Origin of the sequence: Shinella sp. HY16, from assembly GCF_028534175.1 — a bacterium.
GTDB lineage: Bacteria > Pseudomonadota > Alphaproteobacteria > Rhizobiales > Rhizobiaceae > Shinella.
Genome location: NZ_JAHYXL010000001.1, coordinates 388,907 through 490,000, shown reverse-complemented (window position 1 = coordinate 490,000; position 101,094 = coordinate 388,907). Strand labels below are relative to the sequence as shown.

Sequence of the window (101,094 nt, the reverse complement as noted above, 5' to 3'; positions counted from 1 at the left end):
GGGTCGTTCGCAGACGCAAAAAAGGGCGGCGTCCGCGAACGCCGCCCTTTCCGGTCTGTTTCGTCCTCACGCCCGTCGGAACAGGCCCGCGATCAGCGAAAGAACCAGAAGGGCCAGGAAGACGAAGAACAGGATCTGCGCGATGCCGGCCGATGCGCCGGCAATGCCGCCGAAACCGAGCAGGCCGGCAACAAGGGCGATCACGAGAAAGACCACAGCATAATAGAGCATTTTCGAACTCCTTCTTTGTATCGATGGAGAAACGAGGGGCGCGATAAAAAGTTCCCCGAACCGTCATCGAACAAAGGATTTCAGGGCGAGCCCTGTCGCCAAAAACAATGCCGCCGCAGCCTTTCGGCTGCGGCGGCATGAGCGGTGACCGATGCGGTCGGCGTCCGTTCTAGTGACGGCGCGTCCAGTCGTCGATCTGCCGCTCGGCCTCCTCCTTGGCGAGGCCGTAACGCTGCTGGATCTTGCCTGAAAGCTCGACGCGGCGCCCCTTGATGACATCGAGGTCGTCATCGGTGAGCTTGCCCCACTGAGCCTGGGCCTTGCCCTTGTACTCGTTCCACTTGCCTTCGATGATATCCCAGTTCATGTCGCTGTCCTTTCTGTTCGATTGAACGCATGGCGTTGACCAAGAGGAAACCGGCAAGTGCCGGAAAGGTTCCTCACCCTATCAATGCATCCGCGCCGCCGCGTGGACCGGATGAGCGTTGTCGGCGACGATCATGTCCCCTGCCGGCGGACTGGTCGGCCGGACATGCACCTCAAGACCGTTCTGGCGGCTGACGCGCCAGGTAATCTCGATATTTTCCTCGACCCAGGCCGGGTCGACGACCGCGCAGCGGCCATGCACGAGACGCTTGCCCGCCCCTGCCCCGCCAAGAGCGGCCGGCAGGGCGCCGACGCAGTCTTCCATCGTCTCGAACGCCACCTGGGGCGCTTGCAGTTCTTCGCAGGTGAGGCCGCCATGGCTGCAGCCGACCAGAAGCATGATTGCGGCTATGTGTTCCATTTCTTTCTCCATCACCCGTCGGGTCACCACCCATCGGTTGGCATTGGAAACGGAACGGAGCCTAGAAAGTTCCGGCGAGAGCCGATGACGGTGTTGTCACATTTTCGGGAACAAAATTCGCTACGGCCCGTTTTCGGCCCATCGCTCGAACGCGAACCGGACGTGAAAGGAAGCACCGATGCTCAGCACCATTCTCCTTGTCATTCTCATCCTGCTTCTGATCGGCGCCCTGCCGAACTGGGGATACAGCCGAAGCTGGGGCTATGGTCCCTCCGGCGGCCTCGGGCTGATCGTGCTCATCCTTCTCATCCTCGTCCTCATGGGACGTATCTGATCCCCCCACCCAAGCCAGGAGCCGGAACCATGAAGAACACCATCATCGCGCTTGCCCTCGTCGCCTCCACGGTGACGCTCACCGCCTGTACCCAGACCGAACGCGGCACCGCGATCGGCGCGGGCACAGGCGCCATCATCGGCGGTGTCGTGACGGGACGCGCCGGCGGCGCGCTTGCAGGAGCCGCCATCGGCGGTGCGGCGGGCTATCTCATCGCTCGCTCCGATCGCAGTGGCTACTGCATCTACCGCGACCGGTACGGCCGCCGGTACGAAGCGCGCTGCCGCTGAGGCGATCGAAGATCAACAAACGGAAAACGGGCCCTCGGGCCCGTTTCTTGATGTCTGGAACTGGACGGAAGAATGTTTTCAGGAACCGCTCTTGGCACGAAGCTCGGCCTCGTCGAGCTTTTCCAGAAGATCGAGAAGACGATCGGGCACGGGTTCCGTCTCGATGACGTCGTAAAACGACTTAAGCTTGCGGCCGATCGGGCCGTTGGGGTCGAAAGCGGCCTTGACGGGGACATCCCGCCCGGCACGCTTCTTGTCTTTACTGGGCTCGATCATGGTCTTGTTTCCATCCGATGCCACCCGCTATCTTCCTTTTGCCCCAGATTCCCAATAGCAAGTCAGACTTAGAATGCTACCAATAGGTTTCCGCATGGTGAACTCTAGCGGAAACGGTTCCGATGCGGAACATATTCAGGGAGAACTAAATGTCACTTTCCACCCGTATCGCACCGCATCTCGCCTATCTGAGGCGGTTTTCCCGTGCAGTGACGGGCTCCCAGACCTCGGGCGACGCCTATGTCGCAGCCATGCTTGAGGCGCTCGTCGCCGATATCACACTCTACCCCGAGGGGAGAAGCGACCGGATTGCACTCTACCGGCTCTATTGCACGCTGTTCGACAATCTCGACGTGACGCTGCCGGAAAATACGTCCCCCTTCGGCTGGGAGCGCCAGGCGGCCGCCAACCTTGCCAACCTGCCGCCGGCGGAGCGCAAGGCTTTCCTGCTGGTCGCCGTCGAGGGCTTCGACCTTGCCGAGGGCGCCGACATTCTCGATATGCCGGAAGAGCGCTTCGCCGCCCTGCTCGACGAAGCCTCGCGCGACATCTCGCGGCAGGTGGCGACCGATATCATGATCATCGAGGACGAGCCGCTGATCGCCATGGACATCGAGGACATGGTGAAGGGCCTCGGCCACAATGTGACGGGTATTGCGCGCACCCATTCGGAGGCCGTCGAGCTCTACCACCGCACCTCGCCGCGCATGGTGCTGGCCGATATCCAGCTGGCCGACGGCAGCTCGGGCATCGACGCCGTCAACGATATCCTGAAGAACAGCACGATCCCGGTCATCTTCATCACGGCCTTCCCGGAGCGGCTCTTGACCGGTGAAAAGCCGGAACCGGCCTTCCTGGTCACCAAGCCGTTCAATCCGGATATGGTGAAGGCCCTGATCAGCCAGGCGCTGTTCTTCGACGAGCAGGCACGGCTGGCCAAATCGGCCTGAGCGCCGGAGCAGACAGGGCGACGGCGTGAACGAAACAGCGCCGTTGCCTCCTTGCCATATCAGAAAGTCGGCGGGGTGCAGGCACTGATGACCTCGCACGGCACCGGGCCGACGCAGCGGAAACGGTGCGGGCGGCGGCTTTCGAAATAATAGGCATCGCCCGGACCGAGAATGCGCCGCTCGTCGTCCACCGTCACCTCCAGCCGGCCGGAGAGCACGATGCCGCCCTCCTCGCCATCATGCACCAGCAGCACCTTGCCGGTGTCGGCGCCGGGCTGGTAGCACTCCTTCAGGATCTGCAGGCTGCGGCCAAAGGTGTTTTCGCCGATCTGGCGGAAGGAAATCGGTCCCTTGCCGATCTCGATCAGCTCGTCCGACCGGTAGAAGGCCTTCTTGGGGCGCTCCGGCTCGAAGGCGAAGAACTCCGCAAGACCGATCGGGATGCCGTCGAGGATGCGCTTCAGCGCACCGACCGACGGGTTGGAGGCGTTGGATTCGATCAGCGAAATGGTCGAATTGGTAACGCCCGCGCGCTTGGCGAGCTCGCGCTGGGAGAGATTGTGGGCCATGCGCAGATGGCGCAGCCTGCCCCCGATATCGACCGACATGGCCACTTCCTGTTCTAGATGTTCGAAATATCGAAAACTGATCGACCCATATCCTTAATTTTCAATCAGTTGGCGTCAAGAAGAAAAGGACTTGTTCGGCATCGCAAATCATGGCGTCAATCCCGCCAGCCAGAGGAGATCTCCCATGAACGTTCACAACAAGCCCAATGCACCGGTGCTCGACAGCTACTGGATGCCCTTTACCGCCAATCGCCAGTTCAAGGCCGCGCCGCGCCTGCTCGCTGCCGCCGAAGGCATGTACTACACCAGCGCCGACGGCCGCCAGGTGCTCGACGGCACCGCAGGCTTGTGGTGCGTCAATGCCGGCCATGGCCGCCGGCAGATCGCCGCCGCGGTCGAGCGCCAGCTCACCGAGATGGATTTCGCGCCCTCCTTCCAGATGGGCCATTCGGTCGCCTTCGATTTCGCCGAGCGGCTGGCCGAGATCGCCCCCGGCCCTGACGGCGCCAAGCTCGACCGCGTCTTCTACACCGGCTCCGGCTCGGAATCGGTCGATACCGCATTGAAGATCGCCATTGCCTACCAGCGCGCCATCGGCCAGGGCACGCGCACGCGCCTCATCGGCCGCGAGCGCGGCTATCACGGCGTCGGCTTCGGCGGTATTTCGGTCGGCGGCATTCTCAACAACCGCCGCGTCTTCCCGCAGCTCCCCGGCTCCGACCACCTGCGCCATACCCACGACCTTGCGAAGAACGCCTATGTGAAGGGCCAGCCGGAGCATGGCGCCGAGCTTGCCGACGACCTGGAGCGGCTGGTCGCGCTGCACGGCGCGGAAACCATCGCCGCCTGCATCGTCGAGCCGGTCGCCGGCTCCACCGGTGTGCTGATCCCGCCGAAGGGCTATCTCGAAAAGCTGCGCGCGACCTGCGACAAGCACGGCATCCTCCTGATCTTCGACGAAGTCATCACCGGCTTCGGACGCCTTGGCGCGGCCTTCGCCACCGATTATTTCGGCGTGACGCCGGATCTCGTGACAACCGCCAAGGGCCTGACCAACGGCGCCATCCCGATGGGCGCAGTCTTCGCCAGCAGAAAGGTGCACGATGCGCTGATGCATGGGCCGGAAAACGCCATCGAGCTCTTCCACGGCTACACCTATTCCGGCCATCCAGTGGCCTGCGCCGCCGGCATCGCGACGCTCGACATCTACCGCGACGAGGGTCTCTTCACCCGCGGCGCCGAATTGCAGGACGACTGGCATGCGGCGATGCATTCGCTGAAGGGCCTGCCGCACATCATCGACATCCGCACGATCGGCCTCATCGCCGGCATCGAGCTTGCCTCGCGCGACGGCGCACCGGGGGCGCGGGCCTATGACGTCTTCGTCGATTGCTTCGAGAAGGGCCTCCTGATCCGCGTCACCGGCGACATCATCGCCTTCTCGCCGCCGCTGATCGCCGAGAAGAAGCATTTCGAGGACATCGTCTCGATCCTCGGCGACGCCCTGAAGCGCGCTGCCTGAATTCGGCCCTGCCGGAAACGGCTTGGCACTGCACATCACGGAAAACGCTGTTATATCTGGGCCCGTATCCATACGGGCCCAGTTTCATGTCAGCATCCGCCAAGATCGAACCGAAACTCATCTTCCGCCTCCAGTTCGAGCCGGAAGGGCGCATCGGGCGCGGCAAGATCCAGCTGCTCGCGCATATCCGGGAAACCGGCTCGATCTCCGCCGGCGGGCGGGCGATGGACATGTCCTATCGCCGGGCCTGGTTGCTGGTCGATGAGATGAACCGGCTGTTCCGTACGCCGGTGGTGGAATCGCAGCGCGGCGGCAAGCAGGGCGGCGGCGCTGTCGTGACGCCCTTCGGCGAGGCGCTGATCGCCCATTACCACGCCATGGAAGCGAAGGCGCGTGCGGCGCTGGCCGAGGATATCGGCTGGATCGTCGATAACCTTGCCGACTGAAACCTATTCCAGCGCCACCGTCTTGATGACGGCATGCACCGAAAGGCCCGATGCAAGACCGAGGCGCTCGACGGAAAGCGCAGTGATGCGGGCGCGGACGACATCGCCGCCGCAGGCTATGCGCAGGCTCGCCATGCCCTCGCCGTCCGGTTCGATCGCCTCGACGACGCCTTCCAGAATATTGAGCGCACTGAGGCCTTCCGGGCGCACCGTCGCGATCATGACGTCGCGCGCGGGAATGCGCAGCCGCACCGTTTCGCCCGGCGAGACCGCGGCGCCCGGCACGAGGATCGTCGCACCGCCCTCAAGGCGGATGGTGGCGAGGCCATGCGCGACATCACGCGCCTCGACGCGGCCGGCAAGAACGCTGCCGGCTTCCCGGCGTTCGGCGGCGGAGGTGAGCCGCGGGCCGCTCAACACGTCCGACGCCGCCCCGATCGCCTGGATGCGCCCATCCGCCATCAGCACGACCCGGTCGGCAAGGCGCGCGACCTCGGCCACCGAATGGCTGACATAGACGATGGGAATGCCGACCTCGTCGCGCAGGCGCTCCAGATAAGGCAGAATTTCCGCCTTGCGCTCCTCGTCGAGCGCGGCGAGCGGCTCGTCCATCAAGAGCAGGCGGGGCGAGGCCAGCAGTGCACGACCGATGGCGACACGCTGCTTCTCACCGCCGGACAGGTTTGCCGGCTGGCGGTCGAGCAGGCCGGCGATGCCGAGCAGGTCGACAACACGGTCCGGGTTTTCCGTGCGCACGCCCTTCGGCGAGAACCAGCGGCCATAATTGAGGTTCTGCCGCACGGTGAGGTGCGGGAAGAGACGGGCTTCCTGGAAGACATAGCCGAAGCGCCGTCTGTGGGCCGGCACGAAGATACGGCGGGCGGTATCGACCAGAACCTCGTCGCCGAGCAGGACGCGGCCTTCTGCCGGTTGCGTAAGGCCGGCGATGATGCGGACCAGCGAGGTTTTTCCCGAGCCGGACCGGCCGAACAACGCGGTCGCGCCGCCATCGGCGGCAAAGGCGGCATCCAGCGAAAAATCGCCGAGCCGGTGGCGGGCTTCGACGACGAGGCTCATTCGAGGTGCACCTTGCGACCGAGGCGCTGGGCGAGCACCTCGGAGGCGATGAGCGCGGCCATGGAAATGGCGATGGCGACGAGGGTGAGGCGCATCGCGCCGGCATCGCCGCCGGGCACCTGGGTGAAGGTGTAGATCGCGGCCGACAGCGTCTGCGTCTCACCGGGAATGTTGGAGACGAAGGTGATGGTGGCGCCGAACTCGCCCATCGCCTTGGCGAAGGCGAGGATCATGCCGGCCAGCACGCCGGGCAGGATGAGCGGCAGGGTAACCGTGAGGAAAACCCAGAGGGGACTTGCGCCGAGCGTGCCTGCCGCCTCCTCCAGCTTGCGGTCGACGGCCTCGATGGAGAGGCGGATCGAACGCACCATCAGCGGAAAGCCCATGACGCCGCAGGCAAGCGCCGCGCCGGTCCAGCGGAAGGAGAGAACGATGCCGAACCATTCGTCCAGCACGGAGCCGATGGGACCGCGGCGGCCGAACAGGACGAGCAGCAGGAAACCGGTGACGACGGGCGGCAGGATCAGCGGCAGGTGCACGAGGCCGTTCAGCAGCGACTTGCCCCAGAAGCGGCCGCGGGCCAGCGCCAAGGCGGCGAGGATGCCGAGCGGCAAACTGACGAGGACGGCAACCGCCGAGACCCGAAGGCTGAGCCGGATCGCCGTCCATTCCTCGTCGCTCAAGGTAAGCCAGTCCACGCATACTCCTTTGATTGGCGAACAGCCCGCAGGTGCCGCCTGGATTTGGGCTGAAACCCCTCATCCGCCTGCGGCACCTTCTTCCCGCAAGCGGAGCTATGGGGGTGCCCCGCCATTTTCTCGCGCCCTTGCCGCAAACGCCTTCTCCCCGCTTGCAGGGAGAAGGTCGCGGTAGCGGGATGAGGGGCAGCAACCGCACCGGCACGTGGATCCGTTGCGGTCTAGCACCCAAAGCTATCGCGAGGCTCGTCTTACTTCAGGATCGTAAAACCCTGCTCGGTGAAGAAGGGCGCGGCCTTGTCCGACTTCAGGAAATCGAGATAGGCGGCGGCAGCGGCGCTCTTGGATTCCGTCAGGATGGCGACCGGGTAGATGATCGGCGGGTGACTGTCTTCCGGGAAGGTCCCGACGACGGCAACGCCCGGATCGGCTGCGGCATCCGTCTGATAGACGATACCGTAGGGCGCCTCGCCGCGCGAGACGAGGGCAAGCGCCGCACGCACGCTTTCGGCGCCGGCGACCTTGCCTTCGACCGACGACCAGACGCCGAGCTTTTCGAGCGCCGCCTTGCCGTATTTGCCGGCCGGCACGCTGTCGACCGCACCCATGGCGAGCTTGCCGTCACCGACGAGGCCGGCAAGGTCGAAGCCCTCCTTGATCTCGACGGTCGAGGCCTTGTCCTTCGGCGCGACCAGCACGATACGGTTGCCGAGGAGGTTCGCGCGGGTGTCGTCCTTGATCAGCTTCTTCTCGGCGACGTAGTCCATCCAGGCAAGATCAGCGGAGATGAAGAGATCGGCGGGCGCCGCCGCCTCGATCTGCTTGGCGAGCGCCGAGCTTGCGGCATAGGAGACCGTCGTCTCGTTGCCGGTTTCCTTCGACCAGGCGGCATTCGCCGCATCCAGCGCGTTCTTCAGGCTTGCGGCGGCAAAGACGGTGACCTTTTCGGCGGCCGCAGCCGGCAGGGCGAGCGGCAGCGACGCGAAGGCGGCGACGACGAGTTTCAGAAGCAGACGACGGTTCATTCCTGTTCTCCCTTTTTCTGCCTGACGGCAGCGTGATATCTCCCTGAATATATCGGCACTTGCGGCTTTGCCAGCGCTATATTTTCAAAAATATACGGAAACAGACGATGGCCATTCGCTTGGAATGGCGAGGGCAGCCGTACCTGGACGAACGCGCCCCCGGAACAACCGGCATTGAGCACGGACGATGTGGAAAAGGCGGCTCCCCTGCGCTTACGAACGCGTGGAACCCGCCGTATGCTGGCCTGCAATGCCGGGGATGGGGATCCTAGAACAGTGCGTCGTCGAACAGATCTTCGTCGCTTTGCGCAGCCGCAGGCGCTGCCGCCGCGTCCAGGGTGGTGCCGAAGACGCGGGCATGCACCTCGCGTTCGGAGACCATGGTATAGGTGCGCGCGATCCGGCTGCCGAGATCAGCCATCGCCTGCTCGAGGCCCGCCGTATCCGGCAGGCTGTGGCCAATGAGCTCGCCCGCACGGGCGGAACAATCGGCCAGCACGTCGCCGAGCTCGGCCTTGAAATCGAGGTCGGCGACCGTTCGGCCCGCCTTGGCGGAAACGTCGGCGCCACAGGCGCGCAAAGCCGTCATGTCCTCCTCCATGCGGTCGCCCGCCCGGCGGATATGCTCCAGCGCCTCGTCCAGATGCGCATCGAGCGAGCCGCCGGCGGCGGTGCCCGCCTCGCGCAGCTTGCCGGCATCCCCTTCGAGCGACTGCAGGGCGACAAGAATGCGCTCCGCCGTCTCGTCGAGCTGGCTGGAAAACAGGCGCAGTTCGGCCGTCACCACATTGATTGCCCGCCCCTCCTCGCCGAGTTTGCCGCAGCGCAGGTTGGTGTTAAGGGCCATGTAGTGGATGTCGGTGCGCACGAGCTGGATCGTCTTCACACCCTTCAGGAGGCCCTGCACGGTCTCGACCGTGCTCGCGCCGAGCACATTGGCCTTGTCGGCCGCCTGCTCGATGTCGCGCACGACGGCACGGGCGGCTGCGATGTCGGCCTCCAGGATGCGCATGGCGCGGTCGGCGGAGCGGCCGTCGGCAGCGTCCATGTCGCCATAGAGCGCCATCAGGCCGTCGATGTCGGCGCCGAAGCTGCGGATCGTCCCGACCACGGTCTTGCAGTCGCGCGCAAAGTCGCCGGCGATCTCGACAAGCTGGTCGTGCACGAGGTGGCGGATCAGCGCCGTCAGGCGGCCGGCGGCCTCCGCGTCGAGCGTTCCAGCCGCAAGATACTCATCCAGGAAGGTGAAGGCGGATTGGCAATGTTCGATGCGCTGACGCGTGATGTCGCCGATCTGCATGGCCGACAGCGTGGTGGCAACCTTGCCCTGTACGCCGCGCGCCGCCGCACCCACTCTGGCAGCAAGCTGCGATAGGTGGCGGCGCTGTGCCGTCAGGTCCGCAGCATTGCGCGAGAGATTGCCGGCAATGTCAGGCACGGAGCGGCGGAAGCGCTCCAACGCATCCCCGCCCCCGGCCGAGGCGGTCTCGATGACGGCGCCAAGCGTGCCGATCTTGGCACCAAGCGCATTGACCTCACTGGAGCCGAACTGGATGCGCTCGAGAATTTCTTCCGCAAAGCCCGCGAAATCCGGGATGGCTGCGCCGGTGATCTTCGCTGTCGTCGCGAAGGTGCGAAGGTAGCGTAACGTTTCCTGCATGTCGGCGATGTGGGTGCCGAGGGATTTCTCCGTGACGGCGACATTGGCGAGGCGCTGCTGGCGTTGCTCCTCGATGCCGGGCAGCGCGGTCAGCTGATCGACGGTGGCGATGAGCCGGCCGATCGTCGCCTCCGCAGCCTCGTCGCCGAGCGAACCGGACAGGTTCTCCAGCGAGGCGACAAGCCGGTTGAGCACGTCCAGTACCGAGAGCAGCACGACGCCGCCGTCGAGGAACCGCTGCTCGATGCGGGAACGGGCCCCTTCAAGGCGAGAGACAAGCTCTCCCTCCGCCGTCTGCCGCTCCACGCGCACTGCGTTCGCTATTCCTGACACGCCATACCCCATCTGCAAGAACCCGTGAGCGAACCCTAGGACCAACAATGTAACGCGCAGTAAATTCGCTTTTCCTCATGCAATGGAATCCCGTGCCGGCGGGGTCATTTCCAAGCCACCACCCGTGGATGCAGGCATCCCTAGAATTAGGGATTTATAAATAATATAAAGAATGTCTAATATTAATAATTTTATATTTATTTCAAATACTTATGCTAAATTCCTGCCGTAAGGGGAGGTGGTGTATAAGGGACACTCAAACGACCGATGGATGAAATTAGCAACCGCGCTTTACCGTTCATTAAGCGTGACTTGGGATTCTGGGGCGGGAAATACTATCTCTCGAAACTGATATCGAGGCCTCCATGTCATCAACCCTGCCCGGTGATGCGTCGTTAACCTTACCCACGACACTCACCATCAAGACTATAACGTCCGTTCAAGAGTTGATCTCGGATTTCCTGAACAATAATCCCGCCGCAATACTGGATATCGATGAGGCGGCGCAGGTCGACCTCAGCTTTGTTCAGCTTGTCACGGCGGCCCGCAAACAGGCCGAGGCCAAGGCGGGGCGCGTTCTACTTGCCCGGCCCGCCTCCGGTGACCTTTACGACGTGCTGAAACGTGGCGGCTTTCTCGACGAAATGACATCCGAGGCCGCGCATTTCTGGCTGCACCAGGAGAAGAATTGATGACCGCGAAGATCTTGACCGTTGACGATTCCGCCAGCATCCGGCTGACGACGCGCGTCACCCTCAGCAATGCCGGCTATGCCGTGACCGAGGCGGTCGACGGCCTCGACGGCCTCAACAAGCTGAAGGGCGGCGAGTACGATCTCGTCGTCACCGACCTCAACATGCCGAACATGGACGGCCTGACGATGATCCGCGAGCTGCGCAAGCTGCCCGCGCATACGGGCGTGCCGGTCATCTTCCTCACCACCGAATCCGACGGCGAGATCAAGGCGCAGGCGAAAGCCGCCGGCGCCACTGGCTGGCTGACCAAGCCGTTCGATCCCGAAAGCCTCGTCAAGATCGCCAAGAAGGTCCTCGGAAGATGACGAACCCGGACCCGATCTCAGTCTTCCGGACAGAAGCGGCCGAACTGCTGGAACAGATCGAGTCCGGCCTCCTCGACCTTACCCGCAGCCTCGACGACCGCGACCAGATCGATGCGGTCTTCCGGGGCCTCCACACGTTGAAGGGCTCGGGCGCGATGTTCGGCTTCGACGCGCTCGCCGCCTTCACCCACCATTGCGAGACCGCCTTCGACCGCGTGCGCAAGGGCGACGTGCCGGCCACGCACGAGCTGGTCTCGGCGGTTCTCTCCGCGCAGGACCATATGCGCGCGCTCCTGGAAACGCCGAACGGCGACCATGACGCGATGAGCGCCGCGCTGCTCGACAACCTGCACCGTGCCGTCAACGGCGCGGGCTCCCCTGCTCCCGTCACCGCCGCCGTTGCCGCCGCCCCTGTTGCGGAAGAGGCCGGCCTGCGCGAATGGCGCATCCGTTTCAGCCTGCCGGTCAACGCCATGGCGAACGGCACCAATCCGCTCGGCCTGCTCGACGAAATGCGTGACCTCGGCGAATGCCGGATCATCGCCGACACGTCCAAGGTGCCGGAGCTCTCCGCGCTGGAGCCGCGCGATATCCATGTAAGCTGGGACGTGACGCTGAAGACCGAGCGGCCGCGTGCCGATATCGAGGATGTCTTCATCTTCGTCATGGACGACATGGAGCTTGAGATCACCGAGATCGCCGTCGAACGGCCCATCGCGGTGGCGAAATCCTTGGACGTGCCGATCGCCAAGGCTGTCGTCGTTACCGAGAGGGAAGCGCCGGCGGTGCAGGCGGCCAACGATTCCAAGCAGGCGAAATCCGCCGAAAACGTGCGCGTGCCGGCCGAGCGGCTGGACGAGATGATGGACCGGGTCGGCGAGCTGGTCATCGCCCAGTCGCGCCTCACCCAGCTTGCGGGCGCGGCAGCCGATCTCGGCCTGCGCTCGGTTTCCGAGGAAATCGAACGCCTCTCCGGCGAGCTGCGCGACACGATGATGGTGCTGCGCATGATGCCGGTCGCGAGCCTCTTCAGCCGCTTCCGCCGCCTCGTGCACGATCTGTCGCGCGAGACCGGCAAGGAAATCGAGCTGATCACCGAGGGCGAGAGCACGGAAGTCGACAAGACGGTTATCGACCGGCTTGCCGATCCGCTGGTGCATCTCGTGCGCAACTCCATCGACCATGGCCTCGAAAAGCCGGAGGAGCGCATCGCCGCCGGCAAGGAGGCGAAGGGCCGGGTCATTCTTTCGGCGCACCAGACGGGCGGCGAGGTCATCATCACCATCAAGGATGACGGCCGCGGCATCAACCGTGAGCGGGTGCGCGCCAAGGCGGAATCGTCGGGCATCATCCAGCCGGGCGCGACGCTGACCGACCAGGACCTCCTCCAACTGATCTTCCAGCCCGGTTTCTCGACCGCCCAGGCGGTGACGAACCTTTCCGGCCGCGGCGTCGGCATGGATGTGGTGAAGAAGACGGTCGAGGCGCTGCGCGGCACGATCGACATCACCAGCAAGCCGGGCGAAGGCTCGGAAGTGTCGCTGCGCATCCCGCTGACGCTCGCCATCATCGAGGGCCTGCTCGTTCGGGTCGGCCAGGGCTGCTACGTCATTCCGCTCTCGGCGGTCGAGGAGTGCCTGGAACTCTCGCTGGAGGACGATCTGCGCTCGCGCGGGCGCAGCTTCATCTCGCTGCGCGACAGCCTGGTGCCCTTCCTGCGCCTGCGGGAACTCTTCCGAACCGGCACCCAGCCGGATCAACACCAGAAGGTCGTCGTCATCTCGACCGGCTCGGAGCGCGTCGGCCTCGTCGTCGACCAGATCATCGGCGACCACCAGACAGTCATCAAATCCATGTCCAAGCTGCACCATGACGTCGATACCTTCTCCGGCGCGACCATCCTCGGCGATGGCAGCGTCGCGCTGATCCTCGACGTCACGCATCTCGTCGCGGCCGGACAGCAGCAGGAGGCGCAAATGCGCGTGGCAGGATGAGCGAAGCGGCACGAAAACTCGACTACGACGCGATCTGGGGCGCGGAAGAGGACCTCTCCGTCCTCACCTTCAACCTCAACGGCGAGACCTTCGCCATCGAGGCGATCGTCGTGCAGGAAATCCTCGATCTCCTGCCCGAAACCCACGTGCCCGGCAGCAAGCCCTTCGTTTCCAGCGTCATCAATTTCCGCGGCAAGGTGATCCCGCTTGCCGATATCCGCCTTGCCTTCGGGATGGACGCGACGGAAACCACCATCGACAGCCGCATCGTCGTCATCGAGCTCGATCTCGACGACGAGGCGACGCTGATCGGCATCCGCACCGACAAGGTCAACGAAGTCACGACCCTGCCGAAAGTCGCCAGCGAGCCGCCGCCGAGCGTCGGCATGCGCTGGCGGGCGGACTACATCAACTGCCTCGTCAAGCGAGGTGGCGAATTCATCATCGTCCCGAACCTTCACGCGATCTTTTCCTCCCAGAAAGACCGCCCGGCACCTCCGCCGAACTAGGACATCAGGAGACATCCATGCGTTTTACAATCAAGCTCAAATTATTCCTGACCTTTGCGTTCATGCTGGCCGTCCTCATCGGCACGGCGGCCTATGGCATCCTGAGCCTCGGCGGCCTCAACACGACGCTGGGCGACGTACTGAACGGCCCCGCCGAGCGCCTGAAACTCGCCCAGACACTGAACAACCTGCAACTCCAGCAGATCCGCCAGCAGAAGAACATGCTGTCCTCGGCCAACCCCACCGAAACCAACCGCTACATCGCGCTCAGCGACGAAGCCCGCAAGGAATTCGACACGACCTTCCAGGAAGTTCTGAGCAAGGCGACGGAACAGGGCAAGGTTCTCTGGAACAAGCTCGACGGTTTCACCAAGGACTTCCGCCGCGATGACGACCGCATCCGTGCGCTGGCGCTTGCCGGCGATACCGCGGGTGCCACCCGTGTTTCGACGACCGACGCCCGCGCCGCCACCAACGAGATCGACCAGCTGCTCGGCGAAGTCGTCAAGCTCGAGGCCGGCCGCCTGAACGAGGCGCAAGCGGCCGCTGACGCCCAGTATCAGAGCACCCGCACGATCATGGTGGCGGTTGCGGCCATTGCGCTTCTCGTAGCGACCGGCGCTGCCCTGTGGATCGTCGTATCGATCAACCGCGGCATTTCCCGCGCCGTCGGCGTGGTGCAGAACGTGGCGGACGGCGACCTCACCCGGTTTGCCGAGATTTCTTCCAAGGACGAGATCGGCGACCTGCTCGGCCACGTCAACACGATGATCGAGCGCCTGCGCGGCGTCGTCGCCGATGCCCTTTCGGCATCCGACAACGTCTCCTCCGGCAGCCAGGAACTGTCGGCCAGCTCCGAGACCCTTTCCCAGGGCGCCACGGAACAGGCATCCTCCGCCGAAGAGGCCTCCGCCTCGATGGAAGAGATGGCCTCCAATATCAAGCAGAACGCCGACAACGCCGCCCAGACCGAAAAGATCGCCCGCCAGTCCTCTCGTGACGCGGAAGCATCCGGCCAGGCCGTCGGCCGCGCCGTCAGCGCCATGCGCACCATCGCGGAAAAGATCTCCATCGTGCAGGAAATCGCTCGCCAGACCGACCTTCTCGCCCTCAACGCCGCCGTCGAGGCGGCCCGTGCCGGCGAACACGGCAAGGGCTTTGCCGTCGTCGCCTCGGAAGTGCGCAAGCTCGCCGAGCGCAGCCAGGCAGCCGCCGCCGAAATCAGCGCGCTTTCCGGCGAAACGGTCTCCGTTGCGACGGAAGCCGGCGAGATGCTGAACCGGCTGGTGCCGGATATCCGCAAGACTGCGGAGCTGGTCTCGGAAATCTCCGCCGCCTGCCGCGAGCAGGACATCGGCGCCTCGCAGATCAACGAGGCGATCCAGCAGCTTGACAAGGTCACCCAGCAAAATGCCGGCGCCTCGGAAGAGATGTCGGCGACGTCGGAAGAGCTGGCCGCCCAGGCGGAAGAACTTCAGGCCTCGATCGCCTTCTTCCGGGTTGAAAACTCGGCCCGCAAGGAGCCGAACCACGCCGAAAAGCTGCGGGTGACCGCAGCGAAAATGGCTGCCCCCGTCATCGCCAAGCGTCCGGCCGCTTCCCCGGCCCACCGCCCGGCATCGACGGCCGGCAAGGCAGCCCGCAACGCCAACGGCTTTGCCCTCGACATGTCGATGGGTGGCCCCGACGCCGACGACGCGGATTTCCGCGAAAGCGCCTGATCGGACAAAAATCGCGGCGCATCCGGCAACGGATGCGCCGCACTGTCGACCCGGCGTGTGTAGGCGCCGGTGGAAGGGCCAAGAACGGCCCGCGGAAGGGTGAGTGTATCGGTCTTCTCGCATAACGGGTCCCGGCCTCCGGGTACCCTGCCCAAGAACGGCATCTGCGACCAAAGGAGCCCCTACGAGATGCGCTTTACCATCAAACTCAAACTGGCCGTTGCCTTCGGCGCCATCATCCTGATGATGGCTGGCACCTCCATCTATGCCATCCTGAGCCTTGCTTCGCTCAATCAAGCGATTTCCGACATGCTCGCCGGTCCTTCCGCGCGCCTCGAGGCAGCGCAGAACCTTGCGAACTACCAGCTTCGTCTGGCGCGCGCGCAGATGAACCTTGCCCTTTCCACCAACTCCAGCGAAGCCGCCACGCATCTCGAATCCGGCGATCGCAACCGGCAGATGTTCGAGGAAACCCTTGCCAATCTGATCAGCCTTTCGACCGACCCGGTCGCCGTCCAGCAGTGGCAAGATGTCGCCGAGAAAGAAAAGCAGCTCGTCCGCATTGATGACAAGATCCGCTCCTTCGTCGCCGCCGGCAATTCGACGGAGGCGGTCCGTATCGTCTCCACGGAAAGCCGCAGCCTGATGGACGAGATCGAAAAGACGATCAACGTCCGCATCGAAAGCAACAAGGGGCTGATGACGAAGGCGGACGAGGATACCGACAACCTCTACGCAACGACACGTAACCTCATCCTCGTCATTGCCGGCATCGCCCTGGTGCTCGCCGTCGGCGCGGCCGTCTGGCTCGCACTCGGCATCAACAGCGGCCTCAAGAAGATCAAGTCCGTCGCCGAGGCCGTCGCCATCGGTGACCTCGACCAGAATGTCGAGATCAAGACGAACGACGAGATCAAGGACCTTGTCGATACGATCAATGTCATGACCGGCAACCTGCGCAACACGGCGACCATCGCCGACCAGATCGCCAATGGCGACCTGACCGTGACGCCGAAGCCGCTGTCCGACAAGGACACGCTCGGCCTGTCGCTGGAAAGCATGGTGGAGCGCCTGCGCGGCGTCGTCGGCGATGCGCTTTCCGCCGCCAACAACGTCTCCTCCGGCAGCCAGGAGCTTTCGGCAAGCTCGGAACAGCTCTCCCAGGGCGCGACGGAACAGGCATCCTCCGCCGAAGAGGCTTCCGCCTCGATGGAGGAGATGGCGTCCAACATCAAGCAGAACGCCGACAACGCCGCCCAGACCGAAAAAATCGCCCGCCAGTCCGCCAAGGATGCCGAGGCATCGGGCGAAGCCGTCGGCCGCGCCGTCGGCGCCATGCGCACCATCGCGGAAAAGATCTCCATCGTGCAGGAAATCGCCCGCCAGACCGACCTTCTCGCCCTCAACGCCGCCGTCGAGGCGGCCCGTGCCGGCGAACACGGCAAGGGCTTTGCCGTCGTCGCCTCGGAAGTGCGCAAGCTCGCCGAGCGCAGCCAGGCAGCCGCTGCCGAAATCAGCACGCTGTCCGGCCAGACGGTTTCCGTCGCCACCGAAGCCGGCGAGATGCTGAACCGGCTGGTGCCGGATATCCGCAAGACTGCGGAGCTGGTCTCGGAAATCTCCGCCGCCTGCCGCGAGCAGGACATCGGCGCCTCACAGATCAACGAGGCGATCCAGCAGCTCGACAAGGTGACCCAGCAGAATGCCGGCGCCTCGGAAGAAATGTCCGGCACCTCGGAAGAACTGGCCGCCCAGGCCGAGGAGCTGCAGACCTCCATCGCCTTCTTCCGCGTCGATCGCGCCTCCGGCGCCCCGCTCGCCCAGCAGCGCCGCCCGGCGCCGGTCGCATCGCGTCCGGTCGCCAAGGCGCCCGCTGCGCCGCTTCGCAAGTCCGACAACAGCGTCAACGGCCAGCAGGCCCGCGCCCGCGGCTTTGCCCTCGACATGTCGATGGGCGGCCCGGATGCCGACGACGCAGACTTCAGGGAAAGCGCTTGATCATGGCCGGCACATCCTCCGAATCCCAATTCGTCACCTTCAGTCTCGACAGCGAGGTCTTTGCGGTGCCCGTCTCGGTCGTCCGGGAAATCCTCGACCACGAGGATGCCTTCAAGATCCCGCACGGGCCGGAATACCTGCTTGGGCTCCGGGACGTGCGGGGCCAGGGTGTGCCGGTCATCGACCTGCGTCTTCGTCTCGGCATGACGAAGACCGAGAAGACCCCGCATACGCGGGCCCTGGTGCTCGACGTACCGATCGGTGAGAAGATCCTCACCCTCGGCCTCGTCGCCGACCGGGTCTTCGAGGTCATCCCCTTCCGCACCGACGAGATCGAGGGCGCGCCCGACATCGGCGTGCGCTGGCCGTCCGACTACATTGCCGGCGTCGTGCGCCGCAACGGCGGTTTCGTCGTCATCGTCGATCTCGCGCGCCTGTTCTCCGGCGCCGAGATGGCGATGATGGGTTCGGCGGGTCGCCTCGCCGCAACGGCATAGTTTCGGGAGCATGGGTGTGGGAGCAGCATTGCGGGCGCAAGGAGCGGAGGACGGGCTAAGCAACCGGAACTTCGAAGCCCTGTCGCGCTATATCTACGACTACAGCGGCATCAAGATGCCGATCACGAAGCTGACGATGCTGGAGGGCCGGCTGCGCCGGCGCCTTCGGGCAACCGGCATTGCCAGCTTCAACGACTATTGCGACTATCTCTTCAAGCACGGCGGCATCGAGAAGGAAGCGATCTTCCTCATCGACGCCGTGACCACCAACAAGACCGACTTCTTCCGCGAGCCGAAGCATTTCGAGTACATGGCCGCGACCGGCCTGCCGGAAATGGTGGCGGCCGGCCACAAGCGGCTGCGGCTGTGGAGCGCCGCCTGCTCCATCGGTGCCGAGCCCTATACGATGGCGATGGTGATGCAGGATTTCGTCGATGCGTCGTCCGGCCTCGATTATCGCATTCTTGCCACCGACCTCTCGACCGAAGTGCTTGCCGCAGCCCGGCGCGGCGTCTATCCGCGCGACATGATCCAGCCCGTGCCGGCCGAGATGCAGCGCCGCTACGTCATGGTCTCGCGCCATGCCGGGCGCGGCGAGGTGCGAATCCATCCGCGCCTGCGCTCGACGATCGGCTTTGCCCGCATGAACCTCATGGACAGCGTCTACAAGGTGGGCGACCCCATGCACATGATCTTCTGCCGCAACGTATTGATCTATTTCGACAAGCCGACACAGGCCAAGGTGCTGTCGCGGCTCTGCGACTGCCTGGTGCCCGGCGGTTTCCTCTATGTGGGCCATTCCGAAACGGTCACCGGCATCTCCCTGCCGGTGCGCCAGGTCGCCAACACGGTTTTCAAGAAGATCTGATGGTCCTTCCCGGCAAAAAGATCCGCGTTCTCATCATCGACGACTCGGCGAGCGTGCGCCAGGCGCTGACCCACGTGCTGGAGCAGGATCCGGAGATCGAGGTGATGGGCGCGGCCTCCGATCCCTTCATGGCGGCCAAGAAGATCCAGGAAGAGGTGCCCGACGTCATCACGCTCGACGTGGAAATGCCGCGCATGGACGGTATCACCTTCCTGCGCAAACTGATGTCGCAGCGGCCGATCCCCGTCGTCATGTGCTCCTCGCTCACCGAGGAGGGCTCGGAGACGCTGATGCAGGCGCTGGAAGCCGGCGCTGTCGACATCATCCTGAAGCCGAAGATCGGTGCGGCCGACCATCTCGCCGAGTCCGGCACGCGCATCCGCGAGGCCGTCAAGGGCGCGGCCGTCGCCCGCCTTGGCCAGAGCCGGCGTTCGGCCGCCGCCAGCGGGCCGACCGCAAAGCTCACGGCCGATGCCGTGCTGCCCCCGCCCTCCGGCCGCGCCATGGCCAAGACGACCGAAATGGTCGCCTGCGTCGGCGCCTCGACCGGCGGCACGGAGGCGCTGCGGGTTCTGCTGGAACAGTTGCCGGCCAACTCCCCCGGCATCGTCATCGTGCAGCACATGCCGGAAAAGTTCACCGCCGCCTTCGCCAAGCGCCTCAACAGCCTGTGCGAAGTGGAGGTCAAGGAAGCGGTCCATGGCGACCCCGTGCTGCGCGGCCATGTGCTGATCGCCCCCGGTGATCGCCATATGATGCTGGAGCGGCAGGGTGCGCGCTACCATGTCGCCGTGCGCGAAGGCCCCCTCGTCTCGCGCCACCGGCCGTCCGTCGACGTGCTGTTCCGCTCCGCCGCCCGTTCGGCCGGAGCGAATGCCATGGGCGTCATCCTGACGGGCATGGGCGACGACGGCGCACGCGGCATGAACGAGATGCACCAGGCCGGCGCCTATACGGTCGCGCAGGACGAAGCGAGCTCTATCGTCTTCGGCATGCCAAAGGAGGCGATCGCCCATGGCGGCGTCGACAGGATCCTGCCGCTGGATCAGATCGCCCGCGAAATCCTCGCCGCCGACCGGCGGAGATAGCCTGTTCCAGCGGCTTGCACGATGGTTTTGCGCCCGGCAAAGCAGGCGCCTTCATCGGGCATTAACCACAATAACCGAGGATGGCGAAGCACCATGCGAGGTGCTTTGAGAGCGATGACCGGCTCGACAACCGTTCCAGGGAGCCCCATGCCCGTCATCACCTTCGCCAACACCAAAGGCGGCGCCGGCAAGACCACCGCCGTGCTGCTGCTAGCGACCGAGCTTGCCCACCTCGGCTTTCGCGTCTCGGTGCTTGACGCCGATCCGCAGCACTGGATCACCCGCTGGCACGAAAACTCCCAAGGTCTGCTCGGCAATCGCCTCGCGGTGGTGCCCTATGTGACGATGGGTACGATCGACCGGCAGCTGGCCGAAGAGAAGGCACGCGCCGATTTCGTCTTGATCGACCTGCCGGGATCGCGCAGTTCGCTCCTCGCCAAGGCAGTGGGCTATTCCGACTACGTGCTGATCCCCGTGCAGGGCTCCGCCATGGACGCGCAGGGCGGCGCCAATGTCATCGAGCTCCTGCAATATCTGGAAGACAAGGCCGATATCCATATCCGCCATTCCGTCGTGCTCACCCGCGTCAATTCCATGGTGACGACGCGCGCGATGCATGCGGTCAAGGACCTGCTCGCGGCTCGCCGGGTTCACCTTCTGCAGACACCGATCATCGAACGTTCGGCCTTCCGCGACATCTTCGGTTGCGGCGGCACGCTCTATACGATGGACGCCCGGCACGTCAGCAATCTCGACAAGGCGCAGGAGAATGCAAGGGCGCTGGCGCTGGAAGTGCTGCAGCAGATCCCTGCTGCGCTGCGGCCGACCGCGGCGGAGAGGCTGCGAAGCGTCGCCTGAGGCGCCCGCTTTCATTGCAGAGGCCGCGGAAACCGCGGCCTCTTTTCGTTTCAGCCGAGGCCTGGCTCAGAGCGCGGCGACGACGATGACTTCGACGAGGTAGTCCGGCGTTGCGAGCTTGGATTCGCCGGTGGCGCGGGCCGGGGTGTGGCCCTGCGGTGCCCAGACATCCCAGACGGCGTTCATCTTGGAGAAATCGGCCATGTCGGCGAGCCAGATCTGGGCGGAAAGGATGCGGGTCTTGTCGGTGCCGGCAAGCGCCAGCAGGCGGTCGACTTCGGCCAGCGCCTGCTTCGTCTGCTCGGTGACGTCCGAGCCCGCCTCACCGACCTGGCCGGCCAGATAGACGGTCCCGTTGTGCACGACGGCCTGGCTCATGCGCGGGCCGGTTTCAAAGCGTTTGATGTCCATGTCTCGTTCCTGTCAGGGCTTGAAAATCTTCGCGGGAGGCCGCGGCCACGCAACGGCCGGCGGTGGGCCGTCTATACGAGGCCCGGCGCACGGACGCCAGTGGCCCGGCGGGAAATTCGCGTGCACCGTGGGGTCAGCCGACAGCTTTCAATCCGTCGAGCGCCCTGGCAACGATCGTCTCGACGGCGGCGTCGATGCCGACAGTCACGACGCCAGCCTCACCGGACGGATCCTCCAGCGTGGCAAGCTGGCTGTCGAGCAGGCTTGCAGGCATGAAATGGCCGTGCCGCGCAGCCATGCGGGCCGTGAGCAGATCGCGGCTGCCCTTGAGGAAGACGAAAGTCAGCGATCCACGGGCCGACTGGCGCAGACGGTCGCGATAGATCTTTTTCAGGGCCGAGCAGGAAACGACAACGCTCTTTCCCGCGTCGAGGCTGCCGGCGAGCGCCTGGCCGATCGTATCGAGCCAGGGCCAGCGGTCCTCGTCCGTCAGCGGAACGCCGCGGGACATCTTCTCGACATTGCCGGCGGGGTGCAGGCTGTCGCCTTCGATGAAAGCGGTGCCGAGGGCGGCGGCCAGACCATCGGCGACCGAGGTCTTGCCGGAACCGGAAACGCCCATGACGACGATCGCGCGGGTCGCCGTCATGGGCTGTTCGTCCTCACGCCACGCGCTTGCGGCGTTCGACGCGGGCGCGGATGGCGTCCACGTCGACGCGGGGCGTCGCGGCGAAAAGGGTCTTTGTGTAGTTGTGCTGCGGGTTTTCGAACACCTGATCACGGCTGCCGTATTCCACGGCTTCACCGAAGTACATCACCATCACGTCGTCGGCGATGTGGCGCACCACCGAAAGGTCATGGCTGATGAAGACATAGGTGAGCTTGAACTCGTCCTGCAGGTCAGCGAGCAGGTTGAGCACCTGGGCCTGAACCGAAAGATCGAGCGCCGAGACCGGCTCGTCGAGCACGAGCAGGCGCGGATTGAGCATCAGCGCGCGGGCGATCGCCACGCGCTGGCGCTGGCCGCCGGAGAACATGTGCGGGTAGCGCCCGTAATGCTTCTCCTCAAGGCCGACCTTCTTCAGCATGGCCATGGCGCGGTCACGCCGCTCGCCCGCAGGCACCTTGGTGTTGATGACCAGCGGCTCCGTGAGGATGTCGCCGATCTTCTTGCGCGGGTTGAGCGAGCCATAGGGGTTCTGGAAGACGATCTGCACCTTGCTGCGCATTTCCGCGGTCAGCGGCTCATGCGCGATGTCGACCTTGCGGCCATCGATCAGCATATCGCCCTCGGTGATCGGATCGATCATCGTGACCATGCGGGCAAGGGTGGACTTGCCGCAACCGCTTTCGCCAACGATGGCAAGCGTCTTGCCCTGCTCGACCTTGAAGCTCACGCCCTTGACGGCATGGACGGTCTTGGCGGGTTTGAACAGGCTTCCAGGGATATGGTAGTCGCGTTTCAGGTTCTTTGCTTCAAGAACAGGGGTCATCGGACTGCTCCTGCAAAAATCTCGGCGTCGGTCAGCTTTTCCGTGATCGTCGGCAGGCGCTCGCCGGTGGCATTTTCCGGCAGGGCCGAAAGCAGCGCCTTGGTGTAGACGCTCTTCGGGGCCGAGAAGAGCGACAACACGTCGGCCTCCTCGATCTGGCGGCCCTTGTACTGCACGATGACGCGGTCGGCGGTTTCGGCGACGACGCCCATGTCATGGGTGATGATGATGAGGCCCATGCCGTGTTCGGCCTGCAGCTTCATCAGGAGGTCGAGGATCTGCTTCTGGATCGTCACGTCGAGCGCAGTGGTCGGCTCGTCGGCGATCAGCAGCTTCGGATTGCAGGCGAGCGCGGTCGCGATCATCACACGCTGGCACTGGCCGCCCGACATCTGGTGCGGATAGTGGCCAAGGCGTTCTTCCGGGTTCGGAATACCGACGGACTGGAAGAGTTCGATCGCCCGGTCGCGGCGCGCCTTGCGGGAGAGATCCGTGTGGATGCGCAGCACTTCCTCGATCTGGTAGCCGACCGTGAAGCACGGATTGAGGCTGGCGATCGGCTCCTGGAAGATCATGGCAATATCCTTGCCGATGATCTTGCGCCGGTCGCTGTCGGACATGGCCTGCATGTCGCGGCCGTTGAAGGTGAGTACGTCGGCGGTCACCTTCGCCGTCCACGGGAGAAGCCCCATGGCGGCGAGCATGGAGACCGACTTGCCCGAGCCGGATTCGCCGACGATGGCGAGCACTTCGCCCTCGTCGACCTTGAGCGAAACGCCGTCCACGGCGCGGAAGGGACCGGAAGCCGTCTGGAATTCGACGGTGAGGTTTTTGACTTCGAGAAGCGACATCACGACCTCTTCAGCTTGGGATCGAGGGCGTCGCGCAGGCCGTCACCCATGAGGTTGATGGCCAGCACGGTGATGAGGATGGCAAGGCCGGGGAAGGTGACGACCCACCAGGCGCGCTGGATGAATTCGCGCGCTTCGGCGAGCATCGTGCCCCATTCCGGCGTCGGCGGCTGCGCGCCCATGCCGAGGAAGCCGAGCGCCGCCGCGTCGAGGATCGCCGCCGAGAAGGCGAGCGTCGCCTGGACGATGAGTGGAGCGAGGCAATTCGGCAGGATGGTGAGGAACATCAGGCGCAGCGTGCCGGCGCCCGCGACCTTCGAGCCGACGACATAGTCCTTCGACTTCTCGGTCATCACGGCCGCGCGCGTCAGGCGCACGAAGTGCGGCTGGTTGACGAGCGAGATGGCGATCATGGCGTTCAAGAGGCCCGGCCCCAGAACCGCCACCAGCACGAGGGCAAGCAGCAGCGAGGGGAACGCCAGGATGATGTCCATGATGCGCATGATGAACGTATCGACCTTGCCGCGGAAATAGCCGGCGATAAGACCGATCAGCACACCCGAGACCACCGAAAGCGTCACGACGACGAGACCGATGAAGAGCGAGAAGCGCGCGCCGTAGATGAGGCGCGAGAGAATGTCGCGGCCGACGGCGTCGGTGCCGAGAATATGCCCCCACATGCCGCCGTCCTGGAAGACCGGCGGCAGCAGGAGAAGTTCGCGGTTCTGGCTGCTCGGGCTGTGCGGTGCGACGAAGGGTGCGAAGACAGCGACGAACAGGATGACCAGGAAGAACGCGAGGCCGATGACGGCGCCCTTGTTGCGCGAGAAATAGAACCAGAATTCGGAAAGACCCGAGGGCGGCGTGCCACCCGTCTTGGTGTCGGCCGTGTTTTGAACCGTGCTCATGGATCGCCTCCTAGTGCCGGATACGCGGGTTGACCCAGCCGTAAAGCAGGTCGACCACGAGGTTGACGATCATGATGACGGCAGCGATCAGCATCAAGCCACCCTGCACCACGGCATAGTCGCGCTTGAAGACACTGTCGACCATCCACTTGCCGATGCCCGGCCAGGAGAAGATCGTCTCGGTAAGGATGGCGCCCGCGAGCAGCACGCCGACCTGAAGGCCGATCGTGGTGATGACGGGGATCATCGCGTTGCGCAGCGCATGCACGCCGATGACCCGGAACGGCGGCAGGCCCTTGGCGCGGGCGGTGCGGACATAGTCCTCGCCGAGCACTTCGAGCATGGCCGAACGGGTCTGGCGGGCGATGACGGCGAGCGGGATCGTCGCAAGGACGACCGTCGGCAGGATCAGGTAGGTCAGCGCCGATTTGAACGCCCCCGCCTGCCCGGAGATCAGGCTGTCGATCAGCATGAAACCGGTGACCTGCGGGAAGAAGTACATCAGCGAGATGCGCCCCGAGACCGGTGTCCAGCCGAGATAACCGGAGAAGAAGATGATGAGCAGCAGGCCCCACCAGAAGATCGGCATCGAATAGCCGACGAGGGCAACGCCCATGATCGACTGGTCGAGCCAGGTCCCGCGTTTCACCGCGGCGAAGACGCCGGCGGGAATGCCGAGCACGACGGCGACGATGATGGCGCAGAGCGAAAGCTCCAGCGTTGCCGGGAAGAGCAGCATGAAGTCATCGAGCACCGGCCGCTTGGTCACGATGGACGAGCCGAAGTCGCCCGTGAGCAGGCCGGCGAGATAGTCGAAATACTGGATGTACATCGGTCGGTCGAGGCCAAGCTGGTGCATGAGCTCGGCGTGTCGTTCCGGAGACATGACGCGCTCACCCGACATCAGCATGACCGGATCGCCCGGAAGAAGTCGAATGAAGGAGAACGCGATGAGCGATACCCCGAGGAACGTGGGTATCAGGACGGCGAGCCGTCCGAAGATAAAACGAAACATGGGAGCCAATCCCTTCATTTTTGTGAAAAACCGGCGGCCCGAATGTCTTCGAGCCGCCGGCCAATGCACGCTCTTTGCGGCGTGCGCTTTCTCGTAGCCGATATTACTCGGCGATGTCCACGCCTTCGAAGACGAAGTCGCCAAGCGGGGACTGGACGAAGCCCGAGACCTTCTTGCTCATCGGAACGACGGCGAGCGAGTGGTCGAGCGTGTTCCAGGGCGCTTCGCGCTTGAAGATGACCTGGGCCTCTTCATAGAGCTTGGTGCGCTCTGCAACGTCGGCGGTTTCCTTCGCCTTCGTCATCAGGTCGTCGAACTCCTTGTTGCACCACTGCGCACGGTTGTTGCCGCCGACGGCGTCGCAACCGAGCAGGGTGTCAAGGAAGTTGTCCGGGTCGCCGTTGTCGCCCGTCCAGCCGAGGATGGCCGCGCCGTCGCGGTCCTTGGCAGACGAGAGCTTCAGATACTCGGCCCATTCGTAGGAGACGATCTCGACTTCGACGCCGATCTTGGCAAGGTCAGCCTGCATCAGTTCTGCTGCGCGGCGGGCGTTCAGCATGTACGGACGCGCGACGGGCATCGCCCAGATCTTCATCTTGAGGCCGGCAGCGCCAGCGTCTTCAAGCATCTTCTTGGCCGCTTCCGGATCGAACTTGTCGTCGACGACGGCGTCGTTGTACGACCACATGGTCGGCGGGATCGGGTTCTTTGCAACCGTTGCCGCGCCCTGGAAGACCGCGTCGACGATGGCCTGGCGGTTGATCGCCATGTTGAGGGCCTTGCGGACCTCGACCTTGTCGAAGGGCGGAACCAGCGTGTTGTAGGCGAGGTATGCGACGTTGAGGCCAGCCTGCTCGGAGATGTGCAGGTTCGGGTCGGCCTTCAGCTCGGCGACGTCAGCGGCGTTCGGATAGGACATCAGGTGGCATTCGCCAGCCTTCAGCTTCTGCGCGCGAACGGCAGCGTCCGTGGTGATTGCGAAGACGAGATCGTCGATCTTCTGCTTGCCGCCCCAGTAGTCCGGGTTGGCCTTGTAGCGGATCGCGGCATCCGGCTGGTAGGCAACGAAGGTGAACGGGCCGGTGCCGAGCGGCTGCTGGTTCATCAGCTCCATCTTGCCGTCAGCCTGTAGCTTGTCGGCATATTCCTTGGAGACGATCGAGATGAAGGGCATGCCGAGGTTGGCGAGCAGCGGTGCTTCCGGGCGCTTCAGCGTGATCTTGACCGTCAGGTCGTCGACCTTCTCGATCTTGTCGAGCACATCGGGCAGACCCATGCCGGAGAAGTATTCCCAGGACGCGCCCGGCACGTACTTGTTCCAGGCATTGTCTTCCTTGTACTGACGCTCGAAGGAGAAGATCACGTCGTCTGCGTTCAGCTCACGCGACGGGGTGAAATACTCAGTCGTCTGGAACTTCACGCCCTTGCGGAGCTTGAAGGTATATTCCTTGCCATCGGCGGAAATTTCCCAGCTCTCGGCCAGCGCAGGCTCCAGTTCCGTCGTGCCGCGCTTGAATTCCACCAGCCGGTTGTAGACCGTGTGCGCTGCTGCGTCGAAGGTCTGACCGCCGGTATAGAGGCCGGGATCGAAGCCTTCCGGCGACGCTTCCGAGCAGTAGACGAAGGTCTTCGACCAAGCGGCCGTACCCATCAACGAGGCAAGCGCCGTCGCTGCGAGGAGAGTAGTCAGCTTTTTCATAGTGAGCTTCCCAGGTTTGCTTTTTTGTTCTCTTGTGCAGGCTCGGGTACACTTCCGGCCCCGACCTTGCCGGGGATGGAACGACATTTGCCGCAGGATTGCAATAAGTCCGCGAACAAATTTGTCCAACCGGAAAAAACCGCGGAAGATTATTCTCCACAGCATTAGAAACGGCTTCAAAAGCAACGCGAATCACCCACCCCCTGCCTTGTCAATCCCGACCTGAATGGATAGCGGCGACGCCGGCGTCGTGCCATAACGGGACATCGAGGCAAGAGGGACTGTCCTTCGCTGTTTCACCCTGTGGCGGCGGGGCGAGACGACAAGAGCGAAGGGCAGTCCTTCTTTCGTTTCTTCCTTTGTTTTCAGCACCTTGTTCGAACGGCCACAAAAAAGTGGACCGCCATCACGAAATTGTCCGGCAAAACCCTTTGCCGCCAAAGATTGTGGCGCTAGATTTGACGCGTGGAATCCCTGGGGATAGAGACCACGTGCCCGTCTTGAACAAACACTACCGGCGCTATGATTTCGAAAGCGATCTTGAGAAGGCTCTCAATCGCGTCGATTTCTTTCGCATTTTCCATACCTTGGCGCTGCGCTACGGTTTCGAGCATTTCGGCATCCTGCAGCTGGCCAACGAACACGAGACGAGCCACCTTGCGGGCCGCCTCGTGCTGCACGACCTGCCAGCCGGCCTTGCCGAGGCCTATGACAAGCGTCATCGCCTGAACGATTCCGCCATCTTCAAAAGCTTCTACAAATCGACCATCCCGACCGTGTGGCTGAGCGATGACCCGGTGGAGAACGGCGCGGTCGGCAGCGGCGACTTCCTCGAGCAGATCGGCTTCGACATGGCGCTTGCCATTCCGGTCCACTCCATCGGGGGCATACGGTATGTGGTGCTCTTCCTGGGCGACGGCGAGGATATCGGCCGCAGCGCCCACTACGAGATCTGCTACGAGGCGAACTGCGCCTTCGACTACTTCTACCGCAAGGTCCTCGCCAACAAGGCAGGCATGGGTCTGACGCCGCGCGAGACGGAAATCCTGCGCTGGATCTCCTACGGCAAGACGGCAAGCGAGATCGCCCTCATCGTCTCGGTTTCCGAGCACACGGTGAACTCGCACACGGCTACGATCCTGAAGAAACTCGACGTGGTGAACCGTACGCAGATGGTGGCAAAGGCAATCCGCGAGCAAATCATCCAATAATGCCGCAAATCAGGTCCGCGGCGTTACCGATAGCAGAGTTAGGGACTTGTTAATGCGTGCCGCGTGGATGAGAGTAGCCGCGGCTTCCGGCCAACCATTCGATGCAATCAGGTTCACCCACCACTATGACCGCAACCGTGCATATCCTGCTTGTCGATGACGACCCTGCGGAAAACGTCATCCTCAGCGCGCTGATGCGCAAGGTGACAAGCTATGCGATCACCCTTCATTATGTAGAGACGGTGGAAGCGGCGCTGGATTTCATCCGTGCTGACAGGGTGCGGCTCGACATGATCCTGATGGACAACCGGCTCCAGCCGCAGGCGGATTTTCGCGAGACCGTGCCGGAACTCCGGCGCAACGGCTACATCGGCCCGGTCGGCGTCATTTCCTCCTCGATAAGCGATGCCTATTTCCAGAAGATCGACGATTACGGCGTCGACTTCCGCATCGACAAGGCCGAGCTCGACCCGACAGCCGTCGAGTTCATCCTCAGGGAATATGTCAGGCAGGACACAAGCGCCGGAGAGTAACCTCCGGCGTCTGGTGCACTTTCAGAAATTTGTGAAATGGATATGCCACCAGCGCGATACCAAGCTGGAGGCGCCGGGCATTGCACCCGGTGAAAAAAACGGAAAGGCCCTGCCTCAAGCCTCAGGCGGCGGGCTGCCGCACGGCCGCATTTTCCAGGCCAAGCAGCATGCCGATCTGCGGGCGGGCCTTGACCAGATCGTCGATCGTATATTGCTGCAGCACTTCGAAGAAGGCGTTGAGCGCCTTGCGCAGCGCCGAATTGAGGCCACAGCTATCGACCAGCGGGCATTCGATCTCCCCCGCCTCGAAACATTCGGCCATGGCGAAGGAATCCTCCGTCACCCGCACGACGTCGAACAGCGTGATCTCCGCCGCCGGCTTCGGCAGACGTACGCCGCCGTTGCGGCCGCGCACGGTCTCGATGATGCCGGCCCGCGTCAGCGGCTGGAGGATCTTGAACAGGAACAGCTCGGATACGCCATAGGCCCTGGCGATTTCCGGAACGCGGCTGAGTTTGTCACCATTCGCCGCGCAGTACATCAACATGCGCACCGCATAGTTGGTTTGTTTCGTCAGACGCATCGGGAACTCCGAATCCGGTTTTCTAGTCCGCACACATATAGGACACTTCGCTATTTAGAACAATTCCAAAAAGCGGAAAATCACATTCATGTTATGGCGGGGATCGCACGGTTGACTGCGAGGGGCAAGCCGTTAAACACGACTTTAGCAGTTAAGAATAAATGCACCAGGAGGACCCGATGCAACTGCTTAAGACGTCTCTCACCGCCCTTGCCCTCTCGACCGCCGGTCTGGCCCTTGCCACACCGGCCTTTGCAGATGGTGAAGTCAACATCTACTCCTACCGTCAGCCGGATCTGATCAAGCCGCTGCTCGACGAATTCACCAAGGAAACCGGCATCACCACCAACGTGCTCTTCCTCGACAAGGGCCTGGTGGAGCGCATCCAGGCGGAAGGCGCGAACTCGCCGGCCGACGTCATCCTGACGGTCGACATCGCGCGCCTGACGGAAGCCAAGGAAGGCGGCGTCACGCAGCCGGTCCAGAACGACGTTATCAACAAGGACATCCCGGCGCAGTACCGCGATCCGGATGGCGACTGGTTTGGCCTGACCACGCGTTCGCGCGTCGTCTACGCGTCCAAGGATCGCGTCGCGCAGAACGAGATCACCTACGAGGAGCTTGCCGACCCGAAGTGGAAGGGCAAGATCTGCACCCGTGACGGCCAGCACTCCTACAATATCGGCCTGATCGCCTCGATGATCGCCCATCACGGCGAAGCCGAAGCCGAGAAGTGGCTGACCGGCCTGAAGAACAACCTCGCCCGCAAGCCCGACGGCGGCGACCGCGACCAGGCCAAGGCGATCCTCGCCGGCGAATGCGACCTCGCACTCGGCAACTCCTACTATGTCGGTCTGATGATGACCAACGAGAAGGAGCCGGAGCAGAAGGATTGGGCGGCAGCCATCAAGGTGCTGTTCCCGAACACCGCCGACCGCGGCAGCCACGTCAACGTCTCCGGCATGGCGCTCGCCAAGAACGCTCCGAACAAGGACAATGCGCTGAAGCTGATGGAATTCCTGTCGGCCGGCACCGCGCAGAAGATCTATGCCGAGCAGGTCTACGAATACCCGGTCCTGCCGGGTGCCGAGCCGTCCGAGGTCGTCAAGTCCTTCGGCACGCTGAAGCCGGATGCCCTGCCGCTCGTCGACATCGCGGCGAACCGCAAGAAGGCATCCGAGCTGGTGGACAAGGTCGGCTACAACGACGGCCCGTCGCAGTAACAGGAATGCCTCCCAAGGCCAAACCAGGAAACGGCGGCTCTCGGGCCGCCGTTTTCGTTCATTGCAGGTCCGGATCCGACTGGCCGGAGATGATCCGGCTGTAGTCGATGATGTCCTTCTTGCGCTGCGGCGTGCCCGGATGGGTGGAGAGGATGGTGGTATCCCCCTTGTCGCCGAGTTTTTCCTCCAGGAGACCGAAGAAGCGGGCGATCGCGGTGGGGTCGTAGCCGGCCTTTGCCATCAGCTCGACCGAGCGCCGGTCGGCTTCGGCCTCCGCACCGCGCGAATAGGAGAGCGCGAGGAGGCCGCCACCTTGCACCAGCACGTCCTCGACCGCCGAGCCGACGTCGCCGGCAATCAGCATGATGAGGCCGGTCATGCCGGCGGCGCGATAGAACTGGCGCAGGCTGTGCTCCAGCTCGACATGGCCGATCTCGTGCGCGAGCACACCGACGATCATCTCCGTATCGCCACCTGCCAGTTCGACGAGCTGGTCGGTGAGGACGAGCGTGCCGTCCGGCAGCGCGAAGGCGTTCGGTCCGATCAGGCCGCCATCACGGAAATTGAGGGTATAGGCCCCTGCCCCGCGCGGCGACTGGGCAGCGATGCGGGCAAAGCCGTCGGCGATCTCCTTGCGGCGGCCGTCCGGCAGCTTCGTCGGCGAGAAGGTCGTCTGGTCGAGCGCTTCGAGCGTGCCCTGCGCCATCAACTGCGGCACGATCGGCGGCGTGGTGAGGATGGCGACCTCGACGAGCGCCGGCACGCCCCAGCGATAGACCACGCCACCCAGCACGAAGGCGGCGAGCATGATGACGATCAGGCGGAGCCGGAACTGCTCCAGCCAGTGCACGAGGCCGGCGCCCCCCTTGCCGCGCGCGGCAAGATAGCGGTCGATGCCGTCATTGTCCCAGGTCTCGAAGACCGAGCCGTCCGGAAAGGTCACCCGGCGCGGGATGGCCCCGACGCGGCCGGAAATCTCGACCCAGGAGAGGCCCGCGCCGGCAAGCGGCTTCTCGCCGCCGACCGGCACCGCCGTGATTTCCCCGGCCCGCTCGACGAGGCGGGCCTCGACCGAGCGGCTGGAGCCGGCGGGATGCCAATCCCCGCCGGCGATGGTGGCATTGTCAGAAGCCAAAGTCGAAACCTTCAAAGTCCATGAACTCCGAGCCGACGGCCGAGCCCTGCGCCTCGATGCGGCTGAACAGTTCGCCGACATCCCCCGTGAAATGGATGCCGGTGTGCTCCCAAGTATAACGCGCCATGCGCACCGCCGCCCAGGGCCGCATCAGGCCGAGGGTCAGCAGCGTGACGATAACGTTGGAAATGGCGATCCAGGTGTAGCGGGTGCGCGAGACGTCGCTCAGCATGCGGTGCTGGCCGTCGAAGGTGGTCGCCGACCAGGCGATGTTGCGCACGCCCGCGCGATAGAAGAGGCCTGCAATGCCGAAGGTCGCGAAGAGCACGATGTAGCCGATGACCGCGCTGATGACGAGCGGGATCTGCTGTTCCGGCGTCAGAGCGCCGGGCGTCTCGATCATCGGCAGGATCAGCGAGAGATTCATGAAGACGATGAGCGCGATGATGCCGAGGCCGACCAGCGCGATGAGGAACGACAGGAGCCAGGACTTATAGAGCGGGCCGAGCTGCGGGTCGGTATCGAAGGCCTTGCCGCCGTAGCGCAGGTTCGTGCCGACATAGCGCGAGACCCAGCGGCTGGCGAGCGGCGTGAGGATACCGATGGTGATGACGGCGAGCAGGCTGCCGAGAATGAAGGCCTTGAACGCACCGCCCGCACCGCCGACGAAATCGAAGCGAACATTGCGGTAGCTCGTGACACGTGCGCTGAAGCGCAGGCCCTTGGCGACAAGCCAGGGCAACGCGATCAGAACGACGAGCGTCGGCAGCAGGACGAGAATCGGCACCAGCGTCGCAATCACGTTGAGCGCGATAAAGGCACCGAGAACGATGAGGCGGCCGATGAGGATCTGCAGACCCTTCGCATGGTATTCAAAGGACCGGCCAAGCAGCACGGTATTGCCGTAGAAATAACGATTGCGCCGGACCTTGGCCCAGGCAGAATAGATGCCAAGCGTGATGATCGTCAGCAGCACATTGACGATCCAGATGCCAAAATATTCCGACGCCTTGCCGGTAAACGTGATGCGGTGAAAACCGCCCGCCTGTCCCGCGGGCGCAGCAGATGCTGCGAATGACATATCGTTTGCCCCTTCCGAATGCATAGACACGAGGGCTTAACGGGCCGGGATCGATGGCTATTCTTCGCAGGGCACAAAAAACTCGCAATGCAAAAAGGGCCCCCTTGCGGGAGCCCTTTCAATCCTTCCGGCGGGACGGATCACTTCATCGTCGGCATGACGAATTCGGCGCCGTCCTTGATGCCCGACGGCCAGCGGCTGGTGATCGTCTTGGTACGGGTCCAGAACTTGATCGAGTCCGTGCCGTGCTGGTTGAGATCGCCGAAGGACGAGGACTTCCAGCCGCCGAAGGAATGGTAGGCAAGCGGTACCGGGATCGGAACGTTGACGCCGACCATGCCGATGTTGATGCGGCTGGCGAAGTCGCGGGCCGCGTCGCCGTCACGGGTGTAGATTGCGACGCCGTTGCCGTATTCGTGCTTCATCGGCAGGTCGAGGGCTTCCTCGTAGTTCTTGGCGCGAACGACGGACAGGACCGGGCCGAAGATTTCGGTCTTGTAGATTTCCATGTCCGGCGTGACGTTGTCGAACAGGCAGCCGCCGACGAAATAGCCGTCTTCATAGCCCTGAAGCTTGAAGCCGCGGCCGTCGACGACGAGGTTGGCGCCTTCTTCCACGCCCTTGTCGATGAGGCTCAGGATGCGGGCCTGGGCTTCCTTCGTCACGACCGGGCCCATGTCGGCCTTGTCGTCGGTATACGGGCCGATGCGCAGGCTCTCGATCATCGGCGTCAGCTTTTCGATCAGCCGGTTGGCGGTTTCCTCGCCGACCGGGACTGCAACCGAGATCGCCATGCAGCGTTCGCCGGCCGAGCCGTAGCCGGCGCCCATCAGCGCGTTTGCGGCCTGGTCAAGGTCGGCATCGGGCATGATGATCATGTGGTTCTTCGCGCCGCCGAAGCACTGGGCGCGCTTGCCGTTGGCGGCAGCCGTGCCGTAGACGTAACGGGCGATCGGCGTGGAGCCGACGAAGGAGACGGCGGCAATATCCGGATGCGCCAGGATGCCGTCGACCGCACCCTTGTCGCCGTTGACGACGTTGAGGATACCGGCGGGAAGGCCAGCTTCGATCATCAGTTCGGCAAGGCGGATCGGCAGCGACGGATCGCGCTCGGAGGGCTTCAGGATGAAGGCGTTGCCGCAGGCGATAGCCGGGGCGAACATCCACATCGGGATCATGCCCGGGAAGTTGAACGGCGTGATGCCGGCACCGATGCCGACCGGCTGGCGGATCGAATACATGTCGATGTTCGGGCCGGCGCCTTCGGTGAATTCGCTCTTGGAGAGGTGCGGAATGCCGATGACGAATTCGCAGACTTCCAGGCCGCGGATGACGTCACCCTTCGAATCCTCAACGGTCTTGCCGTGCTCGCGGGAGATCAGAACGGCAAGCTCGTCCATGTTCTGGTTCAGAAGCTCGACGAACTTCATGAAGACGCGGGCGCGGCGCTGCGGGTTGGTGGCGGCCCACTTCGGCTGCGCGGAAAGCGCGCTGTCGATCGCGGCCTGCAGGTCGGCGTCGTTGGCAAGTGCCACCGTCGCCTGGACTTCGCCCGTCGCCGGGTTGAAGACGTTCGCGGTGCGGCCGCTGGTGCCGACGACCTTCTTGCCGTGGATGAAATGGCCGATCTCGTACATGGGGAGCTCCTCCGTTGGTATGAAGAGATCATCGCACTTCAATTTGCACAACTCAATCACCTTGGATAAGGAACCGTTGTGCAAAAATTAAAGTCGGAGGCAGAAATGAACTGGGATGACGCCCGCATGTTCCTGGCGGTGGCCCGTACCGGGCAGCTGCTTGCCGCTTCCCGCCGCCTCGGCGTCAACCACGCCACGCTCAGCCGCCGCGTCAGCGCGCTGGAGGAAGCGCTGAAGACGCGGCTCCTCATCCGCCGCACCAATGGCTGCGATCTCACCGCCGAAGGCGACGCCTTCTTTCGCGCGGCCGAGCGGATGGAGACGGAGATGCTCGCGGTGCAGGCGAGCATCGGCCGTATCGATACGGCCGTCGCCGGCACGGTGCGCGTCGGGGCGCCGGATGGTTTTGGCGTCTCCTTCCTCGCGCCGCGCCTCGGGCGGCTGACGGCGCGGCACCCGGAACTGAAGATCCAGCTCGTGCCGGTGCCGCGCTCCTTCTCGCTCTCCCAGCGCGAGGCCGACATCGCCATCACGCTGGAACGGCCGGAACAGGGACGCCTCGTCTCCTCCAAGCTGACGGACTATACGCTCGGCCTCTATGCCTCGCGCGCCTATCTCGCGGAAAACGGCACGCCGGAGGGCGTCGAGGACCTCAAAGCCCACCGGCGTGTCGGTTATGTGGAGGACCTGATCTTCACCGCCTCGCTCAATTTCACCGGCGAGATCATGCGCAGCTGGGATGCCGGCTTCGAGATTTCCAGCGCGACCGGCCAGACGGAGGCGGTGCGTTCCGGCGCCGGCATCGGCATCCTGCACGACTATATCGCCCGGCAGTATGACGAGCTCGTCCGCCTCCTGCCCGGCACCGCCATCCGCCGCGCCTACTGGACAACCTGGCACGAAAGTGCGCGGGACCTGACGCGCGTGCGCACCGTCGCCGAATTCGTGCAGGAACTCGTGCAGCAGGAGCACCACATCTTCTTGTAGGCGTCAGTCGCCCGCGGTCAGTGCGGCGGTTTCGGGCATCGGCACCAGTGCACTTTTCGCCCGGGCCGTCTGCGCGTCTTCCAGCGTTTCCACCGGCTTTTCAGAGACGGCAACCTTCACCTTCTCCTGGCCGGCCTCGCCCGGGAGCGGCACACGCACGGCATTGCGGATGACGGCCGGCTCTTCGGCCCGCTTCTCCTCCACGAGCCGGCGTTTCGGCGTGCGGCGCGGCACCACGCCGTCGTCGACAACCGCCATAGGCTCGGCGCGCACCGCGACGGGCTGGCTGCGCAGGACGCCGCTGCCGCCGGCATAGCGCAGCATGTCGAAGGTCTGGTCCGTCACGGGCTTCAGCCGCATTCCCGCCATCAACGCGGCGATGCGCTCTTCCGGCATGGAGGGATGGCAGAAGCGCAGGCGTACCTGCGCGGAATAATTGCCGTCTCCGAGACGGCCCATCGCCGTTTCGCTGAGCGGCGCCGTCCGTTTGGCGAACTGCCAGGCGTAGAGGCAGCTGCCGGAGGCGCCCAGCGGACCCGTCGCATAACCATAGATGCCGTGCGTGTTCTGGCCGGCGGCGGCGTTGATCCTCATCGCGACATCAGGCAGGGCCTGCCGCATCTCGGCGAGGATCGCCCGTCGCGTCGGGGCGCGCAGGAAGGGGACACCCTCGGAGGGCGTGCCGACCCGCACCGTCAACACGTTCTCGCCGGCAGAAGCCGTCGCGTTGGAATAGACGATCGCCTGCTCGAAGAAATCGCCGCGTACCGTCTGGCGCACACTTTCGATACGTCCGGAGATCGACGGGAGGTAGGCAGCGGCGAATTCCGGCGAGACCTCCGTCGAGATCGGCGGCGCGTCCGGACGGATGGATCCGGTTTCGAGGAAGGGGTCGTGCACGGCGGTGCAGCCCGTGGCGAGGAGCGGAAGTGCAGCGAGAAACAGCCAGCGCATGAAGAACCTATCGGATGGGAGCCGTGGAGACGGCAAGGCCGCGAGCGGCCGCCGGGTCATAAAGATGCATGTTGAGCCGCGCGAAGACCGCCTGCGCCTGGCCGCGATTGCCGAGATGGTAGTAGGCCCAGCCACGCAGCTGGCTGAGATCCGCCGGTTCGGCGACGAGGCTGGCCCGAGCGTTCAACGCATCGAGCACACGCTGGTACTGCTTGTGGTCGAAGGCCGAGCGGGCGCGCTGCCAGTAGATTTCCGCCCGGACCTCGCGGTCCCGCTTTTCCGCCAGCGGATAAAGGCCGACCATCGCCTCGGCATCGTCGGTCAGCCGGCCGCGCAACAGGGTCAGCACCGCGCCATAGGCGGCGTCCGCCTGGGTGCGGCTGTTGCCGAGCGCCGCCTCAAAGGCGTTGCGGGCCTCCGCGAGCCGGTTCAGCTCGAGATGGCACCAGCCCTTGATCAGCATGGCATCGGCAGAGATCGCGCCGCGCGCCTCCAGCGCGGAAATCTCCTTGATGCAGGCGCTGAAGCGCTTCGCCTTGAATTGCGCGAGATAGCCGGTGCCGCCGCCAGTCGCGACAGGCATCTCGACGGCGACGCTGCGCCGGCCCTTCGGCGGTGTCGCGACCTTTATCTCGGCCCAGATTTCCGGGTAGACCTCGCGATATTCCGCCTCCAGCGCCGCATAGTCCTTCTTTGCAGCCAGACGCAGCAGGCTGAGGGCAAGGCCCTTGACGCGCACCGGCGCGCTTTCCCAGTCGAGTGACTTTTCAAACCAGGCCTTCGATGCCTCGTACTGCCGGGAATTATAGGCATACCAGGCGAGGATTTCCGCATGGTCGGCATTCGACGTCGCGAGGATGGCGTTGCTGTAGGCGGTGACCGTCTTCACGTCCGCATCCGGCTGGTCGGGCTTGGAAAAGCGCAGCGACAGCGCATTCATCAGGAATTCGGGATCGGCGGAGAGGTCGTCGACATATTCTTCCGCGACGGCATAGGCCGCGTCCTGCTTGTTCTGCGCGGCAAGCGAGAGGTAGAGGCCCTTGGCGTTCTCCACGTCGCGACGCTTGGCGAGCGCCGCCTTGAACCAGCGTTCGGCATTTTCAGCCGACTTGAGTTTCAGGTCGTACCAGCCGAGCAACGAGAGGTCTTCGAGACGCTCGCCCTTTTCCGCCACCGCACGCAGCCGGCCGACCTCGCCTTCGGCAATCGGCGTCTGGCGCTTTTCATCCGCGTTGAAGTCCGCGACGTCCTTGCGGGTGAGGTCGAGTTCCAACGGCTGCAAGCCGGCCTGCAGCAGCGGCGAGGTCGCCAGCACGTTCATCGCCTTACGCACGTCCTCAGCCGGGAAATCCCGCGTCGATTTTTGGAGGGTGGTGAGGATCTGCTGATCCGGCAGACGCCTATCGCCCTCCCGGAAGAGCAGGCCACGATAGGCACCCGCCAGCGCATCCTTGGCGCCGGTCTGCGCATAGGCGTCGAGCAGCATCCAGACGAGATCGACTTCCGTCTCGCCTGCGGGGTCGATGGCCTTGCCAGCCTCGATGACGCCCATCCAGTCCTTGCGGGCGGTCGCAGCCATCATCTCGACGCGCTGCTTGCGGCGGGCAAGTTTTCCGGAAAAATCCGCACTCGGCGCCCATTGCGGGTTTTCCGAACGGCGGCGGCCGATTTCGGCCTCGATGCCGTTAAAATCGTTCTTGTCGTAGAGCGTCCAGAGAGCGCTTTCATCGACCTGCCGCGCGGCGGGCGAATAGACGTCGGCAGGCACGACGAAATCCGGATATTTCAGCCGCAACCGGTTCGTTTCGGCCTCCAGCCGGTCCTGCTGCTTCTGCTCGGCATAATAATAGAGCGCGGCCAGCTCGACCTCGCCGGGGCCGGCCTTTGCATCGGCCGCCAGCGCCATCGATGACAGGGCCGGGGTGCCAAGCAGCAGGGTCGCAAGGAAAAGCGTTCTCATCGGTCGGACCTCACGCCCTTTTTCGGCACCGTCAGGCCGAGCCAGGCGGCGAAGGCACCGAGGCAGGCAAGCACGAGCAGCACATAGATCTGGAAATTGTCGGAGAACCACGCCGCCGCGACCCGGCGCAGGTTGCCGGGGCTGCGGTCCGACAGGTCGGCGATGTAACGATCCGCGGCCGGCAGGCTGACGAGCGAAAGGCTCGCCGTCTCGATCGCCGCGGTACCACCCTGAAGATCGCGCCAGACGGCGGGCTCGACGAGCCGGTTGACGCCCGCCTCCACATCCCGTGGCGCATCGGCCTTGATGACGGTCCAGGTGGCCAGCCCATCGGGCGAGCGCATCTGGGAAAGCGTCACCAGAGAGCCCTCGCCGTGGGGTGCAAGCCGCGCCTCGTCCTCGCCTTCGTAGTTCAGCCAGCGGCCGAAACTGTTCGTCGCGGCGGCAAGCCAGAGCTGCGCCCGGGCGCCGAAGGAAAGCTCATCCTCCCCCGCCGCCGTGGAATCGTGGAAGGCCTGCAGGAGATCGGCGGTCTCGCTACCCATCGCAGCGCCGCCGGATACCGAGGCGGTGACGACCGCGTCGGGTTTCAGGAGATCGGCGACCGACGCGCTGATATCGTCCGCAGTCGGGAAGGCCGCTTTGTCCGCCGGCCCGAGTTCGGCGAAATCGTTCTGCGAGGAGACGACCAGCGCATCCCGTCCGGAACCCTCGGCGGGCGTACCGATAGCGATCCGTGCGTTGAGCGGCGCGCGGGCGGAAAGGGCAAGCCGCGCGAGCATGGTCAACCCGGCGCCGACCGACTGGTGATCCGCCCGGTCGACGACGAGATCGAAGGGCTTGCCGCCGCCATAGGGATAGGCCTTGCCGGCAAGCGCCGCGAGATCAGGAAGCCGGCCGACCCGGGCAAGCGCGGGGACCTCGATGGCCGTCGTATCGAGCAGGATGAAGCGCGGCTTGCCGTCGTCACGCTCTTCCGGTCGGCAGGCAGTATCCGCCGCGGTCGGCAATTCGGCCAGCAGCTCTACGCGGTTGACGCCCGGGCGGAAGGCACGCAGCGGCAGTTCGATGCGCTTGCCGTCGAACTGCTCGCCTTCGCGGTTGCGGAAGGGATAGCTCTTCACGACCTTGTCGTTGACGCGCACGAGGAGCTGGGCGGTCTGTTCGAGGCCCGGCGAGGTGGCGGCGGAAAGGCGCAGATCGAGCGTCGCATATTCCGCCGGATAGAAGTCTGCCGGCATCTCCACGGCGAAATCGGTGCGCGAGAGGCGGCCGGAGAAGACGCGGGTCTCGTAGCCCGCCTCCCGGAGCGTGCGGCGCTCGCCGGCATCGACCGAAAGCAGGCCCCGGCCCTTCTCGAAGATGCCGGACTTCAGTCCGTCTGCCATCGGTCCCTTCACGGCGGCAAGCACCGCTGCATTGACATCGCCGAGATTGGCCGCACGCAACACGACCGCCGCACGCCCGGACGTGGCGCCGGCCTGTACGGACAGCCCGCGCGGGGCAGCAGAAAGGCCGAGCCCGGCAAGCACTGTGCCGCCGCTGCGGTCCATCGCCATGACGAGGTCGATGCCGGGACCCGTGCCCGGCTTGTCCGCGATCGCTACGGTGATGTCGTCGCGATTCAGGAAGAGCACGAGGGCCTGCAGCACCGGCGCAACCTCGTTCAGCGCCTCGGCACCGGACGCGCCGGGAAGGACGACGCGGATTTCCGTGCGCTGCGCCGAATTGCGGCGAACGGCGAGCAGGCTGTCGAAATCGGTGAAGGGTGCGGCAACGCCGGTGGCAAAGCCGCTCAGCGCCGGATCGAGCTTCGTCCAGAGCTCGTAGGTCGCATCGAGCGAGCAATCCACGCGGTGATGCTGGCGCGCGCGGACCTGCACGACATTACGGCCGGCCCGGAGGTATTCCGGAGCGACGGCGATCCTTTGCGTCAGTGTGCCGTTCGGCGCGGCAATAGCGAAATTGCCGACATCCCGGCCGTTCACCTCGACATCCACCTTCGCCGTATCGGGAAGCACCGAGACGGCGTTGATATAGGCAAGGTTCAAGGCACCGCCGGCGGAAACCTGGGGGCCATCCAGCTGGAAGGTAAAGGTCGCGACATCGTCCTCGCCGGCGAGCGTGAAGGCGCCGGCCGACTGTTCGAAGGGCACGAGCGTGATGGCCGCGGCGTTCTCCGCCGTTCTGGCCTTCTCGACATTGACCGGCCCGGACAGCAGACCACCGGCAAGCGCCGTTCCCTCGAGGAGCGGCTTGACCGCATCGGCGACCAGGCCCTCTGCCCGACCGGAGGCGGCCGAGGCGACGAGAAAAGCAAGGCCGAGTGTAGCAAGGAGAGATGTCTTAGCCATAGGCCTGGGTTCCTGTGAGGACCGGCGGCAGATCGGCTGCACGGCCTGGGATCTTGGCATTGTTTTCCTTCACGACGATGGGAGCATCGGCGAAGGACTGGACGGCGCTTTCACGGATGAGGCCGGCGGAGTATCGCAAGGCCCGCAGCGTCTCGCGGATGCTCCAGAGAGCGAAACGCGAGGTGCCCCAGAAGAAGCTGCGGCGCACCTGGCGACGGGCGATACGCTCCTGCAGTACCGCCTGGTCGGAATACATCAGCTCGGCGATCGCCAGGAAGGTTTCCGGCGTGCGCTCCTTGTAGGCGAAGCCATGCACCGCGCCCTCGCCGGCTTCGCGGCTGGAACGGCAGACAACGTCGAAGGTGATGACCTGGCCGGCGCGGCGAAGCTCGATCGTCGCCTCAAGCGGGTTCTCGAGATCGATCTCCGGCGCCTTCTCGACGAATTCCACCGAGACGCCGCCAAAGGAAGCATCTTGGATGATGACATTGGAGAGCTTGCCACCGGCCTTCATCAAGGCGTGGCGCTTGACCGGCAGGCGCTGGTTGCGGCGCAGTTCGCGGCGTTCGGCGACAGCGCCGAGGGCAGCGCCGGCAAGGCCGAGATTGATGAGGTTCCAGCCCGCCACGATCATCAGCAGTTCGGTCGCGACCGGTTCCGTCAGGAAGCGGTAGCCGGAATAGAGCGCGGCCGCGAGAAGCAGGAAGAAGATGATGAAATAGGGTCGTGCCAGCGGCGAGAGCATGCTGCGGTCGAGCGTCTGGCCCTTGGCCGTCACATTGAAGGTGGGCTTGCGCGGGTTGCGGATCACGCTGACGATCGAGCCGAAGAGCAGCACCGACTGGACGTATTCGTAGAGTTCGGAGACCCAGGGCCAGCGCACGCGGCCGTAGAGGTAGCTCTGCATGGCAAAGGAGCCGATGAGATAGGTCACCGCATAGGAGGCGAATTCCAGGATATTGGCCTGGTAGATCTCCAGCGAGAAGAAGATGTAGAGCAGCGGCGAGAAGACGAAGGCAAGCCGCGAAAGCGGGAACAGCCAGAAGAGATTGATGCCGGCATAGCAGATGCGCTGGGCGAGCGTCAGCCCCTTGGCGAGGAACGGCCGGTTGAGGATGAGGATCTGCAGCATGCCCTGGCACCAGCGGGCGCGCTGGCCGATGAAGGACACGAAGGTTTCCGGCTGGAGGCCGGCGATCAGCGGCTTGTCGACATAGAGGCTGTGCCAGCCCTTGGAATGCAGCGCCAGCGCCGTTTCGCAATCCTCGGTGATCGACTGGCCGGAAAAGCCGTTCGCCGCGACGAGCGCCGCGCGGCGCAGCACCGCCGCCGAGCCGCAGAAGAACGAGGCGTTCCACTTGTCGAGCCCGCGCTGCAGGATTGAATAGAACATCTCGTTTTCCGAGGGCATGCGCGCGAAGGTCTGGAGGTTCTTTTCCAGCGGATCGGGATTGAGGAAATAGTGCGGCGTCTGGACGAGGAAGAGCTTCTTGTCCTTGCGGAAATAGCCGACCGTCTCGCGCAGGAACTCGCGCACCGGGGCATGGTCGGCGTCGAAGACGACGACCAGTTCGCCGTTCGACACCTTCAGGCCCTCGTTGAGATTGCCGGCCTTGGCATGGTCGTTCTGCTTGCGGGCATGATAGTGCACGCCGAGCGAGGCGCAGAGCGCCTTCAGCTGCTCGTGCCGGCGGATCGCCGCAATCGAGATGCGCGGATCCTTGTGGTTGCGCTTGGCCTCCGTGCCGCCGTCATCGAGCAGATAGACGTTCAGCTTGTCCTTCGGATAGCGCAGCGACTTTGCTGCCGCGAGCGTGCCGGCGAGCAGTTCCGGCTCCTCGTTGTAGGACGGGATGAAGACGTCGACAGTCGGCAGGCTCGCCGCATCGCCCTCCTCCGGGCTTTCGCGCTTCACCGGATCGGCCAGCATGAAGAAGCTGATCGCCAGCATGGCGAGGCAGTACATTTCCGCCAGATAGAGGACCAGGCCGGGAATGAAATTCAGCGGCTCGTAGATGCTCGGCAGCGTCTCGGTGGTGCGCCAGAACGCGTAGCGCATGGCAAGGATGCCGGCAAAGATGAAGGTGACGAGCCGGAAGGTGGCGCTCTTCGGGCGGGTCATCGCCAGAAACATCACGCCGAGCACAGCAAAACTCAAGATAAGCTGTGCCTGAAGGCTGATCGGCAGCCAGAGAAGGAACAGCCCGAACATGCCGGCGGGAATCGCCAGCCATTTGACGCACGTCATGTGCATTTGAAGAACCCCATTTGCATCGCGGCAGCGCGTCATGCGGACCGGTTCCGAACAGGAACGGGAGGACATTAGGGATCTATTGGTCAATGGATTCCTAATGGAGTGCCAAAACGGGAATGGCGCCAAAAGCGTGGTAAAGGAAGGGTTTACGCAGCGTCAGGGGTGGGCGGAAACAGGAGATTGCGGTCGTCCGGGCAGGCCAGGATTTGGCGGACGAAGAGCAGTGCCGACGGGAAGCCCGGCAACAGCTCCGAGCAGGCAGTCCCAACCATGGGCGCGTTCGGCGTGATCGACCCAGAAATCGAAAACCACCGGCAGCCGCTCCCGCGGCGTTGGGAGAAAGGGGAGGAACGACGGCGCCATGGTGCCGAAGCCGACTGCTTCGAATGAAGGGAGGGATATTCCTCTCTCCCGATAAGTCCTATCGAAAACAACTTATCAGGAGAGAGGAATGGTACGGTTGAGTGGGGTCGAACCACCGACCTCAGGTGCCACAACACTACGCTCTGAGCGAAGAGGACTTTTCGCCACCCTCCAACCAATCGCAAGGCCCCGGACTGCAGCTGATATCTATGTGTTTTCTGCTATTATCGACATAGCAGTCCATTTACCAAATTTTCCCCAGCAACCTTTCGCGCGTGCTCAAACTCGGTATAGGTGCGGTATAAACTAGTGGAGCTGCCGCATGACCACCATACGAGCCATCTTGGACGACGAGCACATTAGAGCGGCAGCGCAGCGTGCTGCTGACCCGACGCCCAACAAGGCCCTCGTCACCTACGCTGATGATCGCATCACCGGCCTCCAAATTCGCTGCCAAGGTAAACAGGCGTTCTGGAGCCTCAGATATGGCAAATGGACAAAGGTTCTTGGCTACGTGTTCCCAGACGCGAAGCGACACGTTCCCTCCATAGGCGAAGCCCGGGAACTAGCCAAAGCTACGAAAGAAATCCTGGATGATGACGAGCAGCTGCTCGATCCGTTCTTCGCCAAATACTATTCGATCCGTGAAACTTACGGAAAGAAGCGGATCGAAGCCATCAGGGCCGCCCGCAAGGAAATGCGAAGTAAGGCGACGACCTGGTCCCTCCGCCAGTGCTTTGAATTTGTGATCGAAGATCGAACACGTGCGGGTGCGCTAAAGCCTATCAAGAAAGGCTACAAAGAAGAACTAGAGTTGTGTGTGCGTCGACCGCAAATGAAACCCCTCATGGATAGGCCTGCGGCAGACTTAACGCGCGGCGACTTCGATATTGTCCGAACCGCGTTGATTCAAGAGGCTGGGATTTCTCCTGCGAACAAAGTCATCTCTAACGTTCGAAGCGTTCTCGACTATTGCTGCTCATTGCAGAGTAAGCAATCGGGGCTCGACCACAAAGACATGTGGTGGCAATTGCTCCAGGGAGCGGGGAAAGTTAAAAGCCGCACACGGACACCCACGCCAGATGATGTCGCGCGCACTCTGGCGTTGGCTGAAGAGTATCTGCGAAAGCCCCTTCCTGGGCGAGTGGATGGCAAAAGCGGCGTACGGCCTAACGTCTTTGCCGGGCTGGTGTGGCTCACTCTGACGGCGCAAAGAACATTTGCGGCCTTGCACCTTAAGCACGCAGATTTCTTCGAAGACCCAGAGCGTGGCGACGGGTGGTACATTGCGTCGTGGGAAGCGGGAATAATGAAATCGGGCAAAAGCCATGTCATCCCGGTTCCTCCACGGGCTGCTCAAATGATGCTGCCATTAATCGCGTCAGCGAAGACGTTCGGAACGAGCGTCTGGTGCTTTCCCTCTGAAAAGGGCACCCCAGACAATGATATATGCGTGAACGCGTCAGCTCCCAGACAGGTCTTGCAACGCCTGGCAGCTCGCGATCCGCTCATGCGAGAAAAAAACGGTACGCGCAAAACCGTCGCAGTCGATCTTTTGAGCGAGCAAAACATCCCGTGGTGGAGTCCACACGATCTACGTCGATCACTAACTTCAGTAATGGACAAAGCTGGAATCCCCGGAGGGGCGTCGGCGATCCTTGCGCATGAAATCAAGCTCTCGACAGAGCTTGGCGAAGAACACCTCACCGACGAGCAACGCCAGAGATGGCGAGAAATTCGCACGGCAAAAATAACGCGAGAGGCCTACGGCGATCCGCAGTTTTTGAGCCTCAAGGCCCCGGCTATGGAGGCTTGGACCGATGCTATCATCGACGCCTATGAAGACATCAATGGGGTCGCCGCGCGTCGGAAGGAAGCTTTAGTGAACAAACGCCTGAAGAATTTTCTGAGGGACTTCACAATGCGGTCCATTCGGACCCAAAACGAGAGCCTGAAAAACATTCCAGCGAAGATAGACAGACTTGATCGAGAAATTGCCGGAATAGAAAGAAAAATCGCGATTGCAGATGGTAGTGACTATCTCAACGGGGCCGACATCGCCATAAAGCAGTTTTTCAAGCGAAAACTGCTTGCGGGCGACGTAGCCTCAATGGTTCGCGCCCAGGATAAAGATGACTTTCAGCGTGCTGTTGAACAGATTCAGATAGAAATTCCTGATTTCGACCCGCAGCAACTTGCGCCTGAATACGACACCCTGCGAGCTGCGTTCTTCAACGGAGACTGTGACGCGAGTCGATTCAAGCAAGAGGTGACCCGACTTTGGGGCGTTGAGTTTTTTTATTAACCAAAAGACTACTTCCGGTAAATCGCCATCTACCCGCTGACGCATCCCATGCCGCGAAGCTGTGCTCGTTAGATGGGATGCAAGAGTGCGTATGCATCCGCGTGGGTACCGCGAGTATTCGGCACGAACAAGCCGATGAAATCTGCTGTCGGCCCGAAGGAGACGTTGGAGACCGATAGCTGCCTGACGGCCCGCCCTCATTTCGGCCGTTCGATTGTGACCCATATAGAAAGAATATTGGTCGCCGCCTGACAGCATGCCCATAAGCGCTTGTCTGACTTCCATCACCCGTTCAGGGCAGTCCATTAAGTTTGCAGTCTAGCAAAGCCTTGGCTTCTTCCGCGTCTGTTGCCGGAGCATAGGACTGGCAACCACAAGCGCTTGACGACATCCAAACATTTCGACCTCGGTCGTTACAGTAAATGTCGTGCGCAGTCTTTTGACCGGCATTATGTCGACAGAGCAGGCATGACCTGACAACATGGCCATCGTGAAATTTCTGTTTCAAAATGAATTGCTTAAAAAGATCGAGAAATGATCGCTGGTTGCGCTTATCTCTGGCCATATGCATAGGAGCTGCCTCCCAAGAGACCAGACTCCGATCTGAAATCAAATATTTTGCCTCGGAGGCAGTGGTGTGAGAATACCACGCTTTGCCGCTATCATACAATAAAAGTAGCGTGCAGGGAATATTGCAAGGGTCGACGCATCTTCTCTTTGCTGGCGCGACACCCGGAATATGGTAGCACTTTACATTTGCCGACGACGTCGAAATACCTACCTTTAACCCCTCTACGTCATCCTCACAATTTATTCTCACTTCGACAACACTGAGGCCGCTGGAGATTTTATCTTGACTACTTTTGTGGGTTACAGCGATTTCTATTAATAATATCTCGCCAGTCTGTGACGAAGTTAAGAGAATGTCTGCGACGAAACCGGCTATAGATTTTTCCATCTCGACAACGTCGAAACGACTTGCGAGGTCATCAGCGAAATACGCGGTTTGGTCTCTGCAAATTAGACCGAAGTTTTCTTCATAGTGGTCGCAGACTATTGGCTGACGACGATTAAATAGGAATGGCTTTTTATCTTTAATGGAATCCGAAAGGGCCTTGAACAGCGTAATCTTTCCTATTTGATGGAGATATGTTTCGTCAGAGCAGTTTTGAGGTCGTTCAGATTTATGCTTAAAGTGATGCTTTCTGACACTCCCCAAGGCCGGAATCATAATGTGATTACATGAGAGGCAACGATAAGGTCCACGTGCATATCTATTGCTTTGATCAACTGCGGCGATATCAATCAAATCTCCGTCGGCCGCCTTGGTATACCGGCTCGCATCCTTCATCATCGCCCGCTAAGCTCCAATATATCCGCTAGTTGAGTGGCGTCTCCGCTCGAACACATGAACAAGTTGCCTTAGAAATCAAGAGTGTTGCGCTTCGGTTCGTCGCAGTTGCTGCTCGCGCTTTGCAATGCAGCATCCAAGCCAGTAATCGGAATTCTAAATCGGGCCGAAGCCGTGTTCTGGGGCTCACTGAACTTCACCCCGTTCGACCGGGCAGTCGGGAAGTGGCTAAATTACCGCTATAACGGCTTCGCAATAACCGGCCCGACGGCTTTCGGCCATCCCGGCCGAAGGGATTAGGGCAGCTTCGCGCCTTCATCTCGGTCGTAGACTTTACGACAATCGTGTCTCAAGAGCGGACGCCGATTCGGGTTGGTCCCGTGTGCGGAAGGGGCATGAGCTTTAAACCGTCTGCCTGGTGGACAAATGTGTACCTTGCGGAGGTGAGATTCAGACAACAGACCATGTCCTCAAAGGTATGCCCCTACCGACGTCTCCGTACCCCGCCTTATGCCCTTTGGGCCACGGTGAGGGCTGGCAGAGAATGATCGCACGCCCTTCCGGTAGCGCATTGGAAGCCGCCCAACCGGCAGCATCCCTATGGGGGCAACGACTACACCGCTCGCTTTCGATACCCCCTCGCAAAAAATTCAATTTGTCGCATAGTCAATATTGCTGTGGATCAAACACAAGTGGCATTACCAAGAGAAACGACCAAAGGTAGCATTTCCGCATTACGCACGGGGGAAGCGGTCCATGGCACGCAGAATTAAAGTATCGGTGGGCATCGTGAACATTAGACTGCATCCCCACTCGCAAGAAATATATTCCAGTTTCATTCATGACGTTTACAGACTGAAACAGCCCTTCAACATCCACGGCGACAGATATGCCATGATTTCCATGCTCGACAGATCGGGCGAGGACAGCAACGAGGTTTCTGGCATCATCACGACGTTTACGCGGATTGAGACCGATGGCGCTTGGTTTGATGCTGCAAACCTTCAGGAAGCTACAGACAATCAGGTGTCTGAAATTAACATTCCTGACAACCTATACCCCAATGCCGCCTCCTTCTACTTCTTGCTTGATACAAAAGAACATAAAATCTATGTTCAGCAATACTCAAAAGGGAAGCAAATAACTTCGAACTCCGTGTTGAAGTATTTTCGGAAGGCCGCAGATAATCTCGAAATGCTCGCGAAGTATAATTCGGCGAAGATATCTATAGTTCAGAGCACAGAAGGTTTGGAGGCGCTTTTCAACCTAAAGAAGATAAATGAGATAAAGATCACAATCCTAAAACCAAATTCAGACATCTTCGCCGACGATTTTGAAGCAAAGGTCGAGGCGCATCTAGCGGAGACCCATGCCCAGAAGCTCGTTTTGACCTACGATGCTGAGCCGGGGCAATCAATTGTGGCGGGAAAAGATATCAGAGCCGTGAGTACTGCCGCGCTTGAGAACGGCAGTGTTCAGGTTAAAGGTCGAGACGAGACGGGGGCGGTCACTCGCTCCACGGAGGAATTTCCCAAAATACTCCAAGACACCTACGATCCGGATGAGATATCAGAGAAGGAAGCGTTTCGCCGCATTGTGGCCAGCCAAGGGTAGTTAAATTGGCTACATTCACCCAGTTCGTCGCTTTTTGGAAAAGCATCCGCCGTTACTTCAAGGGGTACGGAGGCTGGACTGCGGTATTTTGCTCGCCAATCTTCATATTCTCACTAGCCGTCACTGCATTGAATTACGCGAACTGGATTGAACCTAAATGGGTTTCCCGCTCCTTTGAGATGATACCAAGCTTGCTAGGATTTAGTCTTGGCTCGTACACCATTCTTTTCAGCGTAATGACCGGCCGCCTCAAGCGCGCCTTGAAAGCTGTTAAAAACCAAGATGGGGTAAACTACCTTGAAGAAATAAACGCGACATTCTTTCACTTTATTTTCGTGCAGATATTATGCCTAATGTGGTCATTTCTGTTCGATGGAACATTTTTGTACGATTTATTCAAATACGTATTGGACGAATACAACCAATCAATGGAAATATTTCGCATATTCATGTTGGTTGGATCGTTTATTGGATACCTATTACTTGTTTATTCATTTCTGCTGATATTGGCTGCTGCAATCGCAGTTTATCGCATAGCCTCCATCACTGACCCGGCAGATGGCTGAGCATCGCTGACGGGCTCGGAAGGCTATACCAAAAGATACAAAGACAGGCGTACTGGTACATTCCCCGAGCAGATGCTGCGTTTGCTACGCTCTAATCGGGGATACGACCATTAAGCGCGAAAGATTGCGCACATTGATAAGAACGCTCGCAATGTCATAGCGGCATTTTCGGAAAGCCCAATCGAGATTGCTCAATGTGCGAGGAAACATCGCATACATATGATCGGTCGGAGCGACGGAATCATAATTCTGCAGCCATGGGAAACCCCGAAACCGTTCCGCGTTCAAGGGGTGCGCTCTAGTTGACTGTTGTCACAATACGGCTGACCATGTCAGTTACCGCGTTGGAATTACCTTGATGAATCCTGCCAGCCACCCCCTTTTCGCGCACGCGCAAAGGCTCGCAACCCGCCTTACAGCAATAGGAATTAGGGTCCGGACCCAATAATTAGCTTTCCTTGAGCGCTGGGGCATGATTCATTGCCGCGACGAAAGGGCGGTGAGATGTCTGATTTCTTTTGGTTTTCCGATGCGCAGTGGGAACGGATCGAACCGCTCCTGCCAACGGATGTGCGGGGCAAGCCGCGCGTGGACGATCGTCGCGTGTTGAGCGGAATCGTCCACGCGCTGCGATGCGGTGGACGCTGGGCGGACTGCGCCGACGTCTATGGACCGAAGAAGACGCTCTACAATCGCTTCGTTCGCTGGTCCGAGCGCGGCATCTGGGAAGGCATCTTCAGCGCACTCGCCGGAGCCGAGGATGCGCCGGACAGATTGTTCATCGATAGTAGCTGCATCAAGGTCCACCGCTGCGCAGGCGGCGGAAAAGGGGGGCCATGGCTCATGGTATCGGCCGCACGAAAGGCGGACGGAACACCAAGCTCCATGCCGTCTGCGACGCGAAAGGTCGCCCTCACGTCCTGCTCCTGACGCCCGGCAACGTCCATGACTGCAAGGTGGCGAGGCTGTGTATCGAAGCCCTGCCGCCCACCGCGCAGCTCGTCGCGGACAAGGGCTATGACAGCCAGGCTCTGCGCGAGTGGCTCGACGAGCGCGGTACCGAGGCTGTGATCCCGCCACGTCGAAATCGCAAGGTCCAGTACGAGTACGACCGCGCCGTTTACAAGCAGCGCAACGTCATCGAGCGTATGTTCTGCCGTCTCAAGGACTGGCGTCGCCTCGCCACCCGCTTCGATCGCAACATCAAAAACTTCATGGGTGCCGTCGCTCTCGCCGCAGCCGTCATCTGGTGGCTCTAGTGAGTCCGGACCCTAATCCCTTTCAATCTCAAAAAGAACGCTACGTTGTTTTGCTCGGCGATGGCTCTGGCGAAATCGTGGATTGGGGCAAGCCTCTACGCGGAACACGTTTCTTTGGTCCGAACGCTGTCAGGAAGGACAGACCAATGGTCGCGGATTTCCAGGCGTTCGCAAAGCAAGGCGGTCTAAGCGACTGCGTGTTTTGGGGCATTGGTCTAGCCTGCGCGAAAGCAGAGTCCACAGACTTGGCAGCCGCCCTCAAGAGGTTCAATGACCGCATCAACATCGAATTCAGTGAACTTCGGAAAACTGGGAGGTTCGAGATGCTTCTCCTGGTTATCCATCCCAGATTTGATGACAACTCAGGTCTATTCGATCTACATGCTCATTTCGTTGCCAGAGTGCCGAGGGAACACAGGGACGACATCAAGCATCGGCTCCGTTGCAAATTCAGCAAATATGACTTTCCGGATCACGCGATCCGCAACGCGGCAGCCGTGGCAACCTATATGATGTGGGGAATCTTCCGAAACAAAGTGATGATATCCTGGCCTGACCATGCCCTGCGGGCCGCTTGGGAACTTGTTGAATGCCGGTTCCAATTCGTGAGGACAGGCGGATCATTCGCGAAATGGAGAGCGGTTAAAAGACCAGCAGCGGAACTATCAGCAAACTCTGTTGACGAGACCCTGAGACGTCGCAATCGAGAGGAAACGGCTGACCGGAGGCAAAATGTCATCACCGGAGATCGATTGCTATCCAGAATAATGCTGACCATCCGGGGCGTGCGAATGCCCGCTCTTCTTTTCGAAGTGGCTCCGCAAACGATGCACGCGGACGACCAGTCCTCGCGGAGGTATTCTTCAGCGGTTAATATCGTAACTCAGGAGCCGCCAAAGTGGAACAAACCGACCGGCCAAGCGCAGGTCTGTGGATGTAACACGATGGTTTGGCATCGCCTCACAGCCGCCTTAGAGTGGATCACGGCACCGATCTCGTCTTTGGCTGGCAGAATTCACGGAATCGGAAAAAAGCTCGTCAGGAAGCTCCGCAGTTGACGCCGGACACGCACTTCAGGAAACTCCTAGGACGTGCTTCCCGTCCTGTCGTAGGTCGCCCATTGGGGAGACGTGCCGATATAGGGTTTGCCGCGAGACCTGTAGCTCGCGACATAGATCGGCAACCACGGTCTCCGGCTTGCCCATCGCAGCTTGGGCGAGCCGAATTTTTGCAGGTGTCATCGTCGCCTTACGTCCTCCTACACGTCCGCGCGCACGAGCGGACTGCAGTCCGGCAATGGTGCGTTCTCGGATCAGTTCGCGCTCAAATTCAGCAAGCGATGCAAAAATTCCGAACATCAGCTTGCCTTGAGCACAACTGGTATCAATCGGCGTTTGACCAGACAGAACACGGAACCCGATACCCCGCCTTGAGAGATCATCGACCGTATTCACCAGATGACGGAGATCACGCCCGAGACGGTCCAGCTTCCAAACCAACAGGGTATCGCCAGGCCGCAGGGATTTCAGGCAGGAATCTAATCCTGATCGGTCATCGCGCTTTCCCGATGCAAAATCCTCGTAGATCATCCTCGGGTCGACACCGGCATTCAGCAAAGCGTCTTTTTGAAGATCGAGGACTTGCGACCCATCCGATTTAGAAACCCGAACATAACCCACCAGTTCACCCATGCCTCAACTCCTGTCACGCAAACGACCGTTTAGAGAACCATTCTCATTTACGGCCAATTCAAGCACAACCGCGCGCCACAACCCGTCACGAAAACTTTGATCCGGAAACGTGGTGCGTGGCACAGTATGTCGGGATAGAATTCGGCTAGTAAAGCCGGATAGACTGCCTTGAATAAGCAATCGGATTTTCCAGTGCGACAGATGGCAACCCAAATGCTAGGCGACGCATAACCGGAATACACAACAGCGTCAGAGTTGAGTGAACTGATGCATTAAGCAGCTCTCGGTTTGAAATGTGATATTCGGTCTCCTTGTTATGAACAATTGAGCAGCGAATTTGATAAATCAGACTTGTAAGCCTTTTTTCAGGAGCAGAAGTCAAATCTGCCGGGACCCCGAGCCTTGACATGAAATGTAGGAAATCCGGCTCAAGAAGGCCAATAGGGCCGAGAGTGCCAGCCAATTGGTTAGTTCGTTGGGTGACATAATCGGAAAACAGCGTGCCACCTATCTGCAAGCTCCAACTGTTGCTTATTAGCGCCTTTAACTGCGAATACTCCCCCTCCGCTGTAGCCGCCTGGATATTCTTGAATTGGCGAATGCTGAAAAAGGACGATCCGATATGCTTTCTCTCCACCTCCGCGATCCGCGCCCGGATCATATAGTTCTCTAAGGTGTGATATGCACTTAGGTAAGAGTCTAGAATTGTTGTACGCCCATTGAATTCGCTCAGCATTTCGAAGGGCTCCGCGAATTGCTCGTACGAACTCACGATGCGAAGGGTCTCTGGTATACCGTTAATTCCGTCGTATCCGCTAAATGAAACCGGCTTCGTGAGCACACAACCAGACAGGAGCGCGTGATATTTGAGCAGAGCTTCACGCTTACTGTCCTCAGCAATGGTGGAGACTACCCATCTTTTTCCAGCGACTGGGGAAGCTGCCCGGCAGAGTACGATGAGAGCGACAACGTTAAGCTCCGACGAGTCGTCCAACTCGTCGGCAGGAATCAGCGCATTGTCAGTAAAATCAAAGTATCCGACCGATTCGGCTAGGTTATTGGGGTGCTGATAGAAAAAGACCCTTTTTTGGTCTCCGCCCTGTTCGAATAAGCCGTCACCAGCCTGATATTCGTCCAATCTGAATTGCGACACTTCAGGTGGTACGTCCTCATCCAACTGCTCTTCAAAAATGGCATTTGCAACTTCAAGTGCTCTCACCAAGTTTGCAGCTCTGGGCAAGAGCTGTGCTATGTCAGCACCCGTTGAAGAGATCACATCCAGCGCCAGTCGAACCTCGTCGATGAACGCTTCTCCATTTTCCGTAAACAATTCATCGATTCTTGACGGAAGTCCGTAGAACACACTAAGGCTCGAATCGACGTTATCCCAGACTTCATCATCTAAAGCGTCAAGGACGGCCTCATCAATAAAGAATAGATCGGAAATGGCGCTCTTTACCTCGTCCTTCACACTCATGCTTGCCCCCGGAAATAGAGGCCCCATGCGATTGGCTCGGAGCTAGGATTCTTCAGGAAATCTAGAGTTGCTTTGTAAACCGCATTTTTGTTTACGGACCCTAGGTTCACCTTGGAAAGATCGAGCGAATTTCTGACCTTCTCGAAAGCTTCCAAATCCAAGCTCGCGGCAAACAGTGGAACACACCGCGTCATCTCTTTGAGAGCTGCACTTAAGGGGATGTCAGTTTCGCGCGCGTAAGCGCCTATCGCCCCGAATATTCCTACCAGCACCACTTCTCGACCAAGCCACTTCACTCCATCTTCAGTGACTAGATTCCGGTCCAGCGACTGCAGCAAGTCAGAGAACGAAATCAATAGGTCTTGATCGGTCCCCAGGAGGGTGTCAGCATCATCGACATCATCAAATGATCTTGATGCCGAGAAATCTGCATTCGTGGTGACTGGTTTTCCCGCATTTAGAGAAACAAATGCAGAAATGAGATGCGAAAAATGAAACTCGCCATGCTCTCTATTTTTGCTGTACGAAAGCGAACTTTGTTCCTTTTCTCGGATTATCTTCGCTCCTCCAAGTGCGTCTTGTAAGATTGGAAGGTAGCCGATAAAGAGCAACTCGACCTGATGTTTTATATTCACGGCTTTGTGGCCAGCGTTGAGGACCAGCATTTTTTGAATCTGCGAAGAGTCGTTCAGGTTGAACCAAATCTCGACCCACAAGCTGTTGTTCTCGAAAAGCTCCGTTAAAACGGAGCCCTCACGTCTCGCCTTAACAATCCTTTGAAAAAGCGAGGAATTTATATCTCTTTTGCGCAATTGCTCGGAATGAATTCTCGCAAACTTTACAGGTGTAATACTGGCGTCACTATCATCAAGCGAATTATAAAACTCTACCGCTTCCCAAGCTTCTTTAAGCCGACTGCTGCGCTGAAGTCCATCCAGCACTTTGAAATCGCTCCCCAGCACAAACTTTTCGCCCAAGATGCGGGGCGGAGTCTGTCCGTCTGCAACAAGAACAATTGCCGGTATGTGCTTTTTCTTTTCGATTGTATCCCAGAGATTATCTAAGAATCGATTAGAAACTATACCGCGCTGCACATAGTACTCTTTGAAATCCTCTGGAAGAGACTCGACGTATTCTCGCAGAGTAGTTCGACATAAGACGCACACTGCGTCTCCTTCATTGAAATGGTCAAGGATGGTTAGCTTCATATCGGTTCCAGCTAATTATCGAAATTCCCGACCGACACTACCTGCGCATCGTTAACGGGAGATATACAGCGCTACACAGCTCAGAGATGAATAGCTGTGTTCCTGAATTGCCTGGATATCTTCGATTTGTTAGTGATCCAGTTTGTTTGGCAACTTCTCTCTCCACTCGCTCATAAGAATAAGCGAACACTCCACCGTTGTGCCGTCTGCCTGGACAAGCTGCAACTGACCTGCTGGCACTGTGGCATCCCAAGCGTAATTCTCGGATAGCAGTTTCATCAGGTCGCGCTTGTATGCCGTGTCCAGGTTGTCGAGCTGATCGCCTTTCATCTCTAGCACGGTAATGCGAGAGCCACCCCCGCTTCCACGATCAGCCGCGAAGATGAAGTCGGGATACACCTTCGCGCGCTTCCACCCCTGCAAACCGTATTGGATTCGGGCAACATTCCGGTGCCACCACTTAAGGGCGTTGTCGCCATCCAGGTAAACGGCGACATCCCGCTCATCATTATTCAACTCGTTTGCGAACACCGGCATAAACAGGCTTCGTTCCAGCGCCGCGCCGTCCTTGTTCAAAAGGTGTTGTGGGCGCTCCGGCTCGGCGATCTGAAACGAGAACGGCATACGCCAGTTCTTATCATCCAGGCGCAACCGAAACTGAATCGACCCTTTCTTCACCTTTTCGCGGAACAGGGTTTCCGCAAGCCCATTGCGGGCAAGGTCTAGTTTGCGGCGAAGCTCATCGACAATCAGATTGGCGAGCAATCCGATCTTCTCCATCGTGAAACCACGGGCAAGAAGGGCATGGATGAGCTTCCCTACAATTTCCCGCGCCAGGAACGGATTGGGGACGAGGTCAGAAACCATCCGCACCGCATAAGACGGATCAAAGACAAGGCTTTCTCCAGCCGCCGCGATCCGTTCAGCCTTGAAGTGCTCCTCGGTATCGGTGAGGCTGATGCGCTGAATCTGCCCCTCTGGCCTTTGCGCGTTAAGTGGTATCCCACCAGCGATATCGGCAGGATCGAAATGGTGCCATGCAATGCCCGCGAGAATGTCCGTCTCGTAATCGAGCGGCCGGACAGTCTCGCCGTCCACATGAAGCACCAGAGGCAGATATATTTCTGTGCGGGAGAAATCCGGTCGGCGAGAGATCGTCTTGCTGCCCTTGACCTTTGTGGTGGCGTCAGCTTGGACGACACGCAAAACAAGATCGCCCAGGCCGTCACCCTCAAGGCCTTTTTTGATAGCGTTCACCACGTCAGCCGTCCCAGCGTGATGCGTCACGACATGGCATTCATCCAACGCGGGGACACCGGTCTTCAATGCGTCCGGCTGGCGCAAGATGCGGCCTACCAACTGCGTCATTGCGCTAAGGTTGGAGCTTGCGGCCAGGGAGCAAAGGACGTAGGCAAATGGGCAATCCCAGCCCTCTTGAAGGGCAGATTTCGTAATGATAGCCCGGATTCGATTTGTGGGCGAAAGCAGGTCTTGATTTTCGGGCTGGCGCAGGTCGTTGGTCTCGGCGGTTTTGATAGCAATTTCGCCTTCATCGAAACCGGCGGCAAGCAGCCAATCCTTGGCATCGTCCGCATGGATCAAACCGGCGCTGTGCTGGTCCTTACCGGTTCTTTCGACCTGCACCAGCATGATCGGCCTGATGTAACGACCGGTATTGGCCCGTAGGTTCGATGCTAAAGCATCAAGTCGGGCTAGCTGGTCCACCGCAGCACTCAAAGTAGCCTTCCAATCTGTCCCCTGCCGGGCGTCCAGATTGAGCGGCATCTTGATCATACCTTCACGGTCAAGCTCTGAACCGGTTACTTCAACCAAGACGTTCGCATATCGTCCCTCTCGCGGATTATTCCCGCCACGTGGTTGAACGTCGTGGGGCGTGGCGGTCAATTCCAGAACAAAGCGGGGGTTGAAGCCATACAGGGTTTCAAAAGCGAGATCGGAAACGGCTCTATGGCCTTCATCCAGAACCACCACAGGACGAATGATGCGCAAGGCGTTGCCCAGCGAATCCTTCACCATGGGAAACAAGTCATCGTAGCAATCGAGATTGCTGACAGCCTTGATCAAATCGCCATGGGCTTTTTGATCGCCTTCTGGCGGTGAGAAGCCAGCCACGTCGCCGCGATCCTGAAACATCTTAAGGGTATCTTTGGTCTCGCGGTTCGCCGACTGCAACATCAGAAGCATTACGCAAAGCTGACCCTGCACATCGCGGGCATCGAGCCTGTCAGTCTTCTCCATGATCTTCACCCGCCCAGCAGCGGCGCGATCTAGTGCCTGCCGATAAGGGTCTTGTCGATCCTTCAGGCGTTTCAAGGTCTGACTGTAGATCGCTTCATTCGGCACGATCCAAAGCACGAAACCGGTGTTGCAGCTCAGGAACCGCCCAAAAATCCTAGACAAGGCATGTACAGCCAGAAAGGTTTTGCCACCGCCAGTCGGAACCTTGAGAACGGTATTCGGCACCGGCCGCCCTGTTCCATCTTTCCGGGACGAAAACGGGATGCCAGAACGGGATGGAGGCAGCTTTCCGTCCGCCGCCATTCGCTGCCAGGTTCTTTGAGCGTAATCCGGAACCTGAATTCCGAGATCAGGTTGCTGCGCGACAAGGTCGGCCACCCTGTCGGCTTTAGCCTTCTCCTCGCCGAGCACGTCGAGATAGCTATCTAACATCTCCAGGACACGCTTTTGATAGTCGAGTTCACGCAACATCGCGGTCAGCTCCGTTCGATGCGATAGAGCGCGAACGGCAACGGGACAAACTCAACAGGAATGTTTTCCTCAGCCAAAAGCTTCTGCGAAACATATCGGGCAGGCGCGAACACAAGGTGCGAACCGCCCGGATTTGTAGCGGCGATTTGTTTAGCCTTTGAGAGCGTCAGGGCCGCTTCAGAGGATTTCAGCCAGTCGAGATCAGGCTTGTAAATCAACCAGAGTTGCTGGTCGCCGCTTTCCCCGAGATAACCGGTTTCGAGATGAGCCTTCGCCGGATCAAAAGCGCAGTTGGTTGCCATATGGAACAACACAGCAGCCAGAGCAGCCGTTTCCGGCAGGCTTTCGCCAGTCAGTATCTTATCAAGCTCCACCGCAGCGCCAAGCGTGCAATAGGTAAACTCGCCGCCCAACCCTTCGACTGCCTCGGAGACTGTCCGTTCGCCGGTGACGATCAGCTCGGAATCCTTAATTTCTTTTTTGATTCGGTCGTACTCGTGCCCATGTAGATTCTCAATGGCCTGCACTTGGTCGGTAACACTGTTTGGATTCTCCAGTGTTCGCCAATTTATCCGCTCGCGAAGCAGTTCCGTCCTTTGAGTGCCTTGAAACTCGTATCCCTTGATGATCCGGCGCACGCGTTCAGCGGTCAGCCCGTCCACGTAGTCTTCCATTTCAACGAGAATGAAGCGACGATTGCCGCCGTCACGTTTGTTTGCTTCCAGTACTGCATGTCCCGTCGTGCCGGACCCTGCGAAGGAGTCTAGAACAATTGAATTCTGCCCAGTCGCCAATGCCAGGACTCGCAGGATCAGATCGCGAGGCTTCGGCGTTACGAATACATCTCCGGAATTGTCAAAATCGAGTATGTTCAGCAGTTCTTTCTTAGCATCCTGCGTATGGCCAACATCGTTGTAGCCCCAGATGGTTTGCGGAACTCGTCCGGCTTTCACGTCGGTGAGATATCTCTTGAGCCGAGGCTGGTTGTTACCATCTGCCCCCCACCATATGCGGCCATCTCTATCGAGCTCTTCAAATCGTGATTTAGAGACTCTCCAGTACATCCCCCTCGGCGGACCGGGAATTTCCCTGCCGCTTGGGGTCGTGATGGAGTAAGTTCCCTCACCATAGAAATTGCGGGCAGATAGATCGCCAGACGTCCACGGCCCGCGTGGATCATTGTCAGTATTTGTGTAACGCCCCTCCATCTCTTCTGTGCGACCCAGAAGGTTCGGACGCCATATAGTCTTATTTTTCGCATAAACGAGTATATAGTCGTGATCCTCTGAAAAATATTGAGCAGTATTTTTCGGTGAGAAGACTTTGTGCCATATGCAAGTTGCGACGAAATTCTCCTCCCCAAAAATCTCATCTAACATGGATCGTGCTCTGTGCACTTCATTGTCGTCCAACGTGATCCAAATGCTTCCTTGGTCCGAAAGAAGTTCTCGCAATAGACGAACTCTCGGCCACATCATGGCACACCATTTATCGTGACGTAGACCGTCCTCCGTACCAATTGGGTTAGTGTTTAGCCACTCCTTGATCATCGGCGAATTCACGTTGTCGCTGTATGCCCAGCCCTCGTTGCCAGTATTGTAAGGCGGGTCAATGAAAACGCAGTCCACTTTGCCAGCGTAGCTCGGGAGAAGCGCCTTTAACGCGTGTAGGTTATCGCCCTGAACGATGAGGTTTCCATCCAGCTTGGGCTCCCCAATGCCTTTTGCCCGATGGATTTCCAGAGGACGAAATGGAACCGCGAGATGGTGGTTGTAGACGAACTCCTTCCCCTTGAAATTCAGTTCCGTCATCGTCGCCCTCTTACTCAGCAAATCACGTCAGCAGTTAGAATTGCGACCGCACCAAAAGGCAAGGTCGCGGCAGTTATTGATGCGATCTTTCCAAGACGAAAGAGACGCGGCAACGGCTCATTCGCGGTGCTGGTTACACCTTGCTTGCCGCCGACGAAAATCCGGCAAATCCTTGTTTGTAGGCACCAAAGTTACGAGGGCCTGCGGTTGCCAGCCATGCGTCCGTTGTCACGGACGCAGCAGGCCAAGGGGGCGCGCCCCCTGTGGAACCCCAAGAGGAGAAGCGAATGAAAACTTCATCGATACGAATACGGATTGAAGACAATCAGAAAGCCAGGATCGAGGCGTTCTCAAGCCGGACGGGCAAGACCGTGTCAGAACTCCTGCGCCAGGCAGCCGCCTCAGCCATATCCGGCGATGTGCCCGGAGCAAAGCACCGGATGACATGCACCGCCATCCGGCGCTCAGCTAATCACTTGCTAGCTGTCCTTGCGGAAAATCCCATCGAACTCCAAACTTTGCGCTCTGCCCTTGTCGACATTCGTGCAGCGGCTCATGAGCTGGTGCAATGTCGATGATCATCAAGGGTATTCGTCTGCGGTCGTCATCCAGCATAGGCCGAACTATTCGCCATCTTGAAAACGGAGACGAAAACGAGGCCGTCGATTACGTCGCAGGGACCGCCGCCGATATACGCGACATGCACCGTGACGCCGTCTCTATAGGATCACGGTACGCGGTGCGGCACTGGATTATTGCGCCTCACGAAAGCACGACTCGGCAGCAGATGACAAAAATAGTAGGGGCTATCGCGAAGGAATTCGCCTTCGACCCGGCACGCGCCGTAATCGTCGAACATCAAAAAAAACGGTCGACCAAAGACGCGGTAGACGTTCACTGGCACGTCTTAGTTGGCGAAGTCGACCCGGCCTCGGGCCGCATTCTTGCGACATCATACGACCGGATCAGGCACGAGCTTATCGCAAGAATGGCAGAGTTTGCGTTTGGCCACGCCATTGTTCCCGGCAAGCACACCGAGGCCGTTGTCAAGGGGCTCCGAAAGCGTGGCTTGAACTGTGTTGCTGACCGGGTTGAAGAATTCATAGCGCCTGCTCAGACCGTTGCAGCGGAAGCTTTTACGCATGCACGGCACCAGGAATGCAAACGCCTCGGGCTGGACCTACCCGCATTAAAACAGGCTATCAAGGCATCACTAAACACGTCCAGCAACCGGGATGGCATCACCAGCACTCTTGCCGAGTTGAGATTGGAGGCGAAGGCCGGTGACAAACCAGGAACCTGGATTGTAGTCGATTCCCAAACCGGCACTCTCATTGGTGCTCTTCATCGCCTGAGCGGACTGCGAAAATCCGCCATCAATGACCTGATGGGGATTGGGCAGCCTGAGGAGCAGCCAGAAGACCGTGCTGTTATACGGGTGACACCACCAAGTGACTTACAAACGGTACGGAGCCAACTGTCGAAGATAGCACCGGCAAACGCTGCTGGTCACCTTGAGGAGCTTATCACGGAACTGGAGCAATCAGCGCGGCTAGAACTTGAAAGGATGATCCCCGCATTTAAGCCGACTGCAGCAATGGAAGAGGCTAAGCAGGCCGCTAGTCACGCCGATAAAGACTTATCAGACGTTGTCATGCAGCGTACCGCTCTCGATATCCAGATCGCCAATGTCTCGCCCGTTCGCTGGTGGCACAGGCTCAGTGGATTAGCTGGACGAAGGCAGAGGGAAGTCATCAAGCTAGAAACTGCCTTGAAAGACATTGAAGTCGAAATACTTCGCAAGGAGATAGCCTTCACTAAGTGCCGCCAGAGAGAGGTCCGGGAGGAAAGGGCTGCAAAGGAGCGTCATGTCGCAACGGTTTCGGAAATCGTTCAGAGACAAGAGAGAGCGCGTGAAGCTCTGGCTGTATTACAAGAAGCAAGGCATATCCTGGCAGACAAGCCGGAAATCGCGATTGGTGGCATGGACGCTATTCTCTCTGCTGCAAAGACTAGAATCCGCAACGCAGATGCGATTGCCGGACAGATTGATGAATTGACGTCTGCGACGCGTCACCGCAGCTAGTTTCTCAGGCGGCGGGCGCTAATCGACAACCGAGACACATGAGTATGACCAATAATTAGAAAGCGCCCGCAGGGGGGCGCTTCCAGTCTGTCGTATTGCTGCTCGGTAATCCGCAGACGGCTAGGCTGCGCAACTCCGCACAGCGGCGCGTTTCGGAACGATGTGCAGATGCACAAAATGCGCACCGAAACGCTCTTCCACCACCAGGTGAATGTTGTTCTTCTGGCCCACGCGCCAAATTTCTTCGTACGAGAGTTTGTGTGCAATGTGCCAAAAGGCCACCGTCATCAAACCAATCTCCACGGCCTCCATACCAAGCCCCGTTTCTTTCAATGCCATGCTCGTGACCCGGTTACCTTTTGCGAGCCCCTCCGTCATGCTGGCCAGCGTCAGCGCCATCAGGCGCTCGCCACCTTCTTGAACCTGAGGCGCGGACCCAGTAGCCATTGCGGCCGTCTTTAAGAGGTCGAAGACTTCCGTGTCACAGGACACATCTACTGCCGCGTTACATCCGAGTGCGGACACCGAGAGTTTGAAATTTAGCATTTGATAAGGCATGCGAAATCCTTTCAGTGAAGGCTTACGCCCCGTGCTTCCAGCACGATGGCGATGACCGGGCAATTCCGTGTCACATGGCCTTTCAACCGGAAAAGAATGCGCCTGAAGATGTATAATCGTGTTTGTACCGGCAAGTCTGGCCTTACCGCAACTTGCCCTATGGCCTGTAAGCCCGAGGCACATAGCTGTCGAAAAGGTCTTTTTCCGGCGCTCTGAACCTCTGCAAGACGCTCTCGGTTGAAGGCACTAATATTCTCGGATCGTCTAAAGGGGGGATAAGCCAAAGGTCAGGGGTCGATATATCATTAGAGTTACTTGCCGCATGATTTTCTGCGTGTGCCTGAAAAAAGAGTGCGGACGACAATAACCTGTCTATTCGACTGACAGGCCCGAATGAGAACCCCAGCTTAGCACTAAACTTTTTGATTTTTTGAGCTCTGGCGCTACGCGCATCGGCCCGTGCATTTCCGCTATCCACAGAATTAACAATTTGAAGAAACCGGTCGCCATAAAGGCAAGCTGCCCAGAGGTGCTGGGTCGAGCGAAAATGAGAGATTATGCTCTGGAGAGAGCCATGACTTTTGGGCCAATCCAGGCCTGTGCGTCTATAAAGCTCCGGAGCCTCATACTTTTCGTAAAAGTACTTCCAGCGTTCAAATGAGTTATGTTCGGGAAAACTGGCCTTGGCGTACACTGTAAACATAAGATGGTTCGCCGCCGCGTACGCCCGGCGGTAAAATCGCTCAGGCTGATCCATAAGCTCCGAAAAATTCCGCCCCTCCCTTATTTTTTTGATCTCTCGAAGGGTAAACCCGGGCTTTGAACTTGCGACTTGCTCTTCGTAGTATGGATCGGAGACATCCCGCTCATCCATCAAGCGGCTATGGCGCTCATGCGCCAGAAAGAGGCGGTTAGTCTCAAGGTAGGATTGATATTTTCGCCTTTGTACCGCTTGCTTTTCGCCCGGAAAGTGCATCACCGCGAAAATGACGTCGGCAGCGTTAGCCTTCAATCGACCCTGCTCATTCACAATATCCAGTTTTGGCATGGCCCCCCCGTACGTCGGTAGAGGTCTATCACCTACACTCTCAATAGAGCGTTGACCTGCTCAAAGTGGCAAAATCGCTGATTAATGAAATGCACGTGGAGGATGCTTAAGAAGAAAGCAATCCTCGCATCTGCGGCGACCGCTAGCAGGAGGCCGACGACCGATAATTAGAACTGCCGGAGATCGGCGTTTGAATCCAAACGGTCAACCAACTTCGACAACGCCCCCTAACTTTTCAAGCAACTTCACTAGCTCAACCGCCTAATCCGTAGGGAATTTAGATAGTGAGCCATAGTCCAAGGCTGCAGGCGGCGTCGATTCGCGCACAATCCGCATCGGAAACATGGGCAGCAAGAACCCACAGTCCCTGCGACATGATCGGTATAGGGTCGGTATAAATTCGAAATGCGGCTTCGACCAGTGGTCTAATTGTGGCTTAAGTCTCTGAAAAGAATGGTACGGTTGGGGGGTCTCGAACCTCCGACCTCAGGTGCCACAAACCTGCGCTCTAACCAACTGAGCTACAACCGCACAAGGGCGCGTCAACCGCGCTTGGTGCGTCACATACGGGCAGTCGCACCATTTTTCAAGCCTTTTTTTAAAGGCTTGCACAAACGAAAATGGCCAGACGATCGTCTGGCCATTTTATCACGACGTGGAAAACCGCGCTATCGTCCGTATCAGACGGTCTTGAAGGACTTCATGGCCTTCTCGGCGGCAGACTTGCCGGGAGCAGTGACCTTCTCGGCAACCTTCTTGGAGGTTTCCTGCAGGGTCTTGGCCTGCTCGACGGCGACCTCAGCCTGCTTGCGCAGGAAGGCGGTCTGCAGTTCGAAGAGTTCGGAAACGGACTTCACGCCGAGCAGGGCTTCCATGTGCGAAAGCGAATTTTCGGCATTGGTGCGCAGCGCTTCGATGGCCTTGAGACCGAGTTCGACGGAGCCGGCCTGCGCGCTTTCGAGCGTCGCTTCGACGGTCTTGGTGGCGTCTTCGGCAGCTTCCTTCATCTTGGCATAGGCTTCCTTGGTCTGCGCGGCGCCCTTTTCGGCGAACTCGCGGAAGCTCTCGGAGAACTTGCTCGGGTCGATGGATGCGATGGAGAATACGTCGTCGGTCTTCTTGGTAGCCATTGTCTGCGCTCCTTGGTTTGGCCCTCTCTAGAGGCGCCGTGTTCTTGGATGGCTTCTATATAGTCGATCTTCTTTTGCATTGCAACAAAATTGTGCAGCGCACAAAAAACCACATGGCCGTTAACCCTTCTGCCTGAAAGCTCGGGGCTTTGCGGGCCAGGCGCTGGACCCTCCGCCTGTGCGTCGCTATTAATAAAGCGTTAATCGAAAGCCGGGACGCCGGAAGCCAGAACAGGCCTGAACATGTCCGCAAAACAGTATCCCTTTATCGACGTCGCCGTCCATGAACGGGTGCGCCTGCCCTTCGCCCGGGGCGAGGCGGTCGTGCTGTTTTCCAGGAACATGGCACGCGTGCTCTGGGCAAACGGCCGGGGCGCCGCCCTCTTCGGCCACGACAATATCTACGACTTCCTCGATGCCGGACCGGATCGCGCCGATGTGACCTTCCGCCAGCTGGCCGCGACCGCCCAGCAGGTGCAGGCGCCGGGCGATCGCCGTACCTTTCTGATGCGCATCGGCAGCGGCTTTCGCAGCGTGCCGGTAACGGCCGCCGTCGAGACCGTCACCATCCGCGCCGGCGACGACGCGATCCTGTTCAGCGCGCCCATCGGCACCGGACGGCAGGACCTGCACGAGACCGCCGCCGCCATGCTTACCGGGTTCGACGACCCGGACACGCACATGGCAGTGCTCGACAGCGCCGGTGCGATCGTTGCCGCATCGGAGGGCTTCGGTAGCCTCTCCATCAGCCCGGAAACGCGCCGTGCCCTCGTCGAGGCCACCGGACGCAGCATCGAGCGCCTCGTCAAACGCCCGATCGCCACCGGCCGCGGCCATCTTCCCGCCGCCATCGGCCGCATCGCCACCGATCCGCCACTCCACCTGCTCTTTGCCGTCGAAACGATTCTCGGCCATCTCGACCCGGCAGACGACGCGGCAGAACCCGCCGCCGCAACGCCGGCAGCAGCCGCTGCGGACACCGATATTCCGACGCCCGCCTTGGAGGCTCCGGCAGAGCCCGAGCAGATCGTCGAGACGGCAGAACCGATTTTTGAAATGGAAACGATCCTCGCAGAGGACATGCCGGCAATCGAGGACGCCGCTGCGACGGAAAGCCCGGCTGAGATCATGGCCACCTCCGACGAGGGCGCCATTGAAGCCCCGGTTACCGACGCTCTGCCGCAGGCTGCGGAAGCCGTGGAAAACATGCCGGACGCAATCGCCGGGCAAGAAGCCGTGGCGCATGCGGATGAGATCGCCGCCGAACCCGAGGCGGTTGCGGCAAGCGACGGCGCGGCAGACGAGACAGCCGGCTTCACCTTCAATCCGCAGGGCCGGCCGATCCGTTTCGTCTGGAAGATCGACGCCGAGGGCCGGTTCAGCGAGATATCGGACGAGTTTGCCGCCGCCGTCGGCCCGCATGCCGCCGCCATCTCCGGCAAGCGCTTCTCCGACGTCGCCGCGCGCTTCGACCTCGATCCCGACGGCAAGATCGGCGACCTCCTGCGCCGCCGCGACACCTGGTCCGGCAAGACGATCCTCTGGCCGGCCGAGGGCACCAACCTCGTCGTGCCCGTCGATCTCGCCGCCCTGCCGACCTATTCGCGCAACCGGGAATTCGACGGCTTCCGCGGCTTCGGCATCGTGCGCATCGCCGATGCGGCTCCGGACTCGCATGCTCGCGGCCTGACGCTCGGTGTTACCGAGGATGAGCAGGCCGCCGAAATGGAGGAAGTCTTCGCCGAAGAAGCCGGCACCCTCCTGGAGAGCGCGGCCGAGGAGCTGGACGACACGGTCGAGCCGGCGGAAGACCTTGTTGCGGACGCTGCAGACACGCCTGCCGCGGTCTCCACCGTGCCCGAGGAGATCGTCCAAGCGGACGAGCCGGCCCCGACGGCGCAGGACGCCGACGAAACGGCCGCGACAGCGGCTGCCCCTGCTACCGAAGACGAGGGCACGCCGGCAGCCCCTCTTGAGGACGAACAGGACGCCTTCCGCGGCGAACGCCCGGCGCTGCGCCTTGTCGAGACACCGGCACGCCGGCAATCCGACAAGATCGTGCAGCTCGAGACCCGGCGCAATCGCGGTGGTCTTTTCGACGGCCTTTCGACTGGCGAACAGGCCGCCTTCCGCGAGATCGCCCGCCAGCTCGGCGAAACCTTCGGCAAACGAAAGCCGGAAGACCAGCCGCCGGCCACGCCCGTGGAAACCGCAAACGGTGGTGAACAGCTGGACGAAACCACCCGCGACAACCAGCCGGAAACGGTTGAGAGCGAGGACACCACCGTTGCGCTGGCAGCCGGCGAAAACGATACGGAAGTGCCCGGCCTCGAAATCGGCCCGCATGCCGACGATCTCCTGAGCGAGCCCCAGGCCGAGACGCGCACGGCCATCGCCCCACCGCGCCGGCAGATGGAGTATGGCCTCACTGCCCCCGTCGTCGATGTTCTGCCCGTTGCCCTGCTGGTGCATGTCGGCGACCGGCTCATCCATGCCAATCCGGAATTCTACCGCCTGACGGGGTATACGAGCCTTGAGGATCTTGAGGCATCCGGTGGGCTCGATATCCTTCTGGCCGGCCCCGACGAGGATACAGAGGATAGCGACGGCACGATGGCCCTGCGCCATGCCGACGGTGAAAACACAAGCGCCGTGCACGCCCGGCTCCAGTCGATCCGCTGGGAGGATGGCACGGCGCTGATGCTGGCGCTGACGCCGCTGCACGCGAGACCGGCCCTTTCGCTGGTCGAGACCGTACCGGCGCCGGCGGTCGAAACCGAGGAGCGCAATGCCGACCAGACGAGCGCCGCCGCGCTGCGCGTCGAGGTCAGCGAGCTGCGCTCGATCCTCGAAACCGCAACCGACGGCGTCGTCGTGGTCGGACAGGACGGCGACATCCGCTCGATGAACCGTTCGGCCAGCGCCCTCTTCAACTATGACGAGGACGAGACCCGCGGCCGGCCCTTCGCCATGCTGTTTGCCCATGAAAGCCAGAAGGCGGTGCTCGACTATCTCGCCGGGCTTTCCGGCCACGGCGTCGCAAGCGTGCTCAATGACGGGCGCGAGGTCATCGGCCGCGAGGCGAGCGGTGGTTTCATCCCGCTCTTCATGACCATGGGTCGCCTCTCTTCCTCCGCCGGTTATTGCGCCGTCATCCGCGACATCACCCAGTGGAAGCGCACGGAAGAGGAGCTGCGCAACGCCAAGCGGGCCGCCGAGACGGCGAATGCCCACAAGAGCGATTTCCTCGCCCGCGTCAGCCACGAGATCCGCACGCCGCTCAATGCCATCATCGGCTTTTCCGACATGATGGCGACGGAACGCTTCGGGCCGATCGGCCATCCGCGCTATATCGAATATGCCAATGATATCGGCCGCTCCGGCCGCCATGTGCTCGATATCGTCAACGACCTGCTCGATATTTCGAAGATCGAGGCGGGCGAGATGGAGCTGGAATTCACCGCTGTCGGTCTCAACGAGACGATCGCCGAGGCGGTCTCGCTGGTGCAACCCCAGGCGAATGCGCAGCGCGTCATTATCCGCACCTCGCTTTCGGCCACCGTGCCGCAGATCGTTGCCGACCTGCGCTCGATCAAGCAGATCGCGCTCAACATCCTGTCGAACGCCATCCGCTTCACCCTGCCGGGCGGGCAGATCGTCGTATCGACCGCCTACGAGGCGAACGGCAGCGTCGTTCTGCGCATTCGCGACACCGGCGTCGGAATGACGCGCAGCGAACTGGAGCAGGCGATGAAGCCCTTCCGTCAGGTGACGACCGGCGCGCGCAAGCGGGGCGACGGCACCGGCCTCGGCCTGCCTTTGACCAAGGCGATGGTCGATGCCAACCGGGCGAACTTCGCGATCAGCTCCACGCCGAACGAAGGCACGCTGGTCGAAGTGATCTTTCCTTCGCCGCGCGTGTTGGCAGATTGAACCGATTGGATTAGAGCGGAGGAACGAGGGCAAGGCGCAATGACGACCCCCTCGCCCGGCTCCCGCCGCCTCGCCCGCGAGGTTTCCGCGTGACGCGGGGTGAGATGGGAAACCGTTCGGGGCGCCTGCCTGCCGAAGGACCCCTTTTCCCGAGGTGAACGCCTTGCAGGTATCTTCCGAAAGCGTACCCAGGCCGGTGCTCGGCCGCAGGACCGGTGCGCGGCGCCATCCGTTCTTGTCGGCCTCCGCCATACTGGCAGCCGCTATCGTGCTGATGCCGGCGACCGCCATCGTCGTGATCGCCGCGACCGGCGGCACCGACAACTGGCCCCATCTTCTCAGCAACGTGATCCCGCGCGCGACGTTGCGCACGCTGATCCTTCTTGCCGGCGTCGGCACGATCACGGCGATCGTCGGTGTCGTCACGGCCTGGCTGGTGGCGAGCTGCGAGTTTCCCGGACGGCGCCTGCTCTCCGGCCTGCTCGTGCTGCCGCTCGCCATTCCCGCCTATCTCGGCGCCTATGCCTTTGCCGAATTCTTCTCCTTCACCGGTCCGGTACAGACGGCCTATCGCGCACTGTTCGGCTTTCAGACGAGCCGCGACTACTGGTTTCCGGAGGTGCGCACCACGGGCGGGGCGATGCTGGTGCTGTCCAGCGTGCTCTATCCCTATATCTACCTTTCCGCCCGCTCGATGTTCCTGATGCAGGGCCGGGCGGCGGCCGACGTGGCGCGCACGCTCGGCGCGGGACCACTCAAGGTGTTTGCGAAGATCCAGATTCCCATGGCGCGGCCGGCGATCATGGTCGGGTTGACGCTGGTTGCCATGGAGACGCTGAACGATATCGGCGCAGTGGAATATCTCGGCGTGCAGACGCTCACCTTCTCGATCTTCGACACCTGGCTCAACCGCGGCAGCCTTGCCGGGGCGGCGCAGATCGCCTGCATCATGCTGGTCTTCGTCATCTGCCTGATGATGGTGGAGCGCGCCGCGCGCCGCCGGCAGCGCTTTTCCAGCCAGAAGACGACGGCGGCCGTACACGATTCCGTGCGCCTGAAGCTTGCCGGCTGGACGAAATGGGCAGCCAGCCTCGCCTGCCTCCTGCCGCCATTCATCGGCTTTGCCATTCCCGTCTTCGTGCTCGGCGGATATGCGGCGCGCCGGCTGGAGCAGTTCGCCTCCACACGCCTTCTTTCCGCCCTCTGGCACAGCGTCCTCGTTTCAGGCTCGACGGCACTCGTCGCGGTTCTGCTCGCCTTTCTGCTCGCCTACGCCGCACGCACCACCCGCTCGCGCCTGAATGCCGCCGCCGGACGCTTCGCCTCCTTCGGCTATGGCGTGCCGGGCACGGTGCTGGCCATGGGCGTGCTGATCCCGCTTGCCAATTTCGACAATGCCGTCGACGCGTTCCTGCGCGCACAGTTCGGCATATCGACCGGCCTTTTGCTCTCCGGCACCGGCTTTGCCATCATCTATGCCTGCACGGTGCGCTTTCTCACCATGGCGGAAGGCACGATCGACGCGGGCTTCCACAAGCTCTCCCCGCATCTCGACATGGCGGCGCGCACGCTGGGGCGCACCAGCAGCCAGACCCTCTGGAGCGTGCTCCTGCCCATGATGCGCCCGGCGACGCTGACCGCAGCGCTGCTCGTCTTCATCGAGACCATGAAGGAACTGTCGGCGACGATCATGCTGCGCCCGTTCAACTTCAACACGCTGGCGACGCTGGTCTACGAGGACGCCTCGCGGGCGAAGGTGGAGGATGCCGGTGTGCCCGCCATCATCATCGTCGCGGTCGGGCTCATTCCCGTCTTCCTCGTCTCGCGATCGCTCGACCGGAAGGGCGGATAAAAAAGAGGGCGGCATAAGCCGCCCCGATAGTTGAATGCTGTCCAACAAAAGCGTGGTGAACGGCTTCATGCCATCGGGGTCGGGTGCGACCGGAACGCCCGTCATCGGGCGCGCTCAAGTTGGCACGACCTTGCGCCATTCCGGCTTAACAAATCCTTACCTGACCAGTTCCGGCACAAACCTTTCGTTCACAACTTCGAAAACTTGGTTAATGCCGAAGGCCGAAATCGTTAACGCGCAAGACGCTTACGATTTCAGTGCCTCCAGATTGGCGAAGAGCTCCAGCGCCTCCGGATTGGCAAGAGCTTCCTTGTTCTTGACCGGCCTGCCGTGCACCACCTCGCGCACAGCAAGCTCGACGATCTTGCCCGACTTGGTGCGCGGAATGTCCGCGACCTCGATGATCTTCGCCGGCACGTGGCGCGGCGAGGCACCGGTGCGTATCTTCGTGCGGATCGTCTTTTCCAATGCCTCGTCCAGCACCTTGCCCGGGGCGAGGCGTACGAAAAGCACGACGCGCACGTCATCGTCCCAGTCCTGGCCGATGCAGAGGGCTTCGACGACGTCTTCCAGCTGTTCGACCTGGTTGTAGATCTCCGCCGTGCCGATGCGCACGCCGCCGGGGTTCAGCGTCGCATCGGAGCGCCCGTGAATGACGATGCCGTCATGGCTGGTCCATTCGGCAAAGTCGCCATGGCACCAGATATTGTCGAAGCGCTCGAAATAGGCGGCACGATATTTTGCGCCGTCCGGATCGTTCCAGAACATGACGGGCATGGAGGGGAAGGCCTTGGTGCAGACCAGCTCGCCCTTTTCGCCGCGCACCGGATGGCCGTCCTCGTCCCAGACATCCATGGCAAGGCCGAGGCCCGGCCCCTGGATCTCGCCGCGCCAGACGGGCCGCAGCGGAACGCCGAGCACGAAGCAGGAAACGATATCCGTCCCGCCGGAAATGGAGGCGAGCTGCACGTCGGGCTTGATGCCCTCGTAGACGAAGGAGAAACCTTCGGGCGAGAGCGGCGAACCGGTGGAGGTCAGCAGGCGCAGGCTCGAAAGGTCATGCGTCGTGCGCGGCGTGAAACCGCCCTTGCGCACCGCGTCGATGTATTTGGCAGAGGTGCCGAAGACGGCGAATTTTTCGTCCCGGGCATAGTCGAACAGCACATTGCCGTCCGGATGGAAGGGCGAGCCGTCGAACAGGCAGAGCGTGGCGCCGACCGCAAGGCCGGAGACCAGCCAGTTCCACATCATCCAGCCGCAGGTGGTGAAATAGAACAGCCGCTCGCCGGCGACGAGGCCGCAATGCAGGTGGTGCTCCTTGAGATGCTGCAGCAGCGTGCCCCCGGCCGAATGCACGATGCATTTCGGCACGCCTGTGGTGCCCGACGAGAACAGAATATAAAGCGGGTGGCGGAACGGCAGCTGCGCGAAGACGAGCGGTTTTGCCTCATAGGGTGCCATCAACGCATCGAGCGTGCGGCCGGCCGGCAGGGCGCCTGCAAGCGTCTCGGCGTCGCCGGCATAGTGCACCACCACGACGGGGGCGCCAAGTTTCCCGGCCACGGCCTTCACCTTGGCGGAGACGTCCTGCAGCTTGCCGGCATACCAGTAGGCATCGCAGGCAATAAACAGTTTCGGCTCGATCTGGCCGAAACGGTCGAGCACACCCTGCTCGCCGAAATCAGGAGAACAGGAGGACCAGATGGCGCCGAGCGAAGCGGCGGCCAGCATGCAGGCGATGGTCTCCGGCATGTTCGGCATCATGGCGGCAACGCGGTCGCCTTCACCGATACCCATTGCAGCAAAAGCCTGCTGGAGCTTCGACACCCGGGCGCGAAGCGCATCCCACGACCAGCGATAGGACACCTTGTCCTCGCCGCGGAAGACGATGGCGTCGTCCGGACCACTCGCCTTCAGGAGATTTTCCGCAAAGTTCAGCCGGCCCTCGGGGAAGAACCGGGCCTCCAGCATGCGCTCGCCGTTTTCCAGCGCGACACCGCCCTTTTCGCCAAGGACGGCGCCGTCATCCCAGACCGCGGTCCAGAACGCCGCACGGTCCTCCACCGACCAGGCGTGCAGATCGTCGTAGGATTTCAGGTCGCGCCCGGCGATATGGCTGCCGGCCTTCATGAACAGGGCCATCGGGCTCTTTGCCAGGATGTCCGCCGAAGGTTTCCACAAGGGCATTTCTGACGTCATGCTTTCCTCCACTCCATGGCTTTCGTATAGCATGTTGCGCCGCAGTATAAAGTGGCGAACGCCGGTTCACGCCGTTGCCGGACGCAATTCCGCCATGGCGCCATTTGATTTCTTCGCCCCAAGCGCCTATCCCCGTTCGCTTGAAATGATGTGAACGCTGCCGGCAAAGGACCTGCATCCGAATGACCCTTTCCCGTTTCATCCAGTCGCGGCATTTCGTGCGGGGAATTCTTGTTGTTCTGGTGCTGTTTGCCGCGGTGCGCATCGGCTTTCCCTTCCTCATCCAGACCGACACGGTCGGCAGGGAGATCGAACGGACGCTCGAAGCCTGGACGGGCGCCGATGTGGATATCGGAAACGAAGCGGAGTTCGCGTTCTGGCCCTATCCGCGTGTGACGCTCGGCAATGTGCGGATCACCGCCGCGGCCGACGGGAGCGAGCTTGCGCATGTCGACGCCATCTCGGCGAGCTTCGACCTCTTCGGCGCGGTGCGCGGCAAACCGGTCTTCAGCGATTTCGATCTGATCCGGCCGACGATCCATGTCGGCTGGGATGCCGAGGGGGTCTTCAACTGGCGCCACAGCGGCTGGCTGATGCAGGCGATCGACGCGACCAAATCAGCGCCGGAGGGGCAAGCGATACCGGAGCTGCCGGAGGAGCGTATCGGCACGATCAACGTGGTCGACGGCGTCATCGAGGTCGCGCAGGACGACGGGGCAGCGCCTTTCCGCATGTCGGATATCAACGGCAACATCGACTGGCCAGCCCTCAGGCGGCCGCTCGACCTCACGCTCTCCGGCATCGTCAACGGCGAGATGAGCCGCTGGACTTTCGGCTGCGACCAGCCGCTCGCCCTGCTCGCAGGCCTCAATGCCAATGTCCGCACCAACCTTTCCGCCGATCCGACGACGATGACCTTCGAGGGCATCGCCAATCTTTCGACCAACGCCTTCATCGCCGGCAACATGACGCTCTCGACGCCGTCGCTCGGGCACCTGCTTGCCTGGCAGGGCAAGGAAATCCCCTCCGTCGGCAATCTCGGCCATATCAATGCCGAGGCGAAGGTGACGACGGCAGGCTACACGGCCAAGCTGGAAAATCTGAAGCTCACCCTCGACAATGCGCAGGCGACCGGCGTGCTGGACGTCAACATGCCGCCGGACGGCCTGCCGCAGGTGGGCGGCACGCTGGCCTTCGACCGGATCGATCTGCGCGCCTTCCTGACTGCCCTCTCGCCGCTTCCCGGCGCCGACCAGACCACGACCGGTATCGACACCGCCTTCATCCATCAATTCGGCATGGATCTGCGGCTTTCCGCCAAAAGCGCGGACTTCGTACCCTTCTCCCTGCAGGACCTTGCTGCCGGCATGCGCATCGAAAATGGCCGTGCCTCCTTCGATGTCGGCGACAGCCAGTTCATGGACGGGCGCATGACCGGACGCATCGCGCTCACCGAACAGGGCTTTCGCGGCGGCGGGCGCTTGCAGATGTCGCTGAGCAACGTCGATATCGGTGCGATCGTCAACACGCTCGCCCTGCCCGGGCCGCTGCCTTCCGGACGAGGATCTGCGGATTTCGAACTGTCGACGGATCGGCCGCTCTGGGCGACGACGGCTTCGGACATGTCCGGCCAGTTCCGGCTGGCCATGGGACCGGGCACGCTCACCCATTTCAACCGTCAGGCCTTCGAGGAACGGGCGGCGAAAAACGCGTTCTTCAATTTCTCGGAAGCTTCGGAGGGATCGTTTGATTTCGTGCGGGCCGATGTGGAGGCCAAGCTGGACCGGGGCCTTGCCGAACTGACCAAGGCACAGATCGAAGGCAACGAGAAGCTGCTGACTCTGTCCGGCATGATCCCCTATCGCAGCGGCAGCGTGGCACTCGCCGGCACGCTCGCCGACCGGCCCCAGGCGGATGCCGCCGCCGTCGTCACGCCGGCGATCAGCTTCTTCGTCGGCGGTTCCTGGCCGGAGCCGGTGATCTCGCCGATCTCCATCCTGACGGGGCAGCAACCCCGCCAGTAGGCTTCCTGAGGCAAGCCTCAGCGGCCGGCGAAGGCCGCCTGTTCGTCGCGCAGGCGCTGCACCTCGCGCCGCTTCGTCATGATCGACGCGATGACGACACCGATGGCGACAAGGCCGATGAGTAGCGTACACGCCGCGTTGATCTCCGGCGTCACGCCGAGGCGTACCTGGCTGTAGATCTTCATCGGCAAGGTCGTCGCCCCCGGACCGGAGGTGAAGCTGGAAATGACGAGGTCGTCGAGCGACAACGTGAGGGCCAGCATCCAGCCGGACAACACGGCAGGCGCAATGATCGGCAACGTCACCTCGAGGAAGGTTTTCACAGGAGTGGCGCCAAGATCCATCGCCGCCTCCTCGACCGAACGATCGAAGGAGAGCAGGCGCGACTGGACCACGACGGTGACGAAGCACATCGAGAAGGTGATGTGCGCCAGCGTCACCGTGACGAAGCCGCGATCGAAGCCGATGGCAACGAAAAGCAGGAGCAGCGAGAGGCCGGTGATGACCTCGGGCATGACGAGCGGTGCGTAGACCATGCCGGAGAACAGCAGCCGGCCGCGGAAGCGCGTATAGCGCGTCAGCGCCAGCGCTGCCATGGTTCCGAGAGCGGTCGCGACGGTCGCCGAGAGCAACGCCACGCGGATCGTCACCCAGGCGGCATCCATGAGGCCCTGGTTGTTGAAGAGCGAGACGTACCACTTCGTCGAAAAACCGGCCCAGACGGTGACCAGCTTCGATTCGTTGAACGAGAAGACGACCAGAAGCACGATCGGCAGATAGAGGAAGGAAAAGCCGAGAACGACCGAGGCGATGTTGAAACGGGACCAGGTGTTCATGGGCTTACCTCCCCTGCTCTTCGGCTTTCGCCTGCGCATTCTGGAAGAACACGATCGGCACGACCAGGATCAGCAACAGGATGGTGGCGACGGCGGCCGAGACCGGCCAGTCGCGGTTCGCGTTGAACTCGTTCCACAGCGTCTTGCCGATCATCAGCGTCTGCGATCCGCCGAGCAGATCCGGAATGACGAATTCGCCGACGGCCGGAATGAAGACGAGCATGCAGCCCGCCACGACACCCGGAATGGAGAGCGGGAAGGTTATCTTCCAGAAGGCCGACATCTGCGGGCAGCCAAGATCCTGCGCCGCCTCGATCAACGTGTTGTCCATCTTCTCCAGCGCCGAATAGAGCGGCAGCACCATGAACGGCAGGTAGGAATAGACGATGCCGATATAGATCGCCCAGTTGGTGCCGATGATGATCAGCGGCTCGTCGATGATACCGGTGCCCATCAGAAACTGGTTGAGCAGGCCTTCCGGCTTCAGGATGGCGATCCAGGCATAGACGCGGATCAGGAAGCTCGTCCAGAACGGCAGGATGACGAGCATCAGCAGCGTGGGCCTGAGCGTGCGCGGCGCCTGCGCCATGCCATAGGCGATCGGATAGCCGATCAGAAGCGTGATGAAAGTGGAAACGCCGGCGATCCAGAGGCTCGACAGATAGGCGTTCAGATAGAGCGCATCCTCCGTCAGCCAGACGTAGTTGTCGAAGCTGAACTGTCCGATCTTCGCAAGGATGCCGGAAAGCCCGTCCGCCAGCGCAAAAGCCGGCTCATAGGGCGGCTGCGCGATCGCGGTGGTCGACAGCGAGATGCGGAAGACGATGAAGAAGGGAATGAGGAAGAAGAACAGCAGCCAGGCATAGGGAATGAGGATGACAAGGCGGCTGAAGATGGCGGAGCCGAGCTTGGTCATCAGGTCAATCCTTCAGCACGACGCCGGCCGTTTCGCCGAAGGAGACCCAGACCTTCTCGTCATAGGCGATCGGATCCTCAACTTCGCGCTGGGCATTCAGCATGGAGGCCTTCACGACCTTGCCGCTGTCGAGCTTGACGTAGAAGACGGTCATGTCGCCGAGATAGCCGATATCCCAGATCTCGCCCGGGGCCGCATTGACGGAAGCGTCGGCAGGGGCGGCCCGCGTCACCTTCATCTTTTCCGGCCGGATGGCAAAGCCAGCGGCAGCGCCCGGCGCAGGGCCGTTTCCCGTCACCGTGCGGATGGTGAAACCCTCGTTGACGGCAAGCTCGATCTTGCCGTTGCCATTGGCCGAAACCTTGCCATCCAGGATGTTCACGTCACCGATGAAGTCGGCGACGAAGCGGGAGTTCGGGGCTTCGTAGATTTCCGCCGGTGTCGCCACCTGGATGACCTTGCCGTGGCTCATGACGGCGATGCGGTCGGCCATGGTCATCGCCTCCTCCTGGTCGTGCGTGACGACCACGAAGGTGAGACCGAGCTCCTGCTGCAGGTCCATCAGTTCGAACTGCGTTTCCTCGCGCAGCTTCTTGTCGAGCGCGCCAAGCGGCTCGTCGAGCAGCAGCACCTTGGGGCGCTTGGCGAGCGAGCGGGCGAGCGCCACGCGCTGGCGCTGGCCGCCGGAAAGCTGGTGCGGCTTGCGCTTGGCAAATTTCTCGAGCTTCACCAGCTTCAGCATCTGGGCGACGCGCTCGGCGATCTCGTTCTTCGGCATGCCGTCCTGGCGAAGGCCGAAGCCGATATTGCTCTCGACCGTCATGTGCGGGAAGAGCGCATAGGACTGGAACATCATGTTGACCGGCCGCTTGTACGGCGGGATGCTGGCAATGTCCTGGCCATCAAGGATGATTTCACCCGAAGTCGGCCGCTCGAAGCCGGCGAGCATGCGCAAAAGCGTGGACTTGCCGCAGCCGGACGCCCCGAGAAGGGCGAAGAATTCGCGGTGATAGATGTTGAGGGTGAGATCATCGACGGCAGTGAAATCGCCGAACCTCTTCGTGACATTGCGGAACGTGATGAATGGTTTTGCGTCCGGATCCGTCCAAGGTGCGAAGGAACGACGGATATTGCCGAGAGATTTCATTGCCTGTCCCCATCTCTTATTTTCTGGCGGCATAAATGAAATTGCCCGGAAGAGGCTTCCGGGCAATTCGTTCCGGACCGGTTATTGACCGGTCACGATCTTGGTCCAGGTCCGTGTGAACAGGCGCTGCGTCTTTGCGTCCAGCGTCGTGTTGGTGAAGAGCTTGGCCAGCGTCGCATCGTCAGGATAGATCGTCGCGTCTTCCAGGATCTCCTTCGGCATGACGGCCTGTGCCGCTTTGTTGCCGTTGGCATAGTGGATGTAGGTCGAGGCCTTCGCGATCACGTCCGGGCGCATGATGTAGTCGAGGAAGGCATGCGCCTCGTCGACATGCGGTGCATCGTTGGGGATCGCCATCTGGTCGAACCACATCTGCGTGCCTTCCTTCGGGATCGTGTAACCGACCTCGACGCCGTTGCCGGCTTCCTCCGCACGGTCGCGGCCCTGGAAGATATCACCCGACCAGCCGACGGCGATGCAGATGTCGCCATTCGCAAGACCGTTGATGAATTCGGACGAATGGAACTTGCGCACGAAGGGGCGGATCTTCATCAGCGCTTCTTCGGCCTTGGCAATGTCGGCCGGGTCATGGCTATCGGGATTGAGGCCGAGATAGGCAAGCGTGACGGGAATGATGTCGGTCGGCGAATCCAGGAGATTGATACCGCAATCCTTCAGCTTCTCGGCGTTGGCCGGGTCGAAGATCGCGCTCCAGCTGTCGATCGTGTCCGTGCCGAGGGCTTCCTTGATCTTGGCCTTGTTATAGCCGATGCCGATCGTGCCCCACATGTAGTTGATCGAATATTCGTTGCCCGGGTCGAACGGCTGCATGCGGGTGGCGACCATATCCCACATGTTCTTGAGGTTCGGCAGCTTGGACTTGTCGAGCTTCTGGTAGACGCCGGCCGAAATCTGGCGTTGCAGGAAGGTGTTGGTCGGCACCACCACGTCGTAGCCCGTGCCGCCGGCAAGCAGCTTCGTCTCAAGGATCTCGTTCGAGTCATAGACGTCGTAGACGACCTTGATGCCGGTTTCCTTGGTGAAATCGTCGATGATCGAGGAATCGATATAGTCCGACCAGTTGTAGACGTTAACGACTTTTTCCTGCGCGAGCGCACCGCCCGCGCCAAACAGCGCAAGCGTGGCGGCAGTCGCCAAAAGAGTACGTTTTATCATTGATTTTTCTCCCAGTTTTTCTCTCGGACCTATGAGTTCGTATGAAGAACAGTCACCGATTATGGATGTTTTTCAAGAGGCGACAAGCGGCATTCTACTCAAACACAGGGCGAATTTTGATATCACATTGTTCCCATTCCTATCAGATTTGAAGCCCTAACGGCGGCGGAAATCAAGCAAAAAGTCACTGGAAGTCGAAAAGGCTGAGGCCGGCGACCATTTCGTCAAGGCCGAGAGGCCGCGTGACGGGCGGTTCGGCGCGGGCAAGACAGCCCTGCCGCTCGCAGAGCCGGCAGGCCGTTCCGACCGCCACCGCGCCCTCCCGCCGCACCGCTTCGCCGTAGACGGTCTCCTCCGCATGGGCGGCATCGCAGCCGATCAACAGCGCGGTCCGGCGCACCCGCTCGGCAAAAACGCCCTGCGGCCCTTCCAGCGTGCGCGAGATGGCGAGGAAGGCGGCACCGTCAGGCATTTCCACCCGGTCGACGAGGATCTGCCCGGGCTGCGAGAAAGCGGAGTGAACGCCGAGCTTGGGACAGCTACCGCCGAAGCGCGCCTGCGGAAAGCCCTGCGCGCCCGCCCGACGAAAGCGGTTGCCGGCATTGTCGATCTCCAGCATGAAGAAAGGCACGCCCGCCCTGCCGGGCCTTTGCAGCATGGTCAGCCGGTTTGCCGCCTGCTCGTAGGAAACCCCGAAGCGCGAGCGCAGCACGTCGATGTCGTAGCGCACGCGCTGGGCCGTCGAATGGAAGGTCTCGTAGGGCATCATCAGCGCGTGGGCAGCGTAGCGCGCCAGCTCGAAACGGGCGATGCGCTTCGCCTCCGCCGTCGAGAAGGCGAGCTGGTCGAGTTCGGCGAAGATCTCGTCCTGAAGGGCGAGCTGCACCGTTTCCATGGCGATCTCGCGCAGCTGGTCGAAGGGCGACAGGCGCTCCGACAGGAAAAGCCGCATGGAATGTCGGTCGAAGCGACGGCGCAGGTTCGGCATGGTGTGGACGGGCAGAAGCCGCACGACGACGCCGTGCTCCTTGCGCAGCCAGCCTTTCAGGGCGGCGGCCAGGTCGTCGCCGGGCGCCAGCGCCGCATGAAACCGCTCCGCCGCCTCGTCGATGGCGCCGAAATAGTTAGGGCGCCCCTCCAGCTTGTCGCGCACCTCGTCCATCGGCAGCAGCGCACCCGACAGCGTCGTCGCATGGCCCTCGCGGGCCAGAAGATCGGCAAGGTCGGTGAGACGCGCAGCCTGTTCGCGATAGGCACGGTAAAGCTTCAGGATGCCACTTGCCACGTTCGGCGCCGCTTCGGCGATTTCCACCAGCTCTTGATCGCCGGGCAACTCTCCCGAAAGCAGCGGATCGGCGAAGACCTCGCGCAGCTGGCGCGCATTGCCGGCGCTTTCGCCCTGCAGCTCATCGAGATCCACCTTGTAGACGGAAGCGAGGCGCAAAAGCAGCTGGACCGTCAGCGGCCGCTGGTTGCGCTCGATGAGATTGAGATAGGACGGCGAGATCGACAACCCCTCGGCCATTGCCGTCTGGGTAAGGCCGAGCGTGTTGCGAATGCGCCGGACTTTCGGGCCGGCAAAGATCTTGTTCTCCGCCATGTGTCAAATCCTTTACACCGATGCCACCGTCGGAAGATTTACAATTTTTACTTTTTTACAGAGCACTTCTGTCAAAGACAAGACATCATTACCCGATTGCATCGCTGATTTTCCGGTTTTCTCTCGCCCTATTGTGCGCTGCGATGTAAATACTGTCACATGAAATCGGGCAACGAAGAAAGCCAAGCCCGATCCTGAGACATCGTACCGGAGGATATTATGACCGATTTTTACAATCTCGTCCCGAGCGCACCGAAGGGCCGGTTCGACGGCATCGAGCGCCCCTATACGGCCGAGACGGTCGAGAAGCTGCGCGGCTCCGTCCAGATCCGCCACACGCTGGCTGAGAACGGTGCGAACCGCCTGTGGAAGCTCATCCACGAGGAAGATTTCGTCAATGCGCTCGGTGCGCTCTCGGGCAACCAGGCCATGCAGATGGTCCGCGCCGGCCTGAAGGCGATCTACCTCTCCGGCTGGCAGGTCGCCGCCGATGCCAATACGGCCTCCGCCATGTACCCCGACCAGTCGCTCTATCCGGCCAATGCCGCACCGGAGCTCGCCAAGCGCATCAACCGCACGCTGCAGCGGGCCGATCAGATCGAAACGGCAGAAGGCAACGGCCTTTCGGTCGACACCTGGTTCGCCCCGATCGTCGCGGATGCGGAAGCCGGCTTCGGCGGCCCGCTCAATGCCTTCGAGATCATGAAGGCCTTCATCGAGGCCGGCGTTGCCGGCGTCCACTTCGAAGACCAGCTCGCCTCTGAAAAGAAGTGCGGCCATCTCGGTGGCAAGGTCCTGATCCCGACGGCAGCCCATATCCGCAACCTCGACGCCGCGCGCCTTGCCGCCGACGTCATGGGCACCTCGACGCTGGTCGTCGCACGCACCGATGCGGAGGCCGCCAAGCTTCTCACCTCCGATATCGATGAGCGTGACCAGCCCTTCGTCGACAGGGACAAGGGTCGCACGGTCGAAGGCTTCTACCAGGTCAAGAACGGCATCGAGCCGTGCATCGCCCGCGCCATCGCCTATGCGCCGCACTGCGACCTGATCTGGATGGAGACCGGCAAGCCGGACCTAGAACAGGCCCGCAAATTCGCGGAAGCCGTGCACAAGGCGCATCCGGGCAAGCTGCTCGCCTACAATTGCTCGCCCTCGTTCAACTGGAAGAAGAACCTGGACGACGCGACGATCGCCAAGTTCCAGCGCGAGCTGGGCGCGATGGGCTACAAGTTCCAGTTCATCACGCTCGCCGGCTTCCACCAGCTGAACTACGGCATGTTCGAGCTCGCCCGCGGCTACAAGGACCGCCAGATGGCAGCCTATTCCGAGCTGCAGGAAGCGGAATTCGCCGCCGAGATCAACGGCTACACCGCCACCAAGCACCAGCGCGAAGTCGGCACCGGCTACTTCGACGCCGTCTCGATGGCCATTACCGGCGGCCAGTCCTCGACGACCGCCATGCATGAATCGACCGAGCACGAGCAGTTCCGCCCGGCCGCCGAGTAACCCGACCCGTCAACCTTTCAAGAACCCCAACAGAGCCGCATTCCTGCGACGGCAGGCTTACCGCCTGCCTGCAAATGCTCAAAAGAGGAGAAATGCCATGACAGTCCAGACCCGAGTCAAGGAACGCGCGGAAGAACAGGCCTCCGCCATGACCCCCGACCAGCAGGCCATGATCCGCATGGTCGCCAACGACCTGCACCGCCTCAACCAGTCCGTCATGAAGGCGGTCGAGGCCGGCGTTTCGGTGGAGCTGGTCCGCTCCGCCCGCCATCATGGCGGCGAGGGCAACTGGGGCGACCTCCTGATCCCCGTGATCGTCACGCAGGGTCGCGGCTGACAGGCACCATCCAGTCGAAGCAAGATCCCCGGCGCTCCCTGCGCGCCGGGGGTTTTCGGTTGAGGCTGGCCCCTAGGTCAGAGCTCTCGGCACCTCAGCCGACTGATAGAACGACACGATCTGGCCATCCGGATCGCGAAAGTCGGCGAACCAGCCGCCCGGCGCGTGCGAGACCGGCGTGACGATCTCGACGCCGGCCGCGGCCAGCCGCTCGATCACCGTATCGATGCCGCCATCGGCAAGACCGAAGACCACATTGGGCGTGTTGCCGGGTTGCGGATCGCCCTTGAAGACCATGAGATCCACCTCCGTGCCGATCTTCGTCATCAGGAAGGCGCCAGCGTCCTCGTCCTCGTGGCGCTCGAATTCGATGCCGAGATACTCCCTGTAGAACCTTCGCGTGCGCTCGATATCGGCGACGTTGAAGATGATGGTGACGCCGTTGAAGTTTATCGTCATGCAAGCCTCCTGTTGTTGCGCCGGCTAGTTGCCGTCACCGTGCGAAACGTGATCGCGCCTCGAAAAGAAAATGGGAATGCCATCAGGATCGCGAATGGCGAAAGCGCGCGGGGCATGCGGCTTGAGGGCCTGCTTCAACGATCGCCGCGCAGGGCCGCCGGCCGAAAGCAGTGCAAACCCGTCCAGTGAAGCCGCCTCGCCACCGAAAGCGTCGAACGCGCTGCGCAGCCCGCTGAGACGCTGGCGGAAGGCCATGTCGCTTACTCCAAGCAGGTGTGTGATCTCGGCACGGCCGAGGCCGAGATTGACGAGAAGCGCCAGAACGCGCTGGGCGGGCGGCAAAGACGCCATGAAGACCGCCGCGAACAGGGGCGCAGGATCGGGCATGTCCTGCGGCGCTTCGAAAGCGGCTTCACGGACCCGTCGCCGCACGGCCGTCCTTGCGGTGAAGCGGGCGTGGTTGCGGATCGCACCCTTTGCCCAGGCCACGAACCCCGGATCCGTGATGCGCCGGCCGGCAGCGAGCGCCGACAGCAGGACGTCCTGCATCAGGTCGTCCGCCTCGTGCGCGACGCGGCTGTGGCGCCGGGCGCATTGCCGCAATGCGGCCAGGATCGTGCGGTGGGTCATGCCGGCCATGGGATCACAGGGCACAGGGTTGGGCAACCTTGCCGGACGGAAGCAGCAAGGCTTCCGGCGGGCGCGGCTGCACGCCACGCCCGCGGGATGCACACCATCAGGCGGCGCGGTACATCGTCTGCTCGTCCGCCTCCAGGCGGAACTGCTCGACCAGCATCATCAGCGTATCGGCCTCGTTTGCCAGCTTGCGGCTCGCCGCGGTGGTGATATCGACCATCGAGGCGTTCTGCTGGGTCATCTGGTCCATCTGGTTGACGGAGCCGTTGACCTCCTGCAGCGCTGCCGCCTGGTCGCGGCTTGCCGTCGCCATCATGTCCACATGCTGGCTGACCGTGACGATCTGCTGGCTGATCGCGGCGAGCACTGCGCCCGTTTCCTGCACGAGATGCGAGCCGGCGCTGACCTCGCTCGTCGATTTCTCGATGAGGCCCTTGATCTCGCGCGCAGCACTGGCCGAACGCTGGGCGAGCTCGCGCACCTCCTGCGCGACGACGGCAAAACCCTTGCCGGCTTCGCCCGCACGGGCGGCCTCGATGCCGGCATTGAGGGCAAGCAGGTTGGTCTGGAAGGCGATGTCGTCGATCACCTCGATGATCTGCTCGATCTGGCGCGACGCCCCCTCGATACGGCCCATGGCGGCAATCGCATTGCTGACGACGGCGGCAGAGCTGTCGGCGCTGCGCTTGGTCGTGCCGACGACGATGTTCGCCTCATGCGCCCGCTCGGCGGAGGAGCGTACGGTCGCCGTGATCTGCTCGACGGCGGCGGCGGTTTCCTCCAGCGAGGAAGCTTGGGATTCGGTGCGCTTGGCAAGCGCATCGCCCGACTGCAGCATCTCCGAACCGCTGCGCTGGATGGACAGCGCATTGTTGCGGATCTGGCCGAGCGTATCCTGAAGGCGCGTCAGCGAGACGTTGAAGTCCTGGCGCAACTGCTCCAGACGGCCAGAGAACGGCGTGTCGATCTGGCGCGACAGATCGCCCTGCGCGAGGCGCTCGAGACCGGCGGCCAGCGCGCTGACCGCAAAGTCGATCTCGCGGTCGAACGCCTGCTTTTCGACATCGTTGCGGGTGCGTTCGGCCTCCGCGGCCTTGCGCTGCTCTTCGCTTTCGGCCTCAACGCGGATCTTCGAGAGGGCGTTCTCCTTGAAGACGCCGAGAGCACGGGCCATGTCGCCGATCTCGTCGGCGCGGCCTTCGCCGGAAATACCCGTGTCGAGGAAACCGTCCGCCAGGCGGCGCATGGCGCCGGTGATCTGGCTGATCGGGCCCTTCAGCGTCAGCACGAGGGCGATGCCGGCAAGAACGGCGATCGCAGCGCCCGCGACGGTCGCGAGGATCGAAACCTGGTTGGCCTTTTCACGCTCGGTGCCGGCGCTGGTCTTCTGTTCCTCGGCAAACTGGCTGAGGAGATTCCAGATCGTATCGATGGACTGGCCTGCGGCCTCGAAATCGGCGGCGCGCTCGGTGCTGATCTTCACCAGTGCGGCGCTGTCCGCATCGATGCGGTCGAGCACCGGACGCAGCGCGTCGTCAACGGCGTCGAAGAAGGGAAGATCGCTCGCGCTGCCGCTGAGCGCCTTTATGTCGATGCGCAGGATAGACAGGTTGCCGAGCAGCTTGACGCGGTTCTGCTCCGACGTCTGGCCGAGGAAGCGCGCGGCGGCGACCTCGATGTCGTCGATCGAAGACACCAGCTTGCGCGTGGCCGACAGCACCGCCTCGGACTTGATGATCGGTGCGTCGAGTTCGCTGAAGATGCGGGTTGCTTCACGCATCTTTTCCGATGCGGCGCCCTGGAGCTGGATGGTGACCTGACGGAAGCGGTTCACCCGGCGTGCGATTTCCGGCACGGTGACGCTCGCCGGATCCGACGAGGACAGGAAACCGCCGAGTTCGTCGATCGTGTTGCGGATGGTGATGGAGACGACCTTCTGGTTCTTCGGCAGGATCATCGCGATCGAACGTTCGGTCTTCGAAATGAAGGGATAGCGCTCCTTGATGACCTTCAGCTGGTCCTCCGGCGTTGCGCCGCGGCTGAACTCCGACAGAAGATCACCGAAAAACTTGCTGGCATTGGTCAGGCGCTCGGCCTCGCGCAGCATGCTCTTTGCGGAATTTTCGTTCTGGCGCACGGTGCGCTGCAGCTTCGTCGCCTCGTCGAGGATCTTCACCTGCTCGCTGGAGAGATAGTTGAGGTTCTTGGCCATGGTCTCGTGCAGGCCGTTCTCGTTGACATAGAGCGACCACAGCCCGTCCATGCGGGCCTCGATATCCTTCGTCTGGGCCTGCGCATCCACCAGCTTGGACTTGTCGGCATCGGGCGCGAGGCCATCCATCGTCGCCTGGAGAACCGCGTCCTGCGCGGTCAGGCGCTGGTGCACGGCGTCGCGGTTTTCTTCGCTGGTGTTCTGCAGGAACCGGTTCATGCCGGCATAGACATCCTTGAAGCCGCTCAGCGACTGGAGGACGCTGTTGGAAATCTCCATGCGGCCCTGCAGCAGGCCGGAGGCATAGAGCCCGGTGAAGCCCACGGCGCAGATGCTGAGCACGAAAGGCAGGATGAAGACCAGGACCTTGGTCTGGATCTTGAAGCGGGCGAGAATCTTATCAATGAACATGGCGGAACATCCGTTGTCGGCGTGCTCCACCCCTGCCTCTTTTTGAGGCCTCCCCAGGATTCGGACGCCGGATTACCGACTTCATGCGGCCGCAATGCCGCGTATCCGGGGGAGCAGTCATTGCCAGCCGTGTCGACATCCATCATGGGGACGCGGCATCCGGAACCCTATGCGGCGGATGATCGGCGGCAATCTTTAAAATTCCATCACCATTTAAACCGATTTATGACAGGTGCCTGTCAGAACGCGGCAATAGCGAGGGCGATGACAAGGCTCGCGGCAAGCGAGCAATGGATGCCAATCGCAACGAGGCGCCGGCGGCTTTCCTCGGCGGTAGCGGCAATCGCGATGGCACGGGCGGGGCGGCGTCTTGCAGGCATGCGGCGATACTCCGTTACGCGGATACAGACACCCGGATGATCCGGCCAGCCGGCCCACATCATGTTGCCTCCGCCTTCACGAGGGAAGGTCGGAAACGCCGACATAGCGAGAGCATCCGCCCCGAGGTCTTAAAAGACGGTAAAGACCGTATCGCGAGGTCAGGCGTGCCCCCCCGCGGCATGGCCCGATGCCCAGGCCCACTGGAAATTGTAGCCGCCAAGCCAGCCCGTCACATCCACCGCCTCGCCGACGAAATAGAGCCCCGGCACCGCCTTCGCGACCATGCTGCGGGAATCAAGAAAAGCCGTATCGACACCACCGAGTGTGACCTCCGCGGTCCGGTAGCCTTCCGAACCGGGCGAGCGCAGGCGCCAGTCCCTCAGACGCTGAAGAAGCGCATCGATGCGGCGCCCCGGCTGTTCGGCGAGCGGCCCGTCGATGCCAAGCTCGGTGACGAGAAGCTGGGCAAGCTTCTTCGGCATGTGCTCGGCAAGAACGGTCTGCACCGCCTGCCGGCCGTTTTCCCGTCGCGCTGCGGCGATCACCGTCGCAAAATCCACGTCGGGGCAGAGGGTGAGCGCAATCTCCTCCCCTTCCCGCCAATAGGACGAGATCTGCAGGATCGCCGGGCCACTGAGCCCGCGATGGGTGAAGAGCGCCGCCTCGCGGAATTCCGCCTTGCCGTGGCGGGCGACGACATCGACCGCCACGCCCGGCAGGCCTTCATGGGCAGCAAGTGTCGCGGGATCGAGCGTCAGGGGCACGAGGCCGGCGCGGGTTTCGGTAACCGCAAGGCCGAACTGTTCGGCAACGCGGTAGGCAAAACCGGTCGCGCCCATCTTGGGGATCGACTTGCCGCCCGTGGCGATGACCAGCGAGGACGCTTCGACCGTTCCATGCTCTGTCACCACGCGGAAGGATTGACCGTCGTGCTCGATGGCGCTGATCGGCATCGACAGCCTCAACTCCGCACCCGCCGCCTTCATCTCGGCAAGCAGCATGGCGATGATGTCCTTCGCCGAACTGTCGCAGAAGAGCTGGCCCAGCGTCTTTTCGTGCCAGGGGATGCGGTGGCGCTCGACGAGATCGAGGAAATCACGCGGCGTATAGCGGGCAAGCGCCGACTTGCAGAAATGCGGATTGGCAGAGAGGAAGTTCTTCGGTCCCGCATGGATATTGGTGAAGTTGCAGCGTCCGCCGCCGGAGATGCGGATCTTCTCGCCCGGCGCGCGGGCGTGGTCGATGACGAGCGCGCGGCGCCCGCGCCTGCCCGCCTCGATGGCGCACATCATGCCCGCCGCGCCTGCCCCGATGATGACGACGTCCCGCCGTTCTGCCACGTGTGCGATCCTTGTTTGCCTCTCCTTTCCGCCATCGCGACCGAAAGTCAATCGGGATGGGAAAAACAGATTTTCTTGAAGAATTCGCGTTTTCTACCCCCCGGGGGGAGCTAGCCAAGCAATAAACTCCGTTTATGATGGCATCATCGTCAACCAAACCCGGTGTCTCATGCCGTCCAAAAAGAAAGTCGTTATCCCTACAATCGAAAAAGCTGCACGCTCTACCAAAATCCCTCCCGCCATCAGCGTGCCGCGCGGGGTAAAGACCTGGAAGGACGCCGCAGACTGGCTTCGCGCCCGCGGCATCGAAGACATCGAATGCATCACGCCCGACCTCGCGGGGGTTCCGCGCGGCAAGATGATGCCGTCATCGAAGTTCACCTCGAACACATCGCTCGCCCTGCCCTCCGCCCTTTATCGCCACACGATTTCCGGCGACTATCCGGAGGAAACGGGCAATTTCCGCTATGAACCGCGCGACAGCGACCTGAAACTGCTGCCGGATCTATCGACGTTGTCCGTCGTGCCGTGGGAGAGCGACCCGACCGCCCAGGTCATCTGCGACATCGTCGGCTCGACCGGCGAGAACGTGCCCTATACGCCGCGCAACGTCCTGAAGAACGTCGTGCAGATGTATCGCGACCGTGGCTGGAAGCCGGTCGTTGCGCCGGAGATCGAGTTCTACCTCGTCGCCGTCAACGACGACCCGGACTATCCGCTGCATCCGCCGAAAGGCCGGTCCGGCCGCGCCATCCAGGGCGGCCAGGGCTACTCCATCGCGGGGATCAACGAGTTCGACGAACTGATTGACGACATCTATCACTTCTCCGAACGACAGGGCCTCGAGATCGACACGCTGATCCACGAGGAAGGCCCCGCGCAGCTCGAAATCAACCTGCGCCACGGCGATCCGGTCGAGCTTGCCGACCAGGTGTTCCTGTTCAAGCGGACGATCCGCGAGGCGGCGCTGAAACACGGCATCTATGCCACCTTCATGGCCAAGCCCATGCAGGGACAGGCGGGTTCGGCCATGCATATCCACCAGTCTGTGGTGGAGATCGAAACGGGCAAGAACGTCTTCTCCAATCCGGACGGCTCGCCCTCGAAGGAATTCTTCCAGTTCATCGGCGGCATGCAGGCCTATGTGCCGAAGACGCTCGTCATGATGGCGCCCTATGTGAATTCCTACCGGCGCCTGACGCCCGACATGTCGGCACCCGTGAACAATGCCTGGGGTTACGACAACCGCACGACGGCGTTCCGCGTGCCGGTGTCGGATGCCGCCGCACGCCGCGTCGAAAACCGCCTGCCGGGTTCGGATGCCAATCCGTATCTCGCGCTGGCAGCTTCGCTCGGTTGCGGCCTGCTCGGCATCATGAACGAGCTGGAACCGACGGCGCCCACCGAAGACACCGCCAACGAAGGGTCGATCGACCTGCCGCGCGGCCTGCTCGAGGCTGTGTCGCTGCTCGAATCCGACCCGGCGCTGGCCGAGGTGCTGAGTGCGGAGTTCATCGGCCTCTATGCCGGCGTGAAGCGTGGGGAATTCGAGACCTTCATGCAGGTGATCAGCCCCTGGGAACGCGAGTTCCTGCTGCTCAACGTCTGAGCGGCCCCGGCGGTCCGGGCCGCCCGACAAGATCTGAGCCTGAGAGCGGCCGGCGCCCCGGCGCGCCGCCGCACCCTCTTGAACACGAGTGTGTGTAATGCCCTGGCAAAGCCCGATTTCTCCCGGCGTTTCCTGGTATGAGGCCAGTGTCGGCGAACGCCCCGAATATGCCCCCCTCGACGGCTCCGTCGATACCGACGTCGCCATTGTCGGCGGCGGCTTCACCGGCCTGCAGGCCGCCTACAATCTCGCGAAGAAGGGCGTGCGCGTCACGCTCATCGAAGCGCATCGCTTCGGCGACGGCGCGTCCGGCCGCAATGGCGGCCAGCTCGGCACCGGCCAGCGCGCCGAGGCGGAAAGCCTGGAAGCCGAACTCGGCTTCGAGCGCGCCAAGGCATTGTTCGACCTTGCGGAGAACGCGAAGCGCTACATCCACGATTTCGCCGAAAGCCAGACCCTCGATATCGACTATGTGCCCGGCCAGCTCAATGTCAGCCACAAGACAAGCTACGAGAAGGAATTCCGCGACCATATCGAGATCGCCGCGACCCGCTTCGGCTACGAGCACCTGAGCTACATGGACCGGGCGGAGACCGAGGAGCGCGTCGGCTCGAAGCGCTTCTTCTTCGGCCTGCGCGACACGGGCACGGGCCATATTCACCCCATGAAACTCCTCGTCGGCGTCGCCCGCGCAGCCAAGGCAGCCGGCGCCGACCTGCATGAAAAGACCCCTGCCCTGAAGATCGAACGGGCGGGCGGCAAGGCTGTCATCACCACCGCGCGAGGCACGATCCGCGCCGACAAGGCGCTGATCTGCTGCAATGCCTATATCGGCAATCTGGAACCGAAGACGGCCGCGCATGTCATGCCGATCCGTTCCTTCATCGGTGCGACCGTGCCGCTCGACAAGTTCCCGTCGGTCATTCCCGGCGGCGAGGCGATCGCTGACACGCGCTTCGTCGTGCGCTATTTCCGCAAGACCCGCGACGGCCGCCTGCTTTTCGGCGGACGCGAGGCCTATTCGGAAAACCTCGACGACATGACGCCGCCCATCCGCAGGCAGATCGAGGAAGTCTATCCCGAACTGAAGGGTATAGAACTCACCCATGCCTGGGGCGGCTCCGTCGGCATCACCATGCCGCGCAAGCCCTATGTGCGCGAAGTCATGCCCGGCATCACCACGATCGGTGGTTATTCCGGCCATGGCGTCATGCTGTCGAACTATTGTGGCAAACTCTACGCCGAGGGGGTAACCGGCGGCAGCGCGGAACTCGACCAGCTGAAGGCCCTGAAAATCCCGGCCTTCCCCGGTGGTGCCCGGTTCCGCTCGCCGCTTCTGTTCCTCGCCATGACGTGGTACGCGCTACGCGACAAGCTCTGATCGAGTCGAAAGCACCGATTTTGTTGCGTTGCACGCTGGTGTTTTTAAATCGATTAGATTATAACACCCGGCAACAGAACGAGATCGAGATATCCGATGAGCAGCCAGATCATTCCCGTTGAGCCTTTCGACTATGTCGTCTTCGGCGGAACCGGCGATCTTGCGGAACGCAAGCTCCTTCCGGCCCTCTACCACCGGCAGCTCGCCGGCCAGCTTTCCGACCCGACGCGCATCATCGGCGCGTCGCGCACCGCCTATACGGATGCGGAGTACCGCAAGTTCGCCGTGGATGCGCTGAAGGAGCACCTGAAGCCAGGCGAATTCGACGAGGCCGAAGTCAAGACCTTCTGCGACCGGCTGTTCTATGTCGCCGTCGACGCCAAGTCCGACGGCGGCTGGGACAAGCTGAAGGAGCTTCTCGATGAGGGCAAGGAACGCGTGCGGGCCTTCTACCTCGCCGTCGCCCCCGCCATCTTCGGCGACATCTCGGAGAAGATCCGCGACCACAAGCTGATCACCAAGCAGACCCGCATCGTCGTCGAAAAGCCCATCGGACGCGACCTTGCCTCGGCCAACGAGCTGAACAACACGATCGGCAAGGTGTTCCGCGAAGAGCAGATCTTCCGCATCGATCACTATCTCGGCAAGGAGACGGTGCAGAACCTGATGGCGCTGCGCTTTGCCAACGCGCTCTACGAGCCGCTGTGGAACTCCGCCCATATCGACCATGTGCAGATCACCGTTGCGGAGGCCGTCGGCCTTGAAAGCCGCGCTGGCTACTACGACAAGGCCGGTGCGCTGCGCGACATGGTGCAGAACCACATTCTGCAGCTTCTCTGCCTCGTGGCCATGGAAGTGCCCTCCTCCATGGACGCGGAAGCCGTGCGCGACGAGAAGCTTAAAGTTCTGCGCGCCCTCAAGCCGATCGACCAGTACAATGTCGAGCGCCTCACCGTACGCGGCCAGTACCGCGCGGGCGCCTCGGCCGGCGGCCCGGTCAAGGGTTACCTCGAGGAGCTGGAAGGCGGCATTTCCAACACGGAGACCTTCGTCGGCATCAAGGCCGAGATCGGCAACTGGCGCTGGGCGGGCGTGCCCTTCTACATCCGCACGGGCAAGCGGCTTGCCGCGCGCATGTCGGAAATCGTCATCACCTTCAAGCCGATCCCGCATTCGATCTTCGACCCCTCGGCCGGCCGCATCGAGGCGAACCAGCTGATCATCCGTCTTCAGCCGGACGAAGGCGTCAAGCAGTCGCTGATGATCAAGGACCCCGGCCCGGGCGGCATGCGCCTGCGCAACGTCTCGCTGGACATGAGCTTTGCCGAAGCCTTCGACGCCCGCAATGCCGACGCCTACGAGCGCCTGTTGCTCGACGTCATCAGGAACAACCAGACGCTCTTCATGCGGCGCGACGAAGTGGAAGCCGCATGGCGCTGGATCGACCCGATCCTGAAGGCCTGGGAAGCGACGGGCCAGCAGGCGCAGGGCTACACCGCCGGCACCTGGGGTCCGAGCCAGGCCATCGCCCTCATCGAGCGCGACGGCCGCACCTGGCACGAAACGTAAGGAAGCCCGATGAGCGCGAGACTGCATGAATTCAGGGATGGCGCAGCCTTGGCCGAGGGACTGGCAGACCGGGTTTCCGGCGTGCTGGCCGACGCCGTTGCCAACCGGGGCCGCGCCAGCATCGCGGTCTCCGGCGGCTCGACGCCAAAAGCCTTCTTCAAGGCACTGTCGAACCGAGACATCGACTGGGGCAAGGTGACGATCACCCTTGTCGACGAGCGTTTCGTTCCCGCGGACAATCCGCGCTCGAACCACCAGCTCGTCGCCGACAACCTGCTCCAGGGCAAGGCGAAGGCCGCAGGCTTCCTGCCGCTCTATCGTGACGCCGGCAGTGCGGAGGAAGCCGCGACGATCGTTTCGGGGGACGCCGAGGCTCTTGGCCATCCTTTCGATGTCGCCATTCTCGGCATGGGTACGGACGGCCACACCGCGTCCTTCTTCCCCGGCGGCAGTCGGCTTGCCGAGGCGATCTCGCCGGAAACCCCGCGTGGCGTAATCACCATGGAAGCGGAAGGCGCAGGCGAGACCCGCCTCACCTTCACCTTCGCCAGCCTCCAGGATGCCCGCCTTCTGGTGCTTCATATCGAGGGCCAGGGCAAGAAGGACGTGCTTGCCGCGGCAGAAGCCGACGGACCGGAAAGCGACATGCCGATCCGCGCCATGCTGCGCCGCGCAGCAACGCCGATCGATATCTACTGGGCGCCCTGAAGCACCCTGCCGGGTAATACCGGTTTCACCCGGCGCGTAACGCCGATGATTGAAGCGGACAGCGCAGCTCTCCCGCGCGTTGCCGCATGCGAAAATGCCATCGAGAGAGGTAAGGATAGCTCCCATGTCCGCCGATAAACGCATCGAAGCCATTACAGCCCGCATCGTCGAACGCTCGAAGCCGCATCGCGAACCCTATCTCGCGCGTGTGCGCGCCGCCATCTCCAAGGGCGTGCACCGTTCGGTGCTCTCCTGCGGCAACCTCGCGCACGGCTTTGCCGTCTGTTCCCCCGCCGAGAAGGATGCGCTCGCCGGCGACCGCGTTCCGAATCTCGGCATCATCACCTCCTACAACGACATGCTCTCGGCCCACCAGCCGTTCGAGACCTATCCGGCGCTGATCCGCGAGGCCGCGCGGGAGGCGGGCGGCGTGGCGCAGGTCGCCGGCGGCGTGCCGGCCATGTGCGATGGCGTCACGCAGGGCCAGCCGGGCATGGAACTGTCGCTCTTCTCGCGCGACCTCATCGCTATGGCGGCCGGCATCGGCCTGTCGCACAACATGTTCGATTCGGTCGTCTATCTCGGCGTCTGCGACAAGATCGTGCCGGGCCTGACGATCGCGGCCCTCACCTTCGGGCATCTGCCCGCCATCTTCATTCCTGCAGGTCCCATGACCTCGGGCCTGCCGAACGACGAGAAGGCCCGCGTGCGCCAGCTCTATGCCGAAGGCAAGGCCGGCCGGGAAGAACTGCTGGAAGCCGAGTCGAAGTCATACCACGGCCCCGGCACCTGCACCTTCTACGGTACCGCCAACTCCAACCAGATGCTGATGGAGATCATGGGCTTCCATATGCCCGGCGCCTCCTTCATCAATCCCGGCACGCCGCTGCGCGACGCGCTGACCAAGGAAGCCGCCAAGCGCGCGCTCGCCATCACCGCACAGGGCAATGAATTCACCCCGGCCGGCGAAATGATCGACGAGCGCTCCATCGTCAACGGCGTCGTCGGCCTGCATGCGACGGGCGGCTCGACCAACCACACGCTGCACCTTCTCGCCATGGCGCGCGCCGCCGGCATCGTGCTCACCTGGCAGGACATTTCCGAGCTGTCCGACGTGGTGCCGCTGCTCGCCCGCGTCTATCCGAACGGCCTTGCCGACGTGAACCATTTCCACGCCGCCGGCGGCATGGGCTTCCTCATTCAGGAGCTTTTGAAGACCGGCATGCTGCATGACGACGTGCGCACCGTCTACGGTCGGGGCCTGCAGGCCTATACGATCGACCCGAAGCTCGGCGAAAACGGCGCGGTCGTGCGTGAACGCTCGCCGAAGATCAGCCACGATCCGAAGGTGCTCGCCAATATCGAGACGCCCTTTCAGCCCACGGGAGGCCTGAAGATGCTGACCGGCAATATCGGCAGCGCCGTCATCAAGATTTCGGCGGTAAAGCCGGAGCGCCATGTCATCGAGGCGCCGGCAAAGGTGTTCCACGACCAGCAGGAACTCAATGTCGCCTTCAAGGCCGGTGAGCTGACGGGCGATTTCATCGCCGTCGTGCGCTTCCAGGGGCCGAAGGCGAACGGCATGCCGGAATTGCACAAGCTGACCACCGTGCTCGGTATCCTGCAAGACCGCGGTCAGCGCGTTGCCCTACTCACCGACGGGCGCATGTCCGGCGCATCCGGCAAGGTGCCGGCAGCCATCCACGTCACGCCGGAGGCTGTCGACAACGGCCCGATCGGCCGCATCCGCAACGGCGATATCATCCGGCTGGATGCGACCCACGGCACGATCGAGGTTCTGGTGAATGCCGCCGAGTTCGCCGCCCGCCCGCAGGCGACGGCCGATCTCTCGGGCAACGAATTCGGCATGGGGCGCGAGCTTTTTGCACCCTTCCGCGCCATCGCAGGACCGGCCGATCATGGGGCGAGCGTGCTGTTTGCCTGATGGCGCGGGGCGCTGCCGCCCCTCATCCGGCCTGCCGGCCACCTTCTCCCCGTAAACGGGGAGAAGGAAACAAGAGGCCAAGCCCCACTATCTCTCCCCGCTCATTGTTTGGGGAAAGCATCGCCACATTCCCCTTCTCCCCGCCTGCGGGGAGAAGGTCGCGGCAGCGGGATGAGGGGCAGCCCCCAAAACGTCAGCTATAAATATCCAGCGTCCGGCCGTGATGGTTCCGGTGCGTCGAATAGACGAAGATGCGTTGCAGATCCTTGTCGGAGAGCAGGCGCAGGAAGCGCGCTTCGACGATGTCGTTGGTGTAGACGCGCTGCGTCAGGCAACCGATCATCGGCAGGCGGGCGCTGACGATGTCGAGGTAGAAGTTGCGTGGCAGCTGGAACTTCGTCGTCATCGTGATGACGGCACCGCTGCGCGACAATTTGGTGATCAGGCAGCGGCGGGAGACCAGGTTGACGAGACCGCCGTTCTCGGTGAACTCGATGCGCGCCTCGTTGCAGGTGTCCTCCATCGGGAAGCTCTTCTCCCGATCGTACATGAAGGACTCTTCCTTGTTCAGGTAGTTGTTACGCGGTACGGATCCCTGAATACCCATCGGCCTGCTGCCCCCCGGCACTGTCTGCTTTCGACAAAAGCCTAGGGGAGCAACGCTTAACATCGGGTTGAGCGGCAGGGCTAAATCCTGCCGCTTCCCCTTCGCCTTCAGGATGCGCGATAACTCTTTCCGGCCGCATCGAAGAGATGCAGCTTCGCCTTGTCCGCCGTGAACCGCACCCGGTCGCCACGCTTGACGTCGAGGATGCCCGGGATCTTGGCGATGATCGGCTCGCCCTGCACGAGACCGTCGATATACAGCAGCGTCACTTCGCCGAGCGCCTCGACGATCGACACCGTACCCTCGAAGAGGAAATCCTCGCCGGTCGTGATCTGAAGGTCTTCCGGCCGTACGCCGAAGCTCGCGGTCTTGCCGACTTCGGAGGCCGCCGTCGGGATGTCGACGCTGGAGCGGCGCCCGCCCGTCAGCTCCAGTTCCGTCGAAGCGCCGGCCGCCGTGATCTTCGCGGGAATGATGTTCATCGCGGGCGAACCGATGAAGCGGGCGACGAAGAGGTTTGCCGGGCGCTCGTAGAGCTCCAGAGGCGGACCGACCTGTTCGATATGGCCGGCCGAGAGCACGACGATGCGGTCGGCAAGCGTCATCGCCTCGACCTGGTCATGCGTCACGTAGATCATCGTCGTGTCGGCCATCTGCTCGTTGAGCTTGGCGATCTCGATTCGCGTCGCCACGCGCAGGGCAGCGTCGAGGTTGGACAGCGGTTCGTCGAACAGGAAGACCTTCGGATTGCGGCAGATGGCGCGGCCGATGGCGACGCGCTGACGCTGGCCGCCGGAGAGCGCCTTGGGCAGGCGGTCGAGATATTTTGTGAGCTGGAGGATATCGGCAGCCGAGCGCACGCGCCGGTCGATCTCCTCCTTGCTTTCGCCAGCGATGCGCATGCCGAAGGCCATGTTGTCGAAGACGGTCATGTGGGGATAGAGCGCATAGGACTGGAACACCATGGCGATACCACGCTTGGAAGGCGGCACGTCGTTGACGCGCTCGCCGTCGATCGTCATCTCGCCGCCGCTGATCTCCTCAAGGCCCGCGATCATGCGCAGCAGGGTCGACTTGCCGCAGCCGGACGGGCCAACGAAGACGATGAACTCGCCCTGCTTGATATCGAGATCGATGCCGTGGATCACATCCACCGCGCCGTAGGACTTGCGGATATCCTTGAGTACCAGCCCTGTCATGTCTCTCTCCCCTATAGTCCCTGTTTGGCGCAGTTCCGGAGGCGACCCGCCTTCCACTTTCGCCGGAATTGTTCTGACCGGTTACACGAAGCGCGCGAAAAACCCGCTCCAGGCCGGAAGTTCGATGCTTTCCGCATGCATCATGCTTTCAAACCCGTGGCCCTCCAGAACCTGCAGCGTGCCATCAGGCAAGTCCGCAAGGCGCGCGATCGGGCTCATGTTGAAAGCGCAGAAAACCTTCTCGTTGCCGTGCGTGCGCACGAAGGAAAGGATCGCGCCTTCGGCCGACTGAAATGCAATCTCGCCCTTCACCAATGCCACGTGCTCCTTGCGGAAGGCAAGAAAGCGCCGGTAGTGCGCAAGCACCGAGGCCGCATCCCCCTCCTGTATGTCGACAGCGCGCTCGAGATGAACGGCCGGCACCGGAAGCCAGGGTTTTCCCTTGCTGAAGCCGCCGGAAAGCTCGGTGCTTTCCCAGACCATCGGCGTGCGGCAGCCGTCGCGGCCCTTGAAATCCGGCCAGAACTGGATGCCGTAGGGATCCTGCAGGTCCTCATAGGCAAGCTCGGCTTCCGGCAAGGCCAGCTCTTCGCCCTGGTAGATGCAGACCGAGCCGCGCAGCGACATCAGCAGGCTGGCCAGCAGCTTGGCATGGGCCTCATGATCGGTGACGGCGCTGCCCCAGCGGCTGACATGGCGCATGACGTCGTGGTTGGAGAAGGCCCAGCAGACCCAGCCCTCGGGCGCCGCCTTTTCCAAGGCATGCTGCGTATCGGCAACGAAGGCCGGTGTCAGCGGTTCGGGCGCAAGGAACTCGAAGGCGTAGCACATGTGCATCTTGTCGCCGCCGGACGTGTATTCACCGGCGATTTCAAGGCCGCGCTGGCTGTCGCCCACCTCGCCGACGGCAGCGATGGCCGGAAACTCCTCCATGACCGCACGGAACCGTTTGAGGAACTCCAGATTTTCCGGCTGGTTCTTGTCGTAGAGATGTTCCTGGTAGTTGTAGGGGTTCACGGCCGGCGCGGTCTGGGCGTTGCGGCGCTCGGGGGCGAGCGACGGGTTGTCACGCAGCTCCTTGTCGTGGAAGTAGAAGTTGATCGTGTCGAGACGGAAGCCATCGACGCCGCGCTCCAGCCAGAAGCGGGCGACCGAGAGCAGCGCATCCTGCACTTCCGGATTGTGCAGGTTGAGGTCCGGCTGCGAGGTCAGGAAGTTGTGCATGTAATATTGCAGGCGCGTCGGATCCCATTGCCAAGCCGAACCGCCGAAGATCGACAGCCAGTTGTTCGGCGGCGTGCCGTCCGGTTTGGAATCGGCCCAGACATACCAGTCCGCCCGCGGATTGGTGCGCCGGGAACGGCTTTCGACGAACCAGGGATGCTTGTCCGAGGTGTGCGACAGCACGAGGTCGATCATCACGCGGATGTTGAGGCGATGCGCCTCGGCGATCAGCGCATCGAAATCGGCGAGCGCACCGAAGATCGGATCGACGTCCTGGTAGTCGGAGACGTCGTAGCCGAAATCCTTCATCGGCGAGGTGAAGAAGGGCGATATCCAGATCGCATCCACACCGAGGGAGGCGACATGGGAAAGCCGCTCCGCAATACCCCTGAGGTCGCCGATCCCGTCACCGTTGGTATCCTGATAGGAGCGCGGATAGATCTGGTAGATCACCGCGCCACGCCACCAGTCCTTGTCCGGTACGAGAAGGGTGGAATCCGACATCGTCATGCTGCTTGTCCTGTGCATCTTTGATTTTTACGCGATTGCGAATGCAAACCGCTTCACGCTTTTGTGGCAACTGCCTTCGTCAGCCACCCTTGACCGAGCCCGCCAGCAGGCCGCGCACGAGATAACGCTGCAAGCTGAAGAAGACGATCAGAGGAACGACGATGGTGATGAAGGCGGACGCCGTAAGGATTTCCCAGTTGCCACCGCGCGAGCCCAGAAGGTTGACGAGACGCCCGGTCAGAACGAGCTCCTCGTTGCCCGCGCCGAGGAAGACCATGGCGACGAGCAGGTCGTTCCAAGTCCACAGGAACTGGAAGATGGCGAAGGAGGCGAGTGCCGGGAAAGACAGCGGCAGGATGATCTTCACGAAGATATCGAAATCCGACGCACCGTCGACACGGGCCGATTCCATGATCTCGCGCGGCAGGCCGGCCATGTAGTTGCGCAGGAGATAGACCGCGAGCGGCAGGCCGAAGCCCATATGGGCGAGCCAGATACCGACATAGGTCTTCGCCGGCACGCCGAAGAAGGCGCCGACGCCGTTATAGAGCCGCAGCAGCGGGATCAACGACATCTGCAGCGGCACGACGAGCAGGCCGACGATGACAGCGATCAGGATCGCCCGGCCCGGAAAGGGCATCCAGGCGAGCGCATAGGCGCAGAAGGCGGCAACGAGGATCGGGGTGATCGTTGCGGGGATCGCCACGGTGAGCGAATTGATGAAGGACCTGCCGATGCCCTCGGCATTCAGCACTTCGCGATAGTTGTCGAGGGTAAAGCGCGGCGGCGCGGAGGCGGTATAGAAGATGCGCTGGCCGCGCGTGCCCTCCATCTTCGTCGGCGAAACGATCTCGTAGCTACCGTCCTCCTTGACGGTCAGCGTCTGGCCGTCGCCGATATCGGCGGCAGCGCCGGCCTCGAAGGCGGTCGGCTGCAAGGGGCGGAAGCCGAAGGCGGAGACCTTTGCGTCACTGCCTTCCAGCAAATTGCCGGATATGACGAACTTGCCGTCACGCTCGACCTGCGCCTCCGGGGCGGCAGCGCGGCCGGTCAGGTTCTGCGAAGAGGTGGAAAGCGCGGTCCACCAGCCGGAGACGGCGAGCTGGTCCTTGTCGCGCAGCGAGGAGATCAGGAGGCCCGCCGTCGGCAGGGTCCAGAGCGCGACGAGCAGAAGGACGGAAAGATGGACGGCGAAGACGAGCGGCGAACGGGACGAGGCGATCATCTCAGTGGCCTTCCATTTCCTTGGTGGCGTTGCGGATGTTCCAGATCATGATGGGTATGACCAGGATCATGATGACGACGGCAATGGACGCGCCACGCCCGAAATCGCCGCCGCCGCGGAACATCCAGTCGAACATCAGGTTCGCCAGAACCTGCGTCTGCCATTGGCCGTTGGTCATCGCGAGCACGATGTCGAAGACCTTCAGCACCAGGATGGTGATCGTCGTCCAGACGACGGCGATCGTGCCCCAGATCTGCGGCACCATGATCTTGAAGAAGATCTGGAAACCATTGGCACCGTCGATGACGGCCGCCTCGATCGTCTCCTCCGGAATGCCGCGCAGCGCCGCCGAGAGGATGACCATGGCAAAACCCGTCTGGATCCAGATCAGGATGACCATCAGAAAGAAGTTGTTCCAGAAGGGGATGGTCATCCACGCTTCGGGCGAGCCGCCCATGGCGACGACGATGGCATTGAGGATGCCGATCTGCTCGGAGCCTTCGGCGCGGTAGTCGTAGACGAATTTCCAGATGACGGCGGCGCCCACGAAGGAGATCGCCATCGGCATGAAGATCAGCGTTTTCGCGATGTTGCCCCACCAGATGCGGTCGGTCAGCGCGGCGACGATCAGGCCGAAGAAGGTGGAGAGCGCCGGCACCACCAGCAGCCAGAGGAAATTGTTGAAGATCGACTGGCGGAACTCGCCGTCGTTGATCATCCAGGCGAAATTGCTGAAGCCTACGAACTGCTGGCCCGTGCGGTCATGGAAAGCGAGTCGAACGGACTCGAAGACGGGATAGACGAGGTAGATCGTCAGTGCGAAGAGCGCAGGCGCCATGAACAGCCAGGGCCGGATCGCATTGGTGATGCGCAGGTTCTTCGAAGCCTCAGCGCCCGTCAGCCCCTTGGAGGGAAACATCCTGTCGAGCAGGAAATTCGTCCCGAAGAAGTAGAGGACGCAGGCGAGAACGCCCCCGACCATCGTGAAGACGGCGAATAACAATTGCTGCACGGCAGTCCCTCCCCTGGAAAAGTCCCCTACGGCTTCTTCTCGTGCAGCGCGGCCTTCGCTTCAGGTGTTTGCTTGACGTCTTCCGAAGCCACATCGACTGTTCACGCGGCTTGGCCACCGCATGGTCCGGCTGCACGTTTGCATGCTCGGGAAAACCGGCCGGCGGCTGCCGGCCGGTTCGCCAGGATGTTACTTGATGGCGTCCCAGGCCTTCTGCACGCCGCCGGCGACATCGGCCGCGGACTTGCCGCCGACGAAATCGACCATGCCGGTCCAGAATGCACCCGCGCCGATCTTGCCTGGCATCAGGTCCGAACCGTCGAAACGGAAGGTCGTCGAATTGAGCAGGATCTCGCCCTGCTTCTTCATCGGCGCATTGGCATAGGCCTCCTTGTTGGCGCTCTTGTAGGGCGTCAGGAAGCTGGTCTGCGCCATCCACAGTTCGTGCGCGATGGGCGTCTTCAGGAACTCGATGAACGCGCGGGCGGGCGGTGTGTCCTTGGTGATCATGGCGAGCGTGCCGGCGCCGAGCACAGGATTGCCGAGTTCCGGCTTGCTGGCATAGGGCGGCATGTAGAAGAAGTCCGCATCCTCGCCGACAACGGTGCCTTCCGGGAAGAAGGACGGGATGAACGACGCCTGATGGTGCAGATAGCATTTCGGCGGCGAGGCGAAGAGGCCCTTCGGGCTGTCACGGAAGTCGGTGGAGGCGACCGCCGCCGCGCCGCCATCGACGAACTTGTCGTTCTTGGCGAACCAGCCGAATTCATCGAGCGCGCCGACCACCGAAGCATCGGTGAAGGGGATCTCGTTCTTTACCCACTTGTCGTAGGTTTCCGGGGAAGCGGTGCGCAACATCA

General features: G+C 61.7%; 86 protein-coding genes and 1 tRNA gene (1 of these 87 running past the window's edge). 36 read left to right on the top strand and 51 right to left on the bottom strand.

Features of this window, described 5'->3' with window-relative positions; translation table 11 throughout:
* Positions 1–66: 66 nt before the first annotated feature.
* From K0P03_RS02400 to K0P03_RS02390, 3 genes are all read right to left on the bottom strand, one after another.
* Positions 67–231: a DUF1328 domain-containing protein gene (locus K0P03_RS02400; protein WP_023514833.1), complete on the bottom strand. Its 165-nt coding sequence runs from the start codon at positions 229–231 to the stop codon at positions 67–69.
* A 169-nt stretch (positions 232–400) separates the two neighbouring features.
* Entirely contained in the window at positions 401–598 is a 198-nt protein-coding gene (locus tag K0P03_RS02395) for a CsbD family protein (RefSeq protein WP_023514832.1), read from the bottom strand.
* An 81-nt stretch (positions 599–679) separates the two neighbouring features.
* Positions 680–1,018, bottom strand: coding sequence for a hypothetical protein (locus tag K0P03_RS02390; protein ID WP_272788800.1), 339 nt, complete (start codon positions 1,016–1,018; stop codon positions 680–682).
* Positions 1,019–1,196: 178 nt separating this feature from the next.
* On the opposite strand from K0P03_RS02390, the gene K0P03_RS02385 reads away from it, so the two are divergent.
* The gene (locus tag K0P03_RS02385; protein WP_023514830.1) at positions 1,197–1,352 is read left to right on the top strand and encodes a DUF3309 family protein; all 156 of its coding nucleotides are present in this window, start codon (positions 1,197–1,199) and stop codon (positions 1,350–1,352) included.
* A gap of 29 nt (positions 1,353–1,381) precedes the next feature.
* Complete coding sequence (locus tag K0P03_RS02380; protein WP_023514829.1) at positions 1,382–1,642, top strand: YMGG-like glycine zipper-containing protein; 261 nt, start codon at positions 1,382–1,384, stop codon at positions 1,640–1,642.
* Between the two features lie 78 nt (positions 1,643–1,720).
* Here K0P03_RS02380 and K0P03_RS02375 read toward each other — a convergent pair whose 3' ends face one another.
* Positions 1,721–1,918: a NepR family anti-sigma factor gene (locus tag K0P03_RS02375; RefSeq protein WP_130521220.1), complete on the bottom strand. Its 198-nt coding sequence runs from the start codon at positions 1,916–1,918 to the stop codon at positions 1,721–1,723.
* Positions 1,919–2,067: 149 nt separating this feature from the next.
* On the opposite strand from K0P03_RS02375, the gene K0P03_RS02370 reads away from it, so the two are divergent.
* Positions 2,068–2,868: a response regulator gene (locus K0P03_RS02370; RefSeq protein ID WP_023514245.1), complete on the top strand. Its 801-nt coding sequence runs from the start codon at positions 2,068–2,070 to the stop codon at positions 2,866–2,868.
* A 59-nt stretch (positions 2,869–2,927) separates the two neighbouring features.
* On the opposite strand, the gene K0P03_RS02365 is transcribed toward K0P03_RS02370, so the two are convergent.
* Positions 2,928–3,476 carry a cupin domain-containing protein gene (locus K0P03_RS02365; protein WP_023514244.1) on the bottom strand — a complete coding sequence of 183 codons (549 nt, stop codon included), beginning with the start codon at positions 3,474–3,476 and terminating at the stop codon, positions 2,928–2,930.
* A gap of 145 nt (positions 3,477–3,621) precedes the next feature.
* Between K0P03_RS02365 and K0P03_RS02360 the strand changes: the two genes are divergently transcribed.
* Both K0P03_RS02360 and K0P03_RS02355 read left to right on the top strand, forming a co-directional pair.
* On the top strand, positions 3,622–4,959 hold the full coding sequence (locus K0P03_RS02360) for an aspartate aminotransferase family protein (protein ID WP_050745408.1): 1,338 nt from the start codon (positions 3,622–3,624) through the stop codon (positions 4,957–4,959).
* 86 nt (positions 4,960–5,045) lie between these two features.
* Positions 5,046–5,405, top strand: a complete 360-nt coding sequence (locus tag K0P03_RS02355; protein WP_272788799.1) for a winged helix-turn-helix domain-containing protein — start codon at positions 5,046–5,048, stop codon at positions 5,403–5,405.
* A 3-nt stretch (positions 5,406–5,408) separates the two neighbouring features.
* Here the strand turns inward: K0P03_RS02355 and modC are convergent, their stop codons facing one another.
* The 4 genes from modC to K0P03_RS02335 form a co-directional block, all read right to left on the bottom strand.
* Entirely contained in the window at positions 5,409–6,482 is a 1,074-nt protein-coding gene (gene modC, locus K0P03_RS02350; RefSeq protein ID WP_272788798.1) for a molybdenum ABC transporter ATP-binding protein, read from the bottom strand.
* Entirely contained in the window at positions 6,479–7,180 is a 702-nt protein-coding gene (gene modB / locus K0P03_RS02345; protein WP_272788797.1) for a molybdate ABC transporter permease subunit, read from the bottom strand. The genes modC and modB overlap by 4 nt, the downstream gene beginning before the upstream one ends.
* A 251-nt stretch (positions 7,181–7,431) precedes the next feature.
* Positions 7,432–8,205, bottom strand: coding sequence for a molybdate ABC transporter substrate-binding protein (gene modA, locus K0P03_RS02340; RefSeq protein WP_272788796.1), 774 nt, complete (start codon positions 8,203–8,205; stop codon positions 7,432–7,434).
* Between the two features lie 268 nt (positions 8,206–8,473).
* Complete coding sequence (locus tag K0P03_RS02335; protein WP_272788795.1) at positions 8,474–10,198, bottom strand: type VII secretion target; 1,725 nt, start codon at positions 10,196–10,198, stop codon at positions 8,474–8,476.
* A 365-nt stretch (positions 10,199–10,563) separates the two neighbouring features.
* Here K0P03_RS02335 and K0P03_RS02330 point away from each other — a divergent pair, with 365 nt between their 5' ends.
* The 10 genes from K0P03_RS02330 (at position 10,564) to K0P03_RS02285 (ending at position 20,791) form a co-directional block, all read left to right on the top strand.
* The gene (locus tag K0P03_RS02330; RefSeq protein ID WP_024270284.1) at positions 10,564–10,890 is read left to right on the top strand and encodes an STAS domain-containing protein; all 327 of its coding nucleotides are present in this window, start codon (positions 10,564–10,566) and stop codon (positions 10,888–10,890) included.
* A complete protein-coding gene (locus K0P03_RS02325; protein ID WP_023516695.1) occupies positions 10,890–11,258 on the top strand; it encodes a response regulator in 369 nt (122 codons plus the stop codon). Before K0P03_RS02330 ends, K0P03_RS02325 begins: the two co-directional genes overlap by 1 nt.
* Positions 11,255–13,252: a chemotaxis protein CheA gene (locus tag K0P03_RS02320; RefSeq protein WP_272788794.1), complete on the top strand. Its 1,998-nt coding sequence runs from the start codon at positions 11,255–11,257 to the stop codon at positions 13,250–13,252. The genes K0P03_RS02325 and K0P03_RS02320 overlap by 4 nt, the downstream gene beginning before the upstream one ends.
* Positions 13,249–13,761 (top strand): chemotaxis protein CheW, encoded by a 513-nt coding sequence (locus K0P03_RS02315; protein WP_050745416.1) that lies wholly within the window; start codon positions 13,249–13,251, stop codon positions 13,759–13,761. The genes K0P03_RS02320 and K0P03_RS02315 overlap by 4 nt, the downstream gene beginning before the upstream one ends.
* Before the next feature lie 17 nt (positions 13,762–13,778).
* Positions 13,779–15,482 (top strand): methyl-accepting chemotaxis protein, encoded by a 1,704-nt coding sequence (locus K0P03_RS02310; RefSeq protein WP_272788793.1) that lies wholly within the window; start codon positions 13,779–13,781, stop codon positions 15,480–15,482.
* Between the two features lie 189 nt (positions 15,483–15,671).
* Entirely contained in the window at positions 15,672–17,480 is a 1,809-nt protein-coding gene (locus K0P03_RS02305) for a methyl-accepting chemotaxis protein (RefSeq protein WP_024270967.1), read from the top strand.
* 2 nt (positions 17,481–17,482) lie between these two features.
* Positions 17,483–17,977 (top strand): chemotaxis protein CheW, encoded by a 495-nt coding sequence (locus K0P03_RS02300; RefSeq protein WP_023516699.1) that lies wholly within the window; start codon positions 17,483–17,485, stop codon positions 17,975–17,977.
* Positions 17,978–17,987: 10 nt separating this feature from the next.
* Positions 17,988–18,845 carry a CheR family methyltransferase gene (locus tag K0P03_RS02295; RefSeq protein WP_037408176.1) on the top strand — a complete coding sequence of 286 codons (858 nt, stop codon included), beginning with the start codon at positions 17,988–17,990 and terminating at the stop codon, positions 18,843–18,845.
* On the top strand, positions 18,845–19,933 hold the full coding sequence (locus K0P03_RS02290; protein WP_023516701.1) for a protein-glutamate methylesterase/protein-glutamine glutaminase: 1,089 nt from the start codon (positions 18,845–18,847) through the stop codon (positions 19,931–19,933). Before K0P03_RS02295 ends, K0P03_RS02290 begins: the two co-directional genes overlap by 1 nt.
* Before the next feature lie 147 nt (positions 19,934–20,080).
* Positions 20,081–20,791, top strand: coding sequence for a ParA family protein (locus K0P03_RS02285; RefSeq protein ID WP_272788792.1), 711 nt, complete (start codon positions 20,081–20,083; stop codon positions 20,789–20,791).
* Positions 20,792–20,857: 66 nt separating this feature from the next.
* Here K0P03_RS02285 and K0P03_RS02280 read toward each other — a convergent pair whose 3' ends face one another.
* The 7 genes from K0P03_RS02280 to K0P03_RS02250 all read right to left on the bottom strand — a co-directional run bounded on the left by K0P03_RS02280 (position 20,858) and on the right by K0P03_RS02250 (position 27,168).
* On the bottom strand, positions 20,858–21,202 hold the full coding sequence (locus tag K0P03_RS02280) for a RidA family protein (RefSeq protein ID WP_023516703.1): 345 nt from the start codon (positions 21,200–21,202) through the stop codon (positions 20,858–20,860).
* Positions 21,203–21,335: 133 nt separating this feature from the next.
* Positions 21,336–21,851 carry a gluconokinase gene (locus tag K0P03_RS02275; protein ID WP_272788791.1) on the bottom strand — a complete coding sequence of 172 codons (516 nt, stop codon included), beginning with the start codon at positions 21,849–21,851 and terminating at the stop codon, positions 21,336–21,338.
* 13 nt (positions 21,852–21,864) lie between these two features.
* Entirely contained in the window at positions 21,865–22,695 is an 831-nt protein-coding gene (locus K0P03_RS02270; RefSeq protein WP_023516705.1) for a dipeptide ABC transporter ATP-binding protein, read from the bottom strand.
* Positions 22,692–23,546, bottom strand: coding sequence for an ABC transporter ATP-binding protein (locus K0P03_RS02265; protein ID WP_023516706.1), 855 nt, complete (start codon positions 23,544–23,546; stop codon positions 22,692–22,694). The genes K0P03_RS02270 and K0P03_RS02265 overlap by 4 nt, the downstream gene beginning before the upstream one ends.
* Positions 23,546–24,454: an ABC transporter permease subunit gene (locus K0P03_RS02260; protein WP_023516707.1), complete on the bottom strand. Its 909-nt coding sequence runs from the start codon at positions 24,452–24,454 to the stop codon at positions 23,546–23,548. The genes K0P03_RS02265 and K0P03_RS02260 overlap by 1 nt, the downstream gene beginning before the upstream one ends.
* A gap of 10 nt (positions 24,455–24,464) precedes the next feature.
* Positions 24,465–25,469, bottom strand: coding sequence for an ABC transporter permease subunit (locus K0P03_RS02255; RefSeq protein ID WP_024270966.1), 1,005 nt, complete (start codon positions 25,467–25,469; stop codon positions 24,465–24,467).
* A 103-nt stretch (positions 25,470–25,572) separates the two neighbouring features.
* Positions 25,573–27,168, bottom strand: coding sequence for an ABC transporter substrate-binding protein (locus K0P03_RS02250; RefSeq protein WP_024270965.1), 1,596 nt, complete (start codon positions 27,166–27,168; stop codon positions 25,573–25,575).
* A gap of 491 nt (positions 27,169–27,659) precedes the next feature.
* Here K0P03_RS02250 and K0P03_RS02245 point away from each other — a divergent pair, with 491 nt between their 5' ends.
* Positions 27,660–28,379, top strand: a complete 720-nt coding sequence (locus K0P03_RS02245; protein ID WP_024270964.1) for a helix-turn-helix transcriptional regulator — start codon at positions 27,660–27,662, stop codon at positions 28,377–28,379.
* A 125-nt stretch (positions 28,380–28,504) separates the two neighbouring features.
* Positions 28,505–28,912: a response regulator gene (locus K0P03_RS02240; RefSeq protein WP_272788790.1), complete on the top strand. Its 408-nt coding sequence runs from the start codon at positions 28,505–28,507 to the stop codon at positions 28,910–28,912.
* 121 nt (positions 28,913–29,033) lie between these two features.
* Here the strand turns inward: K0P03_RS02240 and rirA are convergent, their stop codons facing one another.
* On the bottom strand, positions 29,034–29,495 hold the full coding sequence (rirA, locus tag K0P03_RS02235; protein ID WP_024270962.1) for an iron-responsive transcriptional regulator RirA: 462 nt from the start codon (positions 29,493–29,495) through the stop codon (positions 29,034–29,036).
* A 179-nt stretch (positions 29,496–29,674) separates the two neighbouring features.
* On the opposite strand from rirA, the gene K0P03_RS02230 reads away from it, so the two are divergent.
* Entirely contained in the window at positions 29,675–30,718 is a 1,044-nt protein-coding gene (locus K0P03_RS02230) for a Fe(3+) ABC transporter substrate-binding protein (RefSeq protein ID WP_272788789.1), read from the top strand.
* A gap of 58 nt (positions 30,719–30,776) precedes the next feature.
* Here the strand turns inward: K0P03_RS02230 and K0P03_RS02225 are convergent, their stop codons facing one another.
* The 3 genes from K0P03_RS02225 to K0P03_RS02215 all read right to left on the bottom strand — a co-directional run bounded on the left by K0P03_RS02225 (position 30,777) and on the right by K0P03_RS02215 (position 34,571).
* On the bottom strand, positions 30,777–31,853 hold the full coding sequence (locus K0P03_RS02225; protein ID WP_272788788.1) for a M48 family metallopeptidase: 1,077 nt from the start codon (positions 31,851–31,853) through the stop codon (positions 30,777–30,779).
* A complete protein-coding gene (locus K0P03_RS02220; protein ID WP_050745422.1) occupies positions 31,843–32,934 on the bottom strand; it encodes a YjgN family protein in 1,092 nt (363 codons plus the stop codon). The genes K0P03_RS02225 and K0P03_RS02220 overlap by 11 nt, the downstream gene beginning before the upstream one ends.
* 140 nt (positions 32,935–33,074) lie before the next feature.
* Entirely contained in the window at positions 33,075–34,571 is a 1,497-nt protein-coding gene (locus tag K0P03_RS02215) for a CoA-acylating methylmalonate-semialdehyde dehydrogenase (RefSeq protein WP_272788787.1), read from the bottom strand.
* A gap of 105 nt (positions 34,572–34,676) precedes the next feature.
* On the opposite strand from K0P03_RS02215, the gene K0P03_RS02210 reads away from it, so the two are divergent.
* Positions 34,677–35,558, top strand: a complete 882-nt coding sequence (locus tag K0P03_RS02210) for a LysR family transcriptional regulator (protein WP_272788786.1) — start codon at positions 34,677–34,679, stop codon at positions 35,556–35,558.
* A gap of 3 nt (positions 35,559–35,561) precedes the next feature.
* Here the strand turns inward: K0P03_RS02210 and bcsN are convergent, their stop codons facing one another.
* The 4 genes from bcsN to bcsA are packed head-to-tail and all read right to left on the bottom strand — an operon-like array spanning position 35,562 to position 43,080.
* Positions 35,562–36,512, bottom strand: coding sequence for a cellulose biosynthesis protein BcsN (bcsN, locus tag K0P03_RS02205; RefSeq protein ID WP_272788785.1), 951 nt, complete (start codon positions 36,510–36,512; stop codon positions 35,562–35,564).
* A 7-nt stretch (positions 36,513–36,519) separates the two neighbouring features.
* Positions 36,520–38,472, bottom strand: coding sequence for a hypothetical protein (locus K0P03_RS02200; protein ID WP_272788784.1), 1,953 nt, complete (start codon positions 38,470–38,472; stop codon positions 36,520–36,522).
* Positions 38,469–40,826 carry a cellulose biosynthesis cyclic di-GMP-binding regulatory protein BcsB gene (locus tag K0P03_RS02195; protein ID WP_272788783.1) on the bottom strand — a complete coding sequence of 786 codons (2,358 nt, stop codon included), beginning with the start codon at positions 40,824–40,826 and terminating at the stop codon, positions 38,469–38,471. The genes K0P03_RS02200 and K0P03_RS02195 overlap by 4 nt, the downstream gene beginning before the upstream one ends.
* Positions 40,819–43,080, bottom strand: a complete 2,262-nt coding sequence (gene bcsA, locus K0P03_RS02190) for a UDP-forming cellulose synthase catalytic subunit (RefSeq protein WP_245290405.1) — start codon at positions 43,078–43,080, stop codon at positions 40,819–40,821. Before bcsA ends, K0P03_RS02195 begins: the two co-directional genes overlap by 8 nt.
* 685 nt (positions 43,081–43,765) lie before the next feature.
* Here bcsA and K0P03_RS02185 point away from each other — a divergent pair.
* Complete coding sequence (locus K0P03_RS02185; protein ID WP_272788782.1) at positions 43,766–45,748, top strand: hypothetical protein; 1,983 nt, start codon at positions 43,766–43,768, stop codon at positions 45,746–45,748.
* Between the two features lie 292 nt (positions 45,749–46,040).
* On the opposite strand, the gene K0P03_RS02180 is transcribed toward K0P03_RS02185, so the two are convergent.
* Positions 46,041–47,102, bottom strand: coding sequence for a hypothetical protein (locus K0P03_RS02180; RefSeq protein ID WP_272788781.1), 1,062 nt, complete (start codon positions 47,100–47,102; stop codon positions 46,041–46,043).
* A gap of 753 nt (positions 47,103–47,855) precedes the next feature.
* Here K0P03_RS02180 and K0P03_RS02175 point away from each other — a divergent pair.
* The 4 genes from K0P03_RS02175 to K0P03_RS02160 all read left to right on the top strand — a co-directional run bounded on the left by K0P03_RS02175 (position 47,856) and on the right by K0P03_RS02160 (position 51,596).
* Positions 47,856–48,713 carry a DUF4747 family protein gene (locus K0P03_RS02175; RefSeq protein WP_272788780.1) on the top strand — a complete coding sequence of 286 codons (858 nt, stop codon included), beginning with the start codon at positions 47,856–47,858 and terminating at the stop codon, positions 48,711–48,713.
* Between the two features lie 5 nt (positions 48,714–48,718).
* On the top strand, positions 48,719–49,279 hold the full coding sequence (locus tag K0P03_RS02170) for a hypothetical protein (protein ID WP_272788779.1): 561 nt from the start codon (positions 48,719–48,721) through the stop codon (positions 49,277–49,279).
* Positions 49,280–49,783: 504 nt separating this feature from the next.
* A protein-coding gene (locus K0P03_RS02165) for an IS5 family transposase (protein WP_443020527.1) occupies positions 49,784–50,538 on the top strand; the annotation gives its coding sequence in 2 pieces (ribosomal slippage) (positions 49,784–50,125 and positions 50,128–50,538; 753 coding nt in all).
* Positions 50,539–50,684: 146 nt separating this feature from the next.
* A complete protein-coding gene (locus K0P03_RS02160) occupies positions 50,685–51,596 on the top strand; it encodes a hypothetical protein (protein ID WP_272788777.1) in 912 nt (303 codons plus the stop codon).
* Positions 51,597–51,611: 15 nt separating this feature from the next.
* On the opposite strand, the gene K0P03_RS02155 is transcribed toward K0P03_RS02160, so the two are convergent.
* From K0P03_RS02155 to K0P03_RS02135, 5 genes are all read right to left on the bottom strand, one after another.
* Complete coding sequence (locus K0P03_RS02155) at positions 51,612–52,229, bottom strand: recombinase family protein (protein ID WP_272788776.1); 618 nt, start codon at positions 52,227–52,229, stop codon at positions 51,612–51,614.
* A 145-nt stretch (positions 52,230–52,374) separates the two neighbouring features.
* Entirely contained in the window at positions 52,375–53,706 is a 1,332-nt protein-coding gene (locus tag K0P03_RS02150) for a hypothetical protein (RefSeq protein ID WP_272788775.1), read from the bottom strand.
* Positions 53,703–54,914, bottom strand: coding sequence for a hypothetical protein (locus K0P03_RS02145; RefSeq protein WP_272788774.1), 1,212 nt, complete (start codon positions 54,912–54,914; stop codon positions 53,703–53,705). The genes K0P03_RS02150 and K0P03_RS02145 overlap by 4 nt, the downstream gene beginning before the upstream one ends.
* Positions 54,915–55,043: 129 nt before the next feature.
* Positions 55,044–57,644, bottom strand: coding sequence for a DEAD/DEAH box helicase (locus K0P03_RS02140; RefSeq protein ID WP_272788773.1), 2,601 nt, complete (start codon positions 57,642–57,644; stop codon positions 55,044–55,046).
* 5 nt (positions 57,645–57,649) lie between these two features.
* On the bottom strand, positions 57,650–59,455 hold the full coding sequence (locus K0P03_RS02135; protein ID WP_272788772.1) for a site-specific DNA-methyltransferase: 1,806 nt from the start codon (positions 59,453–59,455) through the stop codon (positions 57,650–57,652).
* 287 nt (positions 59,456–59,742) lie between these two features.
* On the opposite strand from K0P03_RS02135, the gene K0P03_RS02130 reads away from it, so the two are divergent.
* Together K0P03_RS02130 and K0P03_RS02125 are read left to right on the top strand one after the other, a co-directional pair.
* The gene (locus K0P03_RS02130; RefSeq protein WP_272788771.1) at positions 59,743–60,033 is read left to right on the top strand and encodes a hypothetical protein; all 291 of its coding nucleotides are present in this window, start codon (positions 59,743–59,745) and stop codon (positions 60,031–60,033) included.
* Complete coding sequence (locus tag K0P03_RS02125) at positions 60,024–61,541, top strand: relaxase/mobilization nuclease domain-containing protein (protein ID WP_272788770.1); 1,518 nt, start codon at positions 60,024–60,026, stop codon at positions 61,539–61,541. The genes K0P03_RS02130 and K0P03_RS02125 overlap by 10 nt, the downstream gene beginning before the upstream one ends.
* A gap of 120 nt (positions 61,542–61,661) precedes the next feature.
* Here K0P03_RS02125 and K0P03_RS02120 read toward each other — a convergent pair whose 3' ends face one another.
* The 4 genes from K0P03_RS02120 to K0P03_RS02105 form a co-directional block, all read right to left on the bottom strand.
* Entirely contained in the window at positions 61,662–62,099 is a 438-nt protein-coding gene (locus K0P03_RS02120) for a hypothetical protein (RefSeq protein WP_272788769.1), read from the bottom strand.
* A gap of 157 nt (positions 62,100–62,256) precedes the next feature.
* Positions 62,257–63,147 (bottom strand): hypothetical protein, encoded by an 891-nt coding sequence (locus K0P03_RS02115; protein ID WP_272788768.1) that lies wholly within the window; start codon positions 63,145–63,147, stop codon positions 62,257–62,259.
* Positions 63,148–63,601: 454 nt separating this feature from the next.
* Positions 63,602–63,678: transfer RNA gene (locus K0P03_RS02110), tRNA-His, on the bottom strand.
* A 149-nt stretch (positions 63,679–63,827) separates the two neighbouring features.
* Positions 63,828–64,277: a phasin gene (locus K0P03_RS02105; protein WP_024270958.1), complete on the bottom strand. Its 450-nt coding sequence runs from the start codon at positions 64,275–64,277 to the stop codon at positions 63,828–63,830.
* Positions 64,278–64,520: 243 nt separating this feature from the next.
* Between K0P03_RS02105 and K0P03_RS02100 the strand changes: the two genes are divergently transcribed.
* Together K0P03_RS02100 and K0P03_RS02095 are read left to right on the top strand one after the other, a co-directional pair.
* Positions 64,521–68,210, top strand: a complete 3,690-nt coding sequence (locus K0P03_RS02100) for a PAS domain S-box protein (protein ID WP_272788767.1) — start codon at positions 64,521–64,523, stop codon at positions 68,208–68,210.
* 274 nt (positions 68,211–68,484) lie between these two features.
* Positions 68,485–70,062, top strand: coding sequence for an ABC transporter permease (locus tag K0P03_RS02095; RefSeq protein ID WP_272790438.1), 1,578 nt, complete (start codon positions 68,485–68,487; stop codon positions 70,060–70,062).
* Positions 70,063–70,308: 246 nt separating this feature from the next.
* Here the strand turns inward: K0P03_RS02095 and K0P03_RS02090 are convergent, their stop codons facing one another.
* The gene (locus K0P03_RS02090; protein ID WP_272788766.1) at positions 70,309–72,261 is read right to left on the bottom strand and encodes an acetoacetate--CoA ligase; all 1,953 of its coding nucleotides are present in this window, start codon (positions 72,259–72,261) and stop codon (positions 70,309–70,311) included.
* 182 nt (positions 72,262–72,443) lie between these two features.
* On the opposite strand from K0P03_RS02090, the gene K0P03_RS02085 reads away from it, so the two are divergent.
* On the top strand, positions 72,444–74,285 hold the full coding sequence (locus K0P03_RS02085) for an AsmA family protein (RefSeq protein ID WP_272788765.1): 1,842 nt from the start codon (positions 72,444–72,446) through the stop codon (positions 74,283–74,285).
* Positions 74,286–74,302: 17 nt separating this feature from the next.
* Here K0P03_RS02085 and K0P03_RS02080 read toward each other — a convergent pair whose 3' ends face one another.
* The 5 genes from K0P03_RS02080 to K0P03_RS02060 all read right to left on the bottom strand — a co-directional run bounded on the left by K0P03_RS02080 (position 74,303) and on the right by K0P03_RS02060 (position 79,960).
* Positions 74,303–75,121 (bottom strand): ABC transporter permease subunit, encoded by an 819-nt coding sequence (locus K0P03_RS02080; RefSeq protein WP_024270957.1) that lies wholly within the window; start codon positions 75,119–75,121, stop codon positions 74,303–74,305.
* A gap of 4 nt (positions 75,122–75,125) precedes the next feature.
* On the bottom strand, positions 75,126–76,037 hold the full coding sequence (locus K0P03_RS02075; protein WP_024270956.1) for an ABC transporter permease subunit: 912 nt from the start codon (positions 76,035–76,037) through the stop codon (positions 75,126–75,128).
* A gap of 4 nt (positions 76,038–76,041) precedes the next feature.
* Positions 76,042–77,184, bottom strand: coding sequence for an ABC transporter ATP-binding protein (locus K0P03_RS02070; RefSeq protein ID WP_024270955.1), 1,143 nt, complete (start codon positions 77,182–77,184; stop codon positions 76,042–76,044).
* Between the two features lie 81 nt (positions 77,185–77,265).
* Positions 77,266–78,375, bottom strand: a complete 1,110-nt coding sequence (locus K0P03_RS02065) for a polyamine ABC transporter substrate-binding protein (RefSeq protein ID WP_197032927.1) — start codon at positions 78,373–78,375, stop codon at positions 77,266–77,268.
* Positions 78,376–78,544: 169 nt separating this feature from the next.
* The gene (locus K0P03_RS02060) at positions 78,545–79,960 is read right to left on the bottom strand and encodes a helix-turn-helix domain-containing protein (RefSeq protein WP_272788764.1); all 1,416 of its coding nucleotides are present in this window, start codon (positions 79,958–79,960) and stop codon (positions 78,545–78,547) included.
* A gap of 219 nt (positions 79,961–80,179) precedes the next feature.
* On the opposite strand from K0P03_RS02060, the gene aceA reads away from it, so the two are divergent.
* Positions 80,180–81,469, top strand: coding sequence for an isocitrate lyase (aceA, locus tag K0P03_RS02055; RefSeq protein ID WP_023516666.1), 1,290 nt, complete (start codon positions 80,180–80,182; stop codon positions 81,467–81,469).
* Between the two features lie 97 nt (positions 81,470–81,566).
* Positions 81,567–81,806 (top strand): SMc00767 family acetate metabolism repressor, encoded by a 240-nt coding sequence (locus K0P03_RS02050; RefSeq protein ID WP_023516665.1) that lies wholly within the window; start codon positions 81,567–81,569, stop codon positions 81,804–81,806.
* Between the two features lie 72 nt (positions 81,807–81,878).
* Here K0P03_RS02050 and K0P03_RS02045 read toward each other — a convergent pair whose 3' ends face one another.
* From K0P03_RS02045 to K0P03_RS02025, 5 genes are all read right to left on the bottom strand, one after another.
* Entirely contained in the window at positions 81,879–82,265 is a 387-nt protein-coding gene (locus tag K0P03_RS02045; RefSeq protein WP_023516664.1) for a VOC family protein, read from the bottom strand.
* A gap of 24 nt (positions 82,266–82,289) precedes the next feature.
* Entirely contained in the window at positions 82,290–82,904 is a 615-nt protein-coding gene (locus K0P03_RS02040; RefSeq protein WP_050745430.1) for an RNA polymerase sigma factor, read from the bottom strand.
* 97 nt (positions 82,905–83,001) lie between these two features.
* Positions 83,002–85,524 carry a methyl-accepting chemotaxis protein gene (locus tag K0P03_RS02035; protein ID WP_272788763.1) on the bottom strand — a complete coding sequence of 841 codons (2,523 nt, stop codon included), beginning with the start codon at positions 85,522–85,524 and terminating at the stop codon, positions 83,002–83,004.
* 239 nt (positions 85,525–85,763) lie between these two features.
* Positions 85,764–85,904, bottom strand: a complete 141-nt coding sequence (locus K0P03_RS02030; RefSeq protein ID WP_165909348.1) for a hypothetical protein — start codon at positions 85,902–85,904, stop codon at positions 85,764–85,766.
* 159 nt (positions 85,905–86,063) lie between these two features.
* Positions 86,064–87,245, bottom strand: coding sequence for an NAD(P)/FAD-dependent oxidoreductase (locus tag K0P03_RS02025; protein WP_272788762.1), 1,182 nt, complete (start codon positions 87,243–87,245; stop codon positions 86,064–86,066).
* A gap of 169 nt (positions 87,246–87,414) precedes the next feature.
* Here K0P03_RS02025 and K0P03_RS02020 point away from each other — a divergent pair, with 169 nt between their 5' ends.
* The 5 genes from K0P03_RS02020 to edd all read left to right on the top strand — a co-directional run bounded on the left by K0P03_RS02020 (position 87,415) and on the right by edd (position 94,457).
* On the top strand, positions 87,415–88,854 hold the full coding sequence (locus K0P03_RS02020) for a glutamine synthetase family protein (protein ID WP_024270950.1): 1,440 nt from the start codon (positions 87,415–87,417) through the stop codon (positions 88,852–88,854).
* 97 nt (positions 88,855–88,951) lie between these two features.
* Entirely contained in the window at positions 88,952–90,235 is a 1,284-nt protein-coding gene (locus K0P03_RS02015; RefSeq protein ID WP_272788761.1) for an NAD(P)/FAD-dependent oxidoreductase, read from the top strand.
* 96 nt (positions 90,236–90,331) lie between these two features.
* Positions 90,332–91,804 (top strand): glucose-6-phosphate dehydrogenase, encoded by a 1,473-nt coding sequence (zwf, locus tag K0P03_RS02010; RefSeq protein ID WP_272788760.1) that lies wholly within the window; start codon positions 90,332–90,334, stop codon positions 91,802–91,804.
* Between the two features lie 9 nt (positions 91,805–91,813).
* Positions 91,814–92,512, top strand: a complete 699-nt coding sequence (pgl, locus tag K0P03_RS02005; protein WP_272788759.1) for a 6-phosphogluconolactonase — start codon at positions 91,814–91,816, stop codon at positions 92,510–92,512.
* A gap of 124 nt (positions 92,513–92,636) precedes the next feature.
* Positions 92,637–94,457, top strand: coding sequence for a phosphogluconate dehydratase (gene edd, locus K0P03_RS02000; RefSeq protein WP_023511847.1), 1,821 nt, complete (start codon positions 92,637–92,639; stop codon positions 94,455–94,457).
* Positions 94,458–94,650: 193 nt separating this feature from the next.
* On the opposite strand, the gene K0P03_RS01995 is transcribed toward edd, so the two are convergent.
* The 6 genes from K0P03_RS01995 to K0P03_RS01970 all read right to left on the bottom strand — a co-directional run.
* Positions 94,651–95,064 carry a hypothetical protein gene (locus K0P03_RS01995; protein WP_023511846.1) on the bottom strand — a complete coding sequence of 138 codons (414 nt, stop codon included), beginning with the start codon at positions 95,062–95,064 and terminating at the stop codon, positions 94,651–94,653.
* 107 nt (positions 95,065–95,171) lie between these two features.
* Entirely contained in the window at positions 95,172–96,263 is a 1,092-nt protein-coding gene (locus tag K0P03_RS01990) for an ABC transporter ATP-binding protein (RefSeq protein ID WP_130516276.1), read from the bottom strand.
* 81 nt (positions 96,264–96,344) lie between these two features.
* Positions 96,345–97,997 carry a beta-galactosidase BglA gene (gene bglA, locus K0P03_RS01985; RefSeq protein WP_024270949.1) on the bottom strand — a complete coding sequence of 551 codons (1,653 nt, stop codon included), beginning with the start codon at positions 97,995–97,997 and terminating at the stop codon, positions 96,345–96,347.
* A gap of 79 nt (positions 97,998–98,076) precedes the next feature.
* Positions 98,077–99,222 carry a carbohydrate ABC transporter permease gene (locus K0P03_RS01980; RefSeq protein WP_272788758.1) on the bottom strand — a complete coding sequence of 382 codons (1,146 nt, stop codon included), beginning with the start codon at positions 99,220–99,222 and terminating at the stop codon, positions 98,077–98,079.
* A 1-nt stretch (position 99,223) separates the two neighbouring features.
* On the bottom strand, positions 99,224–100,234 hold the full coding sequence (locus K0P03_RS01975; RefSeq protein ID WP_050745439.1) for a carbohydrate ABC transporter permease: 1,011 nt from the start codon (positions 100,232–100,234) through the stop codon (positions 99,224–99,226).
* 189 nt (positions 100,235–100,423) lie between these two features.
* Positions 100,424–101,094, bottom strand: partial view of an ABC transporter substrate-binding protein gene (locus K0P03_RS01970; RefSeq protein ID WP_272788757.1) — the 3' end only. It continues 688 nt past the right edge of the window; only the last 671 of its 1,359 coding nucleotides appear in the window; its start codon lies beyond the right edge, outside the window; it ends in the stop codon at positions 100,424–100,426.

Excerpts from the sequence above, each read along its gene's own strand:
- K0P03_RS02400 (WP_023514833.1), bottom strand. The coding sequence starts at position 231 with ATGCTCTATTATGCTGTGGTCTTTCTCGTGATCGCCCTTGTTGCCGGC.
- K0P03_RS02395 (WP_023514832.1), bottom strand. The coding sequence starts at position 598 with ATGAACTGGGATATCATCGAAGGCAAGTGGAACGAGTACAAGGGCAAG.
- K0P03_RS02390 (WP_272788800.1), bottom strand. The coding sequence starts at position 1,018 with ATGGAACACATAGCCGCAATCATGCTTCTGGTCGGCTGCAGCCATGGC.
- K0P03_RS02385 (WP_023514830.1), top strand. The coding sequence starts at position 1,197 with ATGCTCAGCACCATTCTCCTTGTCATTCTCATCCTGCTTCTGATCGGC.
- K0P03_RS02380 (WP_023514829.1), top strand. The coding sequence starts at position 1,382 with ATGAAGAACACCATCATCGCGCTTGCCCTCGTCGCCTCCACGGTGACG.
- K0P03_RS02375 (WP_130521220.1), bottom strand. The coding sequence starts at position 1,918 with ATGATCGAGCCCAGTAAAGACAAGAAGCGTGCCGGGCGGGATGTCCCC.
- K0P03_RS02370 (WP_023514245.1), top strand. The coding sequence starts at position 2,068 with ATGTCACTTTCCACCCGTATCGCACCGCATCTCGCCTATCTGAGGCGG.
- K0P03_RS02365 (WP_023514244.1), bottom strand. The coding sequence starts at position 3,476 with ATGTCGGTCGATATCGGGGGCAGGCTGCGCCATCTGCGCATGGCCCAC.
- K0P03_RS02360 (WP_050745408.1), top strand. The coding sequence starts at position 3,622 with ATGAACGTTCACAACAAGCCCAATGCACCGGTGCTCGACAGCTACTGG.
- K0P03_RS02355 (WP_272788799.1), top strand. The coding sequence starts at position 5,046 with ATGTCAGCATCCGCCAAGATCGAACCGAAACTCATCTTCCGCCTCCAG.
- modC (WP_272788798.1), bottom strand. The coding sequence starts at position 6,482 with ATGAGCCTCGTCGTCGAAGCCCGCCACCGGCTCGGCGATTTTTCGCTG.
- modA (WP_272788796.1), bottom strand. The coding sequence starts at position 8,205 with ATGAACCGTCGTCTGCTTCTGAAACTCGTCGTCGCCGCCTTCGCGTCG.
- K0P03_RS02330 (WP_024270284.1), top strand. The coding sequence starts at position 10,564 with ATGTCATCAACCCTGCCCGGTGATGCGTCGTTAACCTTACCCACGACA.
- K0P03_RS02325 (WP_023516695.1), top strand. The coding sequence starts at position 10,890 with ATGACCGCGAAGATCTTGACCGTTGACGATTCCGCCAGCATCCGGCTG.
- K0P03_RS02320 (WP_272788794.1), top strand. The coding sequence starts at position 11,255 with ATGACGAACCCGGACCCGATCTCAGTCTTCCGGACAGAAGCGGCCGAA.
- K0P03_RS02315 (WP_050745416.1), top strand. The coding sequence starts at position 13,249 with ATGAGCGAAGCGGCACGAAAACTCGACTACGACGCGATCTGGGGCGCG.
- K0P03_RS02310 (WP_272788793.1), top strand. The coding sequence starts at position 13,779 with ATGCGTTTTACAATCAAGCTCAAATTATTCCTGACCTTTGCGTTCATG.
- K0P03_RS02305 (WP_024270967.1), top strand. The coding sequence starts at position 15,672 with ATGCGCTTTACCATCAAACTCAAACTGGCCGTTGCCTTCGGCGCCATC.
- K0P03_RS02300 (WP_023516699.1), top strand. The coding sequence starts at position 17,483 with ATGGCCGGCACATCCTCCGAATCCCAATTCGTCACCTTCAGTCTCGAC.
- K0P03_RS02295 (WP_037408176.1), top strand. The coding sequence starts at position 17,988 with ATGGGTGTGGGAGCAGCATTGCGGGCGCAAGGAGCGGAGGACGGGCTA.
- K0P03_RS02290 (WP_023516701.1), top strand. The coding sequence starts at position 18,845 with ATGGTCCTTCCCGGCAAAAAGATCCGCGTTCTCATCATCGACGACTCG.
- K0P03_RS02285 (WP_272788792.1), top strand. The coding sequence starts at position 20,081 with ATGCCCGTCATCACCTTCGCCAACACCAAAGGCGGCGCCGGCAAGACC.
- K0P03_RS02280 (WP_023516703.1), bottom strand. The coding sequence starts at position 21,202 with ATGGACATCAAACGCTTTGAAACCGGCCCGCGCATGAGCCAGGCCGTC.
- K0P03_RS02275 (WP_272788791.1), bottom strand. The coding sequence starts at position 21,851 with ATGACGGCGACCCGCGCGATCGTCGTCATGGGCGTTTCCGGTTCCGGC.
- K0P03_RS02270 (WP_023516705.1), bottom strand. The coding sequence starts at position 22,695 with ATGACCCCTGTTCTTGAAGCAAAGAACCTGAAACGCGACTACCATATC.
- K0P03_RS02265 (WP_023516706.1), bottom strand. The coding sequence starts at position 23,546 with ATGTCGCTTCTCGAAGTCAAAAACCTCACCGTCGAATTCCAGACGGCT.
- K0P03_RS02260 (WP_023516707.1), bottom strand. The coding sequence starts at position 24,454 with ATGAGCACGGTTCAAAACACGGCCGACACCAAGACGGGTGGCACGCCG.
- K0P03_RS02255 (WP_024270966.1), bottom strand. The coding sequence starts at position 25,469 with ATGTTTCGTTTTATCTTCGGACGGCTCGCCGTCCTGATACCCACGTTC.
- K0P03_RS02250 (WP_024270965.1), bottom strand. The coding sequence starts at position 27,168 with ATGAAAAAGCTGACTACTCTCCTCGCAGCGACGGCGCTTGCCTCGTTG.
- K0P03_RS02240 (WP_272788790.1), top strand. The coding sequence starts at position 28,505 with ATGACCGCAACCGTGCATATCCTGCTTGTCGATGACGACCCTGCGGAA.
- rirA (WP_024270962.1), bottom strand. The coding sequence starts at position 29,495 with ATGCGTCTGACGAAACAAACCAACTATGCGGTGCGCATGTTGATGTAC.
- K0P03_RS02230 (WP_272788789.1), top strand. The coding sequence starts at position 29,675 with ATGCAACTGCTTAAGACGTCTCTCACCGCCCTTGCCCTCTCGACCGCC.
- K0P03_RS02220 (WP_050745422.1), bottom strand. The coding sequence starts at position 32,934 with ATGTCATTCGCAGCATCTGCTGCGCCCGCGGGACAGGCGGGCGGTTTT.
- K0P03_RS02215 (WP_272788787.1), bottom strand. The coding sequence starts at position 34,571 with ATGTACGAGATCGGCCATTTCATCCACGGCAAGAAGGTCGTCGGCACC.
- K0P03_RS02210 (WP_272788786.1), top strand. The coding sequence starts at position 34,677 with ATGAACTGGGATGACGCCCGCATGTTCCTGGCGGTGGCCCGTACCGGG.
- bcsN (WP_272788785.1), bottom strand. The coding sequence starts at position 36,512 with ATGCGCTGGCTGTTTCTCGCTGCACTTCCGCTCCTCGCCACGGGCTGC.
- K0P03_RS02200 (WP_272788784.1), bottom strand. The coding sequence starts at position 38,472 with ATGAGAACGCTTTTCCTTGCGACCCTGCTGCTTGGCACCCCGGCCCTG.
- K0P03_RS02195 (WP_272788783.1), bottom strand. The coding sequence starts at position 40,826 with ATGGCTAAGACATCTCTCCTTGCTACACTCGGCCTTGCTTTTCTCGTC.
- bcsA (WP_245290405.1), bottom strand. The coding sequence starts at position 43,080 with ATGCACATGACGTGCGTCAAATGGCTGGCGATTCCCGCCGGCATGTTC.
- K0P03_RS02185 (WP_272788782.1), top strand. The coding sequence starts at position 43,766 with ATGACCACCATACGAGCCATCTTGGACGACGAGCACATTAGAGCGGCA.
- K0P03_RS02180 (WP_272788781.1), bottom strand. The coding sequence starts at position 47,102 with ATGATGAAGGATGCGAGCCGGTATACCAAGGCGGCCGACGGAGATTTG.
- K0P03_RS02175 (WP_272788780.1), top strand. The coding sequence starts at position 47,856 with ATGGCACGCAGAATTAAAGTATCGGTGGGCATCGTGAACATTAGACTG.
- K0P03_RS02160 (WP_272788777.1), top strand. The coding sequence starts at position 50,685 with ATGGTCGCGGATTTCCAGGCGTTCGCAAAGCAAGGCGGTCTAAGCGAC.
- K0P03_RS02155 (WP_272788776.1), bottom strand. The coding sequence starts at position 52,229 with ATGGGTGAACTGGTGGGTTATGTTCGGGTTTCTAAATCGGATGGGTCG.
- K0P03_RS02150 (WP_272788775.1), bottom strand. The coding sequence starts at position 53,706 with ATGAGTGTGAAGGACGAGGTAAAGAGCGCCATTTCCGATCTATTCTTT.
- K0P03_RS02145 (WP_272788774.1), bottom strand. The coding sequence starts at position 54,914 with ATGAAGCTAACCATCCTTGACCATTTCAATGAAGGAGACGCAGTGTGC.
- K0P03_RS02140 (WP_272788773.1), bottom strand. The coding sequence starts at position 57,644 with ATGTTGCGTGAACTCGACTATCAAAAGCGTGTCCTGGAGATGTTAGAT.
- K0P03_RS02135 (WP_272788772.1), bottom strand. The coding sequence starts at position 59,455 with ATGACGGAACTGAATTTCAAGGGGAAGGAGTTCGTCTACAACCACCAT.
- K0P03_RS02130 (WP_272788771.1), top strand. The coding sequence starts at position 59,743 with ATGAAAACTTCATCGATACGAATACGGATTGAAGACAATCAGAAAGCC.
- K0P03_RS02125 (WP_272788770.1), top strand. The coding sequence starts at position 60,024 with ATGTCGATGATCATCAAGGGTATTCGTCTGCGGTCGTCATCCAGCATA.
- K0P03_RS02120 (WP_272788769.1), bottom strand. The coding sequence starts at position 62,099 with ATGCCTTATCAAATGCTAAATTTCAAACTCTCGGTGTCCGCACTCGGA.
- K0P03_RS02115 (WP_272788768.1), bottom strand. The coding sequence starts at position 63,147 with ATGCCAAAACTGGATATTGTGAATGAGCAGGGTCGATTGAAGGCTAAC.
- K0P03_RS02105 (WP_024270958.1), bottom strand. The coding sequence starts at position 64,277 with ATGGCTACCAAGAAGACCGACGACGTATTCTCCATCGCATCCATCGAC.
- K0P03_RS02100 (WP_272788767.1), top strand. The coding sequence starts at position 64,521 with ATGTCCGCAAAACAGTATCCCTTTATCGACGTCGCCGTCCATGAACGG.
- K0P03_RS02095 (WP_272790438.1), top strand. The coding sequence starts at position 68,485 with ATGCCGGCGACCGCCATCGTCGTGATCGCCGCGACCGGCGGCACCGAC.
- K0P03_RS02090 (WP_272788766.1), bottom strand. The coding sequence starts at position 72,261 with ATGACGTCAGAAATGCCCTTGTGGAAACCTTCGGCGGACATCCTGGCA.
- K0P03_RS02085 (WP_272788765.1), top strand. The coding sequence starts at position 72,444 with ATGACCCTTTCCCGTTTCATCCAGTCGCGGCATTTCGTGCGGGGAATT.
- K0P03_RS02080 (WP_024270957.1), bottom strand. The coding sequence starts at position 75,121 with ATGAACACCTGGTCCCGTTTCAACATCGCCTCGGTCGTTCTCGGCTTT.
- K0P03_RS02075 (WP_024270956.1), bottom strand. The coding sequence starts at position 76,037 with ATGACCAAGCTCGGCTCCGCCATCTTCAGCCGCCTTGTCATCCTCATT.
- K0P03_RS02070 (WP_024270955.1), bottom strand. The coding sequence starts at position 77,184 with ATGAAATCTCTCGGCAATATCCGTCGTTCCTTCGCACCTTGGACGGAT.
- K0P03_RS02060 (WP_272788764.1), bottom strand. The coding sequence starts at position 79,960 with ATGGCGGAGAACAAGATCTTTGCCGGCCCGAAAGTCCGGCGCATTCGC.
- aceA (WP_023516666.1), top strand. The coding sequence starts at position 80,180 with ATGACCGATTTTTACAATCTCGTCCCGAGCGCACCGAAGGGCCGGTTC.
- K0P03_RS02050 (WP_023516665.1), top strand. The coding sequence starts at position 81,567 with ATGACAGTCCAGACCCGAGTCAAGGAACGCGCGGAAGAACAGGCCTCC.
- K0P03_RS02045 (WP_023516664.1), bottom strand. The coding sequence starts at position 82,265 with ATGACGATAAACTTCAACGGCGTCACCATCATCTTCAACGTCGCCGAT.
- K0P03_RS02040 (WP_050745430.1), bottom strand. The coding sequence starts at position 82,904 with ATGGCCGGCATGACCCACCGCACGATCCTGGCCGCATTGCGGCAATGC.
- K0P03_RS02035 (WP_272788763.1), bottom strand. The coding sequence starts at position 85,524 with ATGTTCATTGATAAGATTCTCGCCCGCTTCAAGATCCAGACCAAGGTC.
- K0P03_RS02030 (WP_165909348.1), bottom strand. The coding sequence starts at position 85,904 with ATGCCTGCAAGACGCCGCCCCGCCCGTGCCATCGCGATTGCCGCTACC.
- K0P03_RS02020 (WP_024270950.1), top strand. The coding sequence starts at position 87,415 with ATGCCGTCCAAAAAGAAAGTCGTTATCCCTACAATCGAAAAAGCTGCA.
- K0P03_RS02015 (WP_272788761.1), top strand. The coding sequence starts at position 88,952 with ATGCCCTGGCAAAGCCCGATTTCTCCCGGCGTTTCCTGGTATGAGGCC.
- zwf (WP_272788760.1), top strand. The coding sequence starts at position 90,332 with ATGAGCAGCCAGATCATTCCCGTTGAGCCTTTCGACTATGTCGTCTTC.
- pgl (WP_272788759.1), top strand. The coding sequence starts at position 91,814 with ATGAGCGCGAGACTGCATGAATTCAGGGATGGCGCAGCCTTGGCCGAG.
- edd (WP_023511847.1), top strand. The coding sequence starts at position 92,637 with ATGTCCGCCGATAAACGCATCGAAGCCATTACAGCCCGCATCGTCGAA.
- K0P03_RS01995 (WP_023511846.1), bottom strand. The coding sequence starts at position 95,064 with ATGGGTATTCAGGGATCCGTACCGCGTAACAACTACCTGAACAAGGAA.
- K0P03_RS01990 (WP_130516276.1), bottom strand. The coding sequence starts at position 96,263 with ATGACAGGGCTGGTACTCAAGGATATCCGCAAGTCCTACGGCGCGGTG.
- bglA (WP_024270949.1), bottom strand. The coding sequence starts at position 97,997 with ATGACGATGTCGGATTCCACCCTTCTCGTACCGGACAAGGACTGGTGG.
- K0P03_RS01980 (WP_272788758.1), bottom strand. The coding sequence starts at position 99,222 with ATGATCGCCTCGTCCCGTTCGCCGCTCGTCTTCGCCGTCCATCTTTCC.